Origin of the sequence: Paramylibacter ulvae (genome assembly GCF_014652655.1) — a bacterium.
Taxonomy (GTDB): domain Bacteria; phylum Pseudomonadota; class Alphaproteobacteria; order Rhodobacterales; family Rhodobacteraceae; genus Amylibacter; species Amylibacter ulvae.
Genome location: NZ_BMZF01000005.1, coordinates 115,343 through 196,945 on the forward strand (window position 1 = coordinate 115,343; position 81,603 = coordinate 196,945).

At 50.4% G+C, this 81,603-nt stretch carries 76 protein-coding genes, 2 tRNA genes and 1 riboswitch (1 of these 79 running past the window's edge); of the genes, 49 read left to right on the top strand and 29 right to left on the bottom strand.

The genetic code is table 11. The features are described 5' to 3' along the window. Positions 1-427, top strand: partial view of a DegQ family serine endoprotease gene (locus tag IE094_RS10595; RefSeq protein WP_373295873.1) — the end only. 1,049 nt of this gene lie to the left of the window's left edge; the window shows 427 of its 1,476 coding nt (coding positions 1,050-1,476); the start codon falls outside the window, past its left edge; the stop codon is at positions 425-427. 401 nt (positions 428-828) lie between these two features. Continuing rightward, on the top strand, positions 829-1,350 hold the full coding sequence (locus IE094_RS10600) for a hypothetical protein (RefSeq protein WP_189640680.1): 522 nt from the start codon (positions 829-831) through the stop codon (positions 1,348-1,350). Between the two features lie 137 nt (positions 1,351-1,487). On the opposite strand, the gene IE094_RS10605 is transcribed toward IE094_RS10600, so the two are convergent. Beyond that, complete coding sequence (locus tag IE094_RS10605) at positions 1,488-2,624, bottom strand: calcium-binding protein (RefSeq protein WP_189640681.1); 1,137 nt, start codon at positions 2,622-2,624, stop codon at positions 1,488-1,490. A 248-nt stretch (positions 2,625-2,872) separates the two neighbouring features. On the opposite strand from IE094_RS10605, the gene IE094_RS10610 reads away from it, so the two are divergent. After that, on the top strand, positions 2,873-3,196 hold the full coding sequence (locus IE094_RS10610; protein WP_099592870.1) for a 2Fe-2S iron-sulfur cluster-binding protein: 324 nt from the start codon (positions 2,873-2,875) through the stop codon (positions 3,194-3,196). 11 nt (positions 3,197-3,207) lie between these two features. Further along, positions 3,208-3,915, top strand: coding sequence for an FG-GAP repeat domain-containing protein (locus IE094_RS10615; RefSeq protein WP_229802248.1), 708 nt, complete (start codon positions 3,208-3,210; stop codon positions 3,913-3,915). Positions 3,916-4,014: 99 nt separating this feature from the next. Here IE094_RS10615 and purD read toward each other — a convergent pair whose 3' ends face one another. Beyond that, entirely contained in the window at positions 4,015-5,277 is a 1,263-nt protein-coding gene (gene purD / locus IE094_RS10620) for a phosphoribosylamine--glycine ligase (protein WP_189640683.1), read from the bottom strand. Positions 5,278-5,358: 81 nt separating this feature from the next. On the opposite strand from purD, the gene xseA reads away from it, so the two are divergent. Beyond that, a complete protein-coding gene (gene xseA / locus IE094_RS10625; protein ID WP_189640684.1) occupies positions 5,359-6,792 on the top strand; it encodes an exodeoxyribonuclease VII large subunit in 1,434 nt (477 codons plus the stop codon). On the opposite strand, the gene IE094_RS10630 is transcribed toward xseA, so the two are convergent. Both IE094_RS10630 and IE094_RS10635 read right to left on the bottom strand, forming a co-directional pair. Next, the gene (locus tag IE094_RS10630; protein WP_189640685.1) at positions 6,789-7,196 is read right to left on the bottom strand and encodes a hypothetical protein; all 408 of its coding nucleotides are present in this window, start codon (positions 7,194-7,196) and stop codon (positions 6,789-6,791) included. The two genes, xseA and IE094_RS10630, sit on opposite strands and share 4 nt — an antisense overlap. A gap of 62 nt (positions 7,197-7,258) precedes the next feature. Further along, positions 7,259-8,122, bottom strand: coding sequence for a fatty acid desaturase family protein (locus IE094_RS10635; RefSeq protein ID WP_229802250.1), 864 nt, complete (start codon positions 8,120-8,122; stop codon positions 7,259-7,261). A gap of 185 nt (positions 8,123-8,307) precedes the next feature. Here IE094_RS10635 and IE094_RS10640 point away from each other — a divergent pair, with 185 nt between their 5' ends. Both IE094_RS10640 and IE094_RS10645 read left to right on the top strand, forming a co-directional pair. After that, positions 8,308-10,002 carry an NAD(P)H-dependent oxidoreductase subunit E gene (locus tag IE094_RS10640; protein WP_189640687.1) on the top strand — a complete coding sequence of 565 codons (1,695 nt, stop codon included), beginning with the start codon at positions 8,308-8,310 and terminating at the stop codon, positions 10,000-10,002. 1 nt (position 10,003) lies between these two features. Further along, positions 10,004-10,675, top strand: coding sequence for a lysoplasmalogenase (locus IE094_RS10645; RefSeq protein ID WP_189640688.1), 672 nt, complete (start codon positions 10,004-10,006; stop codon positions 10,673-10,675). On the opposite strand, the gene IE094_RS10650 is transcribed toward IE094_RS10645, so the two are convergent. Continuing rightward, a complete protein-coding gene (locus tag IE094_RS10650; protein ID WP_189640754.1) occupies positions 10,672-11,559 on the bottom strand; it encodes a lytic transglycosylase domain-containing protein in 888 nt (295 codons plus the stop codon). The genes IE094_RS10645 and IE094_RS10650 overlap by 4 nt on opposite strands. A gap of 115 nt (positions 11,560-11,674) precedes the next feature. Between IE094_RS10650 and ftsY the strand changes: the two genes are divergently transcribed. From ftsY to IE094_RS10665, 3 genes are read left to right on the top strand one after another with little or no spacing between them, the layout of a single operon-like run. Beyond that, positions 11,675-13,312 carry a signal recognition particle-docking protein FtsY gene (ftsY, locus tag IE094_RS10655; protein WP_189640689.1) on the top strand — a complete coding sequence of 546 codons (1,638 nt, stop codon included), beginning with the start codon at positions 11,675-11,677 and terminating at the stop codon, positions 13,310-13,312. Positions 13,313-13,354: 42 nt separating this feature from the next. Next, positions 13,355-14,275, top strand: a complete 921-nt coding sequence (locus IE094_RS10660) for an EamA family transporter (RefSeq protein WP_189640690.1) — start codon at positions 13,355-13,357, stop codon at positions 14,273-14,275. 11 nt (positions 14,276-14,286) lie between these two features. Next, on the top strand, positions 14,287-14,901 hold the full coding sequence (locus IE094_RS10665) for an inner membrane-spanning protein YciB (RefSeq protein WP_189640691.1): 615 nt from the start codon (positions 14,287-14,289) through the stop codon (positions 14,899-14,901). A gap of 41 nt (positions 14,902-14,942) precedes the next feature. On the opposite strand, the gene IE094_RS10670 is transcribed toward IE094_RS10665, so the two are convergent. Beyond that, positions 14,943-15,638 carry a glutathione S-transferase N-terminal domain-containing protein gene (locus IE094_RS10670; RefSeq protein ID WP_189640692.1) on the bottom strand — a complete coding sequence of 232 codons (696 nt, stop codon included), beginning with the start codon at positions 15,636-15,638 and terminating at the stop codon, positions 14,943-14,945. A 58-nt stretch (positions 15,639-15,696) separates the two neighbouring features. Further along, positions 15,697-16,689, bottom strand: a complete 993-nt coding sequence (locus IE094_RS10675) for an alpha/beta hydrolase (RefSeq protein ID WP_189640693.1) — start codon at positions 16,687-16,689, stop codon at positions 15,697-15,699. A 148-nt stretch (positions 16,690-16,837) separates the two neighbouring features. Next, positions 16,838-16,915: riboswitch (SAM riboswitch) on the top strand. Positions 16,916-16,964: 49 nt separating this feature from the next. Between IE094_RS10675 and metZ the strand changes: the two genes are divergently transcribed. The 11 genes from metZ to IE094_RS10730 all read left to right on the top strand — a co-directional run bounded on the left by metZ (position 16,965) and on the right by IE094_RS10730 (position 33,124). After that, entirely contained in the window at positions 16,965-18,143 is a 1,179-nt protein-coding gene (gene metZ / locus IE094_RS10680) for an O-succinylhomoserine sulfhydrylase (RefSeq protein WP_189640694.1), read from the top strand. A 141-nt stretch (positions 18,144-18,284) separates the two neighbouring features. Continuing rightward, complete coding sequence (folE, locus tag IE094_RS10685) at positions 18,285-18,905, top strand: GTP cyclohydrolase I FolE (RefSeq protein ID WP_189640695.1); 621 nt, start codon at positions 18,285-18,287, stop codon at positions 18,903-18,905. A 488-nt stretch (positions 18,906-19,393) separates the two neighbouring features. Continuing rightward, positions 19,394-20,842: a TrkH family potassium uptake protein gene (locus IE094_RS10690; protein WP_189640755.1), complete on the top strand. Its 1,449-nt coding sequence runs from the start codon at positions 19,394-19,396 to the stop codon at positions 20,840-20,842. Positions 20,843-20,844: 2 nt separating this feature from the next. Beyond that, on the top strand, positions 20,845-22,269 hold the full coding sequence (locus IE094_RS10695; RefSeq protein ID WP_189640696.1) for a pyridoxal phosphate-dependent decarboxylase family protein: 1,425 nt from the start codon (positions 20,845-20,847) through the stop codon (positions 22,267-22,269). Positions 22,270-22,330: 61 nt separating this feature from the next. Further along, positions 22,331-23,983: an FAD-binding dehydrogenase gene (locus tag IE094_RS10700; protein ID WP_189640697.1), complete on the top strand. Its 1,653-nt coding sequence runs from the start codon at positions 22,331-22,333 to the stop codon at positions 23,981-23,983. A 348-nt stretch (positions 23,984-24,331) separates the two neighbouring features. Continuing rightward, on the top strand, positions 24,332-25,264 hold the full coding sequence (locus tag IE094_RS10705; protein WP_189640698.1) for a glycine--tRNA ligase subunit alpha: 933 nt from the start codon (positions 24,332-24,334) through the stop codon (positions 25,262-25,264). A 15-nt stretch (positions 25,265-25,279) separates the two neighbouring features. Further along, positions 25,280-26,329 (top strand): FkbM family methyltransferase, encoded by a 1,050-nt coding sequence (locus IE094_RS10710; protein ID WP_189640699.1) that lies wholly within the window; start codon positions 25,280-25,282, stop codon positions 26,327-26,329. 75 nt (positions 26,330-26,404) lie between these two features. Next, positions 26,405-27,253 carry a DUF6446 family protein gene (locus IE094_RS10715; protein WP_189640700.1) on the top strand — a complete coding sequence of 283 codons (849 nt, stop codon included), beginning with the start codon at positions 26,405-26,407 and terminating at the stop codon, positions 27,251-27,253. Between the two features lie 2 nt (positions 27,254-27,255). Further along, positions 27,256-29,355, top strand: coding sequence for a glycine--tRNA ligase subunit beta (gene glyS / locus IE094_RS10720; protein WP_189640701.1), 2,100 nt, complete (start codon positions 27,256-27,258; stop codon positions 29,353-29,355). 336 nt (positions 29,356-29,691) lie between these two features. After that, on the top strand, positions 29,692-32,268 hold the full coding sequence (gene ppdK, locus IE094_RS10725; protein ID WP_189640702.1) for a pyruvate, phosphate dikinase: 2,577 nt from the start codon (positions 29,692-29,694) through the stop codon (positions 32,266-32,268). A 220-nt stretch (positions 32,269-32,488) separates the two neighbouring features. Then, on the top strand, positions 32,489-33,124 hold the full coding sequence (locus IE094_RS10730) for a cell wall hydrolase (protein WP_229802251.1): 636 nt from the start codon (positions 32,489-32,491) through the stop codon (positions 33,122-33,124). A gap of 6 nt (positions 33,125-33,130) precedes the next feature. Here IE094_RS10730 and IE094_RS10735 read toward each other — a convergent pair whose 3' ends face one another. Further along, positions 33,131-33,754, bottom strand: a complete 624-nt coding sequence (locus tag IE094_RS10735; protein ID WP_189640703.1) for a CAP domain-containing protein — start codon at positions 33,752-33,754, stop codon at positions 33,131-33,133. Positions 33,755-33,899: 145 nt separating this feature from the next. Here IE094_RS10735 and IE094_RS10740 point away from each other — a divergent pair, with 145 nt between their 5' ends. The 4 genes from IE094_RS10740 (at position 33,900) to IE094_RS10755 (ending at position 38,056) form a co-directional block, all read left to right on the top strand. Continuing rightward, positions 33,900-34,838, top strand: coding sequence for a dihydroneopterin aldolase (locus IE094_RS10740; RefSeq protein WP_189640704.1), 939 nt, complete (start codon positions 33,900-33,902; stop codon positions 34,836-34,838). Between the two features lie 36 nt (positions 34,839-34,874). After that, entirely contained in the window at positions 34,875-35,888 is a 1,014-nt protein-coding gene (folP, locus tag IE094_RS10745; RefSeq protein WP_189640705.1) for a dihydropteroate synthase, read from the top strand. Next, a complete protein-coding gene (gene glmM, locus IE094_RS10750) occupies positions 35,885-37,225 on the top strand; it encodes a phosphoglucosamine mutase (RefSeq protein ID WP_189640706.1) in 1,341 nt (446 codons plus the stop codon). The genes folP and glmM overlap by 4 nt, the downstream gene beginning before the upstream one ends. Before the next feature lie 69 nt (positions 37,226-37,294). Further along, positions 37,295-38,056, top strand: coding sequence for a hypothetical protein (locus IE094_RS10755; RefSeq protein WP_189640707.1), 762 nt, complete (start codon positions 37,295-37,297; stop codon positions 38,054-38,056). 171 nt (positions 38,057-38,227) lie between these two features. Here the strand turns inward: IE094_RS10755 and IE094_RS10760 are convergent, their stop codons facing one another. From IE094_RS10760 to ilvC, 3 genes are all read right to left on the bottom strand, one after another. Beyond that, on the bottom strand, positions 38,228-39,121 hold the full coding sequence (locus tag IE094_RS10760) for an amidohydrolase family protein (protein WP_229802255.1): 894 nt from the start codon (positions 39,119-39,121) through the stop codon (positions 38,228-38,230). 73 nt (positions 39,122-39,194) lie between these two features. Beyond that, complete coding sequence (locus IE094_RS10765) at positions 39,195-40,115, bottom strand: DMT family transporter (RefSeq protein WP_189640708.1); 921 nt, start codon at positions 40,113-40,115, stop codon at positions 39,195-39,197. A gap of 160 nt (positions 40,116-40,275) precedes the next feature. Beyond that, a complete protein-coding gene (gene ilvC / locus IE094_RS10770; protein WP_189640709.1) occupies positions 40,276-41,298 on the bottom strand; it encodes a ketol-acid reductoisomerase in 1,023 nt (340 codons plus the stop codon). A gap of 139 nt (positions 41,299-41,437) precedes the next feature. Between ilvC and IE094_RS10775 the strand changes: the two genes are divergently transcribed. The 3 genes from IE094_RS10775 to IE094_RS10785 are packed head-to-tail and all read left to right on the top strand — an operon-like array spanning position 41,438 to position 43,538. Then, a complete protein-coding gene (locus IE094_RS10775) occupies positions 41,438-41,899 on the top strand; it encodes an Lrp/AsnC family transcriptional regulator (RefSeq protein ID WP_189640710.1) in 462 nt (153 codons plus the stop codon). Further along, a complete protein-coding gene (locus IE094_RS10780; RefSeq protein WP_189640711.1) occupies positions 41,896-42,351 on the top strand; it encodes an Lrp/AsnC family transcriptional regulator in 456 nt (151 codons plus the stop codon). The genes IE094_RS10775 and IE094_RS10780 overlap by 4 nt, the downstream gene beginning before the upstream one ends. 59 nt (positions 42,352-42,410) lie before the next feature. Beyond that, on the top strand, positions 42,411-43,538 hold the full coding sequence (locus tag IE094_RS10785) for an aminotransferase class V-fold PLP-dependent enzyme (RefSeq protein WP_189640712.1): 1,128 nt from the start codon (positions 42,411-42,413) through the stop codon (positions 43,536-43,538). Here IE094_RS10785 and IE094_RS10790 read toward each other — a convergent pair. Continuing rightward, positions 43,535-44,734 (bottom strand): UbiH/UbiF family hydroxylase, encoded by a 1,200-nt coding sequence (locus IE094_RS10790; protein WP_189640713.1) that lies wholly within the window; start codon positions 44,732-44,734, stop codon positions 43,535-43,537. The genes IE094_RS10785 and IE094_RS10790 overlap by 4 nt on opposite strands. 23 nt (positions 44,735-44,757) lie before the next feature. Continuing rightward, a complete protein-coding gene (locus IE094_RS10795; protein WP_189640714.1) occupies positions 44,758-45,414 on the bottom strand; it encodes a pyrimidine 5'-nucleotidase in 657 nt (218 codons plus the stop codon). A 44-nt stretch (positions 45,415-45,458) separates the two neighbouring features. On the opposite strand from IE094_RS10795, the gene IE094_RS10800 reads away from it, so the two are divergent. Genes IE094_RS10800 through IE094_RS10810 form a run of 3 tightly spaced genes read left to right on the top strand, consistent with a single transcriptional unit; the run spans position 45,459 to position 47,744 of the window. Then, a complete protein-coding gene (locus tag IE094_RS10800) occupies positions 45,459-46,274 on the top strand; it encodes a class I SAM-dependent methyltransferase (RefSeq protein ID WP_189640715.1) in 816 nt (271 codons plus the stop codon). Then, positions 46,271-47,038 carry an FkbM family methyltransferase gene (locus tag IE094_RS10805; RefSeq protein WP_189640716.1) on the top strand — a complete coding sequence of 256 codons (768 nt, stop codon included), beginning with the start codon at positions 46,271-46,273 and terminating at the stop codon, positions 47,036-47,038. Before IE094_RS10800 ends, IE094_RS10805 begins: the two co-directional genes overlap by 4 nt. A 55-nt stretch (positions 47,039-47,093) precedes the next feature. Continuing rightward, positions 47,094-47,744 carry a GntR family transcriptional regulator gene (locus IE094_RS10810; RefSeq protein WP_189640717.1) on the top strand — a complete coding sequence of 217 codons (651 nt, stop codon included), beginning with the start codon at positions 47,094-47,096 and terminating at the stop codon, positions 47,742-47,744. A 1-nt stretch (position 47,745) separates the two neighbouring features. Here IE094_RS10810 and IE094_RS10815 read toward each other — a convergent pair whose 3' ends face one another. Beyond that, entirely contained in the window at positions 47,746-49,638 is a 1,893-nt protein-coding gene (locus IE094_RS10815) for a glycosyltransferase family 2 protein (RefSeq protein ID WP_189640718.1), read from the bottom strand. Positions 49,639-49,704: 66 nt separating this feature from the next. Next, positions 49,705-50,868 (bottom strand): glutamine-hydrolyzing carbamoyl-phosphate synthase small subunit, encoded by a 1,164-nt coding sequence (gene carA, locus IE094_RS10820; RefSeq protein WP_189640719.1) that lies wholly within the window; start codon positions 50,866-50,868, stop codon positions 49,705-49,707. A gap of 182 nt (positions 50,869-51,050) precedes the next feature. Here carA and IE094_RS10825 point away from each other — a divergent pair, with 182 nt between their 5' ends. Beyond that, positions 51,051-51,503: a GatB/YqeY domain-containing protein gene (locus IE094_RS10825; RefSeq protein ID WP_189640720.1), complete on the top strand. Its 453-nt coding sequence runs from the start codon at positions 51,051-51,053 to the stop codon at positions 51,501-51,503. Between the two features lie 48 nt (positions 51,504-51,551). On the opposite strand, the gene IE094_RS10830 is transcribed toward IE094_RS10825, so the two are convergent. The 5 genes from IE094_RS10830 to IE094_RS10850 all read right to left on the bottom strand — a co-directional run bounded on the left by IE094_RS10830 (position 51,552) and on the right by IE094_RS10850 (position 55,821). Continuing rightward, positions 51,552-52,616, bottom strand: a complete 1,065-nt coding sequence (locus IE094_RS10830) for an alcohol dehydrogenase family protein (RefSeq protein WP_189640721.1) — start codon at positions 52,614-52,616, stop codon at positions 51,552-51,554. A gap of 20 nt (positions 52,617-52,636) precedes the next feature. After that, positions 52,637-52,852 carry a DUF6552 family protein gene (locus IE094_RS10835; protein ID WP_189640722.1) on the bottom strand — a complete coding sequence of 72 codons (216 nt, stop codon included), beginning with the start codon at positions 52,850-52,852 and terminating at the stop codon, positions 52,637-52,639. An 88-nt stretch (positions 52,853-52,940) separates the two neighbouring features. Beyond that, entirely contained in the window at positions 52,941-53,546 is a 606-nt protein-coding gene (locus IE094_RS10840; protein WP_229802256.1) for a hypothetical protein, read from the bottom strand. Positions 53,547-53,623: 77 nt separating this feature from the next. Further along, positions 53,624-54,154 carry a DUF2244 domain-containing protein gene (locus IE094_RS10845; protein WP_189640723.1) on the bottom strand — a complete coding sequence of 177 codons (531 nt, stop codon included), beginning with the start codon at positions 54,152-54,154 and terminating at the stop codon, positions 53,624-53,626. 5 nt (positions 54,155-54,159) lie between these two features. Beyond that, a complete protein-coding gene (locus IE094_RS10850) occupies positions 54,160-55,821 on the bottom strand; it encodes a cytochrome c oxidase subunit I (RefSeq protein WP_189640724.1) in 1,662 nt (553 codons plus the stop codon). Between the two features lie 200 nt (positions 55,822-56,021). Here IE094_RS10850 and IE094_RS10855 point away from each other — a divergent pair, with 200 nt between their 5' ends. Beyond that, positions 56,022-56,690, top strand: a complete 669-nt coding sequence (locus IE094_RS10855; RefSeq protein WP_189640725.1) for an SH3 domain-containing protein — start codon at positions 56,022-56,024, stop codon at positions 56,688-56,690. Between the two features lie 4 nt (positions 56,691-56,694). On the opposite strand, the gene IE094_RS10860 is transcribed toward IE094_RS10855, so the two are convergent. Both IE094_RS10860 and lipB read right to left on the bottom strand, forming a co-directional pair. After that, entirely contained in the window at positions 56,695-58,251 is a 1,557-nt protein-coding gene (locus IE094_RS10860; protein ID WP_229802261.1) for a sulfatase-like hydrolase/transferase, read from the bottom strand. A 126-nt stretch (positions 58,252-58,377) separates the two neighbouring features. After that, positions 58,378-59,031, bottom strand: a complete 654-nt coding sequence (gene lipB / locus IE094_RS10865; RefSeq protein WP_189640727.1) for a lipoyl(octanoyl) transferase LipB — start codon at positions 59,029-59,031, stop codon at positions 58,378-58,380. A gap of 116 nt (positions 59,032-59,147) precedes the next feature. Here lipB and IE094_RS10870 point away from each other — a divergent pair. The 5 genes from IE094_RS10870 (at position 59,148) to IE094_RS10890 (ending at position 64,269) form a co-directional block, all read left to right on the top strand. Then, positions 59,148-59,234: transfer RNA gene (locus tag IE094_RS10870), tRNA-Leu, on the top strand. Between the two features lie 176 nt (positions 59,235-59,410). After that, positions 59,411-60,499 carry an ABC transporter ATP-binding protein gene (locus tag IE094_RS10875; RefSeq protein ID WP_189640728.1) on the top strand — a complete coding sequence of 363 codons (1,089 nt, stop codon included), beginning with the start codon at positions 59,411-59,413 and terminating at the stop codon, positions 60,497-60,499. A gap of 80 nt (positions 60,500-60,579) precedes the next feature. Further along, positions 60,580-61,656, top strand: coding sequence for an ABC transporter substrate-binding protein (locus tag IE094_RS10880; RefSeq protein WP_189640729.1), 1,077 nt, complete (start codon positions 60,580-60,582; stop codon positions 61,654-61,656). A gap of 92 nt (positions 61,657-61,748) precedes the next feature. Beyond that, complete coding sequence (locus IE094_RS10885) at positions 61,749-63,002, top strand: ABC transporter permease (RefSeq protein ID WP_189640730.1); 1,254 nt, start codon at positions 61,749-61,751, stop codon at positions 63,000-63,002. Positions 63,003-63,009: 7 nt separating this feature from the next. Beyond that, entirely contained in the window at positions 63,010-64,269 is a 1,260-nt protein-coding gene (locus IE094_RS10890) for an ABC transporter permease (protein ID WP_229802263.1), read from the top strand. Between the two features lie 43 nt (positions 64,270-64,312). On the opposite strand, the gene IE094_RS10895 is transcribed toward IE094_RS10890, so the two are convergent. From IE094_RS10895 to IE094_RS10925, 7 genes are read right to left on the bottom strand one after another with little or no spacing between them, the layout of a single operon-like run. After that, a complete protein-coding gene (locus tag IE094_RS10895) occupies positions 64,313-65,248 on the bottom strand; it encodes an AEC family transporter (RefSeq protein ID WP_189640731.1) in 936 nt (311 codons plus the stop codon). After that, positions 65,248-66,039, bottom strand: coding sequence for an MBL fold metallo-hydrolase (locus IE094_RS10900; protein WP_189640760.1), 792 nt, complete (start codon positions 66,037-66,039; stop codon positions 65,248-65,250). Before IE094_RS10900 ends, IE094_RS10895 begins: the two co-directional genes overlap by 1 nt. Next, positions 66,039-66,839 carry a TatD family hydrolase gene (locus IE094_RS10905; protein ID WP_189640732.1) on the bottom strand — a complete coding sequence of 267 codons (801 nt, stop codon included), beginning with the start codon at positions 66,837-66,839 and terminating at the stop codon, positions 66,039-66,041. The genes IE094_RS10900 and IE094_RS10905 overlap by 1 nt, the downstream gene beginning before the upstream one ends. A gap of 23 nt (positions 66,840-66,862) precedes the next feature. Beyond that, complete coding sequence (locus IE094_RS10910; RefSeq protein ID WP_189640733.1) at positions 66,863-67,984, bottom strand: DNA polymerase III subunit delta'; 1,122 nt, start codon at positions 67,982-67,984, stop codon at positions 66,863-66,865. Continuing rightward, a complete protein-coding gene (gene tmk, locus IE094_RS10915) occupies positions 67,981-68,640 on the bottom strand; it encodes a dTMP kinase (protein WP_189640734.1) in 660 nt (219 codons plus the stop codon). The genes IE094_RS10910 and tmk overlap by 4 nt, the downstream gene beginning before the upstream one ends. Further along, complete coding sequence (locus IE094_RS10920) at positions 68,606-69,754, bottom strand: D-alanyl-D-alanine carboxypeptidase family protein (RefSeq protein ID WP_189640735.1); 1,149 nt, start codon at positions 69,752-69,754, stop codon at positions 68,606-68,608. Before IE094_RS10920 ends, tmk begins: the two co-directional genes overlap by 35 nt. Before the next feature lie 5 nt (positions 69,755-69,759). After that, a complete protein-coding gene (locus IE094_RS10925) occupies positions 69,760-70,689 on the bottom strand; it encodes an SPOR domain-containing protein (RefSeq protein ID WP_229802266.1) in 930 nt (309 codons plus the stop codon). Positions 70,690-70,934: 245 nt separating this feature from the next. Here IE094_RS10925 and IE094_RS10930 point away from each other — a divergent pair. The 11 genes from IE094_RS10930 (at position 70,935) to IE094_RS10980 (ending at position 81,178) form a co-directional block, all read left to right on the top strand. Further along, positions 70,935-71,022 (top strand) — tRNA-Ser (locus IE094_RS10930). A gap of 164 nt (positions 71,023-71,186) precedes the next feature. Then, a complete protein-coding gene (locus IE094_RS10935; RefSeq protein WP_189640736.1) occupies positions 71,187-72,452 on the top strand; it encodes a DUF6538 domain-containing protein in 1,266 nt (421 codons plus the stop codon). Positions 72,453-73,794: 1,342 nt separating this feature from the next. Continuing rightward, complete coding sequence (locus IE094_RS10940; RefSeq protein ID WP_189640737.1) at positions 73,795-74,265, top strand: RrF2 family transcriptional regulator; 471 nt, start codon at positions 73,795-73,797, stop codon at positions 74,263-74,265. Beyond that, positions 74,262-74,927: a Crp/Fnr family transcriptional regulator gene (locus tag IE094_RS10945; RefSeq protein ID WP_189640738.1), complete on the top strand. Its 666-nt coding sequence runs from the start codon at positions 74,262-74,264 to the stop codon at positions 74,925-74,927. The genes IE094_RS10940 and IE094_RS10945 overlap by 4 nt, the downstream gene beginning before the upstream one ends. 98 nt (positions 74,928-75,025) lie before the next feature. Then, a complete protein-coding gene (locus IE094_RS10950; protein ID WP_189640739.1) occupies positions 75,026-75,241 on the top strand; it encodes a YgaP family membrane protein in 216 nt (71 codons plus the stop codon). A gap of 1 nt (position 75,242) precedes the next feature. Next, complete coding sequence (locus tag IE094_RS10955; protein ID WP_189640740.1) at positions 75,243-75,674, top strand: YeeE/YedE family protein; 432 nt, start codon at positions 75,243-75,245, stop codon at positions 75,672-75,674. 4 nt (positions 75,675-75,678) lie between these two features. Further along, positions 75,679-76,110, top strand: coding sequence for a DUF6691 family protein (locus IE094_RS10960; protein WP_189640741.1), 432 nt, complete (start codon positions 75,679-75,681; stop codon positions 76,108-76,110). 55 nt (positions 76,111-76,165) lie between these two features. Continuing rightward, positions 76,166-77,047 carry an MBL fold metallo-hydrolase gene (locus IE094_RS10965; protein WP_189640742.1) on the top strand — a complete coding sequence of 294 codons (882 nt, stop codon included), beginning with the start codon at positions 76,166-76,168 and terminating at the stop codon, positions 77,045-77,047. A 40-nt stretch (positions 77,048-77,087) separates the two neighbouring features. Beyond that, the gene (locus tag IE094_RS10970) at positions 77,088-77,579 is read left to right on the top strand and encodes a bacterioferritin (protein WP_189640743.1); all 492 of its coding nucleotides are present in this window, start codon (positions 77,088-77,090) and stop codon (positions 77,577-77,579) included. Between the two features lie 69 nt (positions 77,580-77,648). Next, positions 77,649-79,328, top strand: coding sequence for a bifunctional protein tyrosine phosphatase family protein/NAD(P)/FAD-dependent oxidoreductase (locus IE094_RS10975; RefSeq protein WP_189640744.1), 1,680 nt, complete (start codon positions 77,649-77,651; stop codon positions 79,326-79,328). A gap of 119 nt (positions 79,329-79,447) precedes the next feature. Further along, positions 79,448-81,178 carry a SulP family inorganic anion transporter gene (locus IE094_RS10980; RefSeq protein WP_189640745.1) on the top strand — a complete coding sequence of 577 codons (1,731 nt, stop codon included), beginning with the start codon at positions 79,448-79,450 and terminating at the stop codon, positions 81,176-81,178. The last annotated feature ends 425 nt before the right edge of the window (positions 81,179-81,603 follow it).

The window sequence follows — 81,603 nt, forward strand, 5'->3', positions numbered from 1 at the left end:
CAGCGTGCGTATGTTGATCTATCGCGATGGTAAAACGCAAACGGTAAAGGTTGTTTTGGGCCGTCGTGAAGACGCAGAGCGTGCTGAGGTTGTTCCTGCATCCGCAGATCCAACAGACACACCGGAAGAGGCGGAAAAATTGGGCATGACCCTGACCGCGATCACACCAGAATTGCGTGAACGATTGAACTTGGACAATAACGCCAAAGGTGTTGCGGTGATTTCTGTCGATGAAACCAAAGATGCCTTTGATAAAGGCATCCGTTCTGGTGACATCATTGCAGAGGTTGGCCAAACCCCCGTATCCACCCCATCAGAGCTGTCAGATATATTCAAACAGGCACGCGATTCAGGGCGTAAATCGGTTTTGTTGCTGGTGCAACGCGATGGCAACCCACGCTTTGTGGCGCTGTCCTTGGAAGAATAAGGCGAGGTCGAATTCCATAAAGACCGCGCAATTTGTTAACGCGCAAGTGCCAACAGATCACAACAAAATAAACGCTGTCCGATTGGTTTCGGGCAGCGTTTTGTTATTGCGCCACACATTATCTGAATTTGCTGCGGTTGCTTCTCTGCCGCTGAATGACCGCTTTGTTCACTCTTTCCAGAGTATTGGCGCGATAGTAGATTTTATGTAAAAACCCAATTACCGCTATCGAGTAGACATTTTTGTTGGATTGTTTAGTTCTAAGCTGAAGGCATAAAGGAGATATTCTGATCGAAACTGTTTCTACCATAATTTTTGTTGGTGTCCTCCTTGCGATTCCTCTTTTCCTTGGGCGCTCTTTTCACCGTGCTGTCACAACACGAAAACGCATTGAAGACGAGGTGCCAAAACTGCGCCATGCTTCAGGTCGCATTGTTGGCTTCACGAAAATAAAATATGCCTCAGAGAGCAGCTTTGCGGAGCATTATCCGATTGTTGAGTACGAGACCCATGAAAACGAAGTGATCTGGGCGGAAGCTCAACCCAGCAAGGAGGGTATGGTTGGCTTGAACACTGTTGTCGATATCATGTGTCGACCAGGCCGTGCGCGGTCAGTCAGGATTGTACAAAGCCCGAACCAAACACAGGGTTTCATAACGCTTGAAAAGAACCTTGAAATCGTTCTGAGCCTTATCGGTATCGGCATCCTGTTCGCCGTGGCAATTTGGTATCATGGTTTTGCACTGCACATCCTAGGGCCGATTTTTATCATGTTGGTGTTCGGTTATGCATTGGGTCATCTGACGAAGAAGGGTTTCAGCAAGCGCGAAGAACGAATGGATGCAAACCACTATCAAAGCATTTGTAATCGTCTTATCGCTGCGCAAGACAAAGGCAGTGTCCCTGCCAATCTGGCTGAATGACCCGCTTTATCAAAATCAGCTTTAAACACTGGAAAAAAATATAAATGTCACTGCTCGGTCGAAGGTTTCTATTGGAGAACGTTTTGTCGCCTACTGCTGTGAATATGTCAGAATTTTCTGCGGACTTTTTGTTCGGGTTAACAAAAATCCGCAAAGATAAAATCATCTGCGGTGATGTTATCCGCATCCACGCCGCGCAGTTTAATTGAAAAATCTTCGTCAGCGATTGTGATCAAGGTTCCATTGCGCTGTTGGGTAAATTGCAATTCATCAAACCCGTCAATCAAATCGGGCAGGGCGATCATATCGGCATCCGCGTCGAAATCACGGATTACATCATGCCCATCGGTATTTTGATAAAACACAAATGTATCGTGCCCCGTGCCGCCAACCAACAGATCATGACCAGATCCCGCGTTGATCAGATCATCACCTGATCCCCCAAATATGCGATCAACACCGTCGTCACCTTGGATCGTGTCGTCACCAGTGCCTCCGCGCAAAATGTCGTCGCCATTGCCTGCAAAAATGTCATCATCGCCTGACCCGCCGAACAATGCATCGTTGCCATGGCCCGACACGATCACATCATCCCCCGCGCCACCGCGCCCGCGATTGCCATCGGACTGATTACCAAATGTAATATCGTCGTCACCCGCACCACCAAACAGGTGGTTTTGCCCTGCGTTATCGATCAATACATCATCACCACGCCCACCAAATATACGGTCATTTCCAGACGATCCATTGGCAAAATCATCACCCCCACGCAGACGAATTTCATTGGTTTCGCGGTAATAAAGCGGTTCATAATTCAGATCGAATATGTCCGCGCCGCGCCCTCCCAAAAATGTGAATCCTTGTTGTGATGCGATTTGCATTATGCTCGGCGCGACATCAACCACCCATCCGTTTTGAGCATGATTACCAATGGTTTCATATGTCGCTTGTACGGCGATCATATTATCAAATGTCAGCTGTCCAATGGCGATATCTTGGCCATGCTCTTGGCGATACAGTGTTACCGATTGCAAATTTATTGATGCAAGCTGTCCTAAATACCCATGGGGCAATGCGCCGATATTGTCGGCGCGCGCGAAGAAGGACGTATTCCCAAGGCTTTCAATGTTCTGCCAGTGGGATTGATCATCCAAGGCCACAAATTGCCCCGTTACATTTTGATCCGTTTGCAAAAACAACGCTGGCGACATCGCCATTTCTGTGACACCCAAAGTATAAAAACCAGCATTCGTGCTGTGAAACGTGATTGTCATAACCCATACCCCTATGTGTTGATGGGTTCTAATTGTGACAAATTTCCCTAAAAATCAAACTAAACTATTCGGGTTGGTTAACGCGTAATCTATTATAATTAAACGAAAATTTTCGACAAATTGAACGCAAATGCTAACCCTCCCACATACATGTGATGCGCAAGATTTCTGACATGACAAAAACCGCTGGAAATGACAGGTTTGGCATATTACATAGATTTGAACGCAAGACATACAAGGAAAACGGCATGGCCAAAATTACCTATATCGAGCATAACGGCAAAGAACATGTTGTTGACGTCGCCAACGGACTAACAGTGATGGAAGGTGCCCGCGACAACAACATCCCTGGCATCGAGGCCGATTGTGGCGGTGCATGTGCCTGTTCCACCTGTCACGTTTATGTTGATGCAACCTGGGTTGAAAAATTACCAGCCAAGGATGCAATGGAAGAAGACATGCTTGATTTTGCGTGGGAACCAGACACTGAAAAATCGCGCCTGACCTGCCAGTTAAAAGTATCCGACGATCTGGATGGCCTGATTGTTCGTATGCCAGAAAAACAAATATAATGCGTGTTGGGGTGAAAATAGTAACCCCAATCGTGGTCACAAGTTTGGCGTTGAGCAGTGCGCTTGCCAGCGCCGATATTTTATCTGCTAAATATTCAAACCCAACAAAACGCTACACCCACGCGGTGCTGGGCGATGACATTGAATATGGTGCATTGGAATTGCGTGTGAAAATCGGCAAAACCCAAGAAACCCGCATTATTACCTTGCCAAAATCCCATGTGTTCGAAGACATCGCACCGCGCCTTGCCGATATGGATGGTGACGGCGACAACGAGGTTGTGGTGATTGAAACCGATATGCAACGCGGTGCAGCGCTTGCGATCTATGACGAAAACGGCAAGATCGCGCAAACACCATCAATCGGAACATCACACCGCTGGCTCGCGCCCGCTGGAATTGCCGATTTCAATGGCAATGGAAAAATGGATGTCGCCTATGTCGATCGTCCACATCTGGCAAAGGTGTTGCGTGTTTGGGAATTTGATAATGGACGTTTGAAAGAAATCGCCAAATTGCAGGGGCTAACAAATCATCGCATCGGCGAAAATTTTATATCTGGCGGTGTGCGTATCTGTGATGGACGCGCTGAAATCATCACGGCGGATTCTTCTTGGCAACGGATACGCGCAACCTATTTCATCGGCGCAAACCTCACGTCCAAAGACATTGGCGCGTTGCGTGATAAACAAAGCCTGCAATCTGCGCTCAACTGCTAATCCATTTTGTATAAATATCCAAAACTGCTACGCGTCGCCCACCACAAGGTTTAGGATCAGGCAAAATCTGGCGATTTGGATATTTAAAACATTTGGAGATTAGAGCGCGCGCCAGCCGATATCCTTGCGATAAAAACCATCTGGCCAGTCTATTTTCGCAATTGTTTCATACGCAGCATCACGTGCAGATTGAAGTGTTTCACCACGCGCTGTGATATTTAACACCCGTCCACCATTGGCAAGAATTGTTGTGCCATCGGATTTGGTGCCCGCGTGGAAAACATGCAATGTGGTTTCATTATTCAGCCCATCCAAACCTTTGATTTCGCTGCCTTTGGCATATGAACCAGGATATCCATTTGCCGCCATCACAATCGTAAGTGCATGGTCATCCGCCCAATTGATTTGGAATTGATCCAATTGACCCTTGGCACAGGCAAGCATCGCATCAAGCGCTTGTGCGCCAAGGCGCATCATCAAGACCTGACATTCAGGATCGCCAAAGCGCACGTTATATTCTACAAGGCGCGGTTGCCCATCCTTGATCATGAAACCTGCATAAAGCACACCTTGGTATGGTGTGCCACGACGCGCCATTTCATCGACGGTGGGTTGGACAATTTCAACCAGTGCTTTTTGTGTGACCGTATCCGTCATCACGGGCGCGGGGGAATAGGCGCCCATGCCACCAGTATTTGGGCCTTGGTCGCCATCAAAGGCGCGTTTGTGGTCTTGGGCGGTGCCAATGGGCAGGATGTTTTTCCCATCTGACAGGATGAAAAAGCTGGCTTCTTCGCCTTCCATGAATTCTTCGATCACAACCTCTGCGCCTGCATCGCCAAATGCACCGCTGAACATATCATCCAAGCCGTCCAATGCTTCTTGTTCGCTCATCGCGACAATCACACCTTTGCCTGCGGCCAAACCATCGGCCTTGATCACAATTGGTGCGCCTTGTTTGCGCACGTAATCTTTGGCGTGTTTTCCATCGGTAAAACGTGCATAGGCCGCGGTGGGTGCACCGGATGCATCACAGATTTCTTTGGTAAATGCTTTGGATGCTTCGAGCTGTGCAGCGGCAGCGGATGGCCCGAATGTAAGGATATTTGCCGCACGTAAATCATCTGCGACGCCTTTGGCCAATGGCGCCTCTGGGCCAACGATGACAAATGAAATGTTGTTGTCTGCGCAAAAGGCAACAACAGCAACGCTATCCTCTGGATCAAGTGCGACACATGTTGCGACATCCGCGATCCCTGCATTGCCAGGGGCGCAAAACAATTCATCGCATTTTGGATTTTGGCGCACAGCCCAAGCCAGCGCATGTTCGCGCCCACCACTTCCAAGGATAAGAATGTTCATTTTTGCGATACTCCTGACTTGGCCTTTGTTGTGATGCGTTCTAAAGTCGTGCAAGAGCAGAGGCAAGGGATCTAACACCAGATGTCCGATTTAATCGACGCACCAAGCGAGGGGCAAAACGCGCCAGAATTTAGCGTGTCTGAAATTTCAGGCGCGGTGAAACGCATGATCGAAGGCGAATTTTCTCATGTGCGTATCCGCGCAGAGGTCGGGCGCGTGTCGCGACCTCGCTCTGGTCATGTTTACCTTGATCTCAAAGACGACCGCGCTGTTATGGCGGGGGTGATGTGGAAAGGTGTTGCATCAAAATTGCGCACCCAGCCCGAAGAAGGCATGGAAGTGGTCGCAACCGGCAAGCTCACCACATTCCCAGGGCAATCGAAATACCAAATGGTGATCGAAAATATCGCGCCTGCGGGTGTTGGCGCATTGATGGCCATGCTGGAAAAACGCAAACAGATGTTGGCGGGCGAGGGGATATTCGATCAGGATCGCAAACAGCCCATTCCATACCTGCCAGAGGTGATCGGCGTTGTCACATCGCCATCGGGTGCGGTGATCCGTGATATTCTGCACCGCCTGCGCGATCGATTTCCGCGCAAGGTTTTGATCTGGCCGGTTGCCGTGCAGGGTGAAAAATGCGCATCAGAGGTGACAGCCGCGATCGAAGGTTTCAACGCGATGAGCGTGGGCGGGGCGATCCCACGGCCCGATTTGATTATCGTTGCACGCGGTGGTGGTTCGCTCGAAGATTTATGGGGGTTTAACGAGGAATCGGTGGTGCGCGCAGCGGCCGCGAGTGAAATTCCCCTGATATCCGCGGTTGGGCACGAAACCGATACAACATTAATTGATTTTGCATCCGATTTGCGTGCGCCAACACCCACGGCGGCGGCGGAACATGCGGTACCTGTGCGGGCCGATTTGTTGGGTTGGTTGGGCAATATCGAAACGCGCCGATTGCGCAGCCTGCAAACGGGGTTGGATAATCGCCGCCAGCGTTTGCGTGATTTATCGCGTGCATTACCAAACCCTGCCGAATTGGTCGGGATTCAAGGGCAACGCTTAGATGTATTGGCGGGACGATTGCCCCGTGCATTGCAATCAGTGGCACAAAACAAACGCACGGTATTATCCCAAACCAGTGCAGGGCTGCGTCCACAGGTGTTAAACCAACAAATCACCTATAAAAAACAATCTGTTGAAACCGTATCACGCCGCTTTGGACAGGCGGCAAAAACACAAATTAATCAACTGCGGTCGCGTCTTGATGGCTTGGCGCGTTTGAATGAAACGCTGGGATATACTGCGACGTTGAAACGGGGTTATGCGGTGGTGCGCGATGATACGGGTGCTTTGGTGACGAATGCAAAATCTGCAGGCTCTGCGGCGGGCTTAGATATTGAATTTTCCGACGGTCATGTGCAAATCGGGGGTGTCGATACACCTGCGCCAAAGCCCAAGAAAAAACCAACCCCAAAACCATCGGGGGGTGGTCAGGGCAGCTTGTTTTAGGAGCTTAATTCGGGTGCAGGACAAATGATGTCGTCATCATTCACCTTGCCAAGGTGTAAATCGTAGTAGGCAGGGTTGTTGTTAATCCGCGCATGATACCCTTGATCGCTTTGATATATATTCCAACAGGATTTTATCGGGTTATCTTGGTATTCAAAACAAATCTGATTGCCCTCGGCGTGCCATTGCCCGCTTTCGCATGTACCATTTGCGGGTTTCCAAATGGATTGGCCATTTTCGAAATATTTTTCGACCCCATAAAATTCACCAAACTGATAAAAATACAGCGTCTTTCCCTCTGAAATTGACCGGAACTTTTCGGGGGTAACAAGTGTTTCTGGGGTTTGTGCAAAACAGACTTGCACACCCGCAATGAAACAGAAAATAACCGCAAATGATCGCATGATTACGCCTCAAAATATTTCGCCGATGATATCGGAATTGGAACATAGGCGCAATTATTGGTTCAACTACGTTTCATCCGTTGCCAATCACGCAATCGGGGTTGCATCAGGGGTTGAAACCAACGCGGGAACAGGCAAATGAACATCATTGTCAGCATTGTGAATGGTAAATGTGGTGATTGATTTCTTAGGTGATGGGGCGAAGGTGATCCGTCACTATGCGCATCAATGCAAATCGTCATCCAACACGGCGCAACCCAATGATGTTGTTGCTCAACCGGTAAATATCGTTTGAAATGATCGCGATCACGCGACAAACCGTAATGTTGTACGTAATCGCAAAGCAGCGTTAAAAGCTGTGTCAAAACAGACAGTGTGATGTACATAACCAGGGCGCCACCATCCATTAGTTGATATATCAAAATACCGATCACCAACGGCACCAACCAATATTTTAGATATGGATGAATTTGATCCACCTGACCACGATTAAACGCCATGCGCCGCTTATTTTCGCCGCGCAACCCGGCCATATATGATCCAACCCAAGCGGGGATAACGAATTGATAAATATTTTCACCTAGTTTTGCCGTGTTGGGATCGTGGGGTGTTGCCAAATGGATGTGATGCACCAAAATTTCCGAACTTGCGCGGTGCCCAAATAAAAGACTGGCATAAACCAATGCGCCCAGTTGGTGAAAATATCTGTTTGAATGGTGAACCAAATATTTCGCATTGGCAAAACTGACGCGCGCAAAAAACACGGCAAACACGAATAATCCCAACGGGGCCGCCATCAATGGCAATGCCCGACAAACAATCAGCGCCATAAATATCAGCCAAAAATGTAGCAGCACCAATGTGATACACCACGCGATTTGCGACCAGCATATCTCGGCATGGCGAGCATTTGTACCACGGATCATTGTCGAATGTCGCAATCGATTTCCAAGGTTAGTTGAACTTCATCATCCATTGATTAAAGCAATGCGATGAATTTTGGGTAAACCATGCCCAGAAACCGTATAAAATCTGATTAAAGTCGTTTTTGTCATGGTTGCACCTGCTCAATTCCCGCTATAGCGTTGGGTAACATCAATAGGGATTTCACATGGCATTGGACGACAAAAAAGGCGTTTGGAAATCGGGCAAGGGCAAGGGGCGCAAAACCCCCAAGGGTCGCCAAGTCACCGAAGATGTGCTTAACGAAATGCAATCCTTGCTGGCGGGGCGCGAAATGCGCGCCGATTTGTTGATCGAACATCTGCATGTGATCCAAGATACCTACGGTCATTTGTCCGCACCGCATCTGGCGGCATTGGCGGAAATGATGAAACTCTCGCAAACAGAAGTGTATGAAGTCGCGAGTTTTTACGCCCATTTTGATATCGTCAAAGAGGGCGAAGCAGCACCACCCGCATTAACCATCCGCGTTTGTGACAGCTTGTCTTGTGAATTGGCAGGGTCAGAACAATTGCTGCGCAATTTGGCCACGAAATACAACGGCAAGGGTGCGGTGCGTGTGTTACGTGCGCCTTGCATGGGGCGCTGTGACACGGCGCCAACCTTGGAAATTGGCCATAATCACATTGATCACGCCGATTTGGGCAGGGTCGCCGCGGCAATTGATGCGGGTGATACCCACGCCCATATCCCAGATTATGAAATGTTTGAAAATTACCGCGACGATGGTGGTTATCGCGAACTGGAAGCGCTGCGCGGTGGATCGAAAACGCCAAACACCCTGCAAGACGAAGTGCTTGAAAGTGGTCTGCGTGGTATGGGGGGCGCAGGGTTCCCGTCAGGCAAAAAATGGTCATTCGTACGTATGAACAAAGGCCCGCGTTATTTGGCGGTGAATGGTGACGAGGGCGAGCCTGGCACATTCAAAGATCGCTATTTTTTGGAACGCGAACCCCATGTGTTTCTTGAGGGCATGTTAATTGCTGCTTGGGCGGTAGAGGCGGAAAAATGTTTCATCTACATGCGCGATGAATATCCCGCCGTGTTGGAATTGTTGCGCGTTGAAATTGCCAAGCTGGAATCAGCGGGTATTGTTGATGCAGGATATATTGATCTGCGCCGTGGGGCGGGGGCATATATCTGCGGCGAAGAATCCGCCATGATCGAAAGCATTGAAGGAAAGCGCGGAATGCCCCGCCATCGCCCACCATTCGTGGCATCGGTCGGGATATTTAACCAACCCACATTGGTGCATAATGTTGAAACGCTGTATTGGATTTGCAAAATCGCACGCCATGGCGGCGATATATTCGGTGCGCACGGTGTGAATGGACGCAAAGGTATGCGCAGCTATTCCGTATCGGGGCGGGTGCGCCATCCAGGTGTGAAAATCGCGCCAGCGGGCGTGACCATCCGCGAATTGATCGATGATTATTGTGGTGGCATGGCCGATGGGCAAGAATTCAAAGCATACCAACCAGGTGGCCCATCATCTGGATTGCTGCCCGCCAGTATGGATGACATCCCGCTCGATTTCGACACATTGCAAGAATACGATACATTCATCGGTTCCGCCGCAGTTGTGGTTTTATCTGACCAAGACAGCGCACGCGCGGCAGCACTAAATATGCTGCGTTTTTTCGAGGATGAATCCTGTGGCCAATGCACGCCGTGTCGCGTGGGTTGTGAAAAGGCCGTAAAATTGATGCAGGCTGATCACTGGGATCAAGGATTGCTAGAAGAATTATCCACTGCGATGGTGGATGCATCCATTTGTGGGCTGGGACAGGCCGCGCCAAACCCCATTCGTATGGTGATGAAACACTTCGCCGACGAGATTTAACATGGATATCACCATCCTAATCGGCATATCCGCATTGCTTGCGGTTATCCAGTTGTTGTTCTTTTGTTATCGCGACAATTCGTTTGGAAAAACATTAACAAAAACGTCTAGTATTTTGTTTTTGCTTATCTTTGCAATTTTGACGAAGTCACCAATTCTGTTCATTATCGGCCTTGGGCTTTGTGCGGCGGGTGATTATTTGCTGTCACGCGATGGCGATAAAAACTTTCTGATGGGTGTGGGGGCATTCGCACTTGGCCATCTGTTTTACGCTGCATTGTTTATCACCCATCCATTACCGTTGTTTGATGTGATTGGCGATGGGCTGGGGCTGAAATTACTGGCCGCGATTATCGCCATTGGCGCATTGATGGGGGTAATCTTGTGGCGGCGCACGGGTGAATTAAAAATTCCCGTGACGGGCTATGTCATTATAATTTGCCTGATGGGCATGACATCATTGAAATTTTTAGGGCTTGATCGCGCCACGATCATATTGGGCGTTGGGTTATTCATGGCATCCGACATTGTTTTGGCGTTGGAAAAATTTGTTCTTGGCAAAGACAGTTTTTGGCGCGTGTTCACACCATTCATTGTTTGGGCAACCTATTGGGGCGCACAGTTTTTTCTCACCTTTGGTGTCATATACGCCTATCGCATCGCGGTGGCCTAGTTGCGATAAACCGCACAGACACAGCCACTTGATTTCAGCTTGGAACAAAACGCAGCTGCCGCGCGGCGATCATCAAATCCAATGCGAGCGGTATAAACGCGCCGCGTGCCCGCCATGCGTTTGTAAATGTAATCAACTGATTTGGGGCGCAACAATGCCTTGCAAGATAGCGCACGGCGCCGATAGGCCGCGGCGGCGGCGCGTTGGCTGTTGCCCGCGGCCAATTGCACACCCCATGGTTTATACTGTGGCAGGGCCTTGTACTTTGTATAAACCCGTTTTTCCGCCAGATTAAAACAGGCGGGCAGAAACGGTAAATCACCGCTCAGGCGAAAATCAGGATTTTCGGGCGGATTGTCACGCCAAATTTTTGCGCTGATATTGGTGATGATCTGAACATAGTTCCATGTTTCATTGGGCAAACCTGTATCACCCGCCATAAATGATCGTGCGCGCAATTCACCCGCATTATATGCAGCCGCGGCCAATCCTTCGTTTCCAAATCCACGCACCAACCGCCCCATGTAGCGCGCGGATTCATCCAATGCTTCGGCAGGGTTCCACGGGTTTTCCAGCCCGCGAATTTTTGCAGTGGTTGGGATGAACTGTGCAATCCCTTGGGCGTTGGCGGGGCTGCGGGCGTTGGGGTTAAATCGGCTTTCTTGCCAAATCAGTCGCGCGAAAAAATGGGGGTTCACGCCGTGGCGTGTGGCTAGCGTTTCAATCGCACCGCAAACGTCGGTTTCAAATTGCGCGGGTGTAATGCAAACGGGTGCGCCGTATTTATCGCTGGAACATTGGATTGTATCGCCCGTGTCTTGTGCGAAAGCGGGCGCGAAAAAACCGCTTAACAACAGCAAAAAGATCATGACAAACACACGCATGTGATCGTTTAACCCGCTGCTTTGCGATTGCATAGATGAAATCAAAGTAACGATGGCTCTTCCATCTTTTGTTGATGCATATTAGGTGGGGTAAAGGAAATTGGAGCCCGCATATATGTCTTTCTTCAAAAAACTTAAAACCAAGCTGTTCAATTCGTCTTCCAAACTTGAAGAGGGGCTTGATGCCATTGTCGAGGATGGCGGCGAAGAAGAGGTTGCCGAAGAAACACTTGATGCGGGACAAGCAAGTAATCAACAAGTGGAATCCGAAGCCGAATTTGAGGCACTTCAGGCAGAAATAGATAGCGTTAGTGCCGAAGATGCCTCATTGGCCGAAGAACAAGAACCTTGGGTCGAACCCGAGGATAGCATCGAAGATAGCCTTGAAAATCAGCTCGATCAGATCGAAGAAAACCTTGAAGATCTTGAACAAGAGATCATCTCGCCTGAGCCTGAGCCTGAGCCTGAGCCTGAGCCTGAGCCTGAGCCTGAGCCAGCTCCTGAACCTGAACCAACACCGGAGCCAGAAAAGCCTGCTAAAAAAACAGGGCTTTTGGGGCGTATGTTGGGGCGTGGTGGTGATGAAGCTAAGCCAACACCAGAACCAGAGGTTGCACCGACACCAAAGGTAGAAACACCCGTTTCCCAACCCAAAACAGAGCCAAAGGCCGCGCCACCAGCGCCAGAGCCCACGCCAAAGGTCGAAAAAACAGGTCCCAAACCTGAACCCAAAGTTGAGCACCCCACGCCAAAAACCGAACCTGTTGTTGTGCCAGAAACAAAACCCGCGCCAATAACAGAAACGCCCGTACGTCCATTGGATACATCAGAAGGGCTGCTCGCGGATGATGCGCAAGAGGTTGTTGAAAACAAGGGTATCCTGAATCGTGTTCTTGGGCGCTCTGAAACAAAGGTCGTGCGCCGCACACTTGATGACGCAATGCTTGAAAGCCTTGAGGAATTGTTGATCAGCGCTGATATGGGCGTTGATACTGCGCTGCGCGTCTCCGCCAATATGGCCGAAGGGAGGTTTGGCAAAAAGTTGAGCGTCGCAGAGATCAAAGATTTACTGGCTACAGAAGTATCGCGCATCATGGAACCTGTTGCCAAACCGATGCCGCTATATGCGAAAAAACCACAAGTGGTTTTGGTGGTGGGTGTGAACGGGTCTGGCAAGACCACCACCATTGGTAAGCTGGCTTCCCAATTCAAAGCGGCAGGTAAATCCGTGGTCATCGCGGCAGGGGACACATTTCGCGCCGCCGCAGTGGAACAATTACAGGTCTGGGGCGATCGCGCAGGGGTACCCGTGTTAACCGCACCTGAAGGGTCCGATCCCGCTTCATTGGCATTTGATGCCATGGAACAGGCAGAACGCGATGGCGCCGATCTGTTGATGATCGACACGGCAGGGCGGTTGCAAAACCGTCAGGATTTGATGGAAGAATTGGCCAAAATTGTGCGTGTGATCCGCAAGAAAGACCCCGATGCGCCCCATAACACATTGTTGGTTTTGGATGCGACAACAGGGCAAAACGCCCTTAACCAAGTGGATGTGTTTCAGAAAATTTCCGATGTTTCAGGGCTTGTTATGACCAAACTGGATGGCACCGCCAAGGGCGGTGTTCTGGTGGCCTTGGCGGATAAATTTGGCCTGCCCATTCATGCGATTGGGGTGGGTGAACAGATTGACGATCTGCAAGCGTTTGATCCTGATGAATTTGCCCGCGCACTGACAGGTCTGGAAAAATAACTTTGCTCCATAAGACATTGAAACAATTGCAATAGGTTATTCATGAGCGATTGGATCATCAGCATCGCAAACACCCCTGCGGGCAGTAATGTTGCACTGGGTTTGGCGTTGTTTGCGGCCGTAATGCACGCCATTTTTGGCGCGCTGCAAAAGGGTAAATATGATCCTTGGATCATGCGCGGTGCGATGGATTTTTGCTATGGCATAATCGCTGCACCGATTGCATTATTTATGGTCCCATGGCCCGAACCCCATATGTGGCTGATATTCATCGGTATGTTCGTGTTGCACGTGATTTACAAAGTCACCCAAGGCATGGCCTATAGCCACGGTGCATATACAGTTGTCTACCCCGTGGTGCGCGGACTTGGCCCGTTGTTCACCGTTTTGGCGGCGGGCGTCGTGTTTGGCGAACATTTTGGCGCGGTACAATGGGCAGGGGTTGTTTTGCTGACTGTATCGATCTTGATGCTGGCGCGGCTGAACCTGAAACGGGCCAAGCGCAGTGGTATCAAGCTGGAAAGCGATGAATTGAAACTTGCCCTTGCTTGGGCGGTGGCGGCTGGGTTCATGGTGGCGGCCTATACCACCTATGATGCGTATGGCATTCGCGCCACGTTGAATCCGTTTACATTCCTTGCGTGGTTCTTTTTCATTGATGGGTTGTCGGTGTTCCCATGGGTCGCCGCATTGCGTTGGCGGGGCATGGAAAACCGCCCCGATGTGGCACCCTTGATGATGCGTGGATTGATCGGCGGGATCGTTGCCTATTTCAGTTTTGGCGCGGTGATGTTGGCCACTCGCCTGGACAAAGTTGGCGAAGCGGCGGTGCTTCGCGAGACATCACCAATATTTGCAGCGCTGATTGGTTGGCTTTTCCTCAAAGAAACCGTAGGTGTAACCCGTGCCATATTCATGGGATTAATCGCGATGGGCGCGGTGTTGGTTGAATTTGGCGGCTAAAGGATAATGAGATGAGCAATAAAAACGTCAGCCCCTTGGTGAAAACTGCGTTGGAAATGGGGCCAGTCATCCTGTTTTTCGTCGCGTTCGTTTTGCTAAAGGATCGTGAATTTATTGTTGCGGGAACGGCATACAAAGGCTTCATCGCCGCAACCGCGCTGTTCATTCCAGTCTTGCTGATTTCAACGGGGATCTTGTGGAAACTCACGGGTGAATTATCCAAAATGCAAATCGTTACCGCCGTGTTGGTTTTGGTGTTCGGTGGGCTTGGCATTTGGTTTAATGACGAGCGGTTCTTTAAAATGAAACCGACACTGATCTATCTGATCTTTGGTGGTTTGTTGGGCTTTGGCCTATTGCGTGGGCAATCATATCTAAAGGTCGTCATGGAACAGGCATTGCCGATGGTTGATGCGGGTTGGATGATCCTGACCAAACGCATGACCGCGTTTTTCTTTGCCCTTGCCATCGCAAACGAAGTTGTCTGGCGCACCATGTCAACAGAGGCATGGGTGAATTTCAAAACCTTTGGTCTGACGGCTGCGCTGTTTATCTTTATGATGACGCAATCAGGTTTGTTAGCGAAATATGGTATCGCGCAAGACGACGACACGGACGCTGCATAACCAGCGCGCCTGATACAGCGTCGTCTGCATCATTGGTGTAACTACTTTCTAAACAGGTTCTTCTGGGCGGATTTATCCCCCAGCGTTTTACGCTTTTCCGCCGCCAATGCTCGCCCACGTGCAACGCCATCGCGCGCGACGCAACGATCAATCCACGCGGCCATATTGGGAAATTGTGTTAAATCCTGTTCTTGGCGTTCCCACAGGCTTGCCCATGGCCACACGGCCATATCCGCAATCGAAAATTCACCGCAAATATAATCGCGCCCCGCCAGTTGTTTTTCCAAAACACCATAAAGGCGTGCAACCTCGCTGCGATAGCGATCTTGGGCATAGGGGATCACCTGTGGTGGTTCCAAATTCGGTGCATAGGCCAGAAAATGATGCGCCTGTCCTGCCATGGGGCCAAGACCACCCATTTGCCACATTAACCATTGATCAATTTCAATCGCTTGGCGCGGTGATGTGCCGTAAAACTTGCCCGTTTTACGCGCCAGATATTGTAAAATCGCACCTGACTCAAAAATCGAAATCGTTTCACCGTCAGGGCCATCATGATCCACAATCGCAGGCATGCGGTTATTGGGGGAAATCGCCAGAAATTCTGGTTTGAATTGATCACCCGCACCAATATCCACAAGGTTCAGATTGTAATCCAATCCCATTTCTTCCAGTGCGATGGCGATTTTCCAACCGTTTGGAGTTGGCCAAAAATACAGATCAATGGGTTTTGTCATACGCGTGTCCTCAGTTTGTGAAAACAATTGCAGATTATACGCGTATTACAACCCCGCACTACAATCCAGCACGGCGGCGATATGATAATCCTCGCAGCCATGTGAATGAAATATAAGACAGGTTGAATACCGCACCCACCTTGCGCGGTTGATCGACGTTGCCCAACCGATGGGTCAATTCCGCGGGAGTAAACCCAGCCTCGCGCCGAAAAATTGCGTGATACAATCCAAATACACCGTCGCGTGTGTAAAACGACCAATGGCAAAACCCAGCCGTGGGGTGCGCCATGCGAATGCCCATCATGCGCAGGTTTTGCAAAACCTTTGGACAATCAATTTGAATGTTCACCCAATTGGAACGGCGAAACGGAAAATCCATTCCTAATGCGCGATTGGCGGGGCCGGGACTGGGTGCGAACCGTTCAAACAGCAAATCGTAAAAATCATTTTGCCGCGCGGTAATGTTGTAAAATTTGGCCGCGCGCGCGGCGGGGTATTGCAATGCGGCCAGCGCCACCGCGCCAAATTCAGCGCCCCCCATCATCACAACCCGTCCCAAATTTTGATGAAAAATATGGCGCAAGGATTGCAACACAACCCGCGCCCCCATCGAATGCGCCATGATGTCGATTTTGCGGTTGGGGGCAATATCATGGAGAAGATTAATTAATCGCGCCAATTGTGCACCCTCGGTTTCGGCGCGGTCATACACTTGGTGAACAGCGGTGCGTGCCAAAAACGAATCTGATCGGGCATGCCAAGCAAACCCAATGGCCAACCCACCGCGATTATCATATTGCGCCACACCCATTTGGCGCGGCCAGGATCGGATTTTCCAATGTTTGCGATCAACATGGCGGGCAAAAATGGTGCGATGGGGATTATTCGCATGGGCAAGGGGGGAAAATTTATACCCATGCACCATGATTATGATCGGCGCATCATCGGGCACGGATTTCAAATTTTCGCCCAGCAACGTCGCCACATCGCGCGCGGGCAAATCAGGGTGAAACAAACGCCCATCCAAGGAGTTCACACGAAAGACAGACATTGGACTGCTCGTATCTTGTTTTATCGTTATGTGTTTCATAACAGCCAAAAACAACAAAACCGTAAACATAGCGTTTCAGTTTGATGAACCGATCAAATTTTCTGCAAATTTTCCCACGCTTCTTGACGTCTAACCAAACTTGGGCGTATGTAGCCTGTGTGGCGATTTGTAACCGGATTGTGGGCCACGTTAAACATGCCGCTAAAGAGGTCGAGGCGCGATAACCCCGACTTTGGTTGGGGTTTTTTTGTGGGCAGCGCCCAAAGGATATGAATATGGAACACTGGAAAGAAAAAACAAAATTGGTACACGCAGGTGCCAAGCGCAGCCAATTTGGCGAATTGTCAGAGGCGATTTTTCTGACCCAAGGGTTTGTGTATGACACTGCCGAGGATGCCGAAGCACGTTTTATCGAAAGCGGGCCAGATGATTACATTTATGCACGTTACGCAAACCCAACCGTGCGCATGTTCGAAGAACGCCTTGCCGCACTAGAGGGCGCAGAGGATGCATTTGCCACCGCATCGGGCATGGCCGCCGTGTCTGGCACATTGTTTTCCATGTTACGTGCGGGTGATCATGTTGTATCATCCAAGGCATTGTTTGGTTCATGCCTGTTTGTGATTGATGATATCCTGCGCCGCTGGGGGATCGAGGTCACATTGGTTGATGGCACCGATCTGGATGCTTGGGCCGCCGCGATGCAACCAAATACCAAGGTTTGTTTTTGCGAGGCGATTTCAAATCCCACATTGCAAGTGATCGATATCGCAGGGGTTGCCAAAATCGCCCATGATGGCGGTGCGCAATTGGTTGTTGATAACGTATTTGCCACTCCAGTATTCCAACGCACGCTGGAACTGGGCGCGGATGTGGTGGTGTATTCCGCCACCAAACATATCGACGGGCAGGGACGCTGTTTGGGCGGGATTGTCTTGGGAACCAAGGAATTCATCCAAGACACATTTATCCCGTTCAACAAACACACAGGCCCCGCAATGAGCCCATTCACCGCTTGGGTCATGCTCAAGGGGTTGGAAACACTGGTTCTACGTTGCGAAGCACAGGCAAAATCCGCAGTGGCAATTGTGGATGCACTAAAAGGTCACAAAAAACTTACATCCGTGATCTATCCCACCGATGAAACCCATCCACAGCACGAACTGGCGCGCCGCCAAATGACCGCAGGTGGTACAGTTGTCGCGTTCGAGGTTACGGGCGGCAAAGCGGCGGCATTTAAACTGCTCAACGCGTTGGAAGTATTCACCATTTCCAACAACCTTGGTGACGCCAAAAGCCTGGTTACACATCCCGTGACAACAACCCATAAAAACCTGACCGATGACGCCCGCGCCGAGGCAGGGATCACAGATGGCATGATCCGCCTGTCCGTTGGGATCGAGGACACAGATGATCTGATCGCCGATCTAATCGGTGCTCTCGAAAAGGTGTAATGTTCCAAAGCATCTGAAATTACTGGAAGATTGTCCTTGAGTGCGCCCATTGCGTCGCGTTCAAGGCAGTTTTACTGGTAACTTTCAATCAAAGCACCTATATAAATTGCATCAAGGGCACTAGACCGAAAGGAAACCCCTATGAACCATCCTGATCCATTGAAAAACGATACAGCCGAAATGGTTGTTGAAAAGCCGTCCAAGCAACAGGCCGAAGATGCCGTGCGCACATTGTTGCGCTGGGCAGGGGATAACCCCGAACGCGAAGGGTTGTTGGATACTCCCAGCCGCGTGGTAAAGGCATATGGTGAATGGTTTCGTGGATATGAAGAAGACCCGATTGATATGCTCAAACGCACATTTTCCGAGGTCGAAGGGTATGACGAAATGGTGTTGCTAAAAGACATCCGTTTCGAAAGCTATTGCGAACACCACATGGCCCCGATTATCGGCGTGGCGCATGTGGCCTATATCCCAACCGAGCGGGTTGTGGGGATATCGAAACTTGCCCGTGTGGTGGATGCATTTGCAAAACGCTTGCAAGTGCAGGAAAAAATGACATCACAAATCGCCAATGCCATTGAAACCGCATTGCAACCGCGCGGCGTTGCTGTGGTGTTGGAAGGTGAACATCACTGCATGTGCACACGCGGTGTGAACAAAAACGGCGTCACCATGATGACATCCGCCATGCGCGGTGAATTCAAATCTGATCGCGATCAGCGTCGTGAATTTATGGCGGCAATTGGCAATCCCCACTAGACCAAGCTGGGTTAGATGCGGATAAGCTGTGCCTCTGGCACGGGTTTTCAAACTGTTTGGTGCGATGCGGTGGCTGGGTCTTTGCTTGAGTGGCTTAGATAAAGTCAGATCACCGTTCGCAGGTGTAACGCGATTGAAACCAGTCTGGCGGTACAACTGCATCGTCGACAATATGATTTTGGGTTTTTGGGATGCATACACATTATCAATCATCAACAAACGGATCACTGGTTTTGGGGAAACTGCCCAAGACCAACAAGGGAAACCTTGTTTTGATGCGGGGGAAACCCTGTCCTGCCATATCATAACGGTGGCGCCGCCAAATCAACATTCACTTTGCGTGACTTAACCCCTCGCAAACCCCAAGTAACCCCGTTGCAAGACGGGGTGACAGGGTGGTTTGTGGGGCGGTTTTGCTGTGCAATTGTGTGATGGGTGTCACGCTTATCTATCTTGACAGTTTGCCGCCCCTCCACCAAACCTTGCGCATGTTGGATTTTCGCCCTGCGGGTTATGTAATTGGGATGCTTGTCGTGGCGCTGGGCGCGGCGATGTTGCTCCCTATGATCGTGGATATCGTCACACAAAGCGGCCATGCAGGCGCATTTGCCGTTAGCGCATTTATTACCTGTATTTCGGGGGCGGTCATCGCGCTGGCCTGTGCCAATGCTGCCGAGGGCGGGTTAACCATTCAACAGACGTTTTTTCTGACCACGGGCGTGTGGTTGGTGTTGCCATTTTTTGGGTCGCTACCGTTTATTTTTGGCGCAACAGAGGCGCGATTTGTCGATGCGTTTTTTGAGGCAATGTCAGGGCTTACCACCACGGGTGGCACGGTGTTCACTGGGCTTGATACCATGCCCAAAGGATTGTTGTTTTGGCGTGGGCTGATGCAATGGTTTGGGGGCATTGGCGTGGTTGTGATGGCCATGGTGTTTTTGCCCATGTTGCGTGTTGGTGGTATGCAGATTTTCCGCACCGAAGGCTTTGACACATTTGGTAAAATTCTGCCACGTGCTGCGGAAATTGCGCGCAATATTTCATCGATTTATATCACGCTGACGCTGACCTGTATGGTGGCCTATGCCATGGCGGGGCAATCGTTTTTTGATGCGATGGTCCATGCCATGACCACCATCGCCACAGGTGGTTTTGCCAATTATGACGCAAGTTTTATCAACCTTGGCGCCGCCACCGAATATATTGCCGCCACATTCATGATTTTGGCCGCGCTGCCATTTGTGCGGTATGTGCAATTCATGGGCGGGTCGGTGACACCCCTGTTCAAAGACAGCCAAATACGTGCATTTGCAATGACCCTTCTGGTTGTGGTTGTTATGCTGACGCTGTGGCGGTTTACCTTTGTGACGCAATCGGGCGAATTTGCATTTCGCAAGGCATTGTTTAATGGCGTGTCGATCCTAACAGGTACGGGCTATGCCAGTGATGATTATATGCTGTGGGGCGGGTTTCCGATTACGATATTTTTCCTGATCGGGTTGATCGGGGGCTGTGCCGGATCAACCACTTGTTCGATCAAGATTTTCCGCTTTCAACTGTTGTTCGCATCTATTCGTGCCCAAATTCAACGCATTCACAACCCAAGTGGCATTTTTCAGCCCAGATATGAACGCAGACCCGTATCCGAAGATGTTATTTCTTCTGTGATGGCGTTTTTTATGCTATTTATGGTGTCATTAGCCGTTTTGTCCATCGCATTGGGCATGACGGGGCTTGATGCCGTAACCTCAATTTCCGGGGCTGCTGCGGCGCTGGCGAATATTGGCCCAGGATTAGGGGCCGAAATAGGACCATCCGGCAATTTCGCCGGTCTGAACGATGGCGCTAAATGGTTGCTCTCGGCAGGAATGTTGGTCGGACGATTGGAACTAATGGCGGTGTACGTGATGTTTACCGCCACATTTTGGAAAGGTTAACCATGGTAAAGGGTGATTTGGACCCCACCAATTGGGACGAATTTCGCACAACTGCGCATCGCATGTTGGACGCGAGCATTACAAAAATGGAAAATGCGGATCAAGGGCGGGTGTGGACACCATTGCCCCAAGATTTGCGTGATCAGTTTAACCGCGATTTACCACGAACGGGCAGTGACCCCGAACAGGTGATGAACGATATCATGCCCTACGGGGCGGGTAATACGCATCCACGTTTCTTGGGCTGGGTGCATGGTGCGGGTGCGCCAAGCGGTGTTTTGGCCGATATTATTGGCGCTGCGATGAATGTGAATGCCGGCGGGCGCGATCATATCGCACCCGTTGTGGAACGACAGGTCGTGCGTTGGTGTGCGGATATCATGGGCTTTGGTGATGATGCATCGGGGTTGGTTGTGTCCGGTACATCACTGGCAACGATTATCGCGCTCAAGGTTGCGCGTGACAAGGCACTGCCAACGGTGCGCGGTGGTGGCATCGCGGATGCGCGCCTTGTGGGATATACATCAAAACAAACCCATACTTGTGTGAAACGCGCGTTCGATATGTTGGGTCTTGGCAGCGATGCGTTGCGCATGGTTCCCTGCAACGACGCGTTTGAAATGGATTTGGATGCTTTGAACGCGCTGATCGCGGCGGATCGGGCCGATGGGTTACAACCGTTTTGTGTGATTGGCACGGCGGGTGCGGTGAATATGGGCGCGATTGATGATCTGGATGGCATCGCCGATATCGCCAAACGCGAAAACCTTTGGTTCCATGTTGATGGCGCATTTGGTGCCACCGCACGGGTGGGCCAATTGGCGCGCGATCAATTGGCAGGGGTTTCACGCGCCGATTCACTGGCCTTTGATTTTCACAAATGGCTGCAAACCAATTATGAATCTGGGATTGTTCTGATCAAGGATGAATCCGCCCATCGTCATTCATTTTCCGATCGTCCTGAATATCTGCGCGGCACAGAACGTGGTCTTGCCGGTGGTGCATTTTGGGCAGTTGATTATGGCCCCGAGTTAAGCCGCGGTTTTCGCGCGCTCAAAGTTTGGGCGCATTTGGTGGAACATGGCATCGATAAACTGGGCGCGAGCATTGATCGCAACATTGAAACCGCACGGTATTTACAAGCGCGGGTGGAACGCGAACCCAAATTGGAAATGCTCGCACCCGTGCCGTTGAATATTAACTGTTTTCGCTTTGTCACCAATGATGTGAACATGGACGCGATCAACGAGGAAATCGTGATTCAGCTCCAAGAAAGCGGTATCGCGGTGCCATCAACCACGCAACTGAACGGGCAATTGGCCATTCGTGTGAATATCACCAACCATCGTACGCAAAATTCTGATATGGATTTGTTGGTGGATGAAATTCTACGCTTGGGCGAAATGTTGAGCGTGGCTGCGGCATAACGCAATCCAACTTGTGCGCTCTTCGCTTTGCTTTTAGCCTGTCCACAAACGGGAGGCGAACATGAGCAAAGAATACAAGGCTGACGTGATCATCATTGGCGCAGGGCTCGCAGGCATGGTTGCCGCGACCGAGGCCATTGCGCGCGGGCGTTCGGTGCTGTTGTTGGATCAAGAAGGCCAGCAATCGTTGGGTGGTCAGGCATTTTGGTCGCTGGGTGGGCTGTTCATGGTCGATACCCCCGAACAACGCCGCATGGGCATTCGCGATTCAGTCGCGCTCGCCGCACAGGATTGGGCAGGTTCTGCACAGTTTGACCGCACAGAGGATGCAAACCCACGCCTTGTTGCGGATGCTTATCTGGATTTTGCCAGTGGTGAAATGCGCAGCTGGCTGCATAAAATCGGTATGCGCTGGTTTCCCGTTGTCGGCTGGGCGGAACGCGGGGGTGGCATGGCGCATGGGCACGGGAATTCTGTGCCACGCTTCCATTTGACATGGGGCACAGGCCCAGGTGTTCTTGCCCCATTTGAATCAATGCTCAAAGCGGCAAAAGACGCAGGAAAACTGCGCTTTGCATTTCGCCACCGCGTAACCGCGCTGGAGGTTCACCATGGCGTCGCCAGCTCCATCGCGGGTGAAATACTGGAACCCACGGATGCACCACGCGGCCAAAGCACATCGCGCACCGTTGTTGGCGATTTTCGCGCATTTGGCGAAAGCATCATCGTAACATCTGGCGGGATCGGTGGTGATTTCACCAAGGTGCGCCATGTCTGGCCCACAGATCGTTTGGGTGCAGCGCCCAAAAACATGATTGCAGGTGTACCCGATTACGTGGACGGCCAAATGCAAGAAATCGCACAGGGTGCAGGGGCAGGGATCATCAATGCCGATCGGATGTGGCATTATACCGAAGGTGTGCAAAACTGGGATCCCATCTGGCCCAATCACGGCATTCGGATTTTACCCGGGCCCAGCTCGATGTGGTTCGATGCGCTTGGCAATCGGATGGAGGCTCCATATCTCCCTGGCTTTGACACGCTTGGCACATTGCGCCGTATCCTTTCTACGGGGCATGAACATAGCTGGTTTATCCTCACTCAAAAAATCATCGAAAAAGAATTCGCGCTGTCAGGATCAGAACAAAACCCCGATTTCACCTCTGGCAAATGGGGACAGGTGTTGAAATCACGCCTTGGCAAAGGTGCGACTGGCCCCGTGGAAGCGTTTAAAAAACACGGTGCCGATTTTGTGGTGGCCGATGATCTGGAAACGCTGATCAAAGGGATGAATAAAATCACGCCCGATATACCGCTGGCATTTGATCACATCCAATCCCAAATCGCGGCGCGTGATCGTGAAATCGACAATGAATTTAGCAAAGACGCCCAAGTCACCGCAATACGTGGTGCGCGCAATTACCGTGGCGATAAACTGATCCGCACCGCAAAACCCCATCGTATTTTGGATTCATCAGCGGGGCCATTGATCGCGGTGCGTCTCAATATCCTCACACGTAAATCGCTAGGGGGGATCCATACCAATCTTGATGGGAAAGTGATCGGCCAAGACGGCGAAATTATCCAAGGGCTGTTTGCGGCGGGTGAGGTCGCAGGATTTGGCGGCGGTGGTTATCACGGCTATAACGCACTGGAAGGTACATTTTTAGGTGGCTGCCTGTTCAGCGGTCGCCAAGCGGGGCGCTGCGCGTAATCAAACGGAAACTGCCGCGCAGTTCGCGATATTGATCAAAGGGGCTGCCGCCCCTTGCTGTGACGTCATGCAAGGCATGTCATCACATCTACCCCGCGGATATTTTAACAAAATGGAAAGAAATTTGATTCAAATTTGAACTGCGGGACAGGCAGGGATGCCGATGGCCGTCAAAATGGAGGTCGTCTTGCAACTTGCAAGGCGGCTTTTCCAAATGTTCAAAATATCCTCGCCGAAGGCATAAACTCTTTCGCAAGCGATCGGCGAATAAATTGATCCGATTGAATTGACCAAACTCGCACCTTTCCCTAAGTAGGGTTGAACTGTCTATCACAAGGGTTTTGTCAAATGGCTGTCGCTAAACCGCGCTCTTTCCAAGAAATTATTTTGCGCCTTCAAGATTATTGGGCCAAGCATGGTTGTGCGATCATGCAGCCCTATGACATGGAAGTGGGGGCGGGTACGTTTCACCCTGCAACAACGCTGCGCGCACTTGGCAATAAATCTTGGGCCGCGGCCTATGTGCAACCATCGCGTCGCCCAACCGATGGGCGCTACGGTGAAAACCCGAACCGATTGCAACATTACTACCAATACCAAGTCATCATCAAACCAAGCCCGCCAGATTTGCAAGAATTATACCTTGGCTCGCTTGCTGCCATTGGCGTTGATATGGAAATGCATGACATCCGTTTTGTTGAGGATGATTGGGAAAGCCCGACGCTTGGCGCTTGGGGGCTTGGCTGGGAGGTGTGGTGCGATGGTATGGAAGTGTCACAGTTCACCTATTTCCAACAGGTTGGTGGGCATGATTGTACACCTGTGTCGGGCGAGCTGACCTATGGTCTGGAACGTTTGGCGATGTATGTTTTGGGTGTTGATCACGTGATGGACATGCCGTTCAATGATCCCGATGCCACGATCCCGCTGAAATACCGCGATGTGTTTGAACAAACCGAACAGGAATATTCGCGCTGGAATTTCGACATTGCCGATACGGATACTTTGTTGCAACATTTCAAAGACGCAGAGGCCGAATGCAGCCGCATTTTGGATGCACCCCATGTGGACCCCAAAACAGGCAAATTCATCATCATGGCGCATCCGGCATATGATCAATGCATCAAGGCATCGCATGTGTTCAATCTGCTTGATGCACGCGGTGTGATTTCGGTGACTGAACGCCAAGCCTATATCGGGCGGGTGCGCGCATTGGCCAAGATGTGCGCAGATGCATTTGTGCAAACCGAAGCAGGCGGGGCGGCGGCCGCTGTTTCCTAGCTGCGGAGTTTTGGTGTGACCAAACCAACAAGCGACGATAACAACCCAAAGAAACCAGAAGAATTGGTAGCGCAGCTTCGTGCGCAAATTGTGCAAATGCGCGAGACAATGGATAAACAGCGCAGCACGTTGGACAAGCAACGCGATACATTGGCTAAGCAGCGCAAAAATTTGGAAGACCTGCGCATACAAATCAAAACACAGGCTGATAAAAAACCCACGGCGAGCGAAAAAGACATCGCCAATTTGCGTAAAAAATTAGAAAGCGCAGAGACCAAGCTCGCCACAGAATCCGAAAAATTAGCCAAATTGCGCAAATCATACGATGGCGCCATGGCCAAGCAAAAAGAATTGCGCGATCAAAGTGCAGCGCGTCTTGATGCGGTTGCTCAGCAGCGCGAAAAAAATGCACATCTGCGCGAATTATCGGCGCATCAATTGCAATCAACGGAACGCAAATCCACATCACATGGTATGCTCAAGGGTATGGCGATGTTGCTTGCCCCTGAAGATATCGTTTTTGATTGTGGGGCAAATATCGGCGATGTCACAGCGATTTTTGAACCAACTGGCGCACAAATCACGGCCTTTGAGCCTGATGAAAATTGCGTTGAGAAAATGAAATCCCGATTTGACGATGCGCCCAATATCACATTGATCCAAGCGGGGGTTGGCATTTCCCAAACGCGTGCGAAACTTTATCACAGTAGTGATTATGCCGATAGCGAAGCACGCAGCCAGGCAAACACATTGATCCATGGTAATGCGCGCGTGGATTATGACGAAACCCATGCGAGCGATGTGAAAATCGTTAACCTGATTGAAATCATCGAACAAACAATTGCAAAACATGGCGAAATTGCCGTGTTAAAAATGGATATCGAAGGCGCGGAACTGGACATCATGGAAATGATGTTCGAAAAATCCCTGTTTGATCATATCCGTTGCAGCGTTATTGAAACCCACGAACACATATTCACAGATTTGGCCGATCGTTACACTGCCATTCGTACCGCGATCAGCGCGAAATACCCGCCAAACAAAGTGTTTATGGATTGGATATAGAGACAAGTTAATGGAACGCCCTTGTACGCCTTTGGCAAGTCAAGTAATTGCCATTTCCAAGAACAGGAGAGTACCATGCGTGGAACCGTGTTAATTGGTGGAATTTTGGCTGTTGCGGGCGCAATGGGCGCTGGGCTTTGGTATTCGCAAAACTATGCCTATTACAAAACGGTGGATGGCGTTACATCCGTCACCGCATATGGCGATGCATTCCCTGTCAGCGATTATCGCGGTATTGATGCAGATACATCGCCATTAAAAATGCGTGCCTGTTTCACGGTCGATTGGGATTATTTTCCAACGGATGAATTCAAGGATGTGGTCACACCATTAAAACCACCGCGCTGGTTTGATTGTTTCAATGCAAAACAAATCGCAGATGACATTGCCAATGATAATGCGACGACGATCCTGTCGGATGAAAACGTGCCATTTGGGTTTAACACCTATATCGCGCAATACCCCGATGGGCGCGCCTATATGTGGCGCCAGATTAATGAATGTGGTCATGCGGTGTTTGATGGTGCGGATTTGCCTGATGGCTGTCCCAACCCGAACGCGGCCAAACCCATTCCCACAACACCCAGTGATGTGAATATCGCGCTGTCCCCGATTGGTGGCACACCCGAAGATATCGCCATATCCGACGCAATGGGCGTTGCGGCGGGTGATGATTTTTGGGCCTGTTTCAAAGTTGATATGAGCTTTGCGTTCCTCAGCGAAACATACCAAATCGTGGAAGAGGTTGCACCAACCCCAACTGATCTGTCGTGTTTTAACGCAGAAACGGTTGCGAATGATGTGCATTCGGGCGTTGCCCTTGCGGTAATGGGACAAAAAAACATAACAACGGGCGTTGATCGTCTGGTTGCAATTTACGAAGATGGACGTGCCTATTCTTGGCACCAGAAAGCGGCAGAATAAACATGGCTGATCTACTACTTGAACTTTTCTCCGAGGAAATCCCAGCGCGTATGCAACGCAAGGCTGGCGATGATCTGAAAAAGCTGGTCACCGATGCCTTGGTTGATGCGGGCATCACCTATGCCAGTGCCGCTGCGTTTAGCACACCACGTCGTTTGACATTGACCATTGATGGATTGCTCAAGGAATCCCCAAATACCCGCGAAGAACGCAAAGGCCCGCGCACCGATGCGCCTGAAAAGGCATTGGATGGATTTTTGCGCGCCACAGGTTTGACCAAGGATCAATTGGAAACCCGCGACGACAAAAAGGGTCAGGTGTATTTCGCCGTGATCGAAAAATCAGGTCGCCCAGCATCCGAGATCATCGCCGAAATCGTGCCAAACGTGATCCGCAATTTCCCATGGCCAAAATCCATGCGCTGGGGTGCGGGCAATTTGCGCTGGGTGCGCCCATTGCATTCAATTTTATGCGTCCTGTCCGATGACGATGGCAACGAAGTTGTTTCATTTGATGTGGATGGCATTGAATCATCCAATATGACCGCAGGGCATCGTTTCCACGCGCCACAATGGTTTAGCGTGAATAATTTTGAAAACTACCGCGCAGAGCTGAAAAAATCATATGTTGTTTTGGACCCTGTGGAACGCGGCGAACATATTTGGGAAGATGCGAAAAACATGGCATTCGCCCAAGGTTTGGAATTGGTCGAAGACGCGGGTTTGCTGGCAGAGGTATCTGGTCTGGTTGAATGGCCCGTTGTTTTGATGGGCGATATTGCCGATGATTTCAAAGACTTACCACCAGAGGTTTTGATCACCTCGATGAAAGAGCATCAGAAATTTTTCAGCGTGAAAAACCCAAAAACGGGTCGGATTGAAAAATTCGTCACCGTGGCCAACCGTGAAACCGCGGATCAGGGTGCAACGATTTTGGCAGGGAACCAAAAAGTTCTGTTTGCGCGCCTGTCGGATGCGAAATTTTTCTGGGAAAATGATTTGCGCGTATCCATGGATGACATGGCGGCGAAATTATCCAATGTAACATTTCACAACAAACTGGGCACACAGTCCGCGCGCATTGAACGCATTGCCGCCCTTGCGGGTGAACTTGCGCCCATCGTTGGTGCGGATAAAGATGCAGCGATCAAAGCCGCACAAATCGCCAAGGCGGATTTGTCGTCCGAAATGGTTTACGAATTTCCCGAACTGCAAGGTGTCATGGGGCGCTATTATGCGCTGGCCGCAGGGCAGAGCACAGATATCGCCGATGCCTGTGTTGAACATTATTCACCCCTTGGCCCAAATGATGATGTGCCAACATCGCCTGTGTCCGTATCCGTCGCCCTTGCCGATAAGATCGACACGTTAACGGGGTTTTGGGCGATTGATGAAAAACCAACAGGCAGCAAAGACCCATTCGCCCTGCGCCGCGCGGCATTGGGTGTTATTCGTTTGGTTTTGGAAAATGATGTGCGGGTGAATTTTGGGAAAATTTTCGAATGGGGTTTGATTGCACACGGATCGCCGCGACCTAACCCAAAGGATGAGGATGATTATACTGGATTGGACAAAGATATGAACCTCCTCTCCTTCTTCCATGACCGCCTAAAAGTGTTCCTGCGCGACAAGGGGATCAGCCACGATATTATCGACGCGTGTCTGGCGATGCCAAACAATGATGATTTTGTGCTGTTGGTCAAACGTGCCGAGGCTTTGCAAGCATTCATCAAAACCGATGATGGTGAAAATCTGTTGCAAGGGTTCAAACGCGCCAACAACATCCTGAGTGCAGAAGAGAAAAAAGACGGGGTTTCATACGAGCTCGACCCTGATTTGAAATTTGCCGAGGATAACGCCGAACGCGAACTGTTCGCCGCCTTGGACACAGCCGCCAAATCCATCGCACCTGCGATCAAGTCCGAAGATTTCGCCGCCGCGATGCAGGGCATGGCCACGTTACGCACACCGATTGATGCGTTCTTTACTGCCGTGCAAGTCAACAGCGAAAACCAGATGGTGCGCCGCAATCGTTTGTGTCTGTTGAATCGGATTCGCAATGTCATGGCACAGGTCGCGGATTTCACTCTGATCGAAGGGTGACGCCACGTCATGGGGTGGCGCAATACCATTGTGGCGCCACTTCGCCCAATTGAACAAACTAAAATCGCGCAATTGCCCCCATCGTGCCCAAATTTGGTCTTGTTTCGGGGCGAAATAGGAAGGGATCAAGCGAGGGTTTAACACCCGGGGGTGGGTAGACTGCTTGGTCAATTCGCGAGGTTTCATACAGCGCGGAACAAAGTGTCCCTAGCCTTGTCCCAGGCTAAACATGGTTAGGCGCAATTGATGGCAAATCGCCACAGTTGCGCTTAACTTTTTCTGGCTCCTTGCATATCGGCTCGAATGGGGCGTAACGTGATTGTCAGAGGATTAATCATGGACGGTAGCGGACAAAAATACCCAGATTGCATTGCATTGCTGCCCGGTGCGGATGTTCCATGTGAACTTTATGGCGCACGTGCAGCTTCGATTGTGGATCTGATGGCGGCAGATTTGCCTGTGCCAAAAGCATGGGCGTTTTCCGTTGAAACCGTGCGCAAATTTGCCCGTTCCGATTTTAGTGCGGAATTTCCAATGGCCGATGCCGTGCGTGCAGGGCGATTATTATCCGTGCGTGCCAGCGCCCAAGATCGCGCATGGGGTGGACCTGAAACATTGTTAAATATCGGCATGAATGCGGATTTGCGCGATGTATTGGCCAAACCGCTGGGCGAAAATCGTGCCGATGCGCTGTATTTTCGATTTATTCAGGATTACGCGGTCAAGGTTGGCCGTCTTGACGCCGAAGATTTTGAAATCATTCTGGAACGCTGTTCGCGTGCAGGTGTGCCCAATTTTGGCGCTGCCGTGCAACAATCATTGGCGTTTTACGAGGATGAAACCGATAGCGCGTTTCCATCTGACCCAGAATTGCAATTGCGCCAAGCATTGCGATCCTTGGCCGTGGCATGGGGTGGCACCAGCGCCAAAATTCTGCGCGGTGCGCTTGGTGCGCCAACCGATGCGGGGTTGGGTTTGATTGTTCAGGAAATGGTTCTGGGCGTTGGGCGCGGTGAATTTGGATCGGGCGTAGCGCAATTTGTTTCCGCCGCAAATGGTGAAAAAACCGCATTTGGCCGCTATCTGAGCCAGAGCCAAGGGCGCGATGCGATGGACACATCCAAAAAGGCACAGTTTTTGGCCAAGGACCCGCGCGGCCCATCACTGGAAGAAATCTATCCAGAGGCATTTGAACGCCTTCAAGAATTATCCGGTTTTGCGCGCGTCGCGTTTTGCGATGATATGCAGCTGGAATTCACCATCGAGGATGGTGCGGTTTGGTTGTTGGATGCGATCCCTGCGGAACGCACAGGGCGTGGGGCGGTGGCAATGGCCGTGCGATTGGCCGCGGATGGTTTGATCACCCGCCAAGCGGCATTGCAAAAAATCAGCCCCAAATCATTAAACGAAATCCTGCACCCCCAAATCAGCGCCAAGGCCGTGCGCGATCGCATTGCAAATGGTATTGGCGCAAGCCCGGGTGCCGCAACAGGGCGCATGGTATTTAGCGCCACCGCCGCCCAAGCATCCGAAGCGCGTGGCGAAGCCTGCATATTGGTGCGGGTTGAAACCACGCCTGATGATATTCGCGGCATGCATTCCGCCAACGGCATTTTGACAGAACGCGGTGGCATTACCAGCCACGCCGCCGTTGTGGCACGCGGCATGGGGTTGCCCTGTGTTGTGGGGGCCGCAGACATTGATATTGATACGCGTGCGCGCAAAGTCACGTTAAAAGGTGGCGAAGTTCTGGGCGAGGGTGACGTGATCACGCTTGAGGGTGGCACAGGTGATGTTCTGCGCGGTGCACCCGATTTGGTACAGCCCGAATTGGGCGGGGCGTTTACAACATTCATGTCTTGGGCCGATGAATTTCGCAAATTGGGTGTGCGCGGCAATGCCGACACGCCCGAAGATTTCCGCATGGCACAGGCATTTGGTGTGGATGGCATCGGATTGGTGCGCACCGAACATATGTTTTTCGACGAGGGTCGATTAACGGTGATGCGCGAATTGATTTTCGCCGACAGTGACAATGACCGCCAAGCGGCGCTCAACCTGTTGTTGCCTATGCAGCGCGATGATTTCATCGAAATGTTCACGATGATGGGGGAATTGCCCGTCTGTATCCGCCTGCTTGACCCGCCGTTGCACGAATTTTTGCCAAGCACACGCGAAGAAATGCAATCGTTGGCCGAAAGCATGGGGTTGCCATTGTCCAAGGTGATGACGCGGATTGATGATCTGACCGAATTTAACCCAATGCTGGGCACACGTGGTGTCCGGCTTGGGATTACCGCGCCCGAAATTTACGAAATGCAGGCACGCGGCATATTCGAGGCCGTCGCCAAAGTGCAAAACGCCAAGGGTATTTCGATCAAACCCGAAATCATGATCCCGCTGGTATCTGCAAAACGCGAGGTCGAATTGGTTAAATCGCGGGTGGATGCGGTGGCATCTGCGGTGCAAACCGAATTGAACGTGAAACTGGATTACGCCATTGGTGTCATGGTTGAAACCCCCCGCGCAGCACTACGCGCAGGCGATATTGCACAGAACACGGCATTCATGAGCTTTGGTACAAATGACCTGACACAGATGACATATGGGTTAAGCCGCGATGACGCGGGGCGGTTCATGCGCGATTATGTTGCTCTTGGTGTTTTCCCAGAAGACCCGTTTCACAGCATGGATATTGATGGCGTGGGCGAGTTGATACAAATCGCCGTGGATCGTGCACATGCGGTGAATCCGAACATCAAAATGGGGCTGTGTGGTGAACATGGCGGGGATTCTGCATCGGTGGCTTTTTGTCACGAAGCGGGGCTAGATTACGTTTCGTGCTCCCCTTTTCGTACACCCATAGCGCGACTTGCCGCTGCGCAAGCGGCCCTAAATATGCCTAAAAATTAGGCAATTAATTTGCGCGATTTTGCTTAACTGCCTCTGAGACAACAAAATTTTGCTAGGTGCGGCGATTTCGCAGCCCTGCTATGCGTCGAAATTTCTAGACAAGACCCCCTGTGACCCTTTAAAGCCTGCCCGAAATAGAGCAAAACAATGGGATCTGTTCCTCATGGTCACGCGAGTTTCTAAATTTTTGACGTCTGCTGTTTGCGGCGCAATACTATCCTTGTCCACTGAATCTGCTTTTGCAGATCAAGCGGCAAGCATCGATACGGATGTCACACGCATTTTGGCTGATGAACGTATCGTTCTGCGATCTGTACGCAAAAATGATGTCATCATTATGACGCGTGTTGATGAATTGCAGCCAAAATCAAAACCAAAAGACCTGCCGAAAGTTGCATCATTGCAAGTTCCGGCAAAAATTGTGCCCAGCAAGAGCCAGTTGGCCGCGTTACCACGCGCATCTGGCAATTCCGAATGGGCCTGTTTGACCGAGGCGCTTTATTTCGAAGCACGCGGTGAAACGGTTAAGGGCATGTTTGCCGTGGCAGAGGTGATTATCAACCGCCGCGCATCCAAACGTTTCCCCAATTCAGTATGTGCTGTTGTAAGCCAAGGTTCACATCGCAAAAACGCCTGTCAGTTTTCGTATAAATGCGATGGCCATGCAGAAGTGTATCACGAAAAACGCGCCCATGACTTGGTTGGCAAAATTGCCAAAATCGCATTGGCACGCAAGGCAAGCCCATTAACAAGTGGCGCTACATTTTATCACGCCACATCAGTGCGTCCAAAATGGTCTCGTGCGTTTTCACGTACAGCACAAATCGGCAAACACCTGTTTTACCGCCCTAGCTAATTCAATTTAATCGGCGAAATTTTGCGTCAGGTAATACCCGCCACATGGCTGGCTGGTATTGCGCGAATATCCGATGCCATTCCCGATTTTGCGCACGCGCGGGTGCATGATGTTTTTCTTATGTCCCGGTGATCGTATCCAAAGCCCCACCATGCGATTTGCCAAACTGGCATAGCTGTGTTGGGGAATGGGTGATTTTGAATCATAGAAAACATAGGAACATGATTGGCTGTTGCGCGCAATAAACGGGGTGCGCCCATAATTCAACCGCGCATCAAGCCCGACATTTTCCGCCATCACCTTGGCCTTGACCCGTGCCTTGCGGTAACGCGGTTTTAGGGAACCGTAATGGCGTGCCTTGTTCCCGCCTGTGCGCGCCATTTTGCGGCTGTGATCGGCGGCGGCTTGGCGCAACCCGTGAATTTCCTTCAACTGTGGTTTGCCCGCACGACAACGATAATAATTTGTAACCTTGGTCGCAGCAGACGAAAACAGTTTCTGATTCAACCGTTGTGGCGAAATCACCTGTAATTCTTGTTTGGTAAATTTGGGTTTGTTACAGCCCATCGCATGGGCCGAGGTCGCACCCATTGTGGCCATTGCCATTGCGTAAATGATAAATTTGCGCATTTTCCCAGTTACCCCGTTTCACCAACTCGTTCACACCCGATATAATTCTGTTTTACCAAAACTTATGTCGTTTTTATGGCATGTTTCCTTGCGAGGGCTGTTATTTCCTGCGAAAGAACCTATCTGAGGGATAGAAAGCGACGCCATGACCAATGAAACAACATTAGCATTCGAAATGCCAGAGGCACGCGCAGCCGCAACCAGCGGAAATGCGCCATTGGATCGTATTGCGGTGCGTGATTACACCACCGCGGTGGAAATCGGCGCGTTTCAGGCTGAACGTGGTGTGACCCAGCGCATTCGTTTCAACGTGGTGTTAGAGGTTTCATCAAGTGCCGCGGCCAAATTCGATGATGTGGATCAGGTGTTATCATACGACACAATCACAGAGGCGATTCAGGATCAATTGGCCTTTGAACGCTTAAACCTGTTGGAAACGCTTGCGGAACGGATTGCGGAACAGGTGCTGGTCAATCCACGCGCCGTGCGCATTTTTGTGCGCATTGAAAAGCTGGATCGCATTCCTGGGTCACTGGGCGTTGAAATCGTTCGCGCCCGCGGGGACGGCGAAAATCTGCATCCCATTGATGCGCCCGCGGCCCAAGAGGTAAGCATCGTACACCCGATGGTGGTGTTTTTGCCAAATGCGGTGTTGCATAGCGCGGGATTGCCAGCGTGGCTTGATGCCATCGCCGCGCATGAATTGCCGGCAATTATCTGTGTGGAACAGGCGCTTGAAACTGCACCGCAGGCGGATGTGGATGCGGCGAACAATCGTATCGCGTTATTGTCGATTGAACAAAACGCATGGGTTTTGGCAGGCAAAGATAAACGTTGCGTGGTGGTGGACAGCCGCACCGAAATGGATTGGGCGATCAAAAACGGGCAATTATCCGTATGGGCGCCATCGAAAATGGTGTTGGATGCGGTGCGCAAGCCAAAGGTGGGCGCGGATCAACCGCTTGCGCTCGCGCAATGGTTCGCAGCGGAATTTAGCGCCGATCATGTCAGTGTGTTGCACGGATTTGATGGTGCCGTTGCGAATGAACGCCTGCAAATCGTTGACACAGCCAGCGAATTGTAGGATTCCAACAACAGGTTTATTTAAGGTAACTTGTTGATGCAATATTTCAGACCCATCGCGCAAACGGACGCGATGCGACCCCGCGATGCGTTATCTCTTGCAGGTGGTGCGGTTTGGTTTACCCATTGCGAAGTTTTATCGCGTGGACATACATCCCAAATTATTCCCGTTTCTGAATTACCAGATGATGTAAAATCACATTTATCATCCCCCCGCGCACCGATTGCAGGTGTTGCGATGGACAAACCCGCAATCATGGGCGTGTTGAACGTGACCCCAGATAGCTTTTCTGATGGGGGGCAACATAATGATCGGCTTGGCGCGATATCGCGTGCGATGCAGATGATCGGGCAGGGTGCCGATATCATTGATGTGGGCGGTGAATCCACACGCCCCGGTGCCGATTTCGTGGATAATTCCGAAGAAATCAACCGCACCATCCCCGTGATAGCGGGGCTAAAGCTTGCAAAAATTCCCGCGCCCATTTCGATTGATACACGCAAGGCAGAGGTCGCAAAAGCGGCCATTGATGCAGGGGCGGAATTGTTTAACGATGTTACCGCGCTCAGTTTTGATCCAGACAGCATCACACTTGCGGGGACGAAAAAACCGTTTGTCTGTTTGATGCACGCCAGCGGTGATCCCAAAACAATGCAAGACAATCCGCAATATGATAACGTGTTGTTAGATGTCTATGATTACCTGTCAACGCGTGTTGACGCATGTGTGGCGGCGGGTGTGCCACGCAAAAATATTATTGTTGATCCGGGCATCGGATTTGGCAAAACACGCGCGCATAACATTGCGCTGATTAAAGGATTGTCGTTATTTCACGGGCTGGGCTGCCCTGTATTGCTCGGCGTTTCACGCAAACGTTTCATCGGTGAAATCACCGGTGAGCAAGACGCCGCCAAGCGCGCGGTTGGGTCTGTTGCGGTGGCGTTAAACGGGTTATCACAGGGCGTGCAGATTATCCGCTGTCACGATGTAACCGAACATAAACAAGCGTTCGATATGTGGAGCGCAATGAACCAAGGATCAAACACATGAGCCGTAAGTATTTTGGAACCGATGGTGTGCGTGGGCGTGCAAATACCCACCCAATGACGGCAGAAATGGCCATGCGTTTGGGCGCGGCTGCGGGGCGCTATTTTCGCAAAGATGAAAAAGAGCATCGCGTGGTGATCGGCAAGGATACGCGCCGTTCCAGTTATATGATTGAAAACGCATTGATGGCAGGGTTCATGTCCACGGGCATGAATGTTTTCCCGCTTGGCCCTGTGCCAACGCCTGCTGTTGGGATGTTAACCCGATCCATGCGCGCCGATGTTGGTGTGATGATTTCTGCTTCGCACAATCCACATCATGATAATGGCATCAAATTTTTCGGCCCCGATGGATATAAATTGTCTGATGAGGCCGAATTGGAAATCGAAGCATTGATCGATGGTGAAATCGAATTGGCACAACCACAAAACATTGGCCGTGCGCGGCGCATTGATGATGGGCTTGGCCGTTATATGGAATTTGCCAAAACGGCCTTTGCCGGTGAAAAGCTCCTTCATGGGATGAAGGTTGTGATCGATTGCGCCAATGGCGCGGCGTATAAGGCCGCCCCCGCCGTGTTGTGGGAATTGGGCGCAGATGTGATCGAAATGGGCGTCACACCAAATGGTTTCAACATTAACGAAGGCGTTGGTTCCACCGTGCCCGCCGCCGCCGCCGCACGGGTGATTTCAGAGGGTGCCGATGTTGGTATCTGTTTGGATGGCGACGCGGATCGTGTGATCTTGATCGACGAAAAAGGCCAAGTCGCCGATGGCGATCAATTGATGGGTCTGATTGCCACGCAATGGGCGGGTAAGGGGCGTTTGGCGAAAAATACACTTGTCGCCACGGTGATGTCCAACATGGGGCTGGAGCGCCATTTAAATGGGCTGGATATTAATCTGGTGCGCACAGGCGTTGGAGATCGATATGTGGTGCAAGAAATGCGCGCAAATGGGTATAACCTTGGCGGGGAACAATCAGGGCATATCGTGATGACGGATTACGTCACCACGGGTGATGGGCTGATTGCGGGTCTGCAATTTTTAAGCTCGATGGTGGAAACGGGGCAAAAGGCCAGCCAATTGGCCAATGTATTTGAACCCATGCCACAGATGTTGGAAAATGTACGCTATGGCGAGGGCAAAACACCATTGGATGCGCAATCTGTCAAAGATGCGATCAAAGACGGCGAAACACGTCTGGCATCCAACGGGCGCTTGTTAATCCGCAAATCAGGCACAGAACCATTGGTGCGCGTCATGGGCGAATGCGAGGATGAGGCATTGCTGAACGACGTGGTGATGGGTATTGCGGCGGCGGTCAAGGGGGCGGCGTAAGGGTAAAATACTGGTTAGGTAAGAAGCTGTAGTCGGCTGGGTTAAAAATCAAACAATAGGATAGGTGTTGTGAGTGATCAATTAGTTGAGCAATTACGAGACGACATTCGCACTTTAATAGATAACCTTATCAGCCCCTCAAGACTGGAAATTTCTAGGGTGAGAAATGTTTCTAGCGCAATATGTCGACGCTGGCTTATTGATAAAGGATTAGTAAATCTAGCGCATTCGTTAGGAGTTGTCCCAACCCTACCAACCTTTGACAACCTCCAGCATATTGAAAAAATAGATCGGTGGACAATCGTAGATTTTTATACGACTGGTGGAATTTCTTTGAGGGGATTTCCTGTTAATTCGATTTACAAGTTGCGTAGCGGGTTTCCAGGTCACCCAGATTTTGAGCTCCTGAAGCAGCAGGCTATTACACCCGGGAGGTTTTTAAGACGAAAATGCACGTTTGGGTTGGATCGCTGGTTTACTACCGAAGATGTTTTGCGGCACATGGTTAACAAGGCTGGAGGAGTTCATTTTGATGTTAGGCGCGAAAAAATAATTGATCAAAAAATTGATGAAATTCGCGCCAAGTTTCTCATAGGTTCAGAGAATATGAAACAAGATGATGTTGATAAGGAGTATATAGAAATTCTGGGTGATTTTGACGAGACATTTGACTTTGTTTATCTCGAAATGATGTCAATTGCCCAATCATTGTGCAATGTAAGATTTGATGGAAAATCAGTGGTTCACAAGTTACGAGTTGGGCCAGATAACATTGGAATGGGAAATGATATTCTATTGGGCCACACTCATCATGTACGCGTCAATACCTGAACAATGCCTTGGCACCTTCGCCAAGTCTCTAACTGTATGCAAAAATAATTGCACCATCACCAGCGACGCAAAATCCCCATCATGATAAGCCACTGGCGGATTAAAAAACCGATCAGGATTAGGCCAAGGGCGGCGATGAACTATTCGGCTTGGTGAGTTCGAAAATTTGGATCATCGTGTGCCGATTTGATCCATTGAAACGCTGATCCCAAACAGACGTTCGGCGTTTTTATATGCTATCTTTTCGGCGATTTCGCGGGGGAGCTTGGCCAGCCATGCGCGGTTGGAATCCATGATGCCATCGTAATTGTCCCACTGGCTATTCACCCAAGTGTCGCTGCCAATCATCAAACGATCCGAAAAGGCCATGATAATTTTTTCCCATGCGGGGTTCAATTTATCGCCATGCCCTAAAATTGCGTGTTCGCGCAGCGACGTATCCGCAACGAGCGTGGGGAAATCATCCATTAACGCGTAAACATCGCGTGCATTTTCACCAAGCCCCGCATGCGCCCAGATAATTTTGACATCTTTGTCCAAGCTATAAAGCCAACGCACGGGTTCGGCGCCCGAATGCACATGAAGATAAATATCGCGTTCCTTGGCCATGCGGATGACTTCACGAAACAGCGGTTCGTCGGTTTGATCCAAGCGGTGGATGTGAAATTCGCCGATGCCTTGGTGGGGGTAATCCGCAAGCCGTTTTTCAAGATATTTTGTCATCCCCTCGGTCTTGGCCCAATTGGATGATCCTGCTTCGTCGTGATAGGGGCGCAATTCTGGTACGATGCGATTTGGCGCATATTCCCACAACATGATTGTGCCCTGATCGGGGGTGGATGAAACCAAACCCATTGCAACGCCGTTGCGATCCATCATTTCGACAATTGACTTCACAGGATAATCTGCCCATGCAGGTTGTTTGTAATGAACATGCGCATCAAACAGCGGCAAATCGTGAACGCCATCACCAATTGGTTCGTGATTGCCATCTGCCAATGCCAGAGTGCTGGTAAATGCCATATGGACGCAAAAAGAGGCGATGGAAGGGGCGGTGATTTTCATTATGGATGCCTTGCTGCCAGATGTGGTTGGTTGAGGTTAGCTTGGGCATATTATCCTGTCTAGGAAAACACCGCTAACCGCGACGCAAGATCCCCATGACGGTGAACCATTGGCTGATCAACAGCCCGATTAGGATCAGGCCAAGGGCTGCGATGAATTGGCTGGGCAATGCCTCGCCAAGCAGTAGCACGCCGAAAATGACCGCCCAAATGGGCACTTGGTAATTCACAAGGCTTAGGAAACTGGGGCCTGCCGTGTTGATAACATAAACCAGCATCAATGTTGCCAGTGCGGTTGGGAAAATACCCAGATAAATTGTCCCCATCAGCGCGGATGTGGTTGGGGCGTTTGGGATGCCCTCGAAATAAAGAGCGACGGGCAGCAACATCAGTGTGCCGAGCAACAAACCTGCGGCGCTGTATGATATGGTGGGCACGGGTGGGCAGAGGCGCGTGTTCATCGAGCCAATGGCATAACAGCAAGCGGCGGCAATACAGGCCATGCGTGCGGTTGGTTCCATCGATGCGCCAGAATTGGTTAACAGGCTACTGGGGCCGATTAAGACAACGACGCCGATAAATCCAATGGCAAAGCCGATGAATTTACGAAAATTCATTTGTTCACCCGCGATCAAAAAATGCGCAAGTGGCAGGATCAATAGGGGGACGACGGCCATCGTAATCCCCGCAAATCCGCTGGTCACATATAGCTGTCCCCAGTTGAGCAGGCTGAACGGTAGAGCATTGGTAAAAAAGCCCATCGCCAGAATATGCATCCAGATGCGTTTATCAACGGGTGTTGAAAACCCTGGCAATTGCCCACCGCGCGCCGCGTTGATCGCCAACAAAAACACCGCCGCAATCAACAGGCGCAGTGTTGCCACCGTCATCGGACCAAAGCTGGCCAATGCCAATTTCGCCCCCATGAATGACCCACCCCAGACAATGCCAAGGATGAATAATAAAACCCACGCTGTTTTTGTTTGTTGTACCATTGGCATACCTTAGGTGAATTGTGGGAAATAGAAATACGAAAACCCACGTATTTGGCGCGCGTTACGACATTTTTTGTGATCAATACAAAAACAAATTTTGATCAAAAAAGGCCGCCCCAGCGTTTGGGGCGGCCTTGGAAAATTTAAACCTGATTTTGGTTTAGTTCTTTTCTTTGTCGACCATTTTGCCTGCAGAAATCCAAGGCATCATGGCGCGCAATTTTGCGCCAACTTGTTCGATTTGGTGCTCGTCATTGGCACGACGTGATGCTTTGATTGTTGGCTGGCCAACGGCGTTTTCAAGCATAAAGTCACGTACGAATTTACCTTGTTGGATGTCTGACAATACGTCTTTCATCGCTGCTTTGGTTTGCTCGTATGGCAAGATGCGCGGGCCAGTTACGTATTGACCGTATTCCGCAGTGTTGGAAATTGAATAATCCATGTTCGCGATGCCGCCTTCATAGATCAAATCAACGATCAATTTTGTTTCGTGCAGACATTCGAAATAAGCCATTTCAGGTTCGTAACCTGCTTCGACCAATGTTTCGAAACCACAACGGATCAATTCAACGATACCGCCACACAGAACCGCTTGTTCACCAAACAAATCTGTTTCACATTCTTCGCGGAAATTGGTTTCGATGATGCCTGAACGACCGCCACCAATCGCTGAGCAATATGACAGGCCGATTTCTTGGGCTTTACCAGATGCGTCTGTGTCAACTGCGATCAAACATGGAACGCCGCCACCTTTGGTGTATTCGCCGCGCACTGTGTGGCCTGGGCCTTTTGGTGCCATCATGATCACGTCGATGCCTTCTTTTGGCTCGATCAGGCCGAAATGCACATTCAAACCGTGAGCAAATGCGATTGCTGCACCGGGTTTGATGTTGTCGTGGACGTATTTTTTGTATGTTTCTGCCTGCAATTCGTCGGGCATTGTGAACATGATCACGTCACACCATGCGGCCGCTTCTGCGATGCCCATGGTTTTAAGGCCTTCGGCCTCTGCTTTTTTGATGGATGATGATCCTTCGCGCAGAGCAACAACCACGTTTTTCGCGCCACTGTCGCGCAGGTTCAACGCATGTGCGTGGCCTTGGCTACCGTAGCCCAAAATGGCAACTTTAAGGTCTTTGATCAGGTTCACATCGCAATCGCGATCGTAATATACACGCATGATTTTCTCCGTATGTCATTTTTGGTGTTCGTCTGGGCCATGTATAATCACGGGTGTGCGAAAGATGCCATCGCATATTGTAAATAATATCGAGATTTCGTAAAAGTTATTCGTTGAATAGATAAATGGTGAAAAATTCATGCAACAATTGGATGATCTGGACAGGCGAATTTTGCGAATCTTACAAGATGACGCAAATATATCATCGGCAGAGCTGGCCGAGCGAGCAGGGGCAAGCGCGCCATCCTGTTGGCGCCGTGTGGAACGGATGCAGGCCGATGGCGTGATTTTGGATAAGCGCGTGGAAATTGACGCCAAGGCACTTGGTTTCGCCGTCGAGGTATCATTGCGCATCACACTTGATAAAACCCAATCAAATGCATTCGATGTTTTCATCAACGCTGCTCGCGATGTGCCAGAGGTAAGCGAAATTCAAACATTTCTGGGCCGTGTGGATGTGCGGTTAACCGTGCTGGCGCGTGACATGCCCCATTACCAAGAAATATACCGCAATCGTATCCTTGCGTTACCGCACATTGCGGATATCGAGGCATTGATGCTGGTCGCTGATGTGATGAAATCGGAAAGGTTGCCGTTATGATTGATCTGGATGATACGGATCGTGCATTGCTGCGTGCGATGCAGGCTGATGGAAATCTAAGCGCCGCTGGTTTGGCGAAAAAAATTGGCATGTCGCAACCCGCCACATGGCGGCGGATCAAACGGTTAGAGGATGCCAATGTCATCCTTGGGCGGCATTTGGTGTTGGACAAAGAAAAGCTGGGCTTTGGTGTAACTGTGTTTTTGGGCATCAAGCTAGCGACCAAGGGGCGCGTGGGGCTGGCCGATTTTGAACGTGCGGTGGCGGCGATCCCAGAGGTGCAATTGGTGCAACACGTGCTGGGGCTTTATGATTATCGGCTCAAGGTTGTTGCGCGTGATCTGTCGGATTTTGAACGGGTGCTGCGCCGTCGCATTATGACATTGCCAAGCGTGGGCAATGTGGAGGCAAACGTGCTCTTGTCCGAAGAAAAACGCCCGCTTGCGCTCTAGGGGGTTCAATCGCATTATTTTTTGGCCTAGTGATAGGCCAACACATATCGGAGACCCCCATGAGCGATTTCAAATCCAAAGTAGACCCAAACGGCCACCAAGAATTTTCGGTGGTGTTCACCGATCGTAGCCTCAATCACATGAGCGCGGCGTTTCAGGAGGTTATGAACGATATTTCCACAACCTTGCGCGAGGTTTACAATGCAACCCATATCGCATTGGTCCCAGGTGGTGGAACATACGCGATGGAATCCGTCGCACGCCAGTTTGCGCAAAATGAAAACGTAATGGTCATTCGCAACGGCTGGTTTTCATACCGCTGGACCCAGATTTTCGAGGCGGGCAAAATTTGCGCATCTGAAACGGTGATGAAGGCCACACAGGTTGGCAACACACCAACATCACCATTCGCGCCTGCACCCATTGCCGAAGTCATCGCAAAGGTGAAGGTCGAAAAACCCGCCGTTGTGTTTGCTGCGCATGTTGAAACCGCATCGGGGATGATTTTGCCAGATGCCTATATTCGCGATTTGGCGGCGGCGGTGCATGAACATGGTGGTTTGTTCGTGCTTGATTGTATCGCATCGGGCTGTGTCTGGGTTGATATGGTGGAAAACGGTGTTGATGTATTGATTTCAGCGCCGCAAAAGGGTTGGTCGGGTTCGCCATCCGCTGGCATGGTGATGATGAATGATCGTGCATATGAACGCATGCAGGAAACAACATCCAGCAGTTTCGCCGCCGATTTGAAAAAATGGACATCCATTATGGAGGCGTATGAAAACGGCGGTCATGCCTATCATGCGACAATGCCCACCGATGCACTTCGCGGTTTGCGCGATTTGATGAATGAGAGCCGTGAAATCGGTTTTGATAAACTGAAATCCGCACAGATTGAATTGGGCGAAAAGGTGCGCGCCACCTTGAAAAAACGCGGTGTGCAATCGGTGGCCGCCGATGGGTTTGGCGCACCGGGTGTTGTGGTGAGCTTTGCCACAGACGCAGATGTGCAATCGGGCAAAAAATTCGCCGCCATCGGGGTGCAGATCGCCGCGGGCGTACCATTACAAGTGGGCGAGCCTGAAACATATGCCAGTTTCCGCCTCGGCCTGTTTGGGTTGGATAAATTGCTGGATGTGGATGGCACGGTTGCACGGCTTGACGCTGCACTTGATCAGGTTCTTTAACCCGTACCAAGCCCTGTTTTCATCAACGTTTTGCGCAAGGGCGTTACATGATGTAACGCCTGTAACCCCTTAAGACGTAACGATTTTAGCGTGTCTTGATCGGTCATTGATGCGCGATTTAACAAATCCACCCCTTTGATGCGCCGTGCCATATCGGGGTGGCGGATGGATTGATATTGATCCAACATTTCAGCGCTGCCAAAGGTATTGCGATGATCCGTGCAAAGGGTCAGCAATGTTTCAATATCGGCCAAGCTCATGTTCAAACCCTGCGCCCCGATGGGCGGGATGACATGGGCGGCCTCTGCGATTAATGCGCTGCGCTGGCCAATCAAATGATCCGCTTGTTGTGTAATAATCGGCCAGATTGCACGACGGCTTGCAAGGGTCAGTTCGCCCAACACATCACAGGATCGATCCTGCGCGGCGGCGGTGAAATCGTCATCGTTCAATGCGGCAAGGGCACTGGCGTTTGCACCTGTTTCCATCCAAACAATGGATGAATAATGGACCCCATCAAGATCAGGCATCGGCACGGTGGTAAACGGGCCACCTGATCGGTGAATTTCGGTGGAAATATCATCATGGGGCTGGCTGTGTTTGACAACAAAAACCAATGCCTTTTGCCCATAACGTTTGGTTTGCACATTGATCCCAAGGGATTCACGCACAAACGAATTGCGCCCATCCGCACCGATCAATAATCGCGCCGATACTTGATCGCCATTATCCAAATTAACCAGCGCATGATCATTGCGCGTGGTCACACGGCGCAGCGCCGTTTGGGGAATAAATCGCACGTTTTCAAGGGCTTCGATACGGTTCAGCATTTCGCGGCGCAACAACCAATTGGGCAGGTTCCAACCAAATGGTTCATCGGAAATTTCCGATGCATCAAAATCGGCAAGTTTGCGAATTTCATTTTCCACGCCGCCAGCATCGGCCAAACGCATGATTTGCAACGGTGCCGCAAACGGTTCCAAATGCGCCCAAATGCCCGCCTCGCGCAGCGTGTTGCGGGCGGGTTGCAAAAACGCGGTGCTGCGCAAATCGGCGCCATCTGCGTTTGCATCTGTAATCACAGGGGCGGGATCAACACAGATCACATCAAAACCAGCCGTGCCAAAGGCACAGGCCGCGGCCAAACCCGCGACACCGCCGCCCGAAATTAAAATATCAGTGTGAATACGTGACATGGTGCAATCATAGGCGCAATCATTCAGGCGCGAAACCCCGTGTGGTGCAGGCGCGACAGAAAGACCGACAAGTCGGTATCGCGAAAATCGATGTAGTGGGCATCGTCATGCGCACCGATATGAACGGTGGTGACACCCCATGTTTTGGGAATTTCCAGATTGCGTGCCTCGTCTTCGAAAAAGGCGGAGGTTTTGGAATTCACCTTTGCCTTTTCAAACACCATTTCAAACGCATCGGCGCGGGGTTTGGGAATGTAATTTGCATCCTCGACCCCGTAAATTTCATCAAACGCATCGCTGATCCCGCGCGCGGCACAGACACGTTCGGCATGTCCACGGGACCCGTTGGTATAAATAATCTTGCGCCCTGGCAAATCGGCAATGTGGTTTTGCAATTGTTCATCGGATTCCAGATGATCAAGGTTGATATCGTGCACCTTTTGCATGAAATCCTCTGGCTCAATCGCGTAATGTTTCATCAGCCCTGCCAGCGTGGTGCCGTATTTCACCCAATAATCACGGCGCAATGCATTGGCGGTTTTCGTATCAATCGCCAATGTTTCGGTCATATAACGCACCATCAGCGTTTCGATTTGATCAAACAGCGCGGCTTTGGGGGGATAAAGCGTGTTATCCAGATCAAAAATCCAAGTGTCGATATGTGAAAAAGCCTGTTGCATTTCATAAGGTTAACCGCAGTATACGCACAGGTACAGGGGAAAAGATGACAAAGGCAGATGAATGGCAAGGCCAAGTTGGACAGGTCTGGGCGCGGCAGGTTTTCGCGCTTGATCGCATGCTATCGGAATTTGGCGATATTGGTATTGCTGCACTTGGTGATCTGAACGGGCGGCGCGTGTTGGATCTGGGCTGTGGTGCGGGGCAGAGCAGTGCGAAATTGGCCGCAGCTGGCGCACAGGTGACCGGTATCGATATTTCCACTGATCTGATCAAAGCAGCGCATGCGCGGGGCATTGATGGTGCAACGTTTTTGCACGGCGATGCGGGGCAGGCGAATATGGGCGGACCGTATGATGCGCTTTATTCGCGATTTGGCTGTATGTTTTTTGATGATCCCGTGGGCGCATTTTCACATTTGCGCACGCAGGTTAGCGCGGATTGTGATTTATCCTTGGTCGTTTGGGGGCCATTGGCGCAAAACGATTGGGGGCGCGTGCCGTTTTCATTGTGCAAAGATTTGTTTCCAGAATCGCCCGCCGCGCCCGCGCCCAAGGTAGGGCCATTTGCATGGGGAAATCCCGATGATTTTGCACCGATTTTGGCCGATGCTGGATGGCGCGATGTGACATGGGCGGCGCATCAATCACGGGTGATTTGTGCGCTTGGTGATGGCGATGGGCTGGAGATGGGCGTGCAGTTTTGCATGACCATTGGCGCATTGGCAGGGCGCCTAAAAGGGACGCCCAAGGAATTTCGCGCAAAAATTGCCGATCGTTTGCGCACAGGCTTGGTGCCATATCTGCGCGATGATAAGGTGCAATTTGACGCGTGCATTTGGCATATCAAAGGAAAATCATGAAAAACCCATCCCAGAAAATCCAACAGGCACAGCAATTGTTGCGCGAAGCACGTGGTGAACTTGGCACTGCGATCAAATCCGAGCGTAGCCGTAAACGTGGAGAGTTGAACCGTTTGGCGCATCTGGCCACATCGATGCTGGGTGAAAGCAATTTGTTTTTTTCTCAATCAGGGCAGGATCGTTTGGTGGATAGCCTGTTGGGGGGCAAAACGGGTGGCGTGTTTGTGGATATTGGCGGGTATGATGGGGTGACGGGATCGAACACCCTGTTTTTTGAAATGTTTCGCAAATGGTCTGGCATCGTGGTTGAGCCATCGCCAACGCAGTTACGATTGGCGAATGCTGCGCGGAATGTGCCGGTGTTGGGCTATGCCGTGGCGGGGCAATCAGGACAGGCCGAATTTTTAGAAGTGACCAGCGGTTACACCCAGATGAGCGGGTTTTTAGACAGCTATGATGCCAAACTGTTGGAAAAAGTGCGCGCCAACCCCAATCATCGCGAGGTTTTGCATACGCTGGATAAAAAAACACTGGGCGAAATTTTGGGCGATCAAGATATCACAAAGGTGGATTTTTTATCGCTGGATGTCGAAGGCGGGGAAATGGGGATTTTGGAAAGTTTCGATTTTGATGCGTTTGATGTGGATATCTGGACCATCGAAAATAATACGCAATCGAGTGATTTGCCCAATTTTATGCGATCAAAGGGTTATAATCTGGTGGAATTTGCGGGTGTAGATGACATTTTTCGCAAAATCAGATGATGCGTGACATTGGGCGGTTTTTTGTTAGTCTGCCCCAAATTTAGACGGGGCGGGTATGACGGATCGCAAAGAAAACAAAGACGCGTATGAAATGATCATCAAAGCGATTGATCTGGGCGTTTATGGTCCAGGGGATCGTTTGGTGGAATCCGAATTGGCTGATCGTTTTGGTGTGTCACGCACGCCCGTGCGCGAAGCGTTGCAACGATTGGAAATTGAATCGTTTTTGTCGCGTGATGGACGTTCATTGATCGTGGCATCACTGGATCATACGCAATTGGGCGAATTGTATTCCGTGCGTGCCGAGCTGGAAGGGTTGGCTGCATATTTGGCCGCGCAACACGCCGCACCCGAAGAAATTCGCGTACTGTATGATATGATCGAAAAGGATCACGAGATTGTTGATGATCCCAAAAAGTTGTCACGTGCGAACCGTCGGTTTCATAATCAGTTGCATCTGGCATCGCATAATCGGTTTTTAATCAAACAGTTACATCAAGTGCATCGGACGATGGCGTTGCTGGCAAGCACGACATTATCCGCCGATGGGCGCGGGCCGATGGCGCTGGATGAACATCGTGCGATTGTTGATGCGATCAGTGCAGGGGATGGCGCGGGTGCGCGTGCTGCGTTGAAAAAACATCTATCCTATGCGTTCGAGACACGTTTGAAATTGGACGCAGGTGAGGTCAAAAGCATCATTTGATTCACGCCGCGCGCTCAATCGGATTGCCCCCACAGGTAAGGCGATCAATTTCAACATCGCAATCTTGATCATTAATCCCATGCTGGGTTTTATCCCAATACATCGGGTTCGCGATCAATTCATATAATGCCTTGTACGCCGCAAAACAGCCAATTGGCCAATAGAATACCATGGTGGGAATGGTGATTGTCAATCGGCGCAATGATGCTGCGCGCGTGGCAACAAAGCCAAGCATCATTAACACCAGTTCGGTAAATACAAACCCATAGATCAAGGATAACAAAACCCCATGTGATATTGCGTTATATATGGGAAGATCAAAGCCCAAACATAACAGCCACAGCGGAATAACAATTGGCGCGGACAGATATGCGGAAACGGTTCCCGCCAACATGGTATTAAAGGTCAGAAAACCACCGAGTCCCAAATCGCGGATCAATTCACGCGGGCGGCGCATATGTGTAAGCCATGTAACCATGAAGCCCTTAAGCCAGCGAGAACGCTGTTTGATCCACGGGATTGTGCGATAGTTTGCTTCTTCATAAGTGGTGGAATCCGTGACCTCGCAACGCCAGCCCAAGCGATAGAGCCGCATGCCAAGTTCGGCGTCCTCGGTCACGTTATGCGCATCCCATCGACCCAAGGTTTCAATGGCGCGACGTTTGAAAAACACCGATGTTCCACCCAAGGGAATGGGCAAGTTAAAGTGTTGAAGACCACGCAAAATAACGCGAAATAAAATGGCATATTCAATTGTAAAACAACGCGATAGCCAATTTGTTCGCGTGTTGTAATAATCAAGTGCGGCCTGTACGCAGGCCAAATTTTCAGGCCCGTTTTGCAAATGTGCGGCCACGGTCAAGATTTGGTTTTCCTCTGGCGCGTCTTCGGCATCATAGACGCCAATGATATCGCCCTGACAAAAATCGAGCGCATAGTTCAGTGCGCGTGGTTTTGTTTGCAATGTATCATTTGGCACCACAACCACGCGCATCCAATTGGGCAGGATGTGATCGTTCAGATGCGCGCGCGTCATTGTATCGTTTTCTTCGATCACCAAACAGATTTCCAACAATGAATGGGGGTATTTCAACCGTGTCATGCGTAAAATCAGGCGGTCAACGATGTTTTCTTCGCGCAACAGCGGGATCATGATGCTGACCTTGGGCAGATTGAGGGTGGGGCGGATGTTGCGCGGTTTCTGGCGAAAATAGCCGATCATACAGATACATTTCAGCGCTGTGTTGAAAAACAAAGTGATGATAATCCAAAGCACCAAACCCGTGCCAAGGTGATTGAAGTATCCAAGCAAACAGCAAAACATAATCGCCAAGCCCAAAAGAACACGCCGATTATGGGGTCGCAATAATTCGCGACAGCTAAATTTTTCGGGACAAGTTGTGCGTGCCTTTTGCGTTAAAAAATCGCGATGGGTTTCGCACAGATGATTTAAAACCGCATCGGGTTCGGCGCTGACAAAGCGTAAATGAAAACGCATATTTTTGGACAGTGATTGGATATTTTGCCGCAAACTTGGATCGCCCAAGGCCAAGGTGATGGTGTTGCCAGATCGTGAAATCGGTACGAATACATGTTTCAAGCAAAGCGTTGGATCAAACATATCCCCCAAATCGGGATCAATATTTTCGATCGTCAGGTCAACAAACGGAAGATCATAAGTTTGGTATAAATTGTCAAGCATATCAGCGGCTTGTACGAATTTCCCCGCGCGCGCGACATCGCTGATATGTTGATTGGCACCGTGGTGTAATTTCAGCGCATCAAGCAGGGCAAGAGGTGATATACGATCCACATTGCCCACAGACCCCGCACCAGATTGATGCAATCCTGTGGTCGTTTCCGTGATATTCGATTTTAGTCGCGCAACAGCCATTGTCCCAGCCTTTACATGTCGTGCAAAGACCGTCGCGTGATAAAGTTAAATTAGTCTAAATTTTTATTAATCGAGTGATGCGGCAAAGCGTTCGAATAAATAAAAGCTGTCTTGGGGGCCTGGGGATGCCTCTGGGTGGTGTTGAACGGAAAACACAGGGCGATCCGTCATGCGGATACCACAGTTTGAACCGTCAAACAGGGACACATGGGTTTCTTCGACACCAGCGGGCAATGATTGGCTGTCCACTGCGAAACCGTGGTTCATCGACGTGATTTCAACCTTGCCCGTACCGTGTTCTTTCACTGGGTGGTTCGCGCCGTGATGGCCGTGGCCCATTTTCACGGTTTTTGCACCAAGGGCGAGTGCGAGCATTTGATGCCCCAAACAGATGCCAAATACGGGAATATCGCCTTTGTCCAAGATCCCTTTGATCATGGGGACAGCATATTCGCCAGTGGCGGCGGGATCACCCGGACCGTTTGATAAAAAGACACCATCTGGATTATGCGCGAGCACTTCTTCTGCTGTGGTGGTGGCGGGCATGACGGTTACGTCACAGCCAGCGGATGCCAAGCAGCGCAAGATATTGCGTTTGGCACCATAATCAATGGCGATAACCTTTTTGCCTTTGCCCGTGCGTTTGGGGAAACCATCGGGCCATGCCCAACGCATTTCATCCCATTGATAGCTTTGGGCACAGGTGACCTCTTTGGCCAAGTCCAAACCTTCAAGACCGCTAAAATCGCGTGCTTGTTTTAATAAATCTTCGATGTCGAACACGCCATCGGGATTATGGGCAATTGCAACATGTGGCGCACCTTGGTGGGTGATTGCGCGGGTGAGGCGGCGTGTATCAACACCGCCAACGCCAATACGGCCGCGCCGTTCCAGCCATGTTGCAAGATGTTCTTGGCTACGCCAGTTGGATGGATCGGTCGGATCCCATTTCACCACCATGGCGCGTGCGAATGGATCGGCTGTTTCGTCGTCTTCGTCCGTGACGCCCGTGTTGCCGATATGTGGGAATGTGAATGTGATCGCTTGCCCCGCGTAAGAGGGATCAGTCATGATTTCCTGATAACCCGTCATTGCGGTGTTAAAGCAAAGTTCGGCCACCACTGTGCCAGTTGCGCCAAAGCCGTGACCATAGAATATGGTGCCATCGGCAAGAACAATACAAGCGGTAGGTTTTGCGAGGGATTGAAGGGAGGATGCAGTTGCGGGCATGGGTGAATCCTTTGGCAAATTTGCGCGAAACTACGCTGTAGGGATCGTTCGGTCAAGGTGAGAAAAATGGGTTTTCACAAAGAATTCAAACAGATGAATTTGCCACTATCTGTTGTGACTTTGTCGGGGGTTCTATATGGTGGTGCGTTCGAATAAATGGAAATGAACCGGAGAGATTCCATATGCGCGATACCATTAACAACGCTGTGAAAACTGCGATGAAGGCAAAAGAATCCGAACGCTTATCAACCTTGCGTTTGATCAATGCCGCCATCAAAGATCGCGATATTGCATTGCGTGGCGAAGGCAATTTGGACGGTGTGACAGACCAAGATATTCTGGGTATTCTTGGCAAGATGATTAAACAGCGCAAAGACAGCGCAACGGCGTTTCACGATGCCGGCCGCACCGAGTTGGAAGCACAAGAATTAAGCGAAATCAAGGTGATAGAAGAATTTTTGCCCAAACAGTTGTCAGAGGATGAAACCCGCGATGCGGTGAAATCCGTGATTGATGATCTGGGTGCAGACAGCATTCGCGATATGGGCAAAGTCATGGGCGTATTAAAAGAAAACTATGCCGGTCAAATGGACTTTGGCAAGGCCGGGGGCGTGGTCAAGGCATTGCTGGCCTAACCCCAATTCGTAATTTATGAATGCCGCCCCAGTTTCGGGGCGGTTTTTTTATGTGATGTGCAGGCCAATTTTACCGATATGTTTCTTTGACAGAAATGATTCTTGGGCGCTGGCGATATCTTTGAGCGCATAGGTCGCTGCCAAGGTGGGGCGGATTTCGCCCCGCTCGATATAGCCCACCAGATCAGTGAAGACACTGTGGGGTTGGCGTGTGCTGCCGATCAATGTCAGATCCATCAAATAAAGCGTTCGCAAATCCAATTCCACAATCGGCCCTGCAATGGCACCTGATGTAACGTATCGACCAGAAACGCTCAGCGCATCCAACAGATTGGGCCAAGTTATTCCACCCACCAAATCAAACACCACATCAAATGCGTGTTGGGGTGGGGTCGCATCACGATCCAGCGTTTCATCGGCGCCAAGCGCGCGTAACGCATCGGATTTACCCGCAGATGTAACCGCCGTCACATGCGCCCCGCGCCGTTTGGACAATTGAATCGCCGCCGAACCCACGCCACCGGATGCCCCCGTGATCAACACACGCTCTGCACCCAGATTAGCGCGTTGTATCATGCCCTCTGCGGTGGAAAAGGCACAGGGAAATGATGCCAGTTCTGCATCACTAAGAGGTGAATTGATCGCAACTGCGTTTTCGGAATCAATTGACGTATATTGCGCAAATGCGCCGTTGCGTTCCGACCCAAAGGTTTGCATCGCATGGGGATCATCCGCACCCATCGGGTGATACATGGGGCGCACCAAAACGCGTTGTCCAATACACGCAGAATCCACGCCATCACCAACGGCGACGATTTCACCGCAACAATCCGCCCCTTGGATCAATGGAAAATTCAACGTACCAGACCAACCGCCACCTTGGACATCATCGTAACCTTGGGTGGCACCAGATTCAGTATCGCCGCGCACAGATTTGGAATACCAACCAGTGCGCGTATTCACATCCGTGTTGTTCACGGCCGATGCGCCAACCTTGATCAACACCTCGCTTGCGTTTAGGGCGGGCAGGGGCAGATCATCGCGCCATTCCAATTTGTCCAAACCACCGTGGCCCGAGAGGACAACGCCGTTCATTGTTTTGGGGATGTTCATTTGATTTCCTGAGCTTTTGGTTAGGAATTTAGGTAGCCACCCAAAATTGCGATGAATGCGCCCACATGGACAACCATAATTGCGCGGTCTTTCCACATGAAACCGACCAAAAACCACAAGATGATACCGATGATAAAGGCAAATACATTCCAAGGAACGATATTTAAACCGGTGAGGGCATAGCCGACCAATTGCACGACCGTGGCAATCCATTTCACAATATCTACACGTTTCATCGACTCGCTCCTGCATGTTTTTTTGACGTTATGCTTTGGGGCGATGTGCGCAAGTAAAAACACGATAGCCGTGCGGTGGAATTGTGATCTAGGCGATTTGTTCTAAACGTGATTTTTCACATAATGGTGCGGCTTTGATGTATTCATCCAACGCAGATTTCATTTGAACAAAGTTGTGGCCATAAAAATAAAGCGCGGTTTCCCGTTCGCCTTGCCAAAATCCGCGAAACCCACCGCTTTGCCCCAGCAAGGTATCACATTGGGCAATCACTTCATTTACATCCGAATTGGTGTAAACCTCGTCAGGTAAGTCGGTGCCGTTGAGATAAATCGCCAGACCTTCGTGTTTGCCAAAAGGAATGTCAGGCCGATCGTCGGTGTATTTCAAAAGCGAACCTTTGGGCGCGCCAAAATTTTCCAATGTGTGAATAACGGCGGTGATAACCTCATTGGTGGGGTTATGCAGGCGCAGCTCAATATCACAGTAATCGATGCCGGTGTCATCGAATGATGTGCCACCACCCGTCACAGTGCCCAACTTTTGTTCTTGCAACCAATCATCAAGCGGATATTCAAAATATTCGCCTCGATCCAGCGGTTGAAGTTTTGCGTTCAATTGAACAACGATCAATGTCGCTTTGTCACTTGATGGTGCTGGTGTCTTTTTGCGTTTTAGAAAATCAAATAGCCCCATTGGTGCTCCGCTTGGTTGGTGTTTGGGTATTAATTAACGTTATCACCTGAACGCGCCATGTAAAGGATCGCTCGAATTTAGCGTAAATGTTTGAGTGCCGTATCAATGTCGTTGCGCAATTGAACACGTTCCTCTGGTGATAAAAACGCGCCGAGCTCGATCGTGCGTTTGCCATCCGTTGCGGTCAGATAGCTTTGCGCCACTGGCGTGTCTTGTAATTTCAGGCGTACCCAATAGGGGTTGGTAATCCAATATTGGTTTTGTGCGCGTGGATTGTGGCGTTCAACGGTGAATGTGTCAGGCCAGATACGGATATGTTCGGACAGCGTGCTGTCGGTATAGGATCGTTCCAGAAAATACCAAAGCGTTGCGATGGTGATCAGCATGGCCGCCAATATCATCCACATCGCGATATGGCCGATGAATGCCCCAAGCGGGAGCAGGAACATCACACAGATAACCCCGATCAACCAAACAAACCCAACACGGGGCAGGGAGCGATGCGCACGCACCGTGTGATCAAATAGGGGTGCATCTGGGCGATTGGTGGCCGCAAAAAAGGCCACTGAAACGTCAGCGGCCTTTGATATTTTATTTAATTCAACCATGCGAGTTAGTGGGTGTGCTTATTCCACATATCGGGCGTTGGCAGAATTTCAAATGTGTGCTCTGGCGGCGGGTTTGGAAGTGTCCATTCCAATGTATCCGCATGTTCGCCCCAGTATGCTTTCTCTTCGACCTTTTTACCCCAACGCAATGTGTAGAACACGACGCCGATGAAAAAGACGAAAGAAGCAAACGACAGGAACGCACCCAATGAAGAGATATAGTTCCAGTAAGCGAATTCCACAGGATAGTCGATGTAACGACGTGGCATACCTTGGCGACCCAAGAAGTGTTGTGGGAAGAAGGTAATGTTGGCGCCGATGAACATCATCCAGAAGTGCAACTTACCAGCCCATTCTGGATACTGGCGACCAGACATTTTGCCGATCCAGTAGTAGATACCAGCAAAGATACAGAAAACCGCACCCAGTGACATCACATAGTGGAAGTGTGCAACAACGTAATATGTGTCGTGATATGCACGATCAACCGCAGCCTGTGACAGAACGATACCTGTTACACCGCCAACGGTGAAGAGGAACAAGAAACCAAATGCCCAAAGCATCGGTGTTTTCAGGCTGATTGAACCGCCCCACATCGTTGCAATCCAAGAAAAGATTTTAACACCAGTTGGGACAGCAATCACCATGGTTGCGATCATGAAATAGCGTTGCTGTGTTAGCGACATACCAACCGTGTACATGTGGTGTGCCCACACAACAAAGCCAAGCGCACCAATGGCAACCATCGCATAAACCATCGGCAGATAGCCAAAGATTGGTTTTTTCGAGAAGGTTGAAATCACGTGTGAAATGATACCAAAACCAGGAACGATGATCATGTAAACTTCTGGGTGACCAAAGAACCACAACAAGTGTTGGTACAAAATTGGGTCACCGCCACCAGATGGTTCAAAGAATGTCGTGCCAAAGTTACGATCCGTCAGCAACATTGTGATCGCGCCTGCCAATACTGGCAAAGACAACAAAATCAAAATCGCGGTGACAAAGATCGACCATGCAAACAACGGTGTCTTGTGCAATGTCATGCCAGGGGCACGCATGTTCAAGAATGTTGTGATCATATTGATCGCACCCAAGATGGATGAAGCACCCGATACGTGAACCGCAAAGATTGCGAAATCCATCGACATGCCTGCTTCGCGTGTGGATAGGGGCGCATAAAGAACCCAACCAACACCAGAACCAAGCTGGTTATTACCACCTGGCATAATCAACGAGAACACGGCCAATGTAGAACCCGTGACATACATCCAATATGACAGGTTGTTCATCCGTGGGAACGCCATGTCAGGCGCACCAATCATCAATGGCATGAAATAGTTACCAAAACCGCCGAACAAGGCTGGAATAACCACAAAGAACATCATCAAGATGCCGTGGCCTGTGATCATCACATTCCAAAGGTGGCCGTTTGGTGTACAATTTTCAACGGCTGCTGCCGCAAGGCTCGCGCCCTCCAAACACATATGCTGAACACCCGGCTCCATAAGCTCGATGCGCATAAAAACTGTGAAACACACCGAAATAAAGCCCAACAGGCCAGCGGTGAAAAGGTAAAGGATACCGATATCTTTGTGGTTGGTTGACATGAACCAACGGGTAAAGAAGCCTGGACGGGCGTGATCATGGGTGGCTGCGTCTGCCATGTGGTCTCTCCTGACACGTCATTATTGTGATGCGAATCCCGCAAGAAACGCATTTTTCCACCGCCCTGATACACAAGCCAGAGCGCGGCGACAACTGTTTGAAGTGCCGCAGTTATTCAAAAAGACCGCGTGTCGCAGGTAAATCACCGTTTATTTTTGCGCGCGTCCGCGCTAACCATAGGAAAAACGGGAAATGAGCGATGAATTATAAGTGCGTGGTGGGGGCGTTGATATTTTCCATATCAACAGCAACAGGATGTTTTGGACAAAGCGAACCAACACCTGATTTAACAATCGAACCCATTTTGGCAAAACCCGCCATGGTGGCCTTGCCCGCGTTATTTTCTGTCAGCGGTATTTCCAGTGATGATGTGTTAAATGTGCGCAGCGGGCCGGGCGCAAAATTTCGCGATCTAGGTGATTTGAAACTGGGTGCGAAAATCGAAGTGACGCAAATTGCACCAAACGGCCAATGGGCGCGTGTGATTTGGGGCGAACGCAACGCATGGGTATCAAACCGTTTCATAACCCATGTGCCAACCCAACAATTGTTAAACACCAAATTACCGGCAAATTTGCAATGTTTTGGCACGGAACCGTTTTGGAACCTGAAGCTGGAACAGGGCAGGGACGTTACATTCGAAGGCTTGGGCCTACAACCCGTCAGCGAACCCATGGTCTGGGAACGTGTGTCGGCCAATCACACATTGCGGTTTTCAATCGCCAGCCCTTCTTGGCGCAGCCTGATCCAAAAGAAAATATGCCACGATGGCATGTCAGACACCGAATACGGATTGCAAATTGATCTGATGGGTACATCCGCCAGTGATGCGGTTGTGTTGTCGGGGTGTTGCCGTTTGGTAGAGTAGGGCGCTATTCGTCACGCCATAGGTAATTGCCCATGGTGTGGTTACTCTGAAAAATCGAATTGAGAATTATTTCGTCATTTATGACACTGCGTAGGCTTGGTGTTTCAGAAAGCAATGACACCCCCATGTTCGCGCGGCCATCAACGAGATCATATCCCATCGCATTAAGAAGTGTTGGATAAATATCGAGAGCGATGCCCTCTTTGTCGATTGTACGAGGCTGCGATCCGTCAGAATAGTAAAACAAATTCCGTCGAGCATCTTGGTTGCTTGATAGTGAGCTCGTCATAGAACTGCTCCGAGCGAAATGATCGCTCATGACAGCGACAATGGTATTTTCACTTAAGCCTTTTTCATCAAGGAACTGGTTCAGCTCTTGCAAATGGATGGCCGTGCAACGTATTGCGTCGGGAATGCCAGAACCGGTTTTTTCAACATCTTCTGGTTCACAGGTTGTATCCAAGAAACCATCTGGACCATGTGTTGAAAGTGTCAACATGGAAAATACAAATGGCTTGTCTTGCGATGCAAGATACGAAAGCTCATCGCGCGCCTTGTCGAACAACACTTCATCATTAAATCCCCAAATATTTCGCCGACCTTCTTGTTCGGGCATTGGGACTGAATCTTCGTCAAAAAAACGAGAGAAGCCGTGGCTGGCAAGAAAGCCACGTTTAGAGTATTTTTTAGTACTCGCGCCATTCATGTAGGATAAAATATACCCATCCTCGGACAAAATATCACCCAGACAGCGGATTTTTGGCATGAATGTTTCCACAACAACACCAGAGTTTTTGTTCCCATAAAGGCCGTTGTTCAATGCTTTTGGCAATAAAGGAACACCGCATTGCGTGCCCACCATTCCTGCGATGGTATAGCTGGTGCCGATGGTTTGGTCGACATTGGTTGCGTTGATAGATTTATCTTCTAGCGCTTGGAGTTGTTTATAAACTTGCTTGGTTTCCGGAAGATCAACATAGCTTCGTTCCAAGCTTTCCAAATAGACCAATATCAAGTTTTTTTGCGTTGTTGGCCTTGCGATAATTTCAGGTTCTGTGATCAACTCTGATGCGGGATAGTTCGCGTGAACAGGATTTGGAACCACTTGGCGATATACGTATTGCGACAGCGGGCTAATCGCCAAATGCGCGATGCAAATCGCAAGCAAGACTTTTGAAAATGATGTGAGGATCTTATTTAAAAAATAGGCCGATAAAATCAAAAGCGAAACAAATGTCATTTCCAAGCCCGCCGCGGATGCAAAACTTCCACGTCCGATTGCAGCGACTTCTTCCATCCCATTGTCGCGGAAAAACAAAATGATGGGTTCCATGTCATTTGTGCCAAGCGTAATTTTCAACAAGGCGAAAGGCATGGAAATTAGCAGGATAAAAAGCCAAAACGCCAACGTACCATAGTGGGTGCGTTCGTTTTGTTGTTTTTTAGCAAAGAAAAATAATGCGACGAACAGAATGACGAAGGCATAAAAATAAATGGCTTCTGGAAATGAAACATAGTTTATCCGCGTGCCAGCAGTTGCAACCAAATAGTACAAGGACATAAGGCAAAATAAAAACTGTGCAATAAAACGCACTGTGAACATTGAAATATGCTTAATCATTTTGTCCCTTTGCGACGGCTGTGAATGGCTAGGCACCAAATCTATATGGCAAAACTATGAAAAAAATTAGAGTTGTTTGAAAATTCTCGTAAAAGTTGTCTTCAACGCCACATCCAGATCATCCATCGTCACAGGACCGCCCAAATCGACCAGACTGGTCACGCCGTGTTCGTTGATGCCACACGGAACGATGCCGTTGTAATGTGACAGGTCGGGTTCGACATTGATGCTGATCCCATGAAAGCTGACCCAGCGGCGCAGGCGCACGCCGATTGCGCCTATTTTGTCTTCGGGTGGGGTGCCAAGTGAGGTTAATGGTTTATCGTGGCGTACAACCCAAACGCCCACGCGCCCTTCGCGGCGTTCACCAACCACATTAAATTCCGCAAGGGTTTGAATAACCCATTCTTCCAAGTTCCAAACAAGTTTGCGCACATCTTTGCCGCGTTTGTTCAGATCCAACATGGCATAGGCCACCCGTTGCCCCGGCCCGTGATAGGTATATTGACCACCCCGCTGGGATTTATAAACGGGGAAACGATCAGGATCCACCAGATCGGCGATATCCGCACTTGTCCCTGCGGTATAAAGGGGGGGATGTTCCACCAACCACACCTGTTCAGGGGCGGTGCCCGCAATGATATCGGCCACACGATTTTCCATCGCATCAACCGCCAATTCATAGGGTGTTAACCCATCGCTAATTTTCCAATCTAACATGAGGTGGTTTTGGCAAAAATGAACAGCAACGTCCAGTTGATAAACAACATAACAGAATCGCATAAAACCGCTTCACAAGTTGGAACGGCTTCGTTATATCGCCCATACCTTAATGTGCGGCCGTGGCGGAATTGGTAGACGCGCAGCGTTGAGGTCGCTGTTCCTTAACCGGAGTGGAAGTTCGAGTCTTCTCGGCCGCACCAAAACAATCTTTAAGCTATTATTATTTATGCAGTTTTACAGATCACTTGCGTAAATTTCAGCCATACCGAATACAGATTCTTTTAGAATGAGTGTTGCAATGCGATATTTTTTGCGCAAAGCTATGCACTGCTCGAACTGACAAAGATCAGGCAATGGGCAAAATGGGAGAATATTTTTGGCTGCTAGCGAAAGTGACAAAGACTTCGTTGTCTTTGACCGCGTACAGAAAAGTTACGACGGTGAACAATTGGTCGTAAAGGACCTTAATCTGAACATCGGTAAGGGCGAGTTTTTAACAATGCTTGGCCCATCGGGTTCTGGTAAAACCACCTGCTTGATGATGTTGGCGGGGTTTGAAACCGCCACGCATGGTGATATTTTGCTGGGCGGCAAGCCGATCAACAACATCCCACCGCATAAACGCGGCATCGGGATGGTGTTTCAAAATTACGCGCTGTTTCCGCATATGACCGTGGGTGAAAACCTGTCGTTTCCGTTGGAAGTGCGCAACATGAGCAAATCTGTGCGCGAGCAAAAAGTCAAAGATGCGCTTGATATGGTGCAGATGGGCGATTTTGCAGGGCGGCGCCCCGCGCAGTTATCTGGTGGTCAGCAACAACGTATCGCATTGGCGAGGGCATTGGTGTTTGAACCGCAATTGGTGTTGATGGACGAACCGCTGGGCGCGTTGGATAAACAATTGCGCGAACATATGCAGTATGAAATCAAACATTTGCACGAACGTTTGGGCGTGACGGTGGTATACGTAACTCATGATCAGTCAGAGGCATTAACAATGTCTGATCGTGTTGCGGTTTTCGAAGATGGCCGTATTCAACAACTGTCCAGCCCCGATGATCTGTATGAACGCCCCGAAAACGCGTTTGTGGCACAGTTTATAGGCGAAAATAACAAGCTGTTTGGCAAGGTTGAGGCGATCACCAAAGGTGTTGCCACGGTCAAGCTCCCCATGGGTGGCGTGGTCAAGGCCAAGGCAGTGAATTGCGAAAAGGGACAGGATACAACCCTGTCGATCCGCCCAGAGCGGGTGAAGCTGGGTGCAAGCAAATCCAGCAACGCAACAGATGCCAAAGTTTTGGAACTGATTTATTTAGGCGATCATATTCGGTGCCGCATGAATGTGCATGGCAACGAAGATTTTGTGGTCAAGGTTCCCAATGCAGCAGGGCATAAACATTTGTCTGTTGGTGAAACAACGACAGTGTCATGGCTTGCAGAAGATTGTCGCGCGCTCGACGCTTAAGGCGTGCGAATGAACACCTTTTGGGGCAAAGCCCAATCCTAAAAGGCCAAAAATAATGGGTACTAACAAGGAGAGAGTTTATGAAACTCAAATCATTACTACTAGGCGCGGCGGCAACAACGCTTGCAGCTGGCGCAACAGCGGGTGAAATCACTGTTGTATCATGGGGTGGCGCATACACCACTTCACAAGTCGAAGCATATCACAAACCGTGGATCGCAGAGACAGGCAACACAATCCTGTCCGAAGATTATAACGGTGGTCTGGCTGAAATTAAATCACAAGTGGAAGCGGGCAACGTCACATGGGATCTGGTCGATGTTGAATTGTCGGACGCTGTTTTGGGTTGCGACGAAGGTTTGTTGGAGCCAATCGATCCATCAATCCTGCCAGCTGGTGCCGATGGCACAGCGGCAACGGACGATTTCTTGCCCGGTACATTGCACGAATGTGCGGTGGCCAACATCGTTTGGTCGACCATTTTTGCATATGACAGCTCAAAGATGGCAAATGGCCCAACGAAAATCGGCGATTTCTTTGACACAGCAACATATCCTGGCAAGCGTGGTTTGCGCAAAGGTCCAAAGGCAAACCTAGAATTGGCATTGGCCGCTGACGGTGTTGCAGCAGAGGATATCTATGACGTGTTGTCCACACCAGAAGGCGTTGATCGTGCGTTTGCAAAGCTTGATACCATCAAGGGCGACGTTGTTTGGTGGGAAGCGGGCGCACAGCCACCACAATTGTTGGCAGATGGTGAAGTTGCAATGACAACCGCGTATAATGGCCGTATTTTCAATGCAGTAGCAGCCGAAGATAAACCATTTTCAATCGTTTGGGATAGCCAAATTTATGACCTAGATTTGTGGGTAATTCCAAAAGGTGCGCCAAACAAAGATCTGGCGATGGAATTTTTGGCCTATTCAACGGCAACTGAACAGTTGGCCGCACAGGCGTCATATATTTCATATGGTCCAGCGCGTAAATCATCTGCACCGTTGGTGGGTTCATTCCACAACAAACCAGATCTTGCGATGGGGCCACAAATGCCAACAGCGCCAGAAAACTTTGGTACTGCGATCCAGAATGATTTTGAATTCTGGGCCGACAACACAGACGAGCTGAACGAGCGTTTCAACGCTTGGTTGGCTGGCTGATTACAACAATCGCGCAAGGGGATTTGCCCCTTGCGCATCACTGCTTTGGGTGATGACCACCCAAGATTACAGCGATTTGGAAACCTAACCCCATGAGCGACGTTGCAAACGGCCCTGTATTGGCCGCAGATGGCACCCCCCTTAAAAAACGCCTCGGCCAAGCGTTATTTCGCAGCAAGCTGCGCGCATTTGGTTTGGTTGTACCGCTGTTATTATTGATCTTAATGGCGTTTCTTGCGCCCACACTCGTGTTTTTGAAACGCGGTGTTTACAACGATGAATTTGCAAAAGTGATGGTAAATTCCCAACCATTACTTGCCGCATGGGACGCCAAAAGCGAACCCAGCGATGAAATGTTCAACGCATTGCACGCCGATTTGGTGCAATCGCGCAAAGATAAATCAATTGGCCGTGTCGCCACGCGCGTGAATCGTGAATTGTCTGGCACACGATCAATGTTCACCAGCACCGCGCGCAAGGCCGAAAAAATGGAGCCGCCATTCAAGGACGCATTGATTGACGCCAATAAAAAATGGGCGAATATCGAAGTGTGGGAGGCGATGAAAATTTCCAACAAGTCTTGGACGCCTGCGTATTTGGCCAATGCCGTTGATTTGAAATACAACGCCGATGGCAGTTTCGAGCGTAAATCAGAGGAACGGCGCATTCACATAAAACTGTTTGTGCGCACAATGGAAATATCGGTGATCGTGACATTGCTGGGTGTTTTGCTTGGCTATCCCGTTGCATTTTTAATGTCGAGCTTGCAAGCGCGCACCGCAAACCTGTTGTTGATCCTTGTTCTGTTACCGTTTTGGACATCGCTTTTGGTGCGTACAACTGCTTGGATCGCGCTGTTACAAGGCGAGGGTGTGATGAATGATTTGTTTGTGTTGTTCGGTTTGGCCGAGGATCAAAACAGGTTTTCATTGATCTACAACAAAACAGGCAGCTTGATCGCGATGACGCATATTTTGCTGCCGTTTATGATTTTGCCGCTCTATTCGGTGATGAAAACAATTCCGCCAACCTACGTTCGTGCGGCCAAATCCATGGGTGCATCGAATTGGACCGCGTTCTGGCGCGTCTATTTCCCACAAACGATCCCGGGCATCGGAGCAGGTGGCATTTTGGTTTTCATCCTTGCGATCAGTTTTTATATCACACCCGCATTGGTGGGCGGTGAAAGCGGCACGATGATTTCCAATTTCATCGATTTCCACATGCGCGATTCATTGAATTGGTCATTGGCGGCCGCGATGGGGGCGGTGTTGTTGGTGATCGTGCTGTTCTTATACTGGCTCTATGATCGGATCGTGGGCATTGATAATATGAAGTTAGGATAATCCAGTCATGCAAAGTTATCGTTATATCCCGCCAAAACCCCCGATGTGGTTCAATTTGGCATGGACTGCTGGATTTGGCGCCATCGCGGGTTTTTTAACCGCACAGGGCGAAATTGCCCGCATGATCCCTTATGCGTTGATTGGTGCCGCGATTTTTGCAGCACTGGCGTTTTGCGCAATTACATTCGTGAAATCAAAAAACATTTCTGGCCTGTTGGGTGCGGTGGTGTTTTTTGTGCTTGGGTTTGGTTTTATCGGCCTGTCATACGGTGTGTTGATGGGGGTGATTGGTTGGATCATTGGGCGCATGTCAATCTGGTTATCAACTGGTGAATACCGCGCGAACCAACCACCATATTCCAGTTCAAACGAAGTGTTATGGTTTTACAGTTTCCGCACCATTTGCGGATTTATATTCGTGTTCCTGATCGCACCGATCATCGTAGTGATGCCATTGTCATTTAACCAAGAACCTTATTTTAGTTTTACCGCCGGAATGATGTCGTTTGATCCAGACGCATATTCATTGCGCTGGTACCAAGATATTTTCCACAATGGCATGGCCGCCCCTGATGCGGTTGTCGGTTGGTGGAGCGATATGTGGAACAACGCGCAATGGGTGCGTTCGGTACGCAACAGTTTCTTTATCGGGACGATGGCAACAATCCTTGCGACAAGCTTGGGTACATTAGCGGCGATTGGGCTGTCACGCCCCGAAATGCCATATCGACGTGCGATTATGGCGCTGTTGATTTCGCCGATGATTGTGCCCCTTGTGATTATCGCATCTGGCATGTTCTTTTTCTTTTCTGATATGCGTTTCATTGGATATGAAAACGGCGTTGCGAAAACCTATCTGGGGATGATTATTGCCCATGCGGTTTTGGGAACGCCCTATGTGATTATTACCGTGACCGCGACCTTGGTTGGGTTTGATCAAAGCTTGGCACGCGCTGCGGCCAATATGGGGGCATCGCCTGTACGCACCTTTTTCAAGGTACAGATGCCCTTGATCCTGCCCGGTGTTATTTCGGGTGCATTGTTCGCGTTTATTACCAGCTTTGACGAAGTGGTTGTGGCATTGCAAATGGCCAGTGTGAAACAACGCACCATCCCACGTCAGATGTTTAGCGGCATTCGTGAACAAATCAGCCCGACAATTTTGGCGGTTGCCACGATTTTGGTGATCTTGTCGATTATCTTGCTGACGGTCGTTGAATTGTTACGCCGCCGCAGTGAAAAAATGCGTGGTATGAGCCCAGGTTAACGGGCGCCAATTCGAATATTTAGACAAAATGGAATTGGGGGTGTTATGCCCCCAAGAACGCAAGCCAAGCTGAAATCGTGAACACGCTGATTGCTGTGAGTATCACCACTGCGGATGCGGCCGTGGCCTTGCCCCGACCATAGAGATTGGCAAAGATATATGTGTTTACCCCCGGCGCCATGGCGGCGGTGATCACCACCGAATTGCGTTGAGCGATAGACAGATCAAACACATATTGCGCGAGCAGATATGCGAATGCTGGGAATAAGATCAGTTTGAGGATACCAAGCACAGCGACCTCTGGCAGGTTGTTGGTAAAATGATAACGCACCATCACCCCACCAAGCGCGAACAAGGCACAGGGGAGCGCCGAGCGCACCATCATTTCAATCGCCGAGTTGAGTACAGTTGGCAGGGTCACACCGCTAAAGTTCACCAAAAATCCAAGCATCAGACCAATGGCAAGGCTGTTTTTGAAAATCGCCATAAGCACGGATTGAAACGTTGCCATTGCGCCGCGACCATCGGCGCGTAAAACCTCCATCGAAGTAATACCAATGATGTAACAAAACGGTGCGTGGATCGAAATCAATGCGTAATTTGCCGTCAGAGAATCCGCACCAAACGCGCGTTCCATGATCGGCAATCCCAACAGAACCATGTTCGAAAACAGCGCGGTAAACCCGATAGATACGGACGCACCCGGTGTGCGTTTAAATCCAAATGCCGCGATCAGACCAGAGAGCACAAAGATGCTGGTGGCGGGGATGTAATAGGACAAGATCAAATCAAGGCTAAACACCGCAGCAAGATCAAGATTTGCCACGGCTGTGAACAACAGACATGGGATGGCATAGGTTTGCGTGAAATTCATCAGCGCATCGACGTGAGGTTCGGCAAACATGCCTTTCCACACAGTAAAATACCCAGCTCCAATAATGAGGAAGACTGGGAGAACAATTTCAACAATAGAGAGCATTAGATTTCTGCCGTGATTTGTAGGCCGTCATAGGCGGCGGTGACGTGATCGGGGGTGTCGTCACAGATCGTTTGATAATCCAGATCGACATGCATGTTGGTCAGGATCGCGCGTTTGGGCGCGTATTTTTCAATCCATTCCAGTGATTGCGCAAAATGAGTGTGGCTGGGATGTGGCGTGTATCGCAGCGCATCAAGAATCCAACAATCCAGATCACCCATGGGCGCATCGGCTGGCACGCTGGAAATATCAGGGGTGTAGAGTAGATCATTGATACGGATTGCACGCGCCGTGATATTTCCGTGTTCCACATCAAAGCTGTCAATCGTGATCGAACCACCCGCGCCATCTATTATTAGGTTTTCGGGCAGATCGTTCATTTTAAGGATAGGGGGATAAGGGCTCCCGGCTGGTGTCTCGAACGTATAGCCAAAACGCCCCATGATCGCTGCACGCGCCGATGGTGCGGCGTAAACATTGATCAGTTCGCGCATATTGATCACCACCATGCGCAGATCATCCAGCCCATGCAGGTGATCCGCATGTTCATGGGTATAAATCACAGCGTCCAGTTCACCGACATTTGCGTTTAACAATTGTTGGCGCATATCGGGGGATGTGTCGATCAACACATTTGTTGTGCCGTTCGCACCGATGCGTTGCACCAGAAGCGAGCAGCGTAACCGACGATTGCGTGGGTTGTTGGGATCACAAGCGCCCCAGTTGTTGCCAATGCGTGGCACACCGCCGGAGGAGCCACAGCCAAGGATGGTGAATTTGACTTCCGACATCATGGTTTCATCCATGCGGCAGCCTTGGAAAACAGGCGATCAAAATTGGCGGTGGTTTGGGCGGCGAAAGTTGCGTAATCAACACCGAATACTTCTGCACCTTTTTGCGCGGTATGGGCGCTAAAGGCGGGTTCATTGCGTTTGCCGCGATGGGGGACGGGTGCCAAATACGGGCTGTCGGTTTCGACCAATACCCGATCAATGGGGGCAGCAGCAAAAATATCGCGCAAGTCTTGGCTTTTGTTAAATGTCGCAATGCCAGACATCGACAGGTAAAAATCCAGATCAAGCGCGGCCTTGGCCAATTCGGCACTTGATGAAAAACAATGCATCACACATGTATATGCGCCGTTGTCATAGCCTTCGCGCAGGATTTGCGCCATGTCGTCATCTGCCGCGCGGGCATGAATGATCAGCGGAAGGCCTGAATCGCGTGCGGCATCAATATGAATGCGCAACGATTGTTTTTGAATATCGGCGCTGTCGGCGGTGTAATGATAATCCAAACCCGTTTCACCAATACCCACCATTTTTGGGTGTTTGGTGAGGGCGAGCAATTCATCAACGGATGTTAATGGTTCTTCGGCGGCGCTCATTGGGTGGGTGCCTGCGGCGTAAAACACGCAATCATTTGCATCTGCAATCGCACGCACCGATGGTTCGTTGCGCAAACGTGTGCAGATCGTCACCAAACGTGCAACGCCCGCATCATTTGCGCGTTTGATCAATTCGGGAATTTCGCCGTCAAAATCAGGGAAATCAAGGTGGCAGTGACTGTCAACGATTGAAGGGTTTGTCATTATATTGGCCCGTTCAGCGCCGATTAGTTACGCGCCGTTTCATCAAGTTTAAGAAACATATCTAGGATGACAGAGGAAGGGTCAAGGTTCACCGCGCGCGCATGTGTTGAACGTGATGTGATTTCTTGCAACAGATTGGCCCATTTACGTGCAGCCATCGCATCGGGTGCGAGTTTTGCGAACAGGGCCGCTTCGCCCTGTGCGGCCTCGATCACACTTTCGGGTTGCAATGCGCCGTAGCGGGCAAGACGGGCAAGGAATGTGGAAAACAGGCGCAATGTCATGTCGTATTTTTGTTCCGCCGCTTTGCCAACACAACTACTAGCAAGGGCAAGTGCGGCCGTGCGATCGAGCCCGGGTGCACGCGCGGAAATTGAGACGATCGATGAATAAAGCTTTAATCCATCCGCGCCTAGCATTTGAATGGCTTGTCCTGCCGATCCATCGGCAAGGGTGGCAAGCGCAAGGCTATTTTGTGATGCTTCGAATCCTGCCTGCGCCAATGCCCCGTCCAAATCTGTTTCATTCAATTGCACACAGCGCAATTCGCGACAGCGTGATCGAATGGTGGGCAACAGGCGCGCGGGTTGATGGCAGACCAACAAAAGGATCACCTTTTCTGGCGGTTCTTCCAAGATTTTGAGCAATGCATTGGCGGCCGGTGTGTTCAATTCGTCCGCTGCATCCACAATCGCCACACGCCAACCACCATCGGCGGCGGAAAAATTGAAAAAGCTTTTCAATTTGCGCACTTCGTCAACGGTAATCGCCTGTTTTAACTTTTTGGATTTTTCATCATATGGGCGACGTGCCAAAAATAACCGCGGCTCGCCCAGTGCAGCCATGCGCCGTGCAACGGGATGATCGGATGGAACCGATAAATCGTTTGGCGAGGGGGCAGCATCGGCAAACATGCCACCATCATCATCAGGTTGTGCCAATAAAAAACGGGCGATGCGCCATGCCAATGTGGATTTGCCCACGCCACGTGGGCCATTTATCAGCCATGCGTGATGCAAACGACCTGAATTGAATGCGGTTAAAAACGTATCTTCGGCGGCGGATTGTCCGATTAGTTTTTCGGTCAAGCGTGGGTGGGGTGCGCCATCAATCACATCGGATTGTGGGATTGCATCGTCGCTCATGCGATTGCGGCCTTGGCGATGCTCAAAACATCGGATGCGATGGCATCAATGGCGCGATTGCCGTCAATCACGCGACAACGATTGGTGTTTTCCTTGGCCAATGCCAAAAAACCCGCACGCAAATCCATTTGAAATTGCAAACCAAAATCTTCGAAGCGATCTTCGCCGCTATTTCGCGCCAAACCACGGGTCAGCGCTTGTTCTGGATCAACGTCGATGATGAATGTCAGGTCTGGTTCAACTTTAATAATTGTGTCGTGGAGAGCATCAACAGTCCCACGCAGATCAGCGCGTGCGACACCTTGGTATATACGCGTAGAATCGGCGAAACGATCCGAAATCACCACGGTACCATTTGCCAGTGCAGGGCGGATGGTTTTTTCCAAATGGTCACGACGTGCGGCGGTGAATAACAAAATTTCCGTTTCGGGAGACCAGCGATCGGGGTCACCCTCGACCAGCAATTTGCGTATGTCTTCTGCGCCCACACTGCCACCTGGTTCGCGTGTGATGATAACATCAATGCCTTGATCGGCCAGTGTTTTGGCCAATAATTTCGATTGTGTGGATTTTCCCGAACCGTCGATACCTTCGAAGGTGATAAAAATGGCGGTCACGCGATTACTCTTTTGCGAAAAATTTGCCGCCCAAAACATCCTTGCTCAGGATTTCGGCAGAGGCACGCATACGCGACAAAAGCCCACCCTTGGCAACTTCTTTTCCAGCATAAAGCGGGTATTTTGATGGTTCCATCCCGTCAGGAATAACCGTGAGCGTAGCAATCGGTTTATCGGTGCTAATCGGTGCGGCGATGGGGCTTTGGTAATTCACTTCTAATTTTACGGGCGTGTTTTTGTTATATGGGGCAAGTGTTGTAATGCCCTCTTTGGATACCAGATTGACGGTGTTTTCCTTGCCAATCCATACCTTGGCCGATGCGATGCGTGTGTTTTTTTCAAACAGATCCTTTTTCACGAATTGCCGAAACGCCCAGCTGGTTAAGCGTTCTGCCTCATTCGCGCGATCAGCCTCTGAATTTAGGCCCGTGATCATAAAGATAACCCGACGATCACCTTGTTTCGCAGAACCAACCAAACCATATCCCGCTTCTTCGGTGTGACCTGTTTTGAGACCATCCGCACCAATGCCCAGTTTCAACAACGGGTTGCGGTTTTTCTGGGTGATATTATCCCATGTGAATTCTTTTTCCGCGAAATATGCGTAAAATTCAGGGAATTCAGTAATGATGCGATTGGCCAAGAACACCAAATCACGTGCGCTCATGCGCTGGCCAGGGTGCGGCCAGCCCGTGGAATTGGCAAAAATGGATGATGTCATGCCAAGTTCTTTGGCACGTTCTGTCATTTGACGGGCGAACTCTGCCTCTGATCCTGCCAAAGCCTCGGCCACGGTAACGCAAGCGTCGTTACCTGATTGCACGATGATACCGCGCAACAGGTTATCAACCGATACGCGTTCCTTGGCCCGCAGGAACATTGTGGAACCGCCCATATTATGAGCCTTTTCCGATACAGGGAATTTCGTATCAAGCGAAATGCGCCCTGCGCGCAACGCTTCGAATAACATATTCAGCGTCATCAGTTTGGACATAGATGCAGGCGGCACCGATTTATCGGCATCCTTGGCCAATAAAACCGTACCCGTGGTTTGATCCACCAACATCGCCGATTTTGCAAGCGTTTCAAATGCTTGTGCCGTCGATGTGTTGGCTAACAAGCCAATACATGCCAAAATCCGAACCAGACGCATCAATATTATCCTTTTACCAAATAGGCATCGTTAAAGCCCATTGCCTTGACCTTGCTCAGCAATGTTTTTTGCGACGAACCTGTATCCGCAGGGCCAGCAAGCACGCGCCAAAACGATTTGCCTTTTGCTGATGATGCCACGATTTTCCCAGAAATGCCGTTTGATTTCAACTGTGCCAACGTCGCGTCAGCATTTGCCTGAACGCTAAAGAAGCCCATTTGCACGTAACGTGCATTCGCGCTTGCCTTGGGGGCAGGGGCGGCGGCGGGTTTTGCTGCCGCTGGTTTGGCCGCCACAGGTTTAACATCCGTTGGGCGAGGCAATGGCTTCACCATGGATACCATTGTGTCATCATTTGCGCCCGATTGTGCTGCTGGCGATGCGTCAAGCGATGTTGCCGCCACGGTTTCAGGTTCACCTGCCGCCGTTACATCCGATGCCATTTCATCTGCGGGTCCAGCGACGGGAACTTTTTTCGTGCGCATCGCGGTGACGGTTAATTCAACGGGCCCGCCAGCAAGTGCGCCAATCGCCTCTGCTGCATCTGACGATAATTGGAATTCAGGGCCGGGGTTATCGCGTTCACGACGAAATAATGCGCCGATCACAAATTTACCGTTGGCGTTGTTTTTAATAATAACACGTTCTGGCTTTTTATTGTCTGGGTGTGCAACCCAAACGCCACCCAATGATGGGCGACCATCCCATAAACCCTTGGCAGTTTTTTCGAACACTTCGGGTGCTTCGACGTCTTTTTCGACGGTCTTTCCAAGAAAACCTGGACTTGCGGCATCCGTGCCGGCTGTGCCAGTTGGTTTATCTTTTGCCTTCAAAAAATTTGGTGTTTTACCTTCTTCACAGGCAGATAAGCCCGCGAAAAGCAAAAAGCTGCAGGCGATTTTGGTGGGGAGTGCCCCAATAAATTTGCGTGTCACGCCGATCCTCCTGTTGCCACCCGCTGTTTTTCAGCTTGTTCGTGGCATACTGTCTAACCTCTGGGCATAATTTTGCCGCTGAACAACAGTTTAACAGGCTGAAAACATAATGAAAGCGTGTTCTTGTCAAAAAAAATGCTAATGGCGGTGTTTTGCCACCGAAACGGGCTTGCAGTTTCCGCTCGTGGGATTTATGCAGCATCTCGTAAACGATCATGTTCGCAAGTTTTTGCGATCAATGACACGGAGAGGTGGCAGAGTGGTCGAATGCGGCGGTCTTGAAAACCGTTGAACTGCGAGGTTCCCAGGGTTCGAATCCCTGTCTCTCCGCCACATTCAAAAACATCACATTGATGTATGTTTTTGTTTTTATTAATTAATTTTTGATTAAAGTTAGCTGTTCGCGGTTGCCTTCAATGTATTAAGTTAATTTTGCTACGCATTCTGCTACACATTGTTCGTTGCATAGACTCTGCAAAATGCATAGATTTGCACCCATGAAAGTACACTTGCGCGAAAACACATATTACATACGCCGCCGTGTTCCCAAAAGATTTGCAGATATTGAATCGCGCCGTGAGGTTTGGTTGTCCCTTCACACCGATAGCTTGCAGATCGCGAGGGAAAAGGCGCAGACCGTATGGAACATGACCGTTCAATGCTGGGAAGATACCCAGCAAGGCAGACACGATAACGCTGCCACGCAATACGAAGCCGCAAAGAGATTGGCCGCTGCCAGAGGCTTTAAATTCATGCCTGCCAATGACGTTGCGCAACTGCCCTTGCAACAGATCATTAAGCGCGTTGAGGCATCCCACGACAATGGCGACAGGATAGAACGCAACGGCCGCGCAATACTTGGTCTGGCCAAACCGCCACAAATCAACATAAGCGCCGCGCTCGATGAATATTGGGAATTGGCCAAGGATAAGGAAGTCGGGAAAAGCCCCGATCAGGTGCGCCGTATGAAAAACCCGCGCATCAAAGCAATCAACAATTTCATATCTGTCATTGGTGATAAGCCCATCGCAGAAATCACCCGCGACGACATGCTTGATTTTCGTGATTGGTGGATGAACAAGATCGCAAAAAGAAACATGTCGGCCAACAGCGCCAATAAAGACTTCACGTATCTGGCCAGCACCTTGCAAACGATCAACAAGATGAAACGCTTGAATCTGGATTTGCAAACATCTGACATGCGATTGAGTGAAGGTAAAAAGAAACAACGCCCCGCATTTGATAATGATTGGATTAAGCGCGTATTGGTCGCACCGGACACTATGGAAAACCTGAATAGCCAAGCGCGGGACATTACCTTGACTTTGGTCAACACAGGTGCGCGGCCATCCGAAATCGTTGGCTTGTTGCCCGAACACATACATCTTAACGCTCCAGTGCCATACATTGAGATATTGCCCGAAGGCAAAACGCTTAAAAGCGATGCAAGCGAACGTGAATTGCCCTTGGTCGGTGTTTCGCTTGAAGCGATGAAAAGAAACCCAGCTGGTTTCCCCCGATACAGAGGTAAACGCACCTATTCGGCCACGATCAATAAATACCTGCGCGACAACGGACACATGCCCAGCGCCGCGCATACCATCTATGGCCTGCGCCATACATTCCAAGATAACATTCAAGCGCTGGGCATCAGTGATCGCTTTGACCGCGATCTTATGGGGCACTCCCTGCGCCGCGAACGGTACGGTAAAGGTGCCACGCTTGAGATGAAACAGGAAATCTTGCATCAGATTGCGTTTTAACTACTGCCCCACATAGGTCTAGTGATGCGGTAACATCACTTTGATTGCACAATCTACATACAAAGCCACTACTTTTTGACATGCATCAGTCAAATCGTGATCCAAATTTCCGCATTTTTCCTTCATGTCCAAGCCTCCATGCGACTTGAGCAAGAGTTTCTACTTCGCGCTGGACAAATTTGTTGAAATTTTATCATAGCTATCGATACGTCATTGACGCTAGACTTCAACTTTCATGATCTTTGCGGTTATGCAAAAATGCTCTCTGCCAATTTGGTTTGGATGTCGTGACGGCGGATTTTTTCAAAGATATGCCCGCAACTCAAACTTGTTTTAGAGTTTAGTACCTTGGTTTCAGCAGAATTCGCAGAACGACGGACGCAGCTTGGATAACAAAATGTGATCTAATTTGACCCTTTGGACTTTTCACGGCGATAGGCTTGCTTCGGGGTCGATCATGAATGTGTCACAAGACAGTCCGAGACAGTCGAAAGTGTCACGCTCTAAAAGAAAAGAAAAGAAAAGAAAATATAATATACCAAATCGACACAGAATGACGATTTAGTTGATTTGCAACATGATGAAATATGCAGATGTCACAGGTGCGTGAGTCGCAATTGGATGCACTTAGGCGCGCATAGAGAATTGCATCCTGATCAAACCTTGGAAAACCCGCGGTTGCGTTAAAATTTATGTTTAAGTTATTTAAATTTGTTTGATGACGGTGAGTGCCATGCTGCAATATCTCAAACATCGCAGCAATATAAGTCCGGCTTGAAGCGAGTTTTTTTAGCACGAACTGCAACTGCTTTAGTAATGAAAACCTGACAAAACCTTACATTTTAAAAAATGTAACGCGGTGCTCTGAAACCCGTTTTTGCGGCCATTTGTGATTAGAGTTATTGCTTTAACTTTCCAAGGCTGAGAAAGGTGCGAAAGCGATGAAAGCATCTAATTTTTCCGTCGTCCAAAAAACGTTCATTGTGAGGCAAAGAGAAGAAGGTACACTTGTTGCTGAGATTTTCCGGAAGGCGGAGTTCGTTGGCCGCAGGTCAAAAGCTCTGTACAATGCGCGAATTGGAATGCCTAGTAAAAGGTAGAAAGGGCGGAAAGCGGTCTTTCGCTGCGGCTTGCACCAAGATCAACCATGCGGACGAAGCTGCCGTTCGTCGAATGTGTCAACGGTAAAATCTGGAACGATATTCCCAAGAAGCAATGTCATTGTATTCTCCTATTGTTGTCTGAACACTTGTCTAAGTGGTGCCTGTGCTAGCTTCAGTGACAATGTCACCCATCTTGCCAAAAGGTATAAAATTAATATAAGTTAATGGCAGGAGGCACTATGAAACTCACATCTTATACCAATTTCGCCATGCGCTCTTTGCAGTTGGCCGCGCTGAAATCACCGAATTTGATTCGTGTTGATGATGTCGTTCGTGTCCATGGGCTTGCACGTCCGCATATTGTGAAGGTCGTGCATGAGCTGGGGCAGGCCGGTTATATCGTGACCCAGCGTGGGCGCGGTGGTGGGTTTCGACTCGCGAAGCCAGCGGAGGAAATCATCGTCGGTGATGTCGTCCGTCTGACCGAAGGTTCTTTGGATTTGGTGGAGTGTTTCAACCCGGAAAACAATACCTGTCCGCTGATTGGCATCTGCAAGCTGTCACGCGCTTTGCAAGACGCTACACGTGCGTTCATGGCTGTCCTCGACGATTTGACGCTGGCCGATATCGCATCAAACCGGAATGATCTATTGGCGCGGATTGCGCCCTTGGAGGAAGGCATCGTTGCCCCTGTCAGGAGTGTAAAATGACCATTTTAGATTGGACCGAGCGGTTTAAAGGGACGGCCGCACTCCCGATGGACGTTCGGGAGCGTTTGAACAAATCCGCTCGTGTTACTCATATGAAGAAAGGGGATCAGGTGTTCGGGCCGACGAATATCCCTGACAGCCTTTTCTTTCTGTATGATGGGCGCATCCGGGTTTCCCAAACCTCTGATGCTGGGCGTGAGATTGTGCTGTACCGTATTGAGGCGGGTGACAGCTGTGTGTTGACCACGGCCTGCATGTTGGCCGAAGAGGCGTATAATGCGGAAGGGATTGCCGAAACCGACGTGACAGTCGTGATCTTGCCCAAGCCCGCGTTTGACCGCCTGTCGTCTGAAGAAGATGCGTTTCGAAACTTCGTTTTCGCGGCCTATTCACGCCGCTTGATCGATCTGCTGCGCGTTGTGGATGACGTCGCCTTCGGGCGCATTGATGTCCGATTGGCAGAGCGACTTTTGGCGCTTGGCGATGGGCTGAAAGAAGTCCGAGCAACCCATCAGAACCTTGCAAGCGAACTCGGCACCGCCCGTGAAGTGATTTCACGGGTATTGAACGACTTTCAAAAACGCGACCTGATCGAACAATCGCGCGGATTGATTACGTTCAAAGACAAGGCGGGGATTGGGGCGATTGCACACTCTGCCTAACGGCTTGTTTCCTTTTTTGTCCGTTAGGTGACAATGTCACTGACGGTTGATTTTTGAAGTTATATCTCAATCCTAACTTTAAACGTTAGGAGATCGTTATGACAACCAATGTAGGTGCCATCGACCGCATCCTTCGCACAGCCTTGGGCGTGGTTTTACTCTATCTTGCATTTGCCAGTGGTATGGAGCTTTTTGCGTCACCGCTATTTAAGTATGGGGCAGCCGTTATCGGCATTGTCATGTTGGTCACGTCCACGCTGAAGATGTGCCCGATCTATTCGATCCTCGGCCTCAAGACTTGCAAGGACTGCTAGGGTGGAGACGTTGTTTACACCTTTCGCGTCTTTTGGCGGCGGATTGTTGATTGGTATTGGCGCTGTTTTGCTGATGTTGGGATTGGGTCGCATTCTAGGCGCAACTGGCATTATGTCCGGCCTTGTTTTCGCCGAAAATCGGGATGAGTTTGCATGGCGCGCTGCGATGGTCGTCGGCATGATCTTGGCACCGAGTCTGATCTTTCTGGTCACTGGCACGATGCCTGAATTGTCTGTTCCAGTCAGCCCAGCAATGATCGTCATCGGCGGCGTCATCGTCGGGTTCGGCGCAAGCCTTGGGTCTGGTTGCACGTCCGGGCACGGCGTCTGTGGCCTCTCACGGTTGTCAGTGCGCTCGATGGTGGCTGTTCCGACATTTATGCTGACCGCAGCGATCACAGTATACCTCATCCGTCACATATTTGGAGCATAGCACCATGAAACTGATCTTTGCTCTCTTTACTGGCCTCGTCTTCGGAGCAGGCATCGCACTCTCTGGCATGATGAACCCGGCCAAAGTCTTCAATTTCTTCGACGTGGCAGGCACGTGGGATCCAAGCCTCGCATTCGTGATGGGCGGTGCCGTTATCATCACTTTCATCGGCTACCGTTTGGTGTGGCGTCGTGATGCACCGTTTTTTGATGGCAGGTTTCAAATACCAACCCCGAACGTCATTGATGCGCGTCTGATCGGTGGATCGGCCATCTTTGGCATTGGGTGGGGGATCGCGGGCTTTTGTCCCGGTGCCGCCATCCCAGCAGTTGGAACAGGCCGCTGGGAAGTTGCACTATTCTTGGTTGCGGTCACCGCTGGGTTTTACGTGCGTCGACTGATCGCAGCGATCCTAAGCACGGCAAAAACAGCGTGAAGCGTTAAAGAAATCTTGGCGGCTGAAGACCGCTCGTACGGAAACGGAGAAAACAATGAAATATCCTATAGATATGGAGATCACCCCAGAGGTCGAAGCCTTCTTTGATGAGCCAACGAACACGATCAGCTACATCGTCAAAGACCCGACGTCTGACGCATGCGCAATCATCGATAGCGTCATGGACCTCGATTATGCCGCTGGCCGGATCACACATGTCAGCGCCGATCTGATGATTGACCGCATCAGGGAACGCGGCCTGACGCTGGAATGGATCATTGAAACCCACGTCCATGCAGATCACCTAAGCGCCGCGCCCTATATCCAGCAGGAATTGGGCGGCAAGATCGGTGTCGGTGAAGGCATTATGATTGTCCAAGAGACCTTTGGTAAGGTCTTCAATGAAGGCACAGAATTCCAGCGCGACGGGTCGCAGTTTGATGCGCTGTTCAAGGATGGGGACACCTATCAGGTCGGCAACATGACAGCCTTCGCGATGTTCACTCCTGGCCACACGCCTGCCTGTATGGTTCACGTCATGGGCAACGCGGCCTTTACTGGCGACACCTTGTTCATGCCGGATGGCGGTTCTGCGCGGGCCGATTTCCCGGGCGGAGACGCGGGCGTTCTCTATGACTCAATCATGAAGGTTCTAAGCCTGCCAGACGAAATGCGGCTTTTCATGTGTCACGACTACGGACCTGGCGGTCGCGACATCGCGTGGGAAACAAATGTTGCTGAAGAAAAAGCCAATAACATCCACGTTGGTGACGGAAAAACCAAAGAAGACTTTGTTAAATTCCGAACCGAACGGGATTCAAAACTGACAATGCCAAAGCTGATCATCCCGTCTTTGCAAGTGAACATGCGTGCGGGGGAAGTGCCAACGGATGAAGATGGAAACCCTATGCTTAAAGTTCCGATCAACGGTCTCTAACGCTAAAACTTCACAATAAATAATTTCAAAGGAGAACATCATGTCTAACCACACAACGATCGGCAACCTTAACAAAGCGCTTCAAATGGAAATGAGTGCCGCCCACCAATATCAGTTGCATGCACATGTGCTTGACGATTGGGGGCTTAATCTGCTTGCTGACAAGATGCGTGAGGAGCAAACTGAGGAAATTGGCCACTCAGACCTCTATATCGAGCGCATTTTATTCTTAAAGGGCACACCCGAGATTGCTTTTGCAAGTCCCCCGAAACGCGCAGAGACACTGCAGGAGATGTTCAAGGCGGACCTCGCTGACGAAGAAGAGGCAATCGACTTTTATTTCAAGGCCGCCAGGGAAGCCAATGAAGCGAATGATGTCGGGTCACGCATGCTTTTTGAGCAAATTGCGATTGACGAAGAGGCCCACAAAGCGTGGCTGGAGCTACAACTTGATCTTATAAATCGCCTTGGTGAAAAAGCCTACAGCGCGAAGCTTGTTTCATTCACTCAAAATGACGCTGCATCCTCGTAAGGCACCAACCTCGTGCGACCCACTCTAAGGCAGCGGGTGCAGAGATGCTAAACCCAAAAAGGCAAGACAATGGAAGTTAAAAAAATTACCGATAAAATCTCTGTCTCTCGGCAGATTTCTGTCGACAACATTGCAGAGATCAAGAAAGCTGGTTTTCGAGCAATCATTTGCAATCGCCCAGATGGCGAAGGGACAGACCAGCCCAGTTTCGAAGAAATTAAGAAGGCTGCAAAGAAAGCCAGCCTTGCCGCAGTCTACCTTCCAATTGAAACTGGGATGGTCACTGATGAAAACGTTGACGATTTCAGTGCGGTTCTGAAGGATCTGCCACGACCAATTTTGGGTTACTGCCGAACTGGTACACGCTCTGCGACGCTCTGGTCTTTACACGAAGCCCAGAAGCGCCCGTTACCTGAAATTCTGGCGGCAACAAAGGCCGCTGGCTATGACATGAATGGTGTCGCGCGCCGTGTCGCAAACGGGGGCAAAACGCCAACCCAACAGGGCGATGCAAAGTTTGATGTCGTGATTGTCGGTGGTGGGGCTGGCGGCATCGCGACGGCGTCTAGCATGCTCGCCCGTAAGTCAGGCCTTTCGATTGCCATCATCGACCCGTCCGACGTGCATTACTATCAACCGGGCTGGACGATGGTCGGCGGTGGTGTGTTCGACGCACGCGACACCGCGAAGACGATGGGGTCGCTCATCCCGCGTGGGGTGAAGTGGATCAAAGCAGCGGTAGCCGCGTTTGAACCGAAGAACAACGCTGTCATTCTCGACGGTTGCACAGTGGTCGCCTACGACCGTCTTGTTGTGTCCCCGGGGCTGAAGCTCGATTGGGGTGCCATTGAAGGGCTCGAAGAGACGTTGGGTCGCAATGGCGTGACGTCGAACTATCGCTACGATCTTGCACCCTACACGTGGCAGCTTGTTCAGGAATTGAAAGAAGGCCGCGCGCTGTTTACTCAGCCGCCGATGCCGATCAAATGTGCTGGTGCGCCGCAAAAGGCGCTGTACTTGTCAGGTGATGCTTGGTTCCGGAACGGGGCGCTTAAAGACATTGATATTCAATTTATGAACGCGGGTGGCGTGCTGTTCGGGGTGAAGGACTATGTGCCTGCCTTGATGAAATACATCGAAAAATACGACGCGACATTGAACTTCTTCAATACTCTCACATCCGTTGATGGTGCCGCGAAGAAAGCGACATTCAAAGTGGCAAAGCCTGACACAGACCCGACCGAGATCACCGTTGATTTTGACATGATGCATGTGTGCCCACCTCAGGTCGCGCCGGACTTTATCCGCGTGTCCCCGCTTGCTGACGCCGCCGGATGGGTGGACGTCGATCAAGCAACGCTGCGCCACAAAACCTTCGACAACATCTGGTCGTTGGGTGATGTGATGAACGCGCCAAACGCCAAAACGATGGCCGCCGCCCGCAAGCAAGCCCCGACCGTCGCGGAGAACATCGTGGCCGACATCAAAGGCCGCTCGCCTGTGGCGCAATACGATGGGTACGGGTCCTGCCCTCTGACAGTCGAGCGCGGTAAAATCGTACTGGCCGAATTTGGCTATGGCGGCGCGCTTAAGCCGAGCTTTCCGTCCTTCCTTCTGGATGGCACAAAACCAAGCCGCGCGGCATGGTTCCTCAAGGAAAAGCTACTCCCGCCGATCTATTGGCGGGCCATGCTCAAAGGCAAAGAATGGATGGCCAAACCCGAAGAGATCAAGGTTTCCGCTGAATAAGCGACTGCCTTGATTGCCACCGCAGTCCGTCAGGTTATCCCTGCCAAGGCGGTCTGCGGTCATAAATTTACCGACGCCACGCGAGATGTGTGAAGCGCCGCCATTTCTGGACCACTGCCATGAGAATACTTAGCCAATACCTTCCAATCCTTGATTGGGGCAGCCGCTACGGGCGCACCGCGTTGTCCAATGACATGATTGCAGCTATGATCGTGACGATCATGCTGGTCCCGCAATCGCTTGCGTATGCGTTGCTGGCCGGATTGCCGCCTGAGGCGGGTATTTATGCGTCCATCGCCCCCATCGTCCTCTATGCGATCTTCGGCACAAGCCGCACGCTAGCTGTTGGCCCCGTCGCAGTCGTGTCGCTCCTGACGGCGTCTGCAATCGGTCAAGTGGCCGAAACCGGCAATGCAGGGTACGCTATTGCCGCTTTGACTTTGGCTTTTCTGTCTGGCGGATTTCTGGTCCTGCTTGGTGTTTTTCGGTTGGGGTTCTTGGCTAACTTCCTGAGCCATCCAGTCATCGCCGGATTCATCACTGCCTCTGGTATTCTGATCGCTACCAGCCAGCTTAAACACATCTTGGGCGTGGACGCGCACGGGCACACCTTGCCACAAATGCTGGGGTCGATTTTCGAATACCTTGGACAGATCAACTGGATCACTGTCGTCATAGGGGTGGCAGCAACTGGATTCTTGTTTTGGGTCCGTAAGAACCTCAAACCCTTGCTCAATAGGCTTGGCCTGTCCCCATTGATGGCAGATGTGCTGACCAAAGCTGGGCCCGTGGCCGCCGTGGTTAGTACCACATTGGCCGTCTGGGCCTTTGATCTTGGGGATCGCGGCGTCAAAATCGTCGGCGACGTCCCGCAAAGCCTGCCCCCACTAACAATGCCAAGCCTGTCCCCTGATTTTATTGGGTCACTCTTGGTGCCCGCGATCCTGATCTCGATCATCGGGTTCGTCGAAAGTATCTCTGTTGCGCAAACCCTTGCTGCAAAGAAGAGACAACAGATTGATCCGAACCAAGAGTTGATCGGATTGGGTGCTGCCAACCTCGGCGCTGCTTTCACCGGAGGCTTTCCAGTGACGGGTGGTTTTTCGCGCTCTGTGGTCAACTTTGACTCGGGGGCCGAAACGCCAGCTGCTGGTATCTACACGGCCATTGGCCTCGCAATTGCCGCGCTATTCCTGACGCCGTTGGTGTATTTCCTGCCCAAAGCAACGCTGGCTGCTACGATCATCGTGGCTGTACTAAGCCTCGTGGATCTGTCCATCCTGAAAAAAACGTGGGCCTACAACCGCGATGACTTCGTAGCGGTCTTGGCGACTATCGTGTTGACGCTCGCCCTTGGGGTCGAAGTCGGCGTGGCGAGCGGGGTCACCATCTCGATCCTGCTGCATCTTTACAAAACCTCGCGCCCGCATGTGGCCGAGGTCGGGCTTGTTCCCGGTAGCGAACACTTCCGCAATATCCACCGCCATAGCGTTGAAACCGATCCGACACTCTTGTCGCTACGCGTAGACGAAAGCCTTTACTTCATTAATGCGCGCTTCTTGCTGGACTTGATCCAATCGCGCGTCAGTGAGGGCACAGAAATTCGCAACGTGGTGTTGATGTTCTCAGCCGTGAACGAAGTGGACTACTCGGCTCTCGAGAGCCTTGAGGCGATCAATCTGCGGCTCAAGGATATGGACGTTGGGTTTCATCTGTCAGAGGTGAAGGGACCTGTCATGGATCGTTTAAGGACATCTCATTTTGTTAGCAACCTGAATGGACGGGTATTTCTGTCGCAATACGATGCGGCCAAGGCTCTCACAACTAAATCCACAGAAAGTGGTTCATGAGTTTCTGTGTCTTAGTCAAAGGCGGAATAGCCAGTTTTGCCACAGCTGCGAGTGAATGCAGCGTGAGCAGTAGCTATGCTAATGAAAAGCGATTTTGGCGGCGACTTGTGAATATATATTTGATCCCCGCTGCGGTTCTAATGCATGACCACTTCGCTCGCTGCCAAGTGGTACAATACCTTCTACATATGCGGTATTTCTTACGCTGCGTGCGCGCGCAGCACAAAATAACAATGGCCGGGTTGGGCTCGAAAGCTGACATTCGCAGCCAAGACCATTAATGTCCGCTTCGAGCCCCTTTCAACCGATGCTGCGGGACGCACAAAAGACGGTTAAGACACTGCTTTTTTAATTTCAACACCGGGTGCATGAAGGCCCTTTTTTTGAATTAGTGAAGATTTCGAACCCATCTGCGGTCACACCCA

What these genes read in the sequence shown, in the direction of transcription:
- IE094_RS10605 (WP_189640681.1), bottom strand. Translation starts at nt 2,624, where the DNA reads ATGACAATCACGTTTCACAGCACGAATGCTGGTTTTTATACTTTGGGT.
- IE094_RS10610 (WP_099592870.1), top strand. Translation starts at nt 2,873, where the DNA reads ATGGCCAAAATTACCTATATCGAGCATAACGGCAAAGAACATGTTGTT.
- purD (WP_189640683.1), bottom strand. Translation starts at nt 5,277, where the DNA reads ATGAACATTCTTATCCTTGGAAGTGGTGGGCGCGAACATGCGCTGGCT.
- xseA (WP_189640684.1), top strand. Translation starts at nt 5,359, where the DNA reads ATGTCCGATTTAATCGACGCACCAAGCGAGGGGCAAAACGCGCCAGAA.
- IE094_RS10630 (WP_189640685.1), bottom strand. Translation starts at nt 7,196, where the DNA reads ATGCGATCATTTGCGGTTATTTTCTGTTTCATTGCGGGTGTGCAAGTC.
- IE094_RS10635 (WP_229802250.1), bottom strand. Translation starts at nt 8,122, where the DNA reads ATGATCCGTGGTACAAATGCTCGCCATGCCGAGATATGCTGGTCGCAA.
- IE094_RS10640 (WP_189640687.1), top strand. Translation starts at nt 8,308, where the DNA reads ATGGCATTGGACGACAAAAAAGGCGTTTGGAAATCGGGCAAGGGCAAG.
- IE094_RS10645 (WP_189640688.1), top strand. Translation starts at nt 10,004, where the DNA reads ATGGATATCACCATCCTAATCGGCATATCCGCATTGCTTGCGGTTATC.
- IE094_RS10650 (WP_189640754.1), bottom strand. Translation starts at nt 11,559, where the DNA reads ATGCGTGTGTTTGTCATGATCTTTTTGCTGTTGTTAAGCGGTTTTTTC.
- ftsY (WP_189640689.1), top strand. Translation starts at nt 11,675, where the DNA reads ATGTCTTTCTTCAAAAAACTTAAAACCAAGCTGTTCAATTCGTCTTCC.
- IE094_RS10660 (WP_189640690.1), top strand. Translation starts at nt 13,355, where the DNA reads ATGAGCGATTGGATCATCAGCATCGCAAACACCCCTGCGGGCAGTAAT.
- IE094_RS10665 (WP_189640691.1), top strand. Translation starts at nt 14,287, where the DNA reads ATGAGCAATAAAAACGTCAGCCCCTTGGTGAAAACTGCGTTGGAAATG.
- IE094_RS10670 (WP_189640692.1), bottom strand. Translation starts at nt 15,638, where the DNA reads ATGACAAAACCCATTGATCTGTATTTTTGGCCAACTCCAAACGGTTGG.
- IE094_RS10675 (WP_189640693.1), bottom strand. Translation starts at nt 16,689, where the DNA reads ATGTCTGTCTTTCGTGTGAACTCCTTGGATGGGCGTTTGTTTCACCCT.
- metZ (WP_189640694.1), top strand. Translation starts at nt 16,965, where the DNA reads ATGGAACACTGGAAAGAAAAAACAAAATTGGTACACGCAGGTGCCAAG.
- folE (WP_189640695.1), top strand. Translation starts at nt 18,285, where the DNA reads ATGAACCATCCTGATCCATTGAAAAACGATACAGCCGAAATGGTTGTT.
- IE094_RS10690 (WP_189640755.1), top strand. Translation starts at nt 19,394, where the DNA reads ATGTTGGATTTTCGCCCTGCGGGTTATGTAATTGGGATGCTTGTCGTG.
- IE094_RS10695 (WP_189640696.1), top strand. Translation starts at nt 20,845, where the DNA reads ATGGTAAAGGGTGATTTGGACCCCACCAATTGGGACGAATTTCGCACA.
- IE094_RS10700 (WP_189640697.1), top strand. Translation starts at nt 22,331, where the DNA reads ATGAGCAAAGAATACAAGGCTGACGTGATCATCATTGGCGCAGGGCTC.
- IE094_RS10705 (WP_189640698.1), top strand. Translation starts at nt 24,332, where the DNA reads ATGGCTGTCGCTAAACCGCGCTCTTTCCAAGAAATTATTTTGCGCCTT.
- IE094_RS10715 (WP_189640700.1), top strand. Translation starts at nt 26,405, where the DNA reads ATGCGTGGAACCGTGTTAATTGGTGGAATTTTGGCTGTTGCGGGCGCA.
- glyS (WP_189640701.1), top strand. Translation starts at nt 27,256, where the DNA reads ATGGCTGATCTACTACTTGAACTTTTCTCCGAGGAAATCCCAGCGCGT.
- ppdK (WP_189640702.1), top strand. Translation starts at nt 29,692, where the DNA reads ATGGACGGTAGCGGACAAAAATACCCAGATTGCATTGCATTGCTGCCC.
- IE094_RS10735 (WP_189640703.1), bottom strand. Translation starts at nt 33,754, where the DNA reads ATGCGCAAATTTATCATTTACGCAATGGCAATGGCCACAATGGGTGCG.
- IE094_RS10740 (WP_189640704.1), top strand. Translation starts at nt 33,900, where the DNA reads ATGACCAATGAAACAACATTAGCATTCGAAATGCCAGAGGCACGCGCA.
- folP (WP_189640705.1), top strand. Translation starts at nt 34,875, where the DNA reads ATGCAATATTTCAGACCCATCGCGCAAACGGACGCGATGCGACCCCGC.
- glmM (WP_189640706.1), top strand. Translation starts at nt 35,885, where the DNA reads ATGAGCCGTAAGTATTTTGGAACCGATGGTGTGCGTGGGCGTGCAAAT.
- IE094_RS10760 (WP_229802255.1), bottom strand. Translation starts at nt 39,121, where the DNA reads ATGAAAATCACCGCCCCTTCCATCGCCTCTTTTTGCGTCCATATGGCA.
- IE094_RS10765 (WP_189640708.1), bottom strand. Translation starts at nt 40,115, where the DNA reads ATGGTACAACAAACAAAAACAGCGTGGGTTTTATTATTCATCCTTGGC.
- ilvC (WP_189640709.1), bottom strand. Translation starts at nt 41,298, where the DNA reads ATGCGTGTATATTACGATCGCGATTGCGATGTGAACCTGATCAAAGAC.
- IE094_RS10775 (WP_189640710.1), top strand. Translation starts at nt 41,438, where the DNA reads ATGCAACAATTGGATGATCTGGACAGGCGAATTTTGCGAATCTTACAA.
- IE094_RS10780 (WP_189640711.1), top strand. Translation starts at nt 41,896, where the DNA reads ATGATTGATCTGGATGATACGGATCGTGCATTGCTGCGTGCGATGCAG.
- IE094_RS10785 (WP_189640712.1), top strand. Translation starts at nt 42,411, where the DNA reads ATGAGCGATTTCAAATCCAAAGTAGACCCAAACGGCCACCAAGAATTT.
- IE094_RS10790 (WP_189640713.1), bottom strand. Translation starts at nt 44,734, where the DNA reads ATGTCACGTATTCACACTGATATTTTAATTTCGGGCGGCGGTGTCGCG.
- IE094_RS10795 (WP_189640714.1), bottom strand. Translation starts at nt 45,414, where the DNA reads ATGCAACAGGCTTTTTCACATATCGACACTTGGATTTTTGATCTGGAT.
- IE094_RS10800 (WP_189640715.1), top strand. Translation starts at nt 45,459, where the DNA reads ATGACAAAGGCAGATGAATGGCAAGGCCAAGTTGGACAGGTCTGGGCG.
- IE094_RS10805 (WP_189640716.1), top strand. Translation starts at nt 46,271, where the DNA reads ATGAAAAACCCATCCCAGAAAATCCAACAGGCACAGCAATTGTTGCGC.
- IE094_RS10810 (WP_189640717.1), top strand. Translation starts at nt 47,094, where the DNA reads ATGACGGATCGCAAAGAAAACAAAGACGCGTATGAAATGATCATCAAA.
- IE094_RS10815 (WP_189640718.1), bottom strand. Translation starts at nt 49,638, where the DNA reads ATGGCTGTTGCGCGACTAAAATCGAATATCACGGAAACGACCACAGGA.
- carA (WP_189640719.1), bottom strand. Translation starts at nt 50,868, where the DNA reads ATGCCCGCAACTGCATCCTCCCTTCAATCCCTCGCAAAACCTACCGCT.
- IE094_RS10825 (WP_189640720.1), top strand. Translation starts at nt 51,051, where the DNA reads ATGCGCGATACCATTAACAACGCTGTGAAAACTGCGATGAAGGCAAAA.
- IE094_RS10830 (WP_189640721.1), bottom strand. Translation starts at nt 52,616, where the DNA reads ATGAACATCCCCAAAACAATGAACGGCGTTGTCCTCTCGGGCCACGGT.
- IE094_RS10835 (WP_189640722.1), bottom strand. Translation starts at nt 52,852, where the DNA reads ATGAAACGTGTAGATATTGTGAAATGGATTGCCACGGTCGTGCAATTG.
- IE094_RS10840 (WP_229802256.1), bottom strand. Translation starts at nt 53,546, where the DNA reads ATGGGGCTATTTGATTTTCTAAAACGCAAAAAGACACCAGCACCATCA.
- IE094_RS10845 (WP_189640723.1), bottom strand. Translation starts at nt 54,154, where the DNA reads ATGGTTGAATTAAATAAAATATCAAAGGCCGCTGACGTTTCAGTGGCC.
- IE094_RS10850 (WP_189640724.1), bottom strand. Translation starts at nt 55,821, where the DNA reads ATGGCAGACGCAGCCACCCATGATCACGCCCGTCCAGGCTTCTTTACC.
- IE094_RS10855 (WP_189640725.1), top strand. Translation starts at nt 56,022, where the DNA reads ATGAATTATAAGTGCGTGGTGGGGGCGTTGATATTTTCCATATCAACA.
- IE094_RS10860 (WP_229802261.1), bottom strand. Translation starts at nt 58,251, where the DNA reads ATGTCCTTGTACTATTTGGTTGCAACTGCTGGCACGCGGATAAACTAT.
- lipB (WP_189640727.1), bottom strand. Translation starts at nt 59,031, where the DNA reads ATGTTAGATTGGAAAATTAGCGATGGGTTAACACCCTATGAATTGGCG.
- IE094_RS10880 (WP_189640729.1), top strand. Translation starts at nt 60,580, where the DNA reads ATGAAACTCAAATCATTACTACTAGGCGCGGCGGCAACAACGCTTGCA.
- IE094_RS10885 (WP_189640730.1), top strand. Translation starts at nt 61,749, where the DNA reads ATGAGCGACGTTGCAAACGGCCCTGTATTGGCCGCAGATGGCACCCCC.
- IE094_RS10890 (WP_229802263.1), top strand. Translation starts at nt 63,010, where the DNA reads ATGCAAAGTTATCGTTATATCCCGCCAAAACCCCCGATGTGGTTCAAT.
- IE094_RS10895 (WP_189640731.1), bottom strand. Translation starts at nt 65,248, where the DNA reads ATGCTCTCTATTGTTGAAATTGTTCTCCCAGTCTTCCTCATTATTGGA.
- IE094_RS10900 (WP_189640760.1), bottom strand. Translation starts at nt 66,039, where the DNA reads ATGTCGGAAGTCAAATTCACCATCCTTGGCTGTGGCTCCTCCGGCGGT.
- IE094_RS10905 (WP_189640732.1), bottom strand. Translation starts at nt 66,839, where the DNA reads ATGACAAACCCTTCAATCGTTGACAGTCACTGCCACCTTGATTTCCCT.
- IE094_RS10910 (WP_189640733.1), bottom strand. Translation starts at nt 67,984, where the DNA reads ATGAGCGACGATGCAATCCCACAATCCGATGTGATTGATGGCGCACCC.
- tmk (WP_189640734.1), bottom strand. Translation starts at nt 68,640, where the DNA reads ATGTTTTGGGCGGCAAATTTTTCGCAAAAGAGTAATCGCGTGACCGCC.
- IE094_RS10920 (WP_189640735.1), bottom strand. Translation starts at nt 69,754, where the DNA reads ATGCGTCTGGTTCGGATTTTGGCATGTATTGGCTTGTTAGCCAACACA.
- IE094_RS10935 (WP_189640736.1), top strand. Translation starts at nt 71,187, where the DNA reads ATGAAAGTACACTTGCGCGAAAACACATATTACATACGCCGCCGTGTT.
- IE094_RS10940 (WP_189640737.1), top strand. Translation starts at nt 73,795, where the DNA reads ATGAAACTCACATCTTATACCAATTTCGCCATGCGCTCTTTGCAGTTG.
- IE094_RS10945 (WP_189640738.1), top strand. Translation starts at nt 74,262, where the DNA reads ATGACCATTTTAGATTGGACCGAGCGGTTTAAAGGGACGGCCGCACTC.
- IE094_RS10950 (WP_189640739.1), top strand. Translation starts at nt 75,026, where the DNA reads ATGACAACCAATGTAGGTGCCATCGACCGCATCCTTCGCACAGCCTTG.
- IE094_RS10960 (WP_189640741.1), top strand. Translation starts at nt 75,679, where the DNA reads ATGAAACTGATCTTTGCTCTCTTTACTGGCCTCGTCTTCGGAGCAGGC.
- IE094_RS10965 (WP_189640742.1), top strand. Translation starts at nt 76,166, where the DNA reads ATGAAATATCCTATAGATATGGAGATCACCCCAGAGGTCGAAGCCTTC.
- IE094_RS10970 (WP_189640743.1), top strand. Translation starts at nt 77,088, where the DNA reads ATGTCTAACCACACAACGATCGGCAACCTTAACAAAGCGCTTCAAATG.
- IE094_RS10975 (WP_189640744.1), top strand. Translation starts at nt 77,649, where the DNA reads ATGGAAGTTAAAAAAATTACCGATAAAATCTCTGTCTCTCGGCAGATT.
- IE094_RS10980 (WP_189640745.1), top strand. Translation starts at nt 79,448, where the DNA reads ATGAGAATACTTAGCCAATACCTTCCAATCCTTGATTGGGGCAGCCGC.